The sequence below is a fragment of the Streptomyces sp. NBC_01142 genome, assembly GCF_026341125.1.
Lineage (GTDB): Bacteria > Actinomycetota > Actinomycetes > Streptomycetales > Streptomycetaceae > Streptomyces.
In genome coordinates, this window is record NZ_JAPEOR010000001.1 from 2,003,674 (window position 1) to 2,118,307 (window position 114,634).

The 114,634-nt window shown below is 70.5% G+C and carries 97 protein-coding genes and 2 pseudogenes (2 of these 99 running past the window's edge); 59 read left to right on the forward strand and 40 right to left on the reverse strand.

The window, feature by feature from the left end:
• Positions 1-223, forward strand: partial view of a DUF6597 domain-containing transcriptional factor gene (locus OG883_RS09190; protein WP_266537475.1) — the final stretch only. Its footprint begins 515 nt before the window's first position; only the last 223 of its 738 coding nucleotides appear in the window; the start codon falls outside the window, past its left edge; the stop codon is at positions 221-223.
• Here OG883_RS09190 and OG883_RS09195 read toward each other — a convergent pair.
• A complete protein-coding gene (locus OG883_RS09195) occupies positions 163-558 on the reverse strand; it encodes a VOC family protein (RefSeq protein WP_266537478.1) in 396 nt (131 codons plus the stop codon). The two genes, OG883_RS09190 and OG883_RS09195, sit on opposite strands and share 61 nt — an antisense overlap.
• Positions 559-686: 128 nt before the next feature.
• Between OG883_RS09195 and OG883_RS09200 the strand changes: the two genes are divergently transcribed.
• The 4 genes from OG883_RS09200 (at position 687) to OG883_RS09215 (ending at position 4,565) form a co-directional block, all read left to right on the forward strand.
• On the forward strand, positions 687-1,484 hold the full coding sequence (locus tag OG883_RS09200) for a response regulator transcription factor (protein ID WP_266537480.1): 798 nt from the start codon (positions 687-689) through the stop codon (positions 1,482-1,484).
• 5 nt (positions 1,485-1,489) lie between these two features.
• Positions 1,490-2,608, forward strand: a complete 1,119-nt coding sequence (locus OG883_RS09205) for a sensor histidine kinase KdpD (protein ID WP_266537482.1) — start codon at positions 1,490-1,492, stop codon at positions 2,606-2,608.
• 235 nt (positions 2,609-2,843) lie between these two features.
• Positions 2,844-3,728 (forward strand): ABC transporter substrate-binding protein, encoded by an 885-nt coding sequence (locus tag OG883_RS09210; protein ID WP_266537483.1) that lies wholly within the window; start codon positions 2,844-2,846, stop codon positions 3,726-3,728.
• Between the two features lie 51 nt (positions 3,729-3,779).
• The gene (locus tag OG883_RS09215; protein ID WP_266537485.1) at positions 3,780-4,565 is read left to right on the forward strand and encodes a VOC family protein; all 786 of its coding nucleotides are present in this window, start codon (positions 3,780-3,782) and stop codon (positions 4,563-4,565) included.
• Between the two features lie 40 nt (positions 4,566-4,605).
• Here OG883_RS09215 and OG883_RS09220 read toward each other — a convergent pair whose 3' ends face one another.
• The 4 genes from OG883_RS09220 to OG883_RS09235 form a co-directional block, all read right to left on the reverse strand.
• Positions 4,606-6,663 carry a phosphocholine-specific phospholipase C gene (locus OG883_RS09220; RefSeq protein WP_266537488.1) on the reverse strand — a complete coding sequence of 686 codons (2,058 nt, stop codon included), beginning with the start codon at positions 6,661-6,663 and terminating at the stop codon, positions 4,606-4,608.
• Positions 6,664-6,917: 254 nt separating this feature from the next.
• Positions 6,918-8,621, reverse strand: a complete 1,704-nt coding sequence (locus OG883_RS09225; protein WP_266537491.1) for an acyl-CoA dehydrogenase family protein — start codon at positions 8,619-8,621, stop codon at positions 6,918-6,920.
• A gap of 151 nt (positions 8,622-8,772) precedes the next feature.
• Positions 8,773-9,426 (reverse strand): TetR/AcrR family transcriptional regulator, encoded by a 654-nt coding sequence (locus OG883_RS09230; protein WP_266537499.1) that lies wholly within the window; start codon positions 9,424-9,426, stop codon positions 8,773-8,775.
• 256 nt (positions 9,427-9,682) lie between these two features.
• The gene (locus OG883_RS09235) at positions 9,683-11,311 is read right to left on the reverse strand and encodes an FAD-dependent monooxygenase (protein WP_266537501.1); all 1,629 of its coding nucleotides are present in this window, start codon (positions 11,309-11,311) and stop codon (positions 9,683-9,685) included.
• A 266-nt stretch (positions 11,312-11,577) separates the two neighbouring features.
• Between OG883_RS09235 and OG883_RS09240 the strand changes: the two genes are divergently transcribed.
• From OG883_RS09240 to OG883_RS09270, 7 genes are all read left to right on the forward strand, one after another.
• On the forward strand, positions 11,578-12,699 hold the full coding sequence (locus tag OG883_RS09240) for a SchA/CurD-like domain-containing protein (RefSeq protein WP_266537503.1): 1,122 nt from the start codon (positions 11,578-11,580) through the stop codon (positions 12,697-12,699).
• A 69-nt stretch (positions 12,700-12,768) separates the two neighbouring features.
• Positions 12,769-13,230, forward strand: coding sequence for a cupin domain-containing protein (locus OG883_RS09245; protein WP_266537504.1), 462 nt, complete (start codon positions 12,769-12,771; stop codon positions 13,228-13,230).
• Positions 13,227-14,495 (forward strand): beta-ketoacyl synthase, encoded by a 1,269-nt coding sequence (locus OG883_RS09250; RefSeq protein WP_266537506.1) that lies wholly within the window; start codon positions 13,227-13,229, stop codon positions 14,493-14,495. The genes OG883_RS09245 and OG883_RS09250 overlap by 4 nt, the downstream gene beginning before the upstream one ends.
• Entirely contained in the window at positions 14,492-15,742 is a 1,251-nt protein-coding gene (locus tag OG883_RS09255) for a ketosynthase chain-length factor (protein ID WP_266537509.1), read from the forward strand. Before OG883_RS09250 ends, OG883_RS09255 begins: the two co-directional genes overlap by 4 nt.
• 16 nt (positions 15,743-15,758) lie before the next feature.
• Positions 15,759-16,016: an acyl carrier protein gene (locus OG883_RS09260; protein WP_266537512.1), complete on the forward strand. Its 258-nt coding sequence runs from the start codon at positions 15,759-15,761 to the stop codon at positions 16,014-16,016.
• 1 nt (position 16,017) lies between these two features.
• Positions 16,018-16,500 carry an SRPBCC family protein gene (locus tag OG883_RS09265; protein ID WP_266537515.1) on the forward strand — a complete coding sequence of 161 codons (483 nt, stop codon included), beginning with the start codon at positions 16,018-16,020 and terminating at the stop codon, positions 16,498-16,500.
• Positions 16,501-16,529: 29 nt separating this feature from the next.
• Positions 16,530-16,862 carry a TcmI family type II polyketide cyclase gene (locus tag OG883_RS09270; RefSeq protein ID WP_266537518.1) on the forward strand — a complete coding sequence of 111 codons (333 nt, stop codon included), beginning with the start codon at positions 16,530-16,532 and terminating at the stop codon, positions 16,860-16,862.
• Positions 16,863-16,957: 95 nt separating this feature from the next.
• Here OG883_RS09270 and OG883_RS09275 read toward each other — a convergent pair whose 3' ends face one another.
• Together OG883_RS09275 and OG883_RS09280 are read right to left on the reverse strand one after the other, a co-directional pair.
• Positions 16,958-18,046: a methyltransferase gene (locus OG883_RS09275; RefSeq protein WP_266537521.1), complete on the reverse strand. Its 1,089-nt coding sequence runs from the start codon at positions 18,044-18,046 to the stop codon at positions 16,958-16,960.
• Between the two features lie 34 nt (positions 18,047-18,080).
• The gene (locus tag OG883_RS09280) at positions 18,081-19,145 is read right to left on the reverse strand and encodes a nitrous oxide reductase family maturation protein NosD (protein ID WP_266537524.1); all 1,065 of its coding nucleotides are present in this window, start codon (positions 19,143-19,145) and stop codon (positions 18,081-18,083) included.
• A gap of 262 nt (positions 19,146-19,407) precedes the next feature.
• Between OG883_RS09280 and OG883_RS09285 the strand changes: the two genes are divergently transcribed.
• From OG883_RS09285 to OG883_RS09330, 10 genes are all read left to right on the forward strand, one after another.
• On the forward strand, positions 19,408-19,920 hold the full coding sequence (locus tag OG883_RS09285; RefSeq protein ID WP_266537527.1) for a hypothetical protein: 513 nt from the start codon (positions 19,408-19,410) through the stop codon (positions 19,918-19,920).
• 90 nt (positions 19,921-20,010) lie between these two features.
• Entirely contained in the window at positions 20,011-20,508 is a 498-nt protein-coding gene (locus tag OG883_RS09290; RefSeq protein WP_266537530.1) for a hypothetical protein, read from the forward strand.
• Positions 20,509-20,880: 372 nt separating this feature from the next.
• Complete coding sequence (locus OG883_RS09295; protein ID WP_266537532.1) at positions 20,881-21,327, forward strand: hypothetical protein; 447 nt, start codon at positions 20,881-20,883, stop codon at positions 21,325-21,327.
• A gap of 19 nt (positions 21,328-21,346) precedes the next feature.
• Positions 21,347-23,320 (forward strand): Hsp70 family protein, encoded by a 1,974-nt coding sequence (locus tag OG883_RS09300; RefSeq protein WP_266537534.1) that lies wholly within the window; start codon positions 21,347-21,349, stop codon positions 23,318-23,320.
• The gene (locus OG883_RS09305) at positions 23,301-24,806 is read left to right on the forward strand and encodes a protein kinase family protein (RefSeq protein WP_266537536.1); all 1,506 of its coding nucleotides are present in this window, start codon (positions 23,301-23,303) and stop codon (positions 24,804-24,806) included. The genes OG883_RS09300 and OG883_RS09305 overlap by 20 nt, the downstream gene beginning before the upstream one ends.
• A complete protein-coding gene (locus tag OG883_RS09310; RefSeq protein ID WP_266537540.1) occupies positions 24,803-26,353 on the forward strand; it encodes a hypothetical protein in 1,551 nt (516 codons plus the stop codon). The genes OG883_RS09305 and OG883_RS09310 overlap by 4 nt, the downstream gene beginning before the upstream one ends.
• Positions 26,334-26,630, forward strand: a complete 297-nt coding sequence (locus tag OG883_RS09315) for a hypothetical protein (RefSeq protein ID WP_266537543.1) — start codon at positions 26,334-26,336, stop codon at positions 26,628-26,630. Before OG883_RS09310 ends, OG883_RS09315 begins: the two co-directional genes overlap by 20 nt.
• A gap of 90 nt (positions 26,631-26,720) precedes the next feature.
• Positions 26,721-28,601, forward strand: a complete 1,881-nt coding sequence (locus tag OG883_RS09320) for a hypothetical protein (protein ID WP_266537545.1) — start codon at positions 26,721-26,723, stop codon at positions 28,599-28,601.
• A complete protein-coding gene (locus OG883_RS09325; RefSeq protein ID WP_266537547.1) occupies positions 28,598-30,394 on the forward strand; it encodes a TIR domain-containing protein in 1,797 nt (598 codons plus the stop codon). Before OG883_RS09320 ends, OG883_RS09325 begins: the two co-directional genes overlap by 4 nt.
• Complete coding sequence (locus OG883_RS09330; RefSeq protein ID WP_266537549.1) at positions 30,391-34,017, forward strand: hypothetical protein; 3,627 nt, start codon at positions 30,391-30,393, stop codon at positions 34,015-34,017. The genes OG883_RS09325 and OG883_RS09330 overlap by 4 nt, the downstream gene beginning before the upstream one ends.
• Before the next feature lie 177 nt (positions 34,018-34,194).
• Here the strand turns inward: OG883_RS09330 and OG883_RS09335 are convergent, their stop codons facing one another.
• Positions 34,195-34,620 (reverse strand): thioesterase family protein, encoded by a 426-nt coding sequence (locus tag OG883_RS09335; protein WP_266537552.1) that lies wholly within the window; start codon positions 34,618-34,620, stop codon positions 34,195-34,197.
• A 479-nt stretch (positions 34,621-35,099) separates the two neighbouring features.
• Here OG883_RS09335 and rsgA point away from each other — a divergent pair, with 479 nt between their 5' ends.
• Positions 35,100-36,263 carry a ribosome small subunit-dependent GTPase A gene (gene rsgA, locus OG883_RS09340; protein ID WP_266537554.1) on the forward strand — a complete coding sequence of 388 codons (1,164 nt, stop codon included), beginning with the start codon at positions 35,100-35,102 and terminating at the stop codon, positions 36,261-36,263.
• Between the two features lie 267 nt (positions 36,264-36,530).
• Here the strand turns inward: rsgA and OG883_RS09345 are convergent, their stop codons facing one another.
• The 3 genes from OG883_RS09345 to OG883_RS09355 form a co-directional block, all read right to left on the reverse strand.
• Complete coding sequence (locus OG883_RS09345; protein WP_266537557.1) at positions 36,531-36,896, reverse strand: PPOX class F420-dependent oxidoreductase; 366 nt, start codon at positions 36,894-36,896, stop codon at positions 36,531-36,533.
• A gap of 126 nt (positions 36,897-37,022) precedes the next feature.
• Complete coding sequence (locus OG883_RS09350; RefSeq protein ID WP_266537560.1) at positions 37,023-37,505, reverse strand: DUF456 domain-containing protein; 483 nt, start codon at positions 37,503-37,505, stop codon at positions 37,023-37,025.
• Positions 37,506-37,545: 40 nt separating this feature from the next.
• The gene (locus tag OG883_RS09355; RefSeq protein ID WP_266541371.1) at positions 37,546-38,541 is read right to left on the reverse strand and encodes a helix-turn-helix domain-containing protein; all 996 of its coding nucleotides are present in this window, start codon (positions 38,539-38,541) and stop codon (positions 37,546-37,548) included.
• 225 nt (positions 38,542-38,766) lie between these two features.
• Here OG883_RS09355 and OG883_RS09360 point away from each other — a divergent pair, with 225 nt between their 5' ends.
• A complete protein-coding gene (locus OG883_RS09360; protein ID WP_266537562.1) occupies positions 38,767-40,521 on the forward strand; it encodes a protein phosphatase 2C domain-containing protein in 1,755 nt (584 codons plus the stop codon).
• Between the two features lie 27 nt (positions 40,522-40,548).
• A complete protein-coding gene (locus OG883_RS09365) occupies positions 40,549-42,291 on the forward strand; it encodes a pyruvate dehydrogenase (RefSeq protein WP_266537565.1) in 1,743 nt (580 codons plus the stop codon).
• Between the two features lie 20 nt (positions 42,292-42,311).
• Here OG883_RS09365 and OG883_RS09370 read toward each other — a convergent pair whose 3' ends face one another.
• The gene (locus OG883_RS09370; protein WP_266537567.1) at positions 42,312-45,488 is read right to left on the reverse strand and encodes a glycoside hydrolase family 38 C-terminal domain-containing protein; all 3,177 of its coding nucleotides are present in this window, start codon (positions 45,486-45,488) and stop codon (positions 42,312-42,314) included.
• A gap of 148 nt (positions 45,489-45,636) precedes the next feature.
• Here OG883_RS09370 and OG883_RS09375 point away from each other — a divergent pair, with 148 nt between their 5' ends.
• A complete protein-coding gene (locus OG883_RS09375; protein ID WP_266537568.1) occupies positions 45,637-46,143 on the forward strand; it encodes an ATP-binding protein in 507 nt (168 codons plus the stop codon).
• A gap of 31 nt (positions 46,144-46,174) precedes the next feature.
• Here OG883_RS09375 and OG883_RS09380 read toward each other — a convergent pair whose 3' ends face one another.
• Together OG883_RS09380 and OG883_RS09385 are read right to left on the reverse strand one after the other, a co-directional pair.
• The gene (locus tag OG883_RS09380; protein ID WP_266537571.1) at positions 46,175-47,245 is read right to left on the reverse strand and encodes a DUF2637 domain-containing protein; all 1,071 of its coding nucleotides are present in this window, start codon (positions 47,243-47,245) and stop codon (positions 46,175-46,177) included.
• 220 nt (positions 47,246-47,465) lie between these two features.
• The gene (locus OG883_RS09385) at positions 47,466-48,311 is read right to left on the reverse strand and encodes a (2Fe-2S)-binding protein (protein ID WP_266537574.1); all 846 of its coding nucleotides are present in this window, start codon (positions 48,309-48,311) and stop codon (positions 47,466-47,468) included.
• 196 nt (positions 48,312-48,507) lie between these two features.
• Here OG883_RS09385 and OG883_RS09390 point away from each other — a divergent pair, with 196 nt between their 5' ends.
• A complete protein-coding gene (locus tag OG883_RS09390) occupies positions 48,508-49,245 on the forward strand; it encodes a GntR family transcriptional regulator (RefSeq protein ID WP_266541373.1) in 738 nt (245 codons plus the stop codon).
• Between the two features lie 238 nt (positions 49,246-49,483).
• Here OG883_RS09390 and OG883_RS09395 read toward each other — a convergent pair.
• From OG883_RS09395 to OG883_RS09415, 5 genes and pseudogenes are all read right to left on the reverse strand, one after another.
• Positions 49,484-49,863: pseudogene (locus OG883_RS09395) on the reverse strand (transposase); the annotation flags it as partial.
• 395 nt (positions 49,864-50,258) lie between these two features.
• Positions 50,259-51,572: a hypothetical protein gene (locus OG883_RS09400; RefSeq protein ID WP_266537582.1), complete on the reverse strand. Its 1,314-nt coding sequence runs from the start codon at positions 51,570-51,572 to the stop codon at positions 50,259-50,261.
• 10 nt (positions 51,573-51,582) lie between these two features.
• Positions 51,583-51,867: a hypothetical protein gene (locus OG883_RS09405; RefSeq protein ID WP_323180894.1), complete on the reverse strand. Its 285-nt coding sequence runs from the start codon at positions 51,865-51,867 to the stop codon at positions 51,583-51,585.
• 255 nt (positions 51,868-52,122) lie between these two features.
• Positions 52,123-52,362, reverse strand: coding sequence for a DUF397 domain-containing protein (locus OG883_RS09410; protein ID WP_266537587.1), 240 nt, complete (start codon positions 52,360-52,362; stop codon positions 52,123-52,125).
• Complete coding sequence (locus OG883_RS09415; protein ID WP_266537589.1) at positions 52,359-53,183, reverse strand: helix-turn-helix transcriptional regulator; 825 nt, start codon at positions 53,181-53,183, stop codon at positions 52,359-52,361. Before OG883_RS09415 ends, OG883_RS09410 begins: the two co-directional genes overlap by 4 nt.
• A gap of 160 nt (positions 53,184-53,343) precedes the next feature.
• Between OG883_RS09415 and OG883_RS09420 the strand changes: the two genes are divergently transcribed.
• Both OG883_RS09420 and OG883_RS09425 read left to right on the forward strand, forming a co-directional pair.
• A complete protein-coding gene (locus OG883_RS09420) occupies positions 53,344-53,793 on the forward strand; it encodes an ATP-binding protein (protein WP_266537591.1) in 450 nt (149 codons plus the stop codon).
• 42 nt (positions 53,794-53,835) lie between these two features.
• Complete coding sequence (locus OG883_RS09425; protein WP_266537593.1) at positions 53,836-54,198, forward strand: hypothetical protein; 363 nt, start codon at positions 53,836-53,838, stop codon at positions 54,196-54,198.
• Here the strand turns inward: OG883_RS09425 and OG883_RS09430 are convergent, their stop codons facing one another.
• The 4 genes from OG883_RS09430 to OG883_RS09445 all read right to left on the reverse strand — a co-directional run bounded on the left by OG883_RS09430 (position 54,199) and on the right by OG883_RS09445 (position 57,478).
• The gene (locus tag OG883_RS09430; RefSeq protein ID WP_266537596.1) at positions 54,199-54,711 is read right to left on the reverse strand and encodes a protein phosphatase; all 513 of its coding nucleotides are present in this window, start codon (positions 54,709-54,711) and stop codon (positions 54,199-54,201) included. It abuts the gene before it with no gap.
• 36 nt (positions 54,712-54,747) lie between these two features.
• Positions 54,748-55,578 carry a hypothetical protein gene (locus OG883_RS09435; RefSeq protein ID WP_266541376.1) on the reverse strand — a complete coding sequence of 277 codons (831 nt, stop codon included), beginning with the start codon at positions 55,576-55,578 and terminating at the stop codon, positions 54,748-54,750.
• Between the two features lie 740 nt (positions 55,579-56,318).
• A complete protein-coding gene (locus OG883_RS09440) occupies positions 56,319-56,912 on the reverse strand; it encodes a TetR/AcrR family transcriptional regulator (RefSeq protein ID WP_266537599.1) in 594 nt (197 codons plus the stop codon).
• Entirely contained in the window at positions 56,909-57,478 is a 570-nt protein-coding gene (locus OG883_RS09445; protein WP_266537602.1) for a hypothetical protein, read from the reverse strand. Before OG883_RS09445 ends, OG883_RS09440 begins: the two co-directional genes overlap by 4 nt.
• Positions 57,479-57,921: 443 nt before the next feature.
• On the opposite strand from OG883_RS09445, the gene OG883_RS09450 reads away from it, so the two are divergent.
• Positions 57,922-59,679, forward strand: coding sequence for an alpha/beta hydrolase (locus OG883_RS09450; protein WP_266537604.1), 1,758 nt, complete (start codon positions 57,922-57,924; stop codon positions 59,677-59,679).
• Between the two features lie 60 nt (positions 59,680-59,739).
• On the opposite strand, the gene OG883_RS09455 is transcribed toward OG883_RS09450, so the two are convergent.
• On the reverse strand, positions 59,740-61,485 hold the full coding sequence (locus OG883_RS09455; RefSeq protein ID WP_266537607.1) for a PucR family transcriptional regulator: 1,746 nt from the start codon (positions 61,483-61,485) through the stop codon (positions 59,740-59,742).
• 276 nt (positions 61,486-61,761) lie between these two features.
• Here OG883_RS09455 and OG883_RS09460 point away from each other — a divergent pair, with 276 nt between their 5' ends.
• The 5 genes from OG883_RS09460 (at position 61,762) to OG883_RS09480 (ending at position 68,579) form a co-directional block, all read left to right on the forward strand.
• Complete coding sequence (locus OG883_RS09460; RefSeq protein WP_266537609.1) at positions 61,762-62,670, forward strand: xanthine dehydrogenase family protein subunit M; 909 nt, start codon at positions 61,762-61,764, stop codon at positions 62,668-62,670.
• Entirely contained in the window at positions 62,661-63,254 is a 594-nt protein-coding gene (locus OG883_RS09465; protein ID WP_266537612.1) for a (2Fe-2S)-binding protein, read from the forward strand. Before OG883_RS09460 ends, OG883_RS09465 begins: the two co-directional genes overlap by 10 nt.
• Before the next feature lie 3 nt (positions 63,255-63,257).
• The gene (locus OG883_RS09470; RefSeq protein WP_266537615.1) at positions 63,258-65,657 is read left to right on the forward strand and encodes a xanthine dehydrogenase family protein molybdopterin-binding subunit; all 2,400 of its coding nucleotides are present in this window, start codon (positions 63,258-63,260) and stop codon (positions 65,655-65,657) included.
• A 253-nt stretch (positions 65,658-65,910) separates the two neighbouring features.
• The gene (locus OG883_RS09475) at positions 65,911-67,392 is read left to right on the forward strand and encodes an NCS2 family permease (RefSeq protein WP_266537618.1); all 1,482 of its coding nucleotides are present in this window, start codon (positions 65,911-65,913) and stop codon (positions 67,390-67,392) included.
• A gap of 35 nt (positions 67,393-67,427) precedes the next feature.
• Complete coding sequence (locus tag OG883_RS09480) at positions 67,428-68,579, forward strand: XdhC/CoxI family protein (RefSeq protein WP_266537620.1); 1,152 nt, start codon at positions 67,428-67,430, stop codon at positions 68,577-68,579.
• A 55-nt stretch (positions 68,580-68,634) separates the two neighbouring features.
• On the opposite strand, the gene OG883_RS09485 is transcribed toward OG883_RS09480, so the two are convergent.
• Complete coding sequence (locus OG883_RS09485; protein ID WP_266537623.1) at positions 68,635-69,183, reverse strand: GNAT family N-acetyltransferase; 549 nt, start codon at positions 69,181-69,183, stop codon at positions 68,635-68,637.
• A 119-nt stretch (positions 69,184-69,302) separates the two neighbouring features.
• Between OG883_RS09485 and OG883_RS09490 the strand changes: the two genes are divergently transcribed.
• Positions 69,303-69,755 (forward strand): DUF6299 family protein, encoded by a 453-nt coding sequence (locus OG883_RS09490; protein ID WP_266537626.1) that lies wholly within the window; start codon positions 69,303-69,305, stop codon positions 69,753-69,755.
• 83 nt (positions 69,756-69,838) lie between these two features.
• Here OG883_RS09490 and OG883_RS09495 read toward each other — a convergent pair whose 3' ends face one another.
• The gene (locus tag OG883_RS09495; RefSeq protein ID WP_266537629.1) at positions 69,839-70,582 is read right to left on the reverse strand and encodes a class I SAM-dependent methyltransferase; all 744 of its coding nucleotides are present in this window, start codon (positions 70,580-70,582) and stop codon (positions 69,839-69,841) included.
• Between the two features lie 193 nt (positions 70,583-70,775).
• Here OG883_RS09495 and OG883_RS09500 point away from each other — a divergent pair, with 193 nt between their 5' ends.
• Both OG883_RS09500 and OG883_RS09505 read left to right on the forward strand, forming a co-directional pair.
• Complete coding sequence (locus tag OG883_RS09500; protein ID WP_266537632.1) at positions 70,776-73,496, forward strand: SpoIIE family protein phosphatase/ATP-binding protein; 2,721 nt, start codon at positions 70,776-70,778, stop codon at positions 73,494-73,496.
• Between the two features lie 183 nt (positions 73,497-73,679).
• Positions 73,680-73,865, forward strand: a complete 186-nt coding sequence (locus tag OG883_RS09505; protein ID WP_266537634.1) for a DUF6381 family protein — start codon at positions 73,680-73,682, stop codon at positions 73,863-73,865.
• A gap of 98 nt (positions 73,866-73,963) precedes the next feature.
• Here the strand turns inward: OG883_RS09505 and OG883_RS09510 are convergent, their stop codons facing one another.
• Positions 73,964-76,519: an AMP-binding protein gene (locus OG883_RS09510; protein ID WP_266537636.1), complete on the reverse strand. Its 2,556-nt coding sequence runs from the start codon at positions 76,517-76,519 to the stop codon at positions 73,964-73,966.
• Positions 76,520-76,788: 269 nt separating this feature from the next.
• Between OG883_RS09510 and OG883_RS09515 the strand changes: the two genes are divergently transcribed.
• Genes OG883_RS09515 through OG883_RS09525 form a run of 3 tightly spaced genes read left to right on the forward strand, consistent with a single transcriptional unit; the run spans position 76,789 to position 80,453 of the window.
• Entirely contained in the window at positions 76,789-77,805 is a 1,017-nt protein-coding gene (locus OG883_RS09515; protein ID WP_266537639.1) for an iron ABC transporter substrate-binding protein, read from the forward strand.
• Between the two features lie 6 nt (positions 77,806-77,811).
• Positions 77,812-79,401, forward strand: a complete 1,590-nt coding sequence (locus OG883_RS09520) for an iron ABC transporter permease (protein WP_266537642.1) — start codon at positions 77,812-77,814, stop codon at positions 79,399-79,401.
• The gene (locus OG883_RS09525) at positions 79,398-80,453 is read left to right on the forward strand and encodes an ABC transporter ATP-binding protein (RefSeq protein ID WP_266537645.1); all 1,056 of its coding nucleotides are present in this window, start codon (positions 79,398-79,400) and stop codon (positions 80,451-80,453) included. Before OG883_RS09520 ends, OG883_RS09525 begins: the two co-directional genes overlap by 4 nt.
• 133 nt (positions 80,454-80,586) lie before the next feature.
• On the opposite strand, the gene OG883_RS09530 is transcribed toward OG883_RS09525, so the two are convergent.
• The gene (locus tag OG883_RS09530) at positions 80,587-82,353 is read right to left on the reverse strand and encodes a sodium:proton antiporter (protein WP_266541378.1); all 1,767 of its coding nucleotides are present in this window, start codon (positions 82,351-82,353) and stop codon (positions 80,587-80,589) included.
• 38 nt (positions 82,354-82,391) lie between these two features.
• Positions 82,392-83,780 (reverse strand): chloride channel protein, encoded by a 1,389-nt coding sequence (locus OG883_RS09535; RefSeq protein WP_266537648.1) that lies wholly within the window; start codon positions 83,778-83,780, stop codon positions 82,392-82,394.
• 177 nt (positions 83,781-83,957) lie between these two features.
• Here OG883_RS09535 and OG883_RS09540 point away from each other — a divergent pair, with 177 nt between their 5' ends.
• Positions 83,958-84,239: an SHOCT domain-containing protein gene (locus OG883_RS09540; protein ID WP_266537651.1), complete on the forward strand. Its 282-nt coding sequence runs from the start codon at positions 83,958-83,960 to the stop codon at positions 84,237-84,239.
• Positions 84,240-84,281: 42 nt separating this feature from the next.
• On the opposite strand, the gene OG883_RS09545 is transcribed toward OG883_RS09540, so the two are convergent.
• The 3 genes from OG883_RS09545 to OG883_RS09555 all read right to left on the reverse strand — a co-directional run bounded on the left by OG883_RS09545 (position 84,282) and on the right by OG883_RS09555 (position 86,247).
• Entirely contained in the window at positions 84,282-84,842 is a 561-nt protein-coding gene (locus OG883_RS09545) for a potassium channel family protein (protein WP_266537654.1), read from the reverse strand.
• Positions 84,843-84,917: 75 nt separating this feature from the next.
• Complete coding sequence (locus OG883_RS09550; protein WP_266537657.1) at positions 84,918-85,394, reverse strand: DUF6325 family protein; 477 nt, start codon at positions 85,392-85,394, stop codon at positions 84,918-84,920.
• Between the two features lie 133 nt (positions 85,395-85,527).
• Positions 85,528-86,247: a GAP family protein gene (locus OG883_RS09555; protein ID WP_266537660.1), complete on the reverse strand. Its 720-nt coding sequence runs from the start codon at positions 86,245-86,247 to the stop codon at positions 85,528-85,530.
• 238 nt (positions 86,248-86,485) lie between these two features.
• On the opposite strand from OG883_RS09555, the gene OG883_RS09560 reads away from it, so the two are divergent.
• Positions 86,486-87,397 (forward strand): YhjD/YihY/BrkB family envelope integrity protein, encoded by a 912-nt coding sequence (locus OG883_RS09560; protein ID WP_266537663.1) that lies wholly within the window; start codon positions 86,486-86,488, stop codon positions 87,395-87,397.
• 223 nt (positions 87,398-87,620) lie between these two features.
• On the opposite strand, the gene OG883_RS09565 is transcribed toward OG883_RS09560, so the two are convergent.
• Positions 87,621-88,868, reverse strand: a complete 1,248-nt coding sequence (locus OG883_RS09565) for a cation:proton antiporter (RefSeq protein WP_266537666.1) — start codon at positions 88,866-88,868, stop codon at positions 87,621-87,623.
• A gap of 5 nt (positions 88,869-88,873) precedes the next feature.
• Positions 88,874-89,344, reverse strand: a complete 471-nt coding sequence (locus OG883_RS09570) for a TrkA C-terminal domain-containing protein (protein WP_266537669.1) — start codon at positions 89,342-89,344, stop codon at positions 88,874-88,876.
• 281 nt (positions 89,345-89,625) lie between these two features.
• Here OG883_RS09570 and OG883_RS09575 point away from each other — a divergent pair, with 281 nt between their 5' ends.
• The gene (locus tag OG883_RS09575; RefSeq protein ID WP_266537672.1) at positions 89,626-90,594 is read left to right on the forward strand and encodes a sensor histidine kinase; all 969 of its coding nucleotides are present in this window, start codon (positions 89,626-89,628) and stop codon (positions 90,592-90,594) included.
• Positions 90,594-91,259 carry a response regulator transcription factor gene (locus OG883_RS09580; protein WP_266537675.1) on the forward strand — a complete coding sequence of 222 codons (666 nt, stop codon included), beginning with the start codon at positions 90,594-90,596 and terminating at the stop codon, positions 91,257-91,259. The genes OG883_RS09575 and OG883_RS09580 overlap by 1 nt, the downstream gene beginning before the upstream one ends.
• Positions 91,260-91,702: 443 nt before the next feature.
• Here OG883_RS09580 and OG883_RS09585 read toward each other — a convergent pair whose 3' ends face one another.
• Positions 91,703-92,428, reverse strand: coding sequence for a 5-formyltetrahydrofolate cyclo-ligase (locus tag OG883_RS09585; protein ID WP_266537678.1), 726 nt, complete (start codon positions 92,426-92,428; stop codon positions 91,703-91,705).
• A gap of 19 nt (positions 92,429-92,447) precedes the next feature.
• Positions 92,448-93,614: a helix-turn-helix transcriptional regulator gene (locus tag OG883_RS09590; protein ID WP_266537680.1), complete on the reverse strand. Its 1,167-nt coding sequence runs from the start codon at positions 93,612-93,614 to the stop codon at positions 92,448-92,450.
• A gap of 177 nt (positions 93,615-93,791) precedes the next feature.
• Here OG883_RS09590 and OG883_RS09595 point away from each other — a divergent pair, with 177 nt between their 5' ends.
• The 5 genes from OG883_RS09595 to OG883_RS09615 all read left to right on the forward strand — a co-directional run bounded on the left by OG883_RS09595 (position 93,792) and on the right by OG883_RS09615 (position 97,582).
• Entirely contained in the window at positions 93,792-94,331 is a 540-nt protein-coding gene (locus tag OG883_RS09595) for an ATP-binding protein (protein WP_266537683.1), read from the forward strand.
• Between the two features lie 152 nt (positions 94,332-94,483).
• Complete coding sequence (locus OG883_RS09600) at positions 94,484-94,627, forward strand: hypothetical protein (RefSeq protein WP_266537685.1); 144 nt, start codon at positions 94,484-94,486, stop codon at positions 94,625-94,627.
• A gap of 15 nt (positions 94,628-94,642) precedes the next feature.
• Positions 94,643-95,827: a cupin domain-containing protein gene (locus tag OG883_RS09605; RefSeq protein WP_266537687.1), complete on the forward strand. Its 1,185-nt coding sequence runs from the start codon at positions 94,643-94,645 to the stop codon at positions 95,825-95,827.
• Positions 95,824-96,720: an aldo/keto reductase gene (locus tag OG883_RS09610; RefSeq protein WP_266537694.1), complete on the forward strand. Its 897-nt coding sequence runs from the start codon at positions 95,824-95,826 to the stop codon at positions 96,718-96,720. The genes OG883_RS09605 and OG883_RS09610 overlap by 4 nt, the downstream gene beginning before the upstream one ends.
• Positions 96,704-97,582, forward strand: coding sequence for a phosphotransferase (locus OG883_RS09615; RefSeq protein WP_266537698.1), 879 nt, complete (start codon positions 96,704-96,706; stop codon positions 97,580-97,582). Before OG883_RS09610 ends, OG883_RS09615 begins: the two co-directional genes overlap by 17 nt.
• 204 nt (positions 97,583-97,786) lie before the next feature.
• On the opposite strand, the pseudogene OG883_RS09620 reads toward OG883_RS09615, so the two are convergent.
• Positions 97,787-98,016, reverse strand: a pseudogene (locus tag OG883_RS09620) (transposase); the annotation flags it as partial.
• A 90-nt stretch (positions 98,017-98,106) separates the two neighbouring features.
• On the opposite strand from OG883_RS09620, the gene OG883_RS09625 reads away from it, so the two are divergent.
• The 3 genes from OG883_RS09625 (at position 98,107) to OG883_RS09635 (ending at position 100,937) form a co-directional block, all read left to right on the forward strand.
• Complete coding sequence (locus OG883_RS09625; protein WP_266537701.1) at positions 98,107-98,724, forward strand: TOPRIM nucleotidyl transferase/hydrolase domain-containing protein; 618 nt, start codon at positions 98,107-98,109, stop codon at positions 98,722-98,724.
• A gap of 127 nt (positions 98,725-98,851) precedes the next feature.
• Positions 98,852-99,574, forward strand: a complete 723-nt coding sequence (locus OG883_RS09630) for a VOC family protein (RefSeq protein ID WP_266537704.1) — start codon at positions 98,852-98,854, stop codon at positions 99,572-99,574.
• A gap of 805 nt (positions 99,575-100,379) precedes the next feature.
• Positions 100,380-100,937 (forward strand): YncE family protein, encoded by a 558-nt coding sequence (locus OG883_RS09635; protein WP_266537706.1) that lies wholly within the window; start codon positions 100,380-100,382, stop codon positions 100,935-100,937.
• Between the two features lie 179 nt (positions 100,938-101,116).
• On the opposite strand, the gene OG883_RS09640 is transcribed toward OG883_RS09635, so the two are convergent.
• Entirely contained in the window at positions 101,117-102,967 is a 1,851-nt protein-coding gene (locus OG883_RS09640) for an APC family permease (RefSeq protein ID WP_266537710.1), read from the reverse strand.
• A 210-nt stretch (positions 102,968-103,177) separates the two neighbouring features.
• On the opposite strand from OG883_RS09640, the gene OG883_RS09645 reads away from it, so the two are divergent.
• The 6 genes from OG883_RS09645 (at position 103,178) to OG883_RS09670 (ending at position 112,243) form a co-directional block, all read left to right on the forward strand.
• Complete coding sequence (locus tag OG883_RS09645) at positions 103,178-103,738, forward strand: hypothetical protein (protein ID WP_266537712.1); 561 nt, start codon at positions 103,178-103,180, stop codon at positions 103,736-103,738.
• Positions 103,739-103,926: 188 nt separating this feature from the next.
• On the forward strand, positions 103,927-105,906 hold the full coding sequence (locus OG883_RS09650; protein ID WP_266537715.1) for an amino acid transporter: 1,980 nt from the start codon (positions 103,927-103,929) through the stop codon (positions 105,904-105,906).
• Between the two features lie 212 nt (positions 105,907-106,118).
• Positions 106,119-108,152 carry an APC family permease gene (locus tag OG883_RS09655; protein WP_266537718.1) on the forward strand — a complete coding sequence of 678 codons (2,034 nt, stop codon included), beginning with the start codon at positions 106,119-106,121 and terminating at the stop codon, positions 108,150-108,152.
• A gap of 140 nt (positions 108,153-108,292) precedes the next feature.
• On the forward strand, positions 108,293-108,712 hold the full coding sequence (locus tag OG883_RS09660; protein ID WP_266537721.1) for a helix-turn-helix domain-containing protein: 420 nt from the start codon (positions 108,293-108,295) through the stop codon (positions 108,710-108,712).
• A gap of 10 nt (positions 108,713-108,722) precedes the next feature.
• Positions 108,723-109,139, forward strand: a complete 417-nt coding sequence (locus tag OG883_RS09665; RefSeq protein ID WP_266537723.1) for a VOC family protein — start codon at positions 108,723-108,725, stop codon at positions 109,137-109,139.
• Positions 109,140-109,852: 713 nt separating this feature from the next.
• Positions 109,853-112,243 (forward strand): excinuclease ABC subunit UvrA, encoded by a 2,391-nt coding sequence (locus OG883_RS09670; RefSeq protein WP_266537726.1) that lies wholly within the window; start codon positions 109,853-109,855, stop codon positions 112,241-112,243.
• Positions 112,244-112,330: 87 nt separating this feature from the next.
• Here OG883_RS09670 and OG883_RS09675 read toward each other — a convergent pair whose 3' ends face one another.
• The gene (locus OG883_RS09675; protein WP_266537729.1) at positions 112,331-113,821 is read right to left on the reverse strand and encodes a condensation domain-containing protein; all 1,491 of its coding nucleotides are present in this window, start codon (positions 113,819-113,821) and stop codon (positions 112,331-112,333) included.
• A protein-coding gene (locus OG883_RS09680; protein WP_266537732.1) for a non-ribosomal peptide synthetase crosses the window boundary here: on the reverse strand, positions 113,818-114,634 show its final stretch. 4,991 nt of this gene lie beyond the right edge of the window; the window shows 817 of its 5,808 coding nt (coding positions 4,992-5,808); its start codon lies beyond the right edge, outside the window; its stop codon occupies positions 113,818-113,820. Before OG883_RS09680 ends, OG883_RS09675 begins: the two co-directional genes overlap by 4 nt.

Here is a 114,634-nt window from a genome sequence, read left to right on the forward strand (position 1 = left end):
GTACGGACCCAAGACGCTGGCCCGGGTTCTGCGGCTGCAGCGGGCGCTCAGCCTCGTACGGGAGGGTGTGCCCTACGCCGGGGCGGCACTCGCCGCGGGCTGCGCCGACCAGGCGCATCTGGCCCGCGAGATGCGTGACCTGGCAGGAATCACCCTCAGCGCCTACGCCGCAGTGGCGAAGAGCGAGACACCGCAGCCGTCGGGGTCGAGGACGATCGCGTAGCGCTGCCCCCAGAAGGCGTCCCAGGGCTTGAGATGGCCCTGGTGACCTGCCGCGATCAGGTCGGCGTACACCGAGTCGACCTCGGCGGGGCTGTCGCAGCGGAACGCGAGTCCGAGACGTTCGCCGCCGCGCGTGGGGCGGGTCCACTCCGGGTCGAAGGAGCGGACGGTCTCCTCGGTATCCCACAGGACGCGCAGCCCGCCGGGCAGCGTCGCCTCGACGTGGGGCGCGGAGTCGGAGTCGGCGGGGATGTCCAGGCCGAGGCGGCGGTAGAAGGCGAGTGAGGCGGCCATGTCGGAGACGACGAGGCCGATCGCGTCGAGTTGTGGAGTCATGACCCCAACGTAGACAAGGGCCGGGCCGGAGGTCTTGAACGAATCGGACGCTGCTGGGACGCCGGACGTCATCCTTTCGTAAGACTGCGCGTGCGGTGGACCCTGCTCCGTACGAGGACACTGGCGGTATGCACAAGATTCTGGTCGTCGACGACGATCCGACCGTCGCCGAGGTCGTCACCGGCTATCTGGAGCGCGCGGGCTGCACCGTGGACCGGGCCGCCGACGGTCCGCAGGCACTCCGCCTCGCCGCCGCCCACAGGCCCGACCTCGTCGTCCTCGACCTGATGCTGCCGGGCATGGACGGCCTGGAGGTGTGCCGCCGGCTCCGGGCCGGTGATCTCGCCCCCGTACCCGTGATCATGCTGACCGCCCGCGGCGACGAGGACGACCGGATCCTGGGTCTCGAGGTGGGGGCGGACGACTATGTGACCAAGCCGTTCAGCCCGCGCGAGCTGGTGCTGCGGGTCGAGTCCGTACTGCGCCGGGGCGGTGCGGCGGTGGAACGGCCGACGGGTCCCGAGCTGGCGGCCGCGGGGATCGTGCTCGACCCGGGCGCCCGCAGGGCCACCAAGGACGGCCGCGAACTGGCCCTGACCCTGCGCGAGTTCGACCTGCTCGCCCACCTGATGCGGCACCCGGGCCGCGCGATCGGCCGGGAGCGGCTCATGCAGGACGTGTGGGGCTGGGAGTTCGGCGATCTGTCGACGGTCACCGTCCATGTGAGGCGGCTCCGCGGCAAGATCGAGGACGATCCGGCACGGCCGCGGCTGATCCAGACGGTGTGGGGGGTGGGCTACCGCTTCGACGTGCCCGGTGACAGAGACGTACAAGCAGACGTAAGAGCAGACGCCGACCGGGGCGTACCGGGGGATCCGGCCGGGGACGTGCCACCCGCGCCCCTGTCGCGGCGCGAAGGAGCTTGATCACCGTGCGGGACATGCTCCTCATCGCGCTCTTCGCCTTCCTCGGGGCAGCGGCCGCCGGCCTCCTCGGAGCCCTGGTGCTGCGCCTGCTGCGCCACCGCTCCGTCACTGTCTCCCTCACGGTCGTCGCCGCCGTCGCCGTCACCGCGATGCTCGCCGGCACACTCGCCGTCGCGCAGGCGATGTTCCTCTCCGCGCACGACCTCACCGTTGTCACCACGGTCGTGGCGATGGCGGCCGTCGTCTCGCTCGCCACCGCCCTGCTGCTCGGCCGCTGGGTCGTTGCTCGCAGCCGCGAACTGGCGCTGGCCGCACGCTCGTTCGGCGACGGCGATGGGTTTGCCGCCCCCGACGGCGCCTCCACCGCCGAACTGGCGGCCGTCAGCCGGGAACTCGCGGCCACCAGCGACCGGCTCGCCGCCTCCCGGGAGCGCGAACGTGCCCTGGAGACCTCCCGCCGCGAACTCGTGGCCTGGATCTCCCACGACCTGCGCACCCCGCTGGCCGGGCTGCGCGCGATGTCCGAAGCCCTGGAGGACGGCGTCGTCCAGGACCCGGAGCGCTACTTCCGCCAGATCCGTACCGAGGTCGACCGTCTCAACTCGATGGTCGGCGACCTCTTCGAACTCTCCCGCATCCACGCGGGCGCGCTGGCTCTGACGCCGACCCGTATGTCGGTGTACGACCTGGTCGGCGAGGCGCTTGCCGGCGCGGACCCGCTCGCGCGCGAGAACGGCGTACGGCTCGTCGGCGACGCCGTCGAGGCGCTTCCGGTCGAGGTGGACGGCAAGGAGATGACCCGCGTCCTCGCGAACCTGCTGGTCAACGCCATCCGCAGGACCCCCGCCGACGGCACGGTCGCCGTCGCCGCGGAACGCCGCGAGGAATGGGTGGTCCTCTCCGTCACCGACGGCTGCGGTGGCATCCCGGAGGAGGACCTTCCCCGCGTCTTCGACACCGGCTGGCGCGGCACCCAGGCGCGTACGCCCCCGGCGGGCGCGGGTCTCGGCCTCGCGATCGTCCGCGGCATCGTCGAGGCGCACGCGGGCCACGCCGACGTACGCAATGTGAGCGGCGGCTGCCGCTTCGAGGTGTCCCTGCCCGCGGCGCCGGCTCCGGTCTGAGCCCTCCCGCCCTCCCGCACTGCGCCAGACCCGTTCGCCGGACCTGTTCGCCCGACCCCGTTGGCCCGACCCGTCCTGCCCGATCCCCTTCGCCCGGTCCTCGACATCGTTGAAACACCGATGACTTGAAGGCGTGACCGGGGAGGCGGCAGGGCAGTCACACGTCGACAGCCCTGGGGGAGACCTCGCGATCTGTAACCGGTGGAAGACAGCGGAAGACAGGGGTGCGGACGGCATGGCGCAACACACGGACACGGCATGGGAATTCCTGGACGACCGCGGTCGCCTGGCGGCAGCACCACGGGTGCCGTCGCGGATGGCTGCGTACATCCAGGCCGGAGCGGCACTGTTCGACCACGGCATACGCCCGGTGGGGCTCTTCGGCTCCCACCACGACGGCGACAGCGCCGATGCGGCCAAGGGCGGTGCCCTGCCGCTCGACGAGATCGCCTATCTCGGAGCGGGAGCCCGACTCGCCGACGCGGAAGCCCTGTTACGGGCCGACCCCGACCTCGTGGTCGCCGTGACCTACGGCGGCGACCAGGTGTACGGCCTGGATCCGGACACGGCCAAGCATGTCGAAGAACGCGTCCCCCTGGTGGTGCTGGACGTGGGCCAGGGACGCTCGCTCGGCGATCTGCGCGCCCGCTTCACGGCGCTGGCCCTCTCGCTCGGCGCGCAGGAGGACCTGTCGGGGGCGGCGGAACTCGACCGTGCGGAGCGCCGGCTGCGCATGGTGGCCGCCGGAGCCACTGACGTACGGGTGCTGGCGCTGTCGCCCGCCGCGGCGGACAGCGTCCACCTCGCGAAGCCGCGCGCCTGGCCGGACCTCAGGGCGCTCGCCGACCGCGGCGTGACCCTCGTGGAACCGGAGTGGGGGCCGGGCGTCAACTGGTCCACCGTCGACTGGCCCGCGGCCGCGTCACTGGAGCCCGACATCGTGCTGGCGGACGTACGGGCCAACGCTCTGCCGCTCGGCCGGCTCGGGGGAGTCGAGGCGTGGCAGGTCCTCGCGGGCCGGGCGCGCGTGGTGCCGTGGAATCCCGAGATTCCGTGCAGTGCCACCGCCCACGCACACTTTCTCGACACCTTCGCGGATGCGGCGCGGGCCGTGTCGTAGGCGGGCATCGCGGACGGAAGAGGTCTAGCGTGACCCGTGGGGTGAGACGTGATGCAGAATTCGGGCGCAGTCGCCGGGGCTCCGTGCTGGGTGAGTCTGCTGGCGCGCGAGCTCCCTGCCGCGCAGGACTTCTACGGTGCGGTGCTGAGCTGGACCTTCCGGCCCGCAGGGTTCGGTGAGGGCTTCTCCGTTGCCCTCACCGACGGACTGCCCGTCGCGGGCATCGGTGCGCTGGCCTCTTCGCTGCAGGTGGCGGTCTCCTGGACGCCGTATTTCGCCGTCGCCGACGCGGACGAGGCCGCCGCCCGGATCAGGGAGCGCGGTGCCACCGTGGCGGTGGGACCGCTGGCCTTCTACTCCGGCCGGGCCGCGCTGGCCACCGACCCGGACGGAGCCGCCTTCGGCATCTGGGAGGGCTCCGTGCGCACCGACTGGTCGGTCGGCCGCGGCAGCGCACCGGCCTGGCTGGAGCTGCATACGCGCGATGCGCACGCCGCCGCCCGGTTCTACTCCGGCGCCCTCGGCTGGGCCCCCGAGGGCGAGAGCGGCAGCAGCCTCGCCTACGAGAACGACCAGGCGGTCCTGCGCCAGGAGGACCGCGTCGTCGCCAAGATCCGGAGCGGTGCGGTCCAGGCCGCCCCCGACCCGCGGATCCGGCCTCGCTGGCATGTGCACTTCCGCGTGCCGGATGTGGACGCGTCGGTCGAGGCGGCCCTGGCGGCCGGCGGCAGCCTGGTCTCCCGGCCGGAGCTGCCCGCCGTCGACAAGGCCATGCTGCGCGATCCCGACGGCGCCCTGTTCACCATCACCACGGCCGGAGCGCCGCCCGCGAGCTGACCGGCCCGGATACGGGCGGCGCCCGGCCGTTGGACCGACGTCAGGCGGTGATGATCGCCGGGTCGCTCACGCCGGACTCGCCGTTCTCGACGTGCCCGGCGAACCGGCGCAGGAACCTGCTGTCCGTGTCGGACACCACGGACAGGTCGTACCAGCGCTTGCTGCCGCGCAGATCCACGGTGTGTACGACCTGTCCGCCCTTGCGGACAGTGAATGTCTCGCTCTCCCCACCGTAGGCATTGCCGACAGTGAGCCGGCAGTCGGCGCTGCCCGCGTTGGTCATGGTCAGCTCGAGGCGGCCACCGGCCGCGAGGTGACGGGCGGTCACTTCGGGGCCCGCGGTGGTGCCGTGGCCCTTGAACGTGCGCAGAAAGCCGTTCGGGCCGTAGACCGACAGGTCGTACACCTCCTTCGAATAGGCCGTGTTCCAGGTGTCGGAGAGCTTCTTGCCGGCCGCGGCGGTGTAGGTCCAGGGGCCGTCCGTGCGGTTGCCGGACGTGACGGAGAAGTACGCCCCGGCCGCCTCGCCGCCGCTGAAGGTGAGCGTGTAGCGCCCCGTCGAGGGCGTCGAGGCCCCGTCCACCAGCGGTGCGTACGGCAGCGGTCGCGCCGGCCTCGACCCCTTCTCCTGCTTGGGCAGAACGGGGCCGGCGGGAGGCTTCGGCACATAGCTGGGGTGCCGCTCGTGGTCCGGCGGCTCGTATCCGTCGGTGTCCGGGAGTGAGGCGGGCTTCGTGTCGGTGAGGTCGAAGTCGAAGGCCGAGGTGAGATCGCCGCAGATGGCCCTGCGCCAGGGCGAGATGTTCGGCTCGGCCACGCCGAACCGTCGCTCCATGAACCGCAGGATCGAGGTGTGGTCGAAGGTCTCCGAGCAGACGTAGCCGCCGGTGGACCAGGGGGAGACGACGAGCATGGGGACGCGCTGGCCGAGACCGTACGGCCCGGCGGCGTAGTTGCTGTTGCCGCGGAACTGGTCGAGTGAGGTGTCCACGGTCGACAGACCCTGGGCGGCGGAGGCCGGCGGATAGGGCGGGGCGACGTGGTCGAAGTAGCCGTCGTTCTCGTCGTAGGTGATGAAGAGCGCGGTCCTGGCCCACACCTCGGGGTTGGAGGTGAGAGCGTCCAGTACCTGGGAGATGTACCAGGCGCCGTAGTTCGCGGGCCAGTTGGGGTGCTCGGTGAAGGCTTCCGGTGCGGCGATCCAGGAGATCTTCGGGAGCCTGCCCGCCTGTACATCGGCCTTGAGGTGGTCGAAGTAGCCGTCGCCGCTCTTCACGTCGGTGCCGGTGCGCGCCTTGTCGTAGAGCGGATCGCCGGGCTTGGCGCCCCGGTAGGTGTTGAAGTACAGCAGCGAGTTGTCGCCGTAGTTGCCGCGGTAGGCGTCCTCGATCCAGCCCCAGTGGCCGGCCGTGTCCAGGCCGTCGCCGATGTCCTGGTAGATCTTCCATGAGACCCCGGCCCGCTCGAGGCGCTCCGGGTACGTCGTCCAGCCGTATCCCGCCTCGTCGTTGCCGAGAACGGGCCCGCCGCCCTTGCCGTCGTTGCCCGTGTGGCCCGTCCACATGTAGTAGCGGTTGGGGTCGGTGGCCCCGATGAACGAGCAGTGGTAGGCGTCGCACACGGTGAACGCGTCGGCCAGCGCGTAGTGGAACGGGATGTCCTCGCGGGTCAGGTACGCCATCGTCCCCGGGGACTTGGCGGGTATCCACTGGTCGTACTTCCCGTTGTTCCAGGCCTTGTGGCCGCCCGCCCAGTCGTGGTCGAGCCCCGCGATGAACTGCATGCCGAGGTCCTCGGCGTCCGGGTGGTAGGGCAGCACGTCCGTGCTGCCGTTCGGCTGGTGCCAGACCGACTTGCCGCCGGGCAGGGTCACCGGGCGGGGGTCACCGAATCCGCGTACGCCCTTGAGTGAGCCGAAGTAGTGATCGAAGGAGCGGTTCTCCTGCATCAGCACGACGATGTGCTCGACGTCCTCGATGGTGCCGGAGCGGCGACTGGCGGGGATGGCGGCGGCGCGGTCGATGCTGCTCGACAGGGCCGCGAATCCCGCGGTGGTGCCGGCGAATTGGAGGAAGCGCCGCCGATTGAGTTCAGGCATGAGTGTGGGGCCTCTTGGGTGTGAGAAAGCAGAGTAAGCGAGTGTCCAAGAGGACCCACGGGAAGGGAAGGGGCGGTGTCGTCAGCATGAAAGAGCGCGGTACGTGTCACGAAAAGCCCGGTCGGCCGGATGTGCCCTCGTCCCGCCGGTCCGGACCCGGTGGGGTTGGTCCGGTTCACCCGGTTCGGTTTCGATTCAGCCGGTTCAGTTTCGGCTCACCCGTTCGGTTTCGGTTCGGATTGGGCTCGGTTCATTCAGACGCTGCCCTCGGCGTGACGTTCCACGATCGCGGCGGCGTCGGTGCCGCGCGGCAGGGTGCCGTACTGATGGCCACGGCTCTCGCCGAGGCGGGCCGCGATGAACGCCTCCGCCGCCGGAGCGGGCGCGTGCCGGAGCATCAGTGAGGACTGCAGGGCCAGTGCCATGCCCTCGACCGTCGCCCGCGCCCGTGTCTGCGCCGCGACCGGATCGCGCAGATCCTGTGCCAGCTCCTGCTGGACGCGCTTCAGATGCGCATCGAGCACGCTGCTTGCTCCCGCGGTCTGCCCCAGCTCGGCCCAGAAGGCGTCCAGCGAGGCGGGGGTCTTGGCGATGCCTCGCAGCACGTCGAGCGCGATGACGTTTCCCGAGCCCTCCCAGATCGACAGCAGGGGCTGCTCGCGGTAGCGGCGTGCCAGCGGCCAGTCCTCGGTGTAGCCGTTGCCGCCCAGGCACTCCAGGGCCTCGTAGGCGTGGTGCGGGCCGCGCTTGCAGATCCAGTACTTCGCGACCGCGGTGGCCAGCCGCCGGAACATCACCTCGGACTCGCCGCTGCCGGCCTCGTACGCGTGCGCCAGCCGAAGGGCGGTCCAGGTCGCGGCCTCCGTCTCCAGTGCCAGGTCGGCGAGGACTGCCGTCATGGCGGGCTGGTCGACCAGGCGGGCGCCGAAGGCGTGGCGGTGGCGGGCATGCCACACGGCCTCGGTCAGTGCCTGGCGCATGCCCGCGGTGGTGCCGAGCACACAGTCCAGCCGGGTGTGGTTGACCATTTCGATGATGGTGGGCACACCACGTCCCGGCTCACCGACCCGCAGCGCCCAGGTGCCGTCGAACTCCACCTCGGAGGAGGCGTTCGACTTGTTGCCCAGCTTGTTCTTCAGCCGCTGGACGCGGACCGTGTTGCGCGTGCCGTCGGGCAGCACCCGGGGCACCAGGAAGCAGGTGAGCCCGGCGTCGGCCTGGGCCAGTACCAGGAACGCGTCGGACTGCGGGGCCGAGAAGAACCACTTGTGGCCGGTGAGCAGATGGACCCGGCCGTCGGGGTCGGAGGGCACCGGTACGGCCAGGGTGGTGTTGGCCCGTACGTCGGAGCCGCCCTGCTTCTCCGTCATCCCCATGCCGAACATGAGCCCCTGCTTGAGGCCGGGGGCGATCGGGCGCGGATCGTAGGAGCGGCTGAACAGGCCGGGCAGCCAGTCCTTGCCCACCTCAGGGTCGCGCTGGAGAACCGGGACGACGGCGTGCGTCATGGACGTCGGGCAGGCGTGGCCCGGCTCGATCTGCGCGAAGAGCATGAAGGTCGCCGCTCGTGCGACCGTCGCCCCGGGCCTGGGGTCGGCCCAGGCCGAGGTGTGCGCGCCGTGCCGCACCGCGGCGCCGATCACCTCGTGGTACGCGGGGTGGAAGTCGATCTCGTCGACCCGGTTGCCGTACCGGTCGTGCGTGCGCAGCTCGGGCGGGGACGTGTGCGACACCTCGGCCCACTCCTGGAACTGCCCGGAGCCGACCAGGGTGCCTATCTCGTGCAGCTCCGGCTCGTGCCAGGCCGCGCCGTACTGCCGTACGCCCTGCGCGAGGGGCAGATTCGTGCCGTACTCGTCGACACCGGCCCGGCGCGGCACCTGGTTGAGCACGGCATGGGTGAGGTGGGGTGCGGGGGCGCCCGGCCGGGGGCCGGTGGGGTGGGCGGTCGCCGTCATGGCGGTTCCTCTCCGAGTCGGCGGGCCGGCCGGATCTGACGGGTTGCATCGGTCCGGTCACGTCCCGCAGGTCACGTGCGGCCGGTTGCCCATGGCTGGTCACGTCCGGCCACGTCCTGCTGGTCACGTCCTGCTGGTCACGTCCTGCTGGTCACGTCCTGCTGGTCACGTCCTGCTGGTCACGTCTGCTGGTCACGTCCGGCGGGGCGCCGACCGCCCGCAGACAGAGCGCGGCGATGGACTCCACCGTCGGGCCCGGCTCGGTACGGTCACCGACCGGGGACAGCGGGCCGAGCAGCGCCTCGCTGATCGCCCCGATCACGGCGGCGGCGGACAGCCGGGCGTCCTGCGCGGGCAGTTCACCTGCGGCGACGCCCGCCGCGATGGTCTGCTCGGCAACGGTGTGGTAGCCGCGCCGGTAGGTCAGGCGCTCGGTCTCGACGAGCGGGTCCACCCGCTCGGCGAGCAGCGCCCAGGCGGTGCGCGGTGCCCGCAGCGCCCGGTACGAGAAGACCTCGACCAGCGCCCGCAGCCGGGCAGCCGCGTCGTGCTGCGCGTCCACCGCCTCCCGCACGGCGGTGAGTTCGTGCCCGGCGATGTGCCGGAAGACCGCGGCGAGCAGCTCCTGCTTGGAGCCGAAGTGGTTGTAGACGCTGCCGGTGGCCACGCCGGCCCGCTCGGCCAGCGCGGAGATGCTCGCCGCCGCGTAGCCGCCCTCGGCGAGCAGCCCTCGTGCCGCGGCCAGCAGCCGCTCACGGTGGGCGAGCCGCGTCGCCTCCGTACGGGCGGTGGGCCGGTAGACCATGATGCTCTGAACCTCGATTCATATCTTGAGTTGTCACTGAACCACCTCTGCCCGCGGCACGCAACGCCCCGAACCCGAACCCGAACCCGAGCCGGAACCAGGACCAGGACCAGGACCGGGACCGCGGCCGGGACCGGGACCGGAACCAGGGCGGGAACCGCGGCCGGGACCGGAGCCGGGGATCCACAGAACGCGCAGAGACCGGCGGGCCCAGTGCCCGCCGGTCTCTGCGCGTTCTTCAGCCGTACGCCGTTTCTCAGGCCAGGCGCAGCAGCCTGGTCATGACCTCATGAAGCGTCGCCGGTGCATCGGGCACGGTGTCCACCGAACGCCAGGCCACGAAGCCGTCCGGACGGATGATCACCGCCCCTTCGCTCGTCGTTCCGTGCGCCTGCGCCCAGTCGGCCCCGCTCTCGGGAGTGAGATCGGCGTCCGGCCCCGTACCGATCGCATACGCCTCCAGCGGTACGGACAGCCGCTCGGCGATCTTCCGCGCCGCCGAGCGCCACGGTGTGTCGGTGGCGCTGAGCAGCACGAAGGACCGCTCGTACAGGTCCAGGGTGGAGACCCGCCCCCCGGCCCTGCCGAGCCACAGGTGCGGGGCCCGGCTGCCCGGAGCGCCCGTCAGCTGCATCCGGTCGGGTACGACGGGCTGTTCGGGGTCGACGCCCAGGACGGCGCCGTTCGGATAGGTGTAGCCCATGGCCACCGTGAGGATCCCGCCCTGGCGGCCGCCCGGGGTGATGGCGGGTGCGTACCCGGGGTGGCTGTGCTCGGCGGAGCGGGACGAGGCGCGCTCGCTCGTCGCCCGCGCCACCGGCTGCCGCTCCGAGCCGTACGTCTCCAGCAGCTCGGGGCCCGCCCAGCCGTCCAGCACCGCCGCGAGCTTCCAGGCCAGGTTGTGGGCGTCCTGGATACCGGTGTTGGAACCGAACGCCCCGGTGGGGGACATCTCGTGGGCGGAGTCCCCGGCGAGGAAGACCCGGCCCGAGGAGTACCGCTCCGCGACGCGTTCCGCCGCGTGCCACGGGGCCCTTCCGGTGATCTCGACATCGAGATCCAGTACGCCCGTTGCCCGGCGGATGTGCTCGATGCACCGCTCGTCGGTGAAGTCCTCGAGCGTCTCGCCCCGGTCGGGGTGCCAGGGCGCGTGGAACACCCACTGTTCCCGGTTGTCCACCGGCAGCAGGGCTCCGTCCGCCTCCGGGTTGGTGAGGTAGCAGACGATGAAGCGCCGGTCTCCCAGCACGTCCGCGAGCTGCCGGGAACGGAAGGTGATGCTCACGTTGTGGAACAGGTCGCCGGGGCCGGTCTGGCCGATGTGGAGCTGCTCCCGGATGGGGCTGCGCGGCCCGTCGGCCGCGACGAGGTACTCCGAGCGGATGATGCTCTGCTCCCCGGTCTCGCGGCTCCTCATCGTCGCCGTCACGCCGTCCGCGTCCTGGGTGAACGAGATCAGCTCGGTGGAGAACCGCAGGTCACCGCCCTGCTCACGGGCGCAGGACAGCAGTACGGGTTCGAGGTCGTTCTGACTGCACAGGCACCACCCGGTCGGGCTGAAGCGCGCGAGCGCACCACCGGGGTCGATCTCTTTGAACAGCCACTCCTGGTCGTCGCCGGTGAGCGAGCCCGCCTGCAGGATGCCGTGGTTCTCCGCGAGGATCGAGGCGGCCTGCCGGATCTCCTTCTCCGCACCGGCGCCCCGGAACAGCTCCATCGTCCGCACGTTGTTTCCGCGTCCGCGCGGGTGCATGGAGGTGCCCGCGTGCTTCTCGATCAACAGGTGCCTGATGCCGTGCCGGCCCAGGAACAGCGAGGTGGACAGGCCCACCAGGGACCCGCCCACGATGAGGACCGGTACGTAGTGGTCGACGTTGTCTTTCATCAGGTGTTCCAGCTCCTGCCGCCCTAGGGGGAATGGAATCTCCATGCCCGGTGCGGGAGCTGTTCGCTCGCGCATTCACCCGCTTGGTTCTCATCTCTCGCGCCACTCGTGGTACCGGACCACGATCGGTTCCGGGAGCGTCTCCGAGACATGGGGGGCGGACCGTACGCATCCGCAGGGCGCTTGGTCCGGGCGGATCCACCGAATGACTGCCGAGGGGCCACGTGAAAGTGGCGGCCGCGCTGTCGTGAAAAGGAGTGTGAAAGATGACAACCCTTTCGGAGCGGATATCGCAATCCGCGTTCGACGGCTCCAGGCTTCGGGTCGTCCTGTTGCTTGATCTTCACGACGGTGCCCAGAAGGAGTTCCTCGACGCGTACGAGCACTTGCGCAACCAGGTGGCATCGGTCCCCGGTCACATCAGTGACCAGTTGTGCCAGTCGATCGAGAACCCGTCGCAGTGGCTGATCACCAGCGAATGGGAGAGCGCACCGCCCTTCCTTGCCTGGGTGAACAGCGAGGAGCACGTCGAGACCGTCCAGCCGCTGCACAGCTGCGTACGCGACACCCGGTCGCTGCGGTTCAGCGTCCTGCGGGAGACAGGAGAGTTCTTCAGCGAAGCACCCGATCAGCTCAAGCGCCGGCTCCAGGCTTCGCCCCGGCTCGGGGACGGAGTGGTCCGCCACGCCCTGACGTTCACGGTCAAGCCGGGCAGCGAGAAGGAGGTCGCGAAGATCCTGGCCGGGTACACCTCCCCGGCGGCCCAGGTCGACGAGAACACCCGGCTGTGCCGCACCTCGCTCTTCATGCACGGCAACCGCGTCGTACGGGCCATCGAGGTACAGGGCGACCTGCTGGCCGCACTGCGCCATGTGGCCCGCCAGCCCGAGGTCAGGGCCGTCGAGGAAGCCATCAACCCGTATCTGGAGCAGCACCGGGACCTCAACGATTCCGACTCCGCCCGGATGTTCTTCACCCGGGCCGCTCTCCCGGCGGTGCACCACGTGGCGGCCGACGGCCCCTACCCCGCCGACGCACACCGGCACGCGCTGTACTACCCGGCCAAGGAGGGCTGCGGGATGGCCCTGGCCAAGCTGCTCGCCAAGCAGGACGAGGTGGCGGCAGACAGTCCCGACAGTCCCATCAGCAGCAGCACCATCTTCCAGCGCGACGACATCGTCGTCCGGCTCATCGATCTGAGCGGCCCGCTCGACGCGCATCCAGCCCTGGCGCTCGGCGTCAGCGGCCCTCGGAAGGCGGCCATGTTCGCCCGTCTGCTCGCCACCCCGCAGGGCGGCATGCCGGCCACCGACAAGGAGATGGCGCGCTTCCTCGCGCGCTCCGACATGCAACTGATCACTGACAGGTCCGCCGAACCCGAATCCTGACCCGAGCGCCCGGACCGACGTGGCCACGCGACCAAGCCGTCGGGGCCAAGCCACCTGGAGGAAGCAGTCATGACCACGCACCGCCCACGCATTGTGGACCTCAGTGAGACCCAGCCCAACCGCAGGCGCGGAGGCGACCTGCGCGCCATGCTCACCCCGACCGCCGTGGGTGCCACCAGCGGCTTCATGGGCCTGGCCATCGTGCAGCCCGGTGACCGCATCGGCGAGCATTACCACCCGTACTCCGAGGAGTTCGTGTACGTCGTGAGCGGGCTCCTCGAAGTGGATCTGGACGGGGAGACGCACTCGATGCGCCCCGACCAGGGCCTCATGATCCCGCTGAACGTACGTCACCGGTTCCGTAACGTCGGCGATGTGGAGGCCCGTATGGTCTTCCACCTCGGCCCGCTGGCTCCGCGCCCGGAGCTCGGGCATGTCGACACCGAACCCACCGAGCACACCGATGCCTCAGGGCACCCCGAAAGCGCCGAGCAAGGCCGGCCGCCGGAACGGACTGGGGCCGTTTCATGACCCGGCGGGTGGCGGTCACCGGGGTCGGTATCGTCGCCCCGGGCGGAGTCGGCGCCCCGGCGTTCTGGGATCTGCTCGCCAACGGCCGCACGGCGACGCGGGGCATCACCCTCTTCAACCCGGAGGGCTTCCGCTCACGCATAGCTGCCGAGGTGGACTTCGACCCTGCGGCCAACGGTCTGGACCAGGAGCAGGTGGCACGGTCGGACCGGTACATCCAGTTCGCTCTGGTGGCCGCCCGGGAGGCGGTGCATGACGCCGGTCTCGACCCCGAGAAGGAGGATGCCTGGCGCATCGGGGTGTCCCTGGGCACCGCGGTCGGCGGCACCACACGCCTGGAGCACGACTACGTGGCCGTCAGCAGCAACGGCGCGTACTGGGACGTGGACCACCACCCGGCCGAACCCCATCTGCACCGGGCGTTCTCGCCGAGCTCTCTGGCCTCCGCGGTGGCCGAGCAGGTCGGCGCCCACGGTCCGGTGCAGACCGTCTCCACCGGCTGCACCTCGGGACTCGACGCGATCGGGTACGCCTTCCAGTCCATCCAGGACGGCCGGGTCGATGTCTGCATAGCCGGTGCGTCGGACTCGCCCATCTCCCCGATCACGGTGGCGTGCTTCGACGCGATCAAGGCGACCTCGCCGAACAACGACGATCCGGCCCATGCCTCACGGCCGTTCGACGCCAACCGGGACGGGTTCGTCATGGGCGAGGGCGGCGCCGTCCTCGTACTGGAAGACCTGGAACACGCCCGCGCCCGCGGCGCACGGGTGTACTGCGAGATCGGAGGCTACGCCACCTTCGGAAACGCCTACCACATGACGGGACTGACCCCCGAGGGCCTGGAGATGGCCCAGGCGATCAACACCGCCCTCGACCACGCCCGTATCAACGGCACACAGATCGACTACGTCAACGCGCACGGCTCCGGCACCAAGCAGAACGACCGCCACGAGACGGCCGCGGTGAAACGCTCACTGGGCGACCACGCCTACAGGACGCCCATGAGCTCGATCAAGTCCATGGTGGGCCACTCGCTGGGCGCGATCGGGGCGATCGAACTCGTCGCCTGCGTCCTGGCCATCGACCACCAGGTGGTGCCGCCGACCGCGAACTACGACACCCCCGACCCCGAATGCGACCTCGACTACGTGCCGCGCACCGCCCGCTCCCGGAAGCTGAACAGCGTGCTCTCCGTGGGCAGCGGCTTCGGCGGTTTCCAGTCCGCGGTCGTCATGACCCGACCAAATGGGAGGACACAATGAGCTCCCGGCAAGATCGGCGCACGGTCGTCACCGGCATCGGCGTCATCGCCCCCAACGGCGCCGGCACCGACATCTTCTGGAAATCCACTCAGGAGGGCATCAGCGTCCTCGACCGGGTCACCCGCCCGGGGTGCGAGCATCTGCCGCTCCGCGTCGCGGGTGAGGTACGCGCCTTCGACCCGGGTGAGCTGATCGAGGAGCGCTATCTCGTCCAGACCGACCGGTTCACGCACTTCGCGATGGCCGCGGCCGATCTCGCCATGGACGATGCCCGGCTCGGCCGCGCCGACTACGAAGGCTCGCCCTTCGCTGTCGGGGTGGTGACCGCCGCCGGATCCGGCGGCGGTGAGTTCGGACAGCGCGAACTGCAGCGGCTGTGGGGACAGGGCTCGCGCTTTGTCGGCCCGTACCAGTCCATCGCCTGGTTCTACGCCGCGAGCACCGGCCAGATATCCATCCGCGGCGGTTTCAAGGGGCCGTGCGGCGTCGTTGCCAGCGACGAAGCAGGCGGACTCGACGCCTTCGCGCACGCCGCCAGGGCCGTGCGCCGGGGCACCGACGCGGTCGTGGTCGGTGCCGCGGAAGCCCCTCTCGCGCCGTACTCGGTCGTCTGCCAGCTCGGGTACCAGGACCTGAGTACCAGCGAGGACCCGGCGCGTGCCTACCGGCCCTTCACCTCCGACGCCTGCGGCTTCGTGCCTGCCGAAGGCGGCGCGATGCTCGTGGTCGAGGAGGAGAACGCGGCCCGCCGCCGCGGTGCCAGGGCCCGCGCCTACGTGGCGGGTCACGCCGCGACCTTCACCGGGCCCTCCCAGTGGGAGCAGTCGCGGGAGGGGCTGGCCCGCGCCATCCGCGGCGCACTGCAGGAGGCCGACTGCGCGCCGGAGGAGATCGACGTGATCTTCGCGGACGCGCTCGGCGTACCGGAGGCCGACCGTGCAGAAGCGCTGGCGATCGCCGACGCGCTGGGCGTACACGGCCGACGGGTACCGGTGACGGCACCCAAGACCGGCACCGGCCGGGCGTACTGCGGGGGCCCCGTGCTCGACACGGCCGCCGCGGTGCTGTCCATGGAACACGGCCTCATACCGCCCACGCCCAATGTCTTCGACGTGTGCCACGACCTCAACGTCGTGACCGGCCGGGCCAGGTCCGCAGAGCTGCGGACGGCGCTGGTGCTGAGCCGCGGGCTCATGGGCTCGAACGCGGCGCTGGTGCTGCGCAGCGCCATCGACACCCCCTCGTGAGAAGGAGAAGTCCCTCATGACCGATCGACTGACCATCGAAGAACTGGCCGCCCTGATGAAGAAGGGCGCCGGCCTCACCGTCGACCCCGTCGACCTCGCGGGCCGCCCCGACGCGCGCTTCGACGAGTTCGGCCTGGACTCGCTGGGTCTGCTCGGCATCGTCGGCGAACTGGAGAACCGGCACGGTCGGCCCCTGCCCCCGGACGCGGACCGCTGCAAGACCCCGCGGGAGTTCCTCGACCTCGTCAACAACACCCTCATGACTGGAGCCTGATGTGCCCGGACACACCGAGAACGAAATCACCGTCGCGGCCCCTCTGGACCTCGTCTGGGACATGACCAACGATCTCGAGAACTGGCCCAGCCTGTTCAGCGAGTACGCCTCGGTCGAGGTCCTCTCCCGGGAGGGCGAAACGACGACGTTCCGCCTGACCATGCACCCCGACGAGAACGGCAAGATCTGGAGCTGGGTGTCGGAGCGGACGACCGACCGCAAGGGCCGGAAGGTACGGGCCCGCCGGGTCGAGACGGGCCCCTTCGAGCGCATGGACATCCACTGGGAGTACTCGGAGGTCCCCGGTGGCACCCGGATGCACTGGCGGCAGGACTTCGCGATGAAGCCGGACGCCCCGGTCGACGACGCCTGGATGACCGACAACATCAACCGCAACTCCAAGGTCCAGATGGCGCTGATCCGGGACAAGATCGAGCAGCGCGAACGCGAGAGCCGCAGCGCCGCGGTTCTCCCCTCCAACTGAGCCCCCGGGCAAGGAAAGGGAACTCCCCGATGCACCAAGCTCTGATCGTCGCCCGGATGGCGCCGGAATCGGCGCCGGACATCGCCGAGCTGTTCGCAGCCTCCGACACCGGTGAACTGCCGCACCTCGTCGGAGTCACCCGGCGCAGCCTCTTCCAGTTCGGCGATGTGTATCTGCATCTGATCGAGTCCGAAAGGCCTCCCGGTCCCGCGATCGCCAAGGTGACGGAACACCCGGCGTTCAAGGACATCAGCGACAAGCTCACCGCCTTCGTCAGTCCGTACGATCCGCAGACCTGGCGGAGCCCGAAGGACGCGATGGCCCACCAGTTCTACCGGTGGCAGCGCGACGCCACCGCCTGATACGACGATCGCCCCGAGCCCGGCTCAGTGCCGGGCTCGGGGCGATCTCGTGGTTGCGGGTCCTGATGCGGTGCCTGGAGCAGTCCTGATGCGGATCAGCCCGGGATGACGCACTCGAACGCGTGCAGATACGCGTTGACCGGCCGGACCTCGCCGACCAGCAGACCGGCCTGCGTCATCCGGTCCACCAGGCTGGCCCGGGAGTGCTTCGCGCCGCCGACGTTGAGCAGCAGAAGCAGGTCCATGGCCGTGGTGAACTTCATCGAGGGAGTGTCGTCGACGAGATTCTCGATGACCACGACCCTGGCTCCCGGCCGGGCCGCCGCGACGATGTTCCGCAGAGTCCTGCGGGTGCTCTCGTCGTCCCACTCCAGGATGTTCTTGATGATGTAGAGATCCGCCTCGACGGGGATGCCGAGGCGGCAGTCCCCGGGAACGATCCGTACGCGCTCCGCGAGTGAGCCGCCGTCACTCAGCCGCGGGTCGGCCTTCGCCACCACACCGGGCAGATCGAGCAGGGTGCCCCGTACGGCAGGATGCTTCTCCAGCAGACTCGCGAGCACATGTCCCTGGCCGCCCCCGATGTCCGCGACCACCGAAACACCGGTGAGGTCGAGGAGTTCAGCGACGTCCAGTGCCGACTGCATGCTGGATGTGGTCATGGCCCGGTTGAACACATGGGCCGACTCATGTGCGTCCTGGTGCAGATAGTCGAAGAACCCCTTGCCGTACACATCGTGGAAGACGCTCCCGCCCGAACGCACCGCCTCGTCGAGCCGCGGCCAGACGTCCCACGTCCACGGCTCCGTGCACCACAGGGCGATGTACCGAAGGCTGTTGGGATCGTCGTCACGCAGCATCAGGGACATGTCCGTGTGGGCGAACGTCCCGTCCTCGGTCTCGACGAAGATGCCGTAGCAGGACAGGGCGCGGAGCAGCCGGCGCAGGGGCTGTGGTTCGGTGTGCAACGTCGCGGCGAGGTCCTCCGCGGTGGCAGGTGTGTCGCCGAGCGCGTCGGCCACGCCCAGCCGGGCGGCAGCGCGTACGGCCGCGGCACACGCCGCCCCGAAGACGAGCTCCCTCAGACGCATGGCCGGCGGGGGAGTGGGGCTGGGGAGGGGGGCGTGGGTGGTGATGGGGAGAGGGGTGTGAGTGGTGGTGGGGCTGGGACTTACGGTGGTCATACCGCCTCAATTCTCCTGGTGAGGGGAACGCTGGTCAGCACATCCCTGCGGGTTTGGAAGCCAGGCACTCGTTGCGGACGAACGTGTTGCTCGTTCCGTTACCCTGGTTGGCCAGGTCGGCCGGTTTGTTGCCCTGCACCTGGTTGTCTCTGATGACGTTGTCGGTGTTGCTGGCGCCGACGAAGCTCTTGAACAGGACGATTCCACCCGACAGCGGTGAGGCGCCGACGTTGTCCAGGACCTGGTTCGCGCGGACGAGGGTGGACTCCGAGCCGGTGAGGACGATGCCGGAGCCCTGGAGGTAAGGGAGCCGGCTGTTGGCGGCGCAGTACTTGTTGTTCTTGAAGACCCTGTTGTGGTGGATGGTCATGTCTCCCGCGGCGGGCTTCGACTCGTCGCCCACGACGAACACCCCGGCGCAGTTCGCGGTCACGATGTTGTTGTGGACGGAGAGGTTTCTGACCCGCCTGATGGTGACTCCGATCCGGTTCCCGCTCAGCAGGTTGCCCGCGACCACCGCCCCCTTGGTGTCCGTCGCTCCGCCCTCCTTGTCGACCGTGTTCGCGATGAAGATGGCAGCGTCACCGTTGTCCCGGACGATGTTGTTCCGGAACACCCCCCGGGTGGACAGCTGCTGGGCGATGCCCCAGACCCCGTTCTTCTTCGCGGTCACCCCTGTGACGGTGAGCCGGTCGGTCGCCGAGGCCCAGACGCCGCTCTTCTTGAAGCCCGTGAGCGTCAGCGAGCGGATGGTGACACGGCTGACGGCCTTTTTCGCCGTGCCGGTCACACAGATGCCGTTGCCGCTCTTCGCGCAGGTGTTCGCGGCCCGCGCGGTGGCCGACGCCGGCTTGATCACGGTCGAGGAACCCGCCCCGCGCAGGGTCAGGTTCGCCTTGGTGACAAGGACGCTCTCCCGGTAGGTGCCGGGTGCAACGAAAATGGTGTCACCCGGCCTGGCGGCATCCACCGCTTTCTGGATTGATTCGCCCGGATGCACCACGTGGGGGACAGCGCCGGTGGACGGCGCGGCTGCGCCCAGTCCTGAGGCGATGGCGACGGCGGCGCAAGCGAGGGACGTGATCTGTCGTTTCGTCATGAGCCGAAGTTATGGGCGATCTTTCCCACTCGCCACACGGAGTGAGCGGATGGATACATTCCGTGGGCCAGGTCGGCGCAGAAAAGGCTTGGCGCGTTTATCTCCGGCCGGGCTGGGGTGAGCGCGCTCGCTCGGTGGCGGAAGGCGGCCGGGCCCAGCTGTCCGAAACCGGGAGGTGTGACGGATGGCTGTCATGGCGAGGAGTGCTGCCCTCGTCCAGAACCGGTGGTGCGGGGGCCGGAGGTTGGGGAATGATGCCGCCATGGCCGAGATCAGCGACTCGCTGTGGAACGACGACGTCACCGTCTCCGACTATCGCGAGGGGTCCGCGCCGTACCAGGCGGCGGTGTTCGAGCAGTACAAACTGTGCGTGGAGATGGCCGACCGGGTCAGCGGCCGCCGCAACCTGGCCAACACGTTCTTCCTGACGTTCAACGGCGGCCTCGTCGCCTTCCTCGGCGCATGGCTGTCGCGGGCGGACCGGGACGGCCTGCCGGTCCTGCTGCTCCTGGCGGGGCTGCTGGTCCTGCTGGCCATGTGCGCCGCCTGGTGGTTCACCGTCCGCTCCTACCGGCAGTTGAACGACGGGAAGTGGAAGGTGATCGGGGGCCTCGAGGACCGGCTGCCGACCCGTGCCTTCTCGGCCGCCGAGTGGCGGGCGCTGGACGAGGGACGGGACTGGCGCGTCTATCTGCCGCTGACCCACGTCGAACGCTGGGTCCCCGTCATCTTCGCCGGCGCCTACCTCATGGGTTTCGCCGCCCTGGCGCTGTGACGCGTACCAGGGACGGCCGGCTCTCGGCGCCACCGAGGGCCCGCGGGTAGTGTTCGACGCCAGTCCGCAGGTCCGGGAGGGTGGTGCCGAATGACCACGATCGCCGTCACCGGCCATATGGATCTGGCCGCACAGGCCACCGGGCCCATCCGTGAAGGCCTCCACGCACTGCTGTCGGGCTTCCGCGGCGGCGCCCTCGCGGGGCGCTCGTGCCTGGCACGCGGCGCCGACTGCCTCTTCGCCGAGGAGCTGCTCGCGCTCGGAGGGCGGCTGTCGGTGATCATCCCGTCCCGGGACTACCGGGAAGCGGTGGTGCGCCCCGATGACCTTCCGCGCTTCGACGCCTTGCGGGACGCCGCCGCGGACGTGACCGTCATGCCGTACGAGCATGCGGGTCCCGGCGCCTACGAGGCGGCCAACGTCCGCCTGTTGCAGGGGGCGGACCGGCTGCTGGCGGTGTGGGACGGCAGTGTGCCCTCGGGGCGTGGCGGCGGCACCGCGGACACGGTGGCCGCGGCACGGGCGGCCGGAGTGACGGTCGACGTGCTGTGGCCACCCGGGTCCCGGCGGACCGGTTTCCGGAGCTGAGCCGACTCGGAGGATGTGCTTCCGCAACGTCCGGGCGACAGATCCGGCCACCGTCGCGGTGAACGACGGTCTCCGGATGCCGTGCTGCCCCGGCCGGGTTCCGCTGCCGTACGAGCAGCTCGACCGCAGGGTGTACGGGGCCGCCCGGCGGGACTTCCGGAGGGGCGTCGAGGAGTCAATTCCGGCCATTGTCATCCGAGTTGCCGCGACTGCTGCAGATCAGCGGCGGGTCGCTCGACACGCCCCTAGAATCGACCACACGTCACGGCCGCACACGGTCGTGCGGCGTGTACGAAGACCGCGTCGAGCACGGGCGTCCGTCACTGGGGCTCGTCCCTCGCTGCGTAGCGTTTGTGAACGGGGGCTGTTGCGATGCCCGATGCCGACATGAGCGGCGGGGCGCTGTTCACGCTGCCCATGGTTGTTCCCAGATCGACCGAGTACGCGCGCCTCGGTGTACCGCCCGAGGCCACAGCGGAGGAGATCCGCGCGGCGGCCGCCCGGTACGACGCTCGGCTCAAGGCGCGCGGCGCCGGCGAGCAAGAGATTGCCGCCGCCCATGCCGCCGGTCTGGAGAACGCCGAAGCCCGCGCCGTGCACGACGCACGCCATCCACCGCTCCCGCTCCTGCGCCTCGAGCCGACCTGGCAACCGGTCCTCGACGACAGGGACGCCGGTCTGACCGTGCTGCGCCGGGAGATCGAGGCCTTCCTGACGGCCGCCGGCGAGAGTGTCCACCCCCCGGCGGACACGACCCGAACCGATTTCACCGGCGACTTCACCCGCTCGCACCTGCTCGACGGCTTCGCCGACGAGTGACTCCCCGGAGGACCTCCCCATGGACGATGAGCTGCACCGGGTCATCGGCATCGACCTCGGCACGACCTACTCGGCCGTCTCCGCCTACCACCCCGACGAGTTCGCCCCGACCATCCTCGCCGACCCCGAACGCGAGGGGGCCGCAGCCGTCGCCACACCCTCGGCCGTGCGGCTCGATCCCGGCACCGGCACGCTCGTGGTCGGACACGACGCCAAGGATGCCATCAGCGAAGGGCCGGGCGCCGGCGACACATTGGTGGAGATCAAGCGGGAGATGGGGGCGGTCTTCACCCCCGAGCTGCTGAGCCACTTCGGCGCGGCCGGCGTCCACGCGGAGGGCGACCCCGTACGGGCCAGGCTCGGCGGCGAGTGGCTGCGCCCGCAGGAGATCAGCGCGCTGGTACTCATGCGGATGAAGCGGATCGCCGAGCAGACGCTGGGCGGAGAGGTCCACGACGCGGTGATCACCGTACCCGCGTACTTCATGGAACGGCAGAAGAAGGCCACCGAGGAGGCGGCGCTGCTGGCCGGCCTCTATCCCCGCCAGCTCATTCCCGAGCCCACCGCTGCGGCCATCGCCTACGGGGTCGACCGCGCCGAATCCGAGAAGCAGATCTATCTGGTCTTCGACCTGGGAGGCGGCACGTTCGACGTGTCGATCATCCAGACCCAGAACGACGAGATCGAGGTCATCGCGACCGCCGGTGACCAGCGGCTGGGCGGCGGCGACTTCGACGACGCCGTCGTCGAGTGGATCCTTGGGGAGCTGGGCGAGGCGCTGCCGAAGGGCACCGAACGGCTGCGGATCAAGGCGGCCGCGGAGGCCGCGAAGCGCGAACTGTCCCTGCGCAGCAGCACGACCATCGACCTCGGCAACTCAATCCCGCCCCTGGAGCTCGACAGGGCCACCCTCGAAGCGCTGATCCAGCCGATCCTCGCCCGGTCCCTGCGCGAGGTCGGCGAAGCCCTGCGCCTGGCCGAGGCGAAGGGCGTGCGGCGCGAGGACATCAACGCGGTGCTGCTCGTGGGTGGTTCCACCCGCATCCCCCAGGTCAAGCAGATGCTGCTCGACCACTTCGACCAGGACGAGGGGTTCGTACGCGGCGACGCCAATCCCGACACCCTGGTCGCCAGGGGTGCGGCGATCATGGCCTACCGGTTCGAGCCGTCACCCGTCTTCGACCTGGAGTCCGGGCCGGCCGGCGAGCGGTCCGCGGATGGCCAGGACTACACGGTCACACTGATCACCGAGCACACCCTGGGCGTCGGGGTCCAGCAGGGGAAGTTCGACAAGCTGATCGACCGGGGCACCAAGATCCCGGCCCGCAAGGTGAAGTCGTACGCGAATCCGGAGCAGGCCCACCGCATCGAGGCGGCCGTCTACCAGGGCGAGGGCGCGTACATCTACGACAACACCCTGGTCGGCACGATCCACCTCGACGACATCGAGCCCCGCCCGGAGGGGTACCACCAGTTCGAGGTCGAGTTCTCCCTCACGGTGGACGGTCTGCTCGAAGTGCAGGTCACCCACGCCAACACCGGGCGGGAGTACAAGGCATCCTTCGAGCAGGCCACCAACATCGGCCACCTCAGCGAGCTGGCGGAGCGGCGCGCGGCCCTGGTGAAGCTGTACGCGACCGTCAGGCCGGCCGGGGCTCCGGGCGGCGCGAAGCCCGCCGACGCGCGGCAGTTGGATGCCGGAGAGCAGGCGTTCACGATTCCCCCGCCGGTGACCGAGACGGTGCCGGAAGCCGCAGCGGTCCCGGCGCCCGCGTCCGCACCCGCCGCGGAGATCGACCCCGGCAGCGTACCGGCGGAGTACCGGCGCCTGGTCAAGAAGGCGCTCCGGGCGGCGCGGGACGGGCAGGCGCCGGCCTCGCTCACCGAGTCCCTGCGCGCGTTCGTGGACGCGGTGGGCGCAGGTGCGGACGAGGACACGCTGGACGAGTTCGCCGACCGGCTCGAGGACGCGTATGACGACAGTCGTCGGTGAGCGAAGAGAGGTCATCGAGGAGGAACTCGAGGCCGAGTACGCGGGGGTCGGCTGGTGGGGCTCGCTCTACCGCGCACCGCGGCGGCGCCGCTGGTACCGGCTCATCCCGGTCGAGGAGATCAGCGGCGAGCAGCGGTCCGAGCTGCTCGCCTGGCAGACGCGGCCGCGTCGCCCCGACCTCGTCCCGGTGGTGCCCGGAGAGCGGGGCGAGCAGCGGCAGTTCGCGGACCGCTGGTACCAGATCGTCTGCTACGAGACCGACGCCGAGCGCAGCCTCGCCGACGCGGTCGCCGAGCCCGAACCGACCCGTCGGCTCGCCTCCGTGGCCGACGTGATCCGGGCACTTCCGGGCTGGCGCGAGGCGATGGGCACCGGCCTGGTGCCGCTGCCCGCCGACACCGTGCTCGCCGGGCACCGGCCGCTGCTGCTGCCGCTGCCGGCCTGGGGCTCCCCCTCCCTCGGACAGGTCTTCGCCGAGCCGGAGCGGGTGGCTCATCTGACGCCCGAGGCGGTACGCGGCCTGCCGTCCGGCGGCCGCGCCCCCGACCTGTACGCGCTGGGCGTCGCGGCGCTGCGCTGCTTCGGGACACTGCCGTACGACGACACGGAGCGGCTCCTCCAACGGACCTCCTGTGCCGCCGTGTTCGGGGACCAGCGGCGCGATGGCCGGCTGCCTTCGTGGATGCGCCGCGTGGAGCCGGTGCGGAAGGTGCTGCAACAACTGTGCGACCTCACCGGCCCCCGGGCCGCGGGGTCCGGCGACGCGGATCCGTGGCAGCTGGCCGACGCCCTCGATCAGGCACGACGCGCGATGGACCCGCTGACGGCGGTACGTTCCCTCCGGGCCGCGGGTGAACCCCGCAAGGCCGTTGGGCTCGCCCACGCGGCGCTGGTCGACCAGCCGGGCTCCCCGCTGCTGCTCCTCGCGGCCGAGATCGCCCACCAGGATCTGGGGGAGCCGTTGGAGGCGCTGTCGCTGCTGGAACGCGCGGTACAGGCGGACCCGGAGCGCAGTCAGGCCTACGCGGCACAGCTGTCGATCATCGGCGGCCTGTGGTCCGTCGTCCAGGGCCGGCTCGCCGGGGCCACCAACGGCTCCTTCGCCCACCGGCTCCATGCGACGGCCCGCGCGGCCTTCGACCGCCTGCCGCCCGAATCGCGCCGGGAACACGCTCACGAGATGGCCCGCTGCCTCATCGGCCAGGGCGAACTGGTCGAGGCCAGCGCCTTCGTGCACCACTGGCTGCACGACGGGGACACGCTGATGTGGTGGCGCTTCGACCTCATGCTCGACTACGCCGAGACCTTCCTGAGGCTCGGCCGCCTCGAAGCCGCCGCCCAGATCGCCGACCAGGTCAAGGCGGGACTGCGCCGCATCCGGGAGAGCGGCCGGATGGACCGGCGCGACATCCATGAACACGGCATGCGGTACGCGGACTTCGTACGAGATCTGCACGAGGCACGGGGCGGGGAGACGGGCACGTGATCACGATTCTGCTGGCGGGCGTCCTTCCGCTGCTGTTCCTGTCGACGGTGGCCAGCGCCGCGTACTTCCTCGTGGTGCTGCCGAGCCTGTGGCGGCTGCCGTACGAGCAGTCCCTGGCCCTGCTCGACAGCGACGACCGAGACGAGCTGGAGCGGGCCGACCGGCTGCTCGGGCAGGCGCTCAACGCCGGGCCCCGGGGACGGGCGCTCGGCCGGATCCGGTTCGCGCAGGCCCATGTGCGGGCGATGCTGGGGACGTACGAACCCGCCCGCTACGGTGCCGCCGCGACCGTGCTCGACGAGCTGATCACCGCCGAGGGCCGCACCGAACACACCGCCTACCTGGAGCTGTGGGTGCAGGCGCGGCTGGAGAACCACGACCGCGTCACCGATCTCTACACCGAGCACCGCGACCTCCTGGACGCCCGCCCGCAGAGCCGCCGCATCGCCGCCATCTCCCACCTCCAGCTGGCCGCCGGGCACTGGCGGCGGCGGGAGACCGACGGATCCCTGCACCACTTCGACCGGGTCCGGGAACTCGGCGAACTCACCGAGAAGATCCCGCCCGAGGTCAACGACCTCCAGCTTGTCAAGGGCGTCCAGGCGGTGTTCGACGGGCGGACCGACGAGGCCCGAGCCGCGTTCGGCGACGCGCGGAAGCGGTCCGCCGAGCGGGGACTGCCGACTGTGGAGGCCGAGTTGGGGCTGCTCGTCTGCGACTGGGCGGACGGCGACCCCCAGCGGCTGGGCGAATGGCTGGGACACCTGGCGGAGGAGGTGGAGCAGAACCCTCCGGAAGACGGCACGGCGGAGCTCCTGCGCACCGGCATCGCGCTGCTGAGGCTCCTGACGCTCCTGCGGGAATGGCTGCTCAGGCCCGCCCTGTCCGGGGCACCGTCGGCGGCCGACTTCGGGGAGCTGAGGCGGCGGGGGGACGCGCTGCGCGAGGCCGACCCCGAACTCGGTGACGCCTGCCTCGTCGACGGCCTGGTCCGCTACTACTTCGCCCTGGACCAGTCCGAGCGCGAAGGGGCCCTCGCCGTGCTGGAGAGCGGCACCGGGTTGGCCAAGGGCATCCTGCTGCCCGAGGTGCTGGACCTCATGGAGCGCGAGCGCGCGCTCGGCGGGGAGGGAGACGCCATCTCGCGCTTCCGCGTCCTCGTGGAGGAGCTCCACGACGATCCCGAAGGCTCGGAGGAGAACCGGGCCCAGTACCGGCGCCTCAAGGCGAAGTTCACCCGGTTCGGGGACCCCGGCGACCTCGAGGACGGGGCCGTTCCGAACCAGCGGGTCCCGCTGGACGACCACCGGCGCCGCTCGGCGGCGCTCCGCAGCCGCGTCGAACTCATCCTGTACCCGAGACTCCGGGATCTCGCCGACGACGACCCCGCACGCGGCGCCGTGCGCGAGCTGCTGGACGAACTCGAGCAGGCGTCCTCGGTGTACGTCGAGGGCGCCGAGGTCCTGCACGGCGCCGAGCGCAACCTCATCACCAGTACCGGACAGATCCTGCTGCCCGAGGAGCCTGATGACCAGGATCGTGCCTAGCCGGCCGAACGGGGCCGTGCCCCGGCGTCTGGCCGGTCTCCTGCCCGGCAGACGCCGTACGGCGGACCACGCCGGGCTGCTCGACCGGCTCGCGCCCGTGGAGCACCGTCCCGCGGCGGACGAGGAGCAGCTCTTCGAACAGGCCTCGCTGGCCCGGGTGCTGCTCCTCATGGTGAAGGTGGACCAGGAGGCCGAGTATCTGCTCTGCCGGGAGCTGGCCGAGCACGCGCTCGGCAGCGTGCCCGAACCCCGCGACGGAACAGAGGCCTCGGACTGAGGCCCCTTCTCCGTCCCGGGCACACCGCTCTCGTGTCCGCAATCCCCGACCTCCCCGCCGTCTTTCCCTCTGTCACCGGAAGGGGCACCCGTGACCGGCACCGGCCGTGACCACGCATTCCAGGAGATCCGCCCCGTACAGGCGCTGCAGATGCCCGCCTTCGAGTTCACGGAGGTCAGGGGGCACGACGACGTCGCCGAACACGACCGGCGCCTGGAGGAGATCGCCCGCGAACACGCCGCCAAGGCCGCCTCGCAGACCGCGCTGGTCCTGGCACCGCCCGCCGATTCGCTGGTCGAGATGTCGCTCGATCTGGGCTCCGACGGGGAGGAACTGCTGGCGGACGCCCGGGCGAACGCCCGCGACGGCCGGCACGACGTGGCGCTGGAGCAGCTGGAGGAGTATCTGCGGCCGGCCCCCGAGCACCAGGAGGCCCGCTATCTGCGCGCGTACTGTCTGTACCACCTGGGCGGGCAGCACCACCTGAAGGCACTGCGGATCCTGCGCCCCCTGCGCGACGAGCCGGTGGAAGCCGACCTGCGCGAGCGGATCAGTGACCTCCGCCGCGAACTGCGCCGCCGTCTCACCCCGCTTGAGGTCACCGCGTACACCGGGACGGCCAGGTCCGATCCCCTGGGTGCGTTGGCCCGCGTGGAGGCGTTCCTGGAGCTGGCCCCGGAAGAGGGCACACTGTCCTACCTCCTCGCCCTCGGCCAGTCGCGGGGCGGTGATCTGGAAGAGGCCCTCGACACGGCCACCCGTGGCGCCGCCGAGGCCGATGTCGATCAGGAGCAGGTCGCTGCGCTGGCGCGCAGGCTGCGGCTCGCGCTCCTGGCGCCGGTCGCCGCGCCGGCCGTCACCGCGTTCAAGGCCGGTGACCTGCACCGCGCCCGCGGCGAGCTGTTCCGCATGGACCCCCGATGGCGCGCGAACATGGTCCTTGACGACTTCGACGCCTATCTCGCCCTCCTGGTCGACCACCCGTCCCTGACGCCGCCCGCGCCGCGTCTGCCCGCCGATCGCACCGAGGACCTCTACTCGCTGATCGCCGAATCCGACGGGCAGCATGCCGCCGTGCTGATGCAGACCGGTCGCGCCGACGAGGCGGAGCGGCTGCTGGCCCATGTGCTGTCCCTGGTGCCGGACTTCCCCTGGCTCAACTTCCTCTACGCGGCCTGCCTCTACCGACTGGGCCGCGAGCCCGACCGCGCCGCGGCCTGCGCCGAGATCGCCCGGCGGGACCCCGCCATCGCCCAGGCCGACCAGCTGCTGGAGGCGATCAGGGGCTGGCAGGAGGCCGCGGTGATCAACCCCGCGCTGGACGAGTACGTCGCCGCCATGGAATCCGTACGGGGCGAGGTGTCCGCCGACCGGCTGGAGGCACTGCGCAAGCGGATGGCCGTGCTGGAACGCGGGCTCCCCGCGCTGCGCGAGGCGGCCCGGACCGAACGGGGAGCTCAGGTCGTCCGGGAGCTCGGGGAGGCGATCGGGCAGCGGCTCGCGGAGGTCACCGACGCCATGGCCGTGCACCGCCTGTACGAGAAGTACGAGGGCATCATGTCCACGGCCAAGGGCGGAGTATCGGACGCGTCGGCGGCGGACCGGCTCGCCCGTTCGCTCGACGGCCTGGCGGCGGAGATCAAGAACACCCGCCGCCGCGCCGATAAGGGCGGCCCGGGGAATCAGCTCGACGAGCTGGCGGCACTCGTGACCCTCCGCCGCACGGAACTCGACCGAGTGACGGCGGCTGTGCGGGTGTCCGATCTCGTACGGCGCTTCAATCAGCTGGCCGAACGACAGTCCGAACCTCTTGCGCGGCTGCGCGCGGCTCCGTCCGAGGTGCGCGGCACGCTGACCGCGATCCTCAACGAGGCACGGCAGCTGAGCCGCAGTGCCAAGGGCACCTTGGACGCCCGGGACCGGTCGCTGCTCGACGAGTTGATCGGCACGATCGCGAGGACGCTGCGATGACGACGGACGGAGCGGCGACCGCGTCCGCGGCCGAGCAGTGGGACGTGTTCATCAGTTACGCCCGCGAGGACTTCATCCAGGCCAAGAGCCTGCACGATGCTCTGAGCGAGTGCGTGACCGCCCGCGGCGGGACGCCGAGGATCTACCTCGACGTGTCACGCACCGGCACGCCCGTGGGGGCGGACTGGCAGAGCTTCCTCGAGGAAGCCCTCCCCCGCAGTCGCCATGTCGTGGCGCTCTATTCGCAGACGTACTTCGACAAGGACGTCTGCCAGTGGGAGCTGCACGAGGCGTACAAGCTGAACCCGCCGGAGGGCGGCCGGCTCATCCCGGTGCTCATCGACCCGGAGGCCGCCAAGAAGGTTCCGTACATCGTCAACCGGATCAACTGGATCCCGACGTACAAGCCGCACTGGATCGAGGAGGTGCGCGAGTCCGTCGGGCTGCGCCCCGCCGGGGCGCGCCCCGTCCTACGGTTCGACACCCCGGTCACCGATGTGGTGGCCGGCCACACGCTGCCCGCCCTGAGCGTGAGCGGCTCGGCGCAGGGGAGCGCGCCCCGGTGGCCGTCCGGGGCGACGGTCACCCTCGCCGCCGACCCGCCCGTCGCCGGGCTGACCGGCACGCTCACCGCGCCGGTCACCCGGAACCCGGCCGTTTTCGGCGACCTGGCGTTCCGGACGGCCACGGCCGAGGTGCGGCTCGTCGCCACCGCCCCCGGCTGCGAACCGGCCGTGACCCCGCCGTTTGCGGTGCGGGCGCCCGCCGAGCAGCCGTCCTGGGACGACGGCGACCGTCCTGTCCTTGCCGCGCTCGGGCGCCCGGTCTTCTTCCCCGACGGCCGGGCCCTGGCCGTGCGTGACGGGCGGAAGCTGACGATCCACACGGCGGCGTACGAGGCCGCCGGCACCGCGGAGCTCAGGGAGCGGCCCCGGCTGTGGGCGCGCGGGGAGCGCTGTCTGGCCGTCGCCGACTGGTCGGGGCGGGTGGTCCTCGCAGCCCCGGACGGGACGATGCGGGTCGTGGACCTGCCGGCGCCGCACGGTGCGCGGTTCAACGTGCCGGGCGCGCTGGCGTTCGACGGGGACGTGCTGCACATCGGCATGTGGGGAGGGTCCGTGTGGTCCCTCTCCCTCGACGCCGAGGAGCCGGAGCTGGTGCTGGAACACCGGGCTGGGGTCCAGGTGTTGGTGGCCGGCAACACCGGGCTGCTGGTGGGCGACCTCGGCGGGAAGCTCACCCACTACGTGCTGGGCAGGGCCAGGGCGGAGCACACTCTGGAACCGCTGCTTCTCGCCATCACGCACGTGCGGGACTACGCACTGATCTTCGGTGAACACCGGGTCCACCGGTGGGACCTGGCCAAGGGACAGCTGCTTCAGGTCCCCCAGCCCGTGACCGGGATCACCGGGACGCTCCCGGACGGCGAGCTGACCGCGATCGTCGACGCGGAGGGCCAAGGCGTCTGTTTCGATGCCGAGTTGGCGGTGCGCGTCGGCTTCCACACGGTGCCCGGCGCCCGGCCCGTGGGCTCGGGCCGGGGCGGGCGCCTGCTGGTCCTGGAGTATCCCGACGGCTCCCACGCGCTGGTGCGCGACGGCCGCACCACCTATGTCTGCGAGCACCCGATGGCCGTCTCCCCCGACGGGCGCCGGGCAGCGGTGTCGGACGGGGAACGGCTGCTGATCCTGCCGCCCGAGAAGCTGGGCGGCGGTGTGGCGCCGTCGGACGCCGACGGGAGCCCGGGTCCGGGGAGAGGCATCACGGATCCGGGGGAGGGGAAGCCCGCATGACATCCCGCAGGGCGCTGGAGAACCGGCCCGATGTGCTGTGGCGCATGGTCGGGCACCTGTGGTCGCGCCTCGAAGAGGGGGAGCGGCTCACCCAGGGACAGCTGGACGCCGTGGTCGAAGGGTTCTTCCGGATCGGAGTACATCCCGGCACCGACCCGCCGACCGCGCTGCGCCTGCTGGCCCGCGCCCACCGGCTGGACGGCTCGAACCCCAAGCACCCGTACCACGTCGGGCTGCTCTACCTGCGGCACGGCCGACCGGAAGCGGCCGTCCGCTGGCTGACGGCAGCCGCCGCCCTGTCTCCCGTCAACCACCGTATCTGGGCCCATCTGAGCCTCGCGTACAGGGGACTCCACGAGCATCGGAAGGACACCCCCGACTACACCGGGGAGGATCGCGCCCGGGCCGAGGCGATCGCCGGCACGGTCCGTGCGGGCCGCGACGACTTCGACCCGGAGGCCGCCGAGCCCACGCTGCCGCTGCTGCGGCCCGGGGAATGCCGGTGGACGGGAATCCACGACATGGCGGCCGACGGCCGGCTGCACGGCACGACGGCCGAGCGGACCAGGGACGTACTCGCCGCCGAACTGGAGGGCGTTGCCGAGCTGGCGGGCCGCCGCCGGGGCGGGTGTGCCGCGTTCACCGTCCTGGCCGTGCAGTGGATGGTGTACGGCTACCCGACCGCGACCGTGCGCAGGCTGGCGAAGAGACTGCCGCCCGACGACGGCCCGGCGACCCGCATGCTGGACCTGGTCTGCGACCTCCTCGAGACCGATCGTGGCGAACTCCCGGACCGGCTCGCGGCCTGTCTGGCCGACCGCTCCCTCCCCGACCTGCTCGTCGCGCTGCTCCACCGGCGGCGACTGTTCTGGCGCCCGCTCCGGTTCCCGGACCTGGGCGCCCACGCGGCCGCCAGGGAATTCACCGACGGCGACCCGGCCAGGCACGAGAAGGCCCTGCAGTCGGCGTGGAACGCGCTCGGCGCCGGACCTCCCGAGCCGATGGCGGACGTCCCGAACCCGTCGGGGCCCGCCGAGCCGGAGGCCACGGGCCCCGACGAGCGGCTGGTGATGTTCGAGGAGGTGGCCGCCCGGCTGACCGGCGTGGTGGACCACGCACTGGCCCACGCCAAACTCCTGGGCAGGACCACGGTGGGTGACGAGGCCGACTTCCGTCGGATTTCGGGGGACAAGGACGTCCTGACGGAGATGGTGGACCGTCTGGAGACCTCGCGGAAGTCCTGGTTGGAGGCTCTCCAGCGGTTCAAGGACGCCGAGCCGACCGGTCTGGTCATGGCGTTCGAGGACTTTCGTCAGCGGGTGGAGGAGTGCGAGGCGCGGTTCCAGAAGTCTCCGGGCAGTGTGCGGAAGGTCCTGGACAGGAAGGTCGGCCGGAATCTGGCGGCGCGGCAGAAGGAGTTCGGGTCGGCCGCACCCGCGCCCTCGGAGCACGCGCTGGCTCTCGAGGAGCGGCTGTCCGACCTGGAGGCGCAACGGCCCTCGGCGGCTCCGGCCGACGGCCCGGCGGCAACCGGTCAGCGCCCCTCTTCCCCGCCGCCGCCCGCCGATGCCGGCGCACGCGAGCGGGTGGCCCACGCCCTCGACGCCGCCGAACGCCGGCTCGACGACAACTTCGCCGAAGCCTGGCAGACGCTGGACGCCTATCCTGCGCGGCTGAGGAACGGGGAGGCCGTCACCCTGCTGCGCGCCTATCTCGGCGGACACCAGGCGGAGGCCGAACTCCGGCTGGGCCGGACGACAGCCGCGCGACGGCGCTGGAGCGGCATGCTCACCGACGACCCCCTGCATCCCGGAGTGCTGCGGAACCTCGCGGTGGCGCACACCTCGGCGGGGGACCTGGGCCCGGCCGCGCAGGCGTGGAGCCGCTATCTCGAAGCGCTGTACCTGCGGGACATGCTGGCCGGGGACATCCGCCGCGGCGCCGCCGACCGCGCCGAGCTGCACGGCGTGCTGGCCGGTTCCTTCGGCACGGCCGCGCTGTACGCGCGCTCCGCGCCCGGCGCCGAGCTGGACGGGGACGTGCGGCAGATCGCCCCCGTCCTGGCCGGCACCGGCAAGGTCGCGATCACCGTCGCCCACCTACGGCTGGAAGAGCTCAACCACACACTCTCGCACCGCAGCCCGACTCTGCTTCTCGGCGTCGGCCGCTCCGTCGGGGAAGCGGAGCTGGCCGCCGCGCGGGACCGTCGCACGACCGCGGTCGAAGCAGCCGTACGGGCGCTCCCGGCCAGGGTGCGGGACCCCTTCGAGAAGCTGTGCCGCCAGGCCGTCGACGAGGCGCACCGCGAAGCCTCCGAGACGAACGGGCGCACCCGCAGGCCGGGCGACGAGGCCGAGGAACAGGCGCACATGGACTGGGCGCGCGGGCGGATCCTGTGGAAGCTGCGGATCGCCAAGGGCGTCATGGGAGCGGACGCGGACTGGCCGCTCACCGAGTACTCCGGCGACGTGATCCGGAATCTGCGCCTCATCGACGAGCTGCCCCTGGACGCGGCGGACGAGGCAGTGCTGCGCAGCGCCCAGCAGCTGGGGACCCCGGGCGACCCCAAGAAGTTCGTCGAACGGCACAACCAACTCTCCGAACTCGCCTGTCGATTCGCGCTGGGGCAGATCTTCGAGGCGTCCGAGGAGAGCGCGTCCGGCGCCGCCACGCACGACTTCCCCGACCGGTTCCGGCGCATCGGCCGCTCCTGGGGACGCAACAGCGACGCGATTCCCGAGGAGTACGCCGATCGCCTCGACGACCCCACGCGGCTCTACCAGTCGTCCGCGAGGTCGGCGTTCGCGATCCTGGGGTCCTCGGGTGCCCCCACCGACGACCGGGAGCGCGGCATCGTCGCGGCCGCCGTGACCGGATTGGAGCGCTGGGTGAAACGACTGCCCGGGGCCACCGGCCCCGCCCGCGCCCTGGCCGCGCTCCTGAGCAGCCTCGACCGGCACGACGAGGCCCTGGAGGTGCTGGCCACTGCCAGGGACGAGGCGTTCGGTCCGCTGGGACGGGACCGGCTCGCGGTGTCCTTCGTCCGACTCGACATCGCCCGCGGACGGTTCGCGGTGGCCGTGACACAGGTGCGGACGCTGTTGGAGAGCGGTCCCGACGACGAGCAGCTCCGCCATCTGCTCACCCGGGCCTACCAGAGCTGGATCAACTCCGGCGAGGACACTCCCGCCGCGGGGCGCATCGCCGAGGACTTCGCCCGGTGGACGGATCCCGAGACCGTCGGGAACCGCCGTCGGCTGGTCGTGTCGGCGACCCTGGCCCGCTACCAGGACCGCCCGGACGGGGCGCAGACCGCCGCGCTCGCGGGCGAGCTGCGAGAGCTGTGCCTGCAGGACCCCGGCAACGCGGAGGCCCGCTACCACCTTGCCTGCGCGCTGTACCGGCAGGCCTGGGAGATCCGCGAGCGGATCCGGGGCGCTGCGGGCCGACGGCGCCGGGAATTGGGCGAGGAGCTCGCCGAGATCCGCAAGGAGTGCGCGGGGCACTGCCTGGCACTCCTCGGCCCGGAATCCGCCGAGGCGGCTCCCGGGACGCTCACCGACGAGGAACGGCGCGAGCAGATCCGGCGGATCCTCAAAGACGTACGCCCTGATGACCTGTGACGGACAGTTGTGTTCCGACGGTGACCGCGGCGTCGCGAGGCCCAGGCGTCCGCGACAAGCTGCTGGTGCCGCGTCCCGGGGCGGGGGTGGAGTTCGTGATCGTTTCCACCCTGTGGTCTCCGGCTGACCTCTTGTTGCTCTTCCGCGCCGGTGCGACAGCGGCCCGGTGGAACCGTGTCAGAGGCCGAACACGCCAGGGTCGGAGGCCACAGCACGGAAGTACTCGCGCGGGTTGGCGACCAGCTTGCGTGCCTTCAGGTCGAGCAGACCGCCGACGTTGAAGACCTCGGCCACGAGAGTGTTGTCGTCCGTACGGTGGAACGTCTGCTCCACCCGGAACGACTTGCCCTCGCCGAAGATGAACGCGCAGGTGATGTCGACGTCGTCACCCGCGACCACCTCGCGGTGGTACCGGATCGTGCTCTCCAGACTGACCGGGCCGACGCCCTTCGCCACCAGTGCGTTCTGCTCGATTCCGGCTGCCCGCAGCAACTCCCAGCGTGCGTGCTCCGCATGCTGCAGATACACATTTCCATTGAGGTGGCCCTGTGTATCGGTCTCGTAGCCGCGGACGGTAACCCTCACGGTAAACAGGTCTGCCATTTCAATCCTTTCAACAGGGCACCCATCGAGCGCCCTGAGCAAGGTAACGGGCTACTTCCACCAGTGGGTTGATTTCGAGATTCCGGATCACTGCTCGTGGGTGACAGCGCTTGGCATGCGGTGAAAGCTCTGTCCGCCAGGGCGATCTGGCCATTCGTCAGCCCCGACCAGATGCGCGACGGCCCGCTCGGCCAAGGGGAGGGTGGGGCTGAGGCGGCGTCCGAATAAACGGGTGGCGTCGCGTCCCGGGGCGGGGTTATGGTTCCACCGGTCCGGGACGCGGTGATGTGTCGCTCCCGGAAGAACACGTTGGTTCGTTGAGGAAACAGGAGGTGAGGACATTGATGACTGTCACGGTGACGGGCGCTGCCCGCATTCAGGAGTTCATCATCGTTTCCACCCCTGTGGTCTCCGGCTGACACCCACACACCTTCCGCGCGCCGAGCGCGCCGCCGGGGCCACCCTTCGAAGGGTTTCCCTTGTTCCACGCTTCGCTCAACACCCCTTCCACTTCTGATGCCCAGCATGCCCTCGCCTCCTACGGCTGGGACGAAGGCTGGGCTGCCGAGTTCGCTCCGTACGCCGAGCAGGGGCTGGTGCCCGGCCGTGTCATACGGGTCGACCGTGGCCAGTGCGATGTCGTCACCCCGGACGGCACCGTGCGGGCCGATACCGAATTCGTTGTCCCGCGCGATCCGATGAAGGTCGTGTGCACGGGGGACTGGGTTGCTGTCGATCCGGCCGGCGATCCGCGGTATGTGCGGACGTTGCTGCCTCGACGCGCCGCCTTCGTGCGGTCGACCTCGTCCCAGCGGTCCGAAGGCCAGGTGCTGGCCACCAACATCGATCACATCGTCATCTGTGTGTCCCTCGCGGTCGAACTCGATCTCGGGCGGATCGAGCGGTTCCTCGCCCTCGCGATGTCCAGCTCGAGCGGGGATGCGCTGCTGCACAGGCCGGCATCCTCCTGGGAGAGCGGCGCGCAGCCGCTCGTCGTGCTCACCAAGGCCGACCTGGTGCCGGATCCGATCGGACTCTCGTACCTCGTCCAGGACGTGGAGACGACCGCGCCCGGAGTGCAGGTGCTGCCGGTCAGCTCGGAGACGGGTGAGGGCATCGAGGTACTCGCCGCGATCGTCTCCGGCGGGACGAGTGTGCTGCTCGGTGTCTCCGGTGCGGGCAAGTCGACCCTCGCCAACGCGCTGCTCGGGGAGGACGTGATGGATGTGCAGACCATCCGTGACGTCGATGGCAAGGGCCGGCACACCACGACGACCCGCAACCTTCTCGTCCTGCCGGGCGGGGGCGTCCTGATCGACACCCCCGGCCTGCGGGGCGTCGGCCTCTGGGACGCCGAGACCGGTGTGGGCCAGGTCTTCTCGGAAATCGAGGAACTCGCCGCACAGTGCCGTTTCCACGACTGCGGACACGGTGCGGAGCCGGGCTGCGCGGTGCTGGCCGCGATCGAGGACGGTTCGCTGCCGGAGCGCCGGCTGGAGAGCTACCGCAAGCTGCTGCGCGAGAACCAGCGCATCGTCGCGAAGACGGACGCACGGCTGCGGGCGGAAATCCGGCGAGACTGGAAGCAGAAGGGCGCGGAGGGCCGCGCGGCCCTGCAGGCGAAACGCGGCCGGGTCCGCTGACGGGGGGTGACGGCGCTCCCGGCCGAGGGGGCGGGCCCCTTCGGCCGGGAGCGTCCCGACGCGGGCGGCCCGGGCCGCCCGCGTCGGGACGGGCTGCGGCGGTCGTCCGGGCCGCGGGTGCCGTGCCCGTGAGTCCCGTGAGCCGGGGCCCGGCCCGGGCGCGCTCGTGGTCGGCCGGGTCCCGGGGAGGGGGTGGATCCCGGGGCAGGGTGGGTCCCGGGCTCACGGCCCGGGAGGAGGCGTCGGGCCCCTCCTGTTGCTCCGGGCCTACTCCAGGCCCCAGCTGTGGATCTTCTTCGGGTGGATGCGGATCAGTTCCTCGCTGAAGTGCGGACCCAGCTCGTGCGGACCCGTCAGCAGTTCCGCCTCGCCGCGGATGTCGATGCCGCGGACCTTCCACGGCCGGTGGCTCACGATGTCGTCCACGACCAGCGCCACCTTGGGATTCGCCTGCAGGTTGCGCCACTTCTTCGTCGTGCCCAGGGCATAGCCGCCCACCAGGATCGTCCCGTCGTCCTGGGGGAAGAAGCCGACCGGGTTCGCCTGTGGCTGGCCCTTCGGGTCCACGGTCGCCAGCCGTCCCAGGCGCTGGGAGGTGAGGTACTCGCGCTCGGCCTCGCTGAATTCGGTCATGGAGGCAGCCTCACACGCGTACCACGTCCGCCGCATCGGCTGCGGGACCCGGACGAGTCCTAGGACTTAGGGCCGATTCGGGCCGGTCGGCCCGGGAGACTCCGCGACGGGGCCGCGGCCGGAGCGTCAGCCCCAGATCACCGCACCCAGCCAAGCCCCCACGACCAGCAGACAGGCGAACAGCTCGACCAGCACACTCGTCCCCACCGCCCGCATCACCGCCCGGGTCGAGGCCACCGCCGGGCCGTGCCCGCCGAGCCGCCGCCGCTCGGAGCCGTAGATCCCCCCGATGAATCCGGGCACGGCGCCCACCACCGGCAGCAGGATGAAGCCGAGAACCGCTCCCGCGCCCGCGGACACCACCATCCGCCGGGTGATCCCCACCCCCCGGATCCGGCGCGGCGGAAGCAGCCACACCACCACCTGATCGACCAGCAGCAGCACCGTCGAGCCCACCAGCAGCACCCAGGCCAGACCGGTCTGCTCGTGCAGCGACCACCAGAGCATCGCGGCCCACACCAGCCACCGCCCCGGAACACCGGGAACGAGCACCCCGAGCAGACCCAGCAGCATCACCAGGCCCACCATCAGGAGCTGCCACACGCCCATCTGCCAAGGGTGCAGGATGTGGATCATTCCCGCAGTTGGATCATTCCCGCAGGTCGCGCGTCACCCATCCCTTTGCGTACGCCTGCCAGCCGAGCTGCAGCCGGGTCGTCACACCCGTCAGTTCCATCAGCCCCTTCACCCGGCGCTGCACCGTCCGCAGCCCCAGGTCCAGCTGCTTGGCGACGCACGCGTCCGTCATTCCGGCGAGCAGCAGCGAAAGGATGTCCAGATCGGTGACGTCGGGCCCCGGCGCCGCCTCCTCCGAGATCCCGCCCCTCGCGCCGAGCCGCAACGGCATCGCCTCCCGCCACACCGCCTCGAACAGACCCATCAGGGACTCCAGCAGTCCGCTCGCGTGGACGACGAGTGCCGCGGGCTCGGCCCCGCGCCCCGTCAGGGGCACCATCGCCAGGGTGCGGTCCGCGACGACGAGCTTGGTCGGCACCCGGTCCACCACCCGGACCTGCTCGCCACGGCTCAGCGCCGAGGTCAGCTCGACGGTCCCGGCGGGCAGCGACAGCACCTCGCGATCGAGCACCACGCGGTACGCCACCCCGCGCGTCGCCGCCTTCTCCTCCGCCTCGTCGTTGTCCATCGCGGTCACCGCGATCGGCTTGCCGGTGACCAGGGCGCAGACCTCGGACGTCGCCCCCAGCTGCAGCTGCAGGAAACGGTGCGCGACGGCCCGCGCGCCCGTCACCACCTCGACCAGATCGTGCACGGCAAGCTCGGCGGCCTCCGCCCGGTACTCCTCCGCGAGCAGCGCCGCCGCCAGCTCCGCCTGCTTCAGCTCATGACGCTGCTGCGTCAGCAGCGCGCCCAGTGCCACGCCGGGCGGGGCCGCCACCCAGCGTCCGGTGCCGGCCGAGGACTGCGCGGCAAGACCCTGCTGCTCCAGCCGCCGCAGCGTGCGTTCCGTGTCCGTCTCGGGCAGGGCGAGCCGGTGCGCCAGATCCGTGACCTCCGCCGCTCCGAGCGCGACGAGCGCGCGGTACGCCGACTCCTGCCTCTCGTCGAGACCTATTGCTCCCAGCACCTGGCCCCACCCCTCCCCGGACGTGCGCATCATCTTTCGGCCGTTGTGGCGGAAACGGGCCACGGCGTAAACCCGCCTCGCGACATCATCCCTTCATCACCCCTCCCTCGGTCAACGTGGCGCCACCGCAGCATCAACCGCCCCCGGCACCAGTGCATTTCGCGCCTTGGTGACTTTTTCGGGATGCCTCGTTTTCGTACGGCCCGTGCGGTGGACAATAAGGGCATGAGTCAGCAGGGGGAGAGGCCCTCCACCGAGGACGAATGGTGGAACCGGCTGTACGACGAGTCAGCCCCGGACACGGGTCCCGCCGTGACGGCGGGCGACACGCTCGACGACCGTTTCGACTCGGCGGTGGGCACGGTGGCCGCCCAGCACCCGCCCGAGCCGCCTGCGCCGGTCCAGCCGCCCGAGCCGCCTGCGCCGGTCCAGCCGCCCGAGCCACCGCAGCCGCCCGGCCCGCCCGGCCCGCCCGAGGCGGGTGACCCTCGGGTCCCTCGCATCCCTCGGGTCCCGGGTGCTCCGGGCCGGGCGCGCCCGCGCGCCTGGTGGGGGTCGCCCCAGCCGTCCGCACCCCCCTCGCCCTCACCGGCGCCTCCGCGTCAACGCGCCCCGTGGGAACCCCCGCTGCCGCCCGCCCCGGACCCCCCACGCACGCCGAAGGCTCCACCCGGGCGAGTGCCGGTCCCGGACGGTGGGTTCGGCGCGGTTCCGCCGACGCAGCTCCCACGGCGATGCGGCGCCCGGCCCATCCCTTCGCGCGGCGCGCCGGACGAGGAACCCGACCGTTCGGGCCCCGCGCCGGACGCGACGCCTCACGCCACCGCCGGGCCCCAGCCCCAGCCCCAGCCCGAGACCGCGCCCAGCTCCGACAGCGACCCCACCCCCACCCCCACCCCCGACAGCGACCCCGCTCCGACGCTCCCCCGCCCCGACGCCGGATACGTCGGGGGCGGCCCGCCCACCTACGACGCCGAGCCCACCGCGCTCCCCGCCGTCCGGCCGCAGGAGTTGGACGAGCTCGTCGCCGACACCGTGCTCGACGGGGCGCGTTACGGCACGTACACCCTGCGCGCCGCCTCCGTACGCGGGGACTCCGCGCGCTACCGGGGTGAGCCGCGTCGCGACGCCCTGCTCACCGCCCGGTTCGGCAACGGGGACGCCGCGCTCGTCCTGGTCGCCGTCGCCAGTGGCGCCCGTGCCGCGGAAGCGGCGCATCTGGCCGCCGCCGACGCCTGCCGGTGGATCGGCGGGGCCGTCGGCCGCAGTCACGCCCGGCTCGCCGAGGACATAAGGGCAGGTCGCCGCGGTGACCTCAAGTCCGGGCTGCAGCGTCTCACCGACCGCTCCTTCGGCAAGCTCCGTGGCCGTGCCGCCGAGCTCGGCGTGGAGCCCGAGGAGTACACCGCGAACCTGCGCTGTCTGCTGCTCTCGGCCGACCCCGACTGCCGCACCCGCGTGTTCTTCGGCGTCGGCGGCGGCGGTCTCTTCCGCCTCCGCGACGGCGCCTGGCAGGACATCGAGCCCCGCGTCCCGGAGCCTTCCTCGGTGGCAGGAGAGCCCGTCGTGGGATACGGCTCCGCGCCCGGCGGAACGGCCGCCGTGACGCCCACCCCGACGCCTGCCCATCCCCTCGCCGGGATGCCCGCCGAACCTCTCTCCGAGACCCCCGACGGCGACCGGCTCACCATGGACCTGGGGATCGCGACGTCCCCGTCCCCGTACATCGAGGCCCCACCCCCACCCCCCGCCGACCCCTTCCGCTTCCGTGCCTCCGTGGCCCGCCCGGGCGACACCCTGCTGCTGTGCAGCAGCGGACTCGCCGAGCCGCTGCGCGGTGAGCCGGCCCTCGCCGAGGAGCTCGCCGAGCGCTGGGCGCCCGCCGAACCCCCGGGCCTGGCCACGTTCCTCACGGACACCCAGCTGAGAGTGAAGGGGTACGCCGATGACCGTACGGCTGTCGCAGTCTGGGAGGCGTAACTCCGCCCCTCATGGGTTGATGGATCCATGGCTAAGCAGAACGTGGCAGAACAGTTCGTAGACATCCTCGTCCGGGCCGGCGTCCAGCGGCTGTACGGAGTCGTCGGCGACAGCCTCAACCCCGTCGTCGACGCCATCCGCCGCACCTCCGCCATCGACTGGATCCAGGTCAGGCACGAGGAGACCGCCGCCTTCGCGGCCGGCGCCGAGGCCCAGATCACCGGAAAGCTCGCCGCCTGCGCCGGCTCCTGCGGCCCCGGCAACCTCCACCTCATCAACGGGCTGTACGACGCCCACCGCTCCATGGCCTCGGTCCTCGCCCTCGCCTCGCACATCCCCTCCGGCGAGATCGGCCTCGGTTACTTCCAGGAGACCCACCCCGACCAGCTGTTCCGCGAGTGCAGCCACTACAGCGAGATGATCTCCAGCCCGCAGCAGATGCCGCGGCTCCTCCAGACCGCGATCCAGCATGCGATCGGCCGAAGCGGCGTCAGCGTCGTCACTCTCCCGGGTGACATCGCCTCCCACGCCGCCCCGGAGAAGTCGATCGAGCACGCCCTGGTCACCACCCGCCCCTCCGTACGCCCGGGAGACACGGAGATCGACAAGCTGGCACGCATGATCGACGAGGCGGACCGGGTCACGCTCTTCTGCGGCAGCGGCACCGCGGGCGCGCACGCCGAGGTCATGCAGTTCGCCGAGCGCATCAAGTCCCCGGTCGGGCACGCGCTGCGCGGCAAGGAGTGGATCCAGTACGACAACCCGTACGACGTCGGCATGAGCGGTCTGCTCGGCTACGGCGCGGCCTACGAGGCCACCCACGAGTGCGATCTGCTGATCCTGCTGGGCACGGACTTCCCGTACAACGCCTTCCTCCCCGACGACGTCAAGATCGCCCAGGTCGACGTCAGGCCCGAGCACCTCGGCCGCCGCTCCAAGCTGGACCTGGCCGTCTGGGGCGATGTACGCGAGACGCTGCGCTGTCTGACGCCGCGCGTGCGCGCCAAGTCGGACCGCAGGTTCCTCGACAAGATGCTGAAGAAGCACGCCGACGCGCTGGAAGGCGTGATCAAGGCGTACACCCGCAAGGTGGAGAAGCATATTCCGATCCACCCCGAGTATGTCGCCTCGGTCCTCGACGAACTCGCCGACGAGGACGCGGTGTTCACTGTGGACACGGGCATGTGCAATGTGTGGGCGGCCCGCTATCTCTCGCCCAACGGGCGGCGCCGGATCATCGGCTCGTTCAGTCACGGCTCGATGGCGAACGCCCTGCCCCAGGCGATCGGCGCGCAGTTCGTCGACCGGAACCGCCAGGTCGTCTCGATGTCGGGCGACGGCGGCTTCACCATGCTGATGGGCGACTTCCTCACCCTCGTCCAGTACGACCTGCCGGTGAAGATCGTCCTGTTCAACAACTCCTCACTGTCCATGGTGGAGTTGGAGATGCTGGTCGCCGGACTTCCCTCGTACGGCACCACCAACCGCAACCCGGACTTCGCGGCGATCGCCCGGGCGGCGGGCGCGTACGGCGTACGGGTGGAGAAGCCCAAGCAGCTCGCGGGCGCGCTCAAGGACGCCTTCAAGCACAAGGGCCCCGCCCTGGTGGACATCGTCACCGATCCCCACGCGCTCTCCATCCCGCCGAAGATCAGCGCCGAGATGGTGACCGGCTTCGCGCTCTCCGCCAGCAAGATCGTGCTGGACGGCGGGGTCGGCCGTATGGTCCAGATGGCCCGCTCCAATCTGCGGAACGTGCCGCGGCCCTGAGGCGGGGACCCGGCCCGGTGCTAAGCGGGTGTGAGACGCAGCGTGAGGATCTGGAAGGGCCGCAGCTTCAGCGCGAGCCCTTCCTCACCGGTCTCGGCATCCCGCAGGGGCCGCTCGAGCAGATCGGTGACCTGGGCCCGTACGACGGGAAAGCCGACGCTCAGTACGGATTCGGCCCGGCCGCCGGCCGATTCGTAGAGCCGGACGATGACGTCTCCGCCGCGGTCGTCGGCCGGCTTGACGGACTCGATGGTGATCGAGGGGTGCCGGACCTTCACCAGGGACGCGGCCGCCGGTGCGGCCGCGACCCGCAGGGGGAGGTTGAGCGCAAGGCCTTCCTGCACGGCCTGAGTCGCAGTGCCGCCGGGCAGCAGGGCGTAGCCGAAGCGGTGGGTGCCCAGATCCGTCTGCGGATCGGGGCTGTGCGGGGCGCGCAGCAGCGTCAGCCGTACGGTCGTGCCCAGCCCCTCGTCGTGCGGGGTGCGGGTCACGTCGTGTCCGTACGTCGAGTCATTGAGCACCGCGACTCCGTACCCGGGCTCGGCGACCCGCAGCCAGCGGTGGGCGCAGATCTCGAAACGGGCCGCGTCCCAGCCGGTGTTGTCGTGCGTCGCCCGGTGCACATGCCCGAACTGGATCTCGGCGGTGGACCGTTCGGCGTGCACATCGAGGGGGAAGGCCGCCTTGAGGACCTTCTCCGGCTCCTGCCAGTCGACGTCGGTGACGACATCGACGCGCGGGCAGCCCGAGGCGAGCCGGATCTCCTGGGTGATCCGGGAGCTGCCGAAGGTGCGGACGACGCGGACCGCCGTCCGCAGCGGGCCCTCCTCCACCAGCTCGACCGACTCGGCGGCCGTCAGATCGGTGTGCTTGCGGCGGTAGTGCCGGTCGATGTCCCAGGCGTCCCACTGGTTGGGGTGGTCGGGGTGCAGCTGGAGGAGGTTGCCGCGGCTGCCGGGGGCCAGGACCTCGCGGCCGGCCGACAGGTCGCGGACGGAGGCGAGGAGCCCGTCTCCGTCCACGACGACCCGCAGCAGCCCGTTGTCGAGTACGAAGCCGCCGTCGCGGTGTACGCCAGCGACCACCTCCGCCCCGGCCACCTCCGCCCCGGCCACCTCCGCCCCGGCCCCGGCCCCGGTCGCGGTCGCGGCCGCAGGTCCGATCGCGGCCGCAGGTCCGATCGGGGTGCAGCCCAGCGCCGGTACCTCCACCGCCACCGCCACGCGTCCCTCGCGCAGCGGCTGGGCGGCCGTCCCCGTGGGCAGGGCCGCGGCCGTCTCCGCGTCCAGTTCGACCACCTCGGTCCGGTCGTACGGCGAGGCGTTGAGCACCGCGGGGCGCGCGCCCGCCCCCAGCGCGGCCACCGCGCCCGCGATGACCGCCTCCAGCTCCTCCCGTACCGCCTCATAGGTGTCCGCGGCCTCCCGGTGCACCCAGGCGATCGACGAGCCGGGCAGGATGTCGTGGAACTGGTGCAGCAGCACCGTCTTCCAGATCCGGTCCAGCACGTCGTACGGAAAGGCGTACCCGGGCGCCCGCAGCATCGCCGTCGTCGCCCACAACTCCGCCTCCCGCAGCAGATGTTCACTGCGGCGGTTGCCCTGCTTGGTCTTGGCCTGCGTGGTGTACGTCGCCCGGTGCAGCTCCAGGTAGAGCTCGCCGGACCAGACGGGGGCCGCCGGGCCGTACTCCTCCTCGGCCGCCGCGAAGAAGGCCGCCGGGTTCTCGACCGTGACCCGTGGCGAGCCCTCCAGATCCCGTAGCCTGCGCGCCTTCTCCATCATCTCCCGGGTCGGACCGCCGCCGCCGTCGCCCCAGCCGAAGGGGACCAGTGAGCGCGTTGCCCGCCCCTTGTCGGCGAAGTTCTTTTCCGCATGGGCCAACTCGGCGGCATGGAACTGTGCGTTGTACGTATCCACGGGCGGGAAGTGGGTGAAGACCCGCGTCCCGTCGATGCCCTCCCACCAGAAGGTGTGGTGCGGCATCCTGTTGGACTGGTTCCAGGACAGCTTCTGGCTCAGGAACCACTTCACCCCCGCCAGCTTCGCCAGCTGCGGGAAGGCCGCGGTGTAGCCGAAGGAGTCGGGCAGCCAGATCTCCGGTGTCTCCACCCCCAGTTCCTCGGTGAAGAACCGCTTGCCGTGCACGATCTGCCGGGCCAGCGCCTCACCGCCGGGCATGTTGGCGTCCGACTCCACCCACATCGAGCCGACCGGTGCCCAGTTCCCGTCCTCCACCGCCTTCTTGATCCGTTCCCAGATGTGCGGCTGGTGCTCCTTCACCCACGCGTACTGCTGCGCCTGCGAGCAGGCGAAGACCAGCTCCGGGTAGTCGGCGGCGAGCGCCGTCACATTGGCGAAGGTCCGTGAGGCCTTGCGTACCGTCTCGCGCAGCGGCCACAGCCAGGCGGAGTCGATATGGGCGTGCCCGGCCGCCGAGATCCGGTGGGCGCTCGCCGACGCGGGACGGGCGAGCGCGTCGGCGAGTTCGGCGCGGGCCGCGGCCGCCGTGCCCGCCACCTCGTGCAGATCGAGCACGTCGAGCATGTTCTCCAGGGCGCGCAGGATCTCGTGCCGCCGGGAGCGGTCGGCGGGCAGCTCGTGCATCAGCTCCGAGAGCACCTCGATGTCGAGGACGAGATGCCAGACGTCCTCGTTCAGTACGGCGAGATCGGCGGACGCGAATCGGTAGATCGGGCGATGCCCTGCGGTCAGTACGTCTCCGAGGAGGGTGGGTGCGAAGTCATGGAGTACGGCCGGGTTCGCGGCGGCCTCCAGCAGCAGCCGGACCTCCTCCCCGCCGGCCGCGGGGGCCGAGACGGGGATGTGCCGGTTGCGCGGGTGAATGCCCTTGAGGGGGACGCCCGCCGCGTCGTACACCAGGCCCTCCGCCTGGAAGCCCGGGCCCTCGCCGGTGAATCCGGGGTCGATCACCGCCTCCACCCGCTGACCTGCCCACTCCTTCGGAACCGTGCCCTCGAGCCGGAACCAGCTGGTGGACCAGGGCGCCCCCCATTCGGTTCCGGTCGTGAACGGTTCGTAGGCGCCCCGCAGCGCCTCGGCAACGGGCACAGGTTCTCCCGGCACATGCCAGACGGCGAGGGAGAGCGGCGCCCGCGCCGCGTACTGCGCCGGGCGGACGAACTGGCGCAGCGCCCGCTCCAGGCGCCCTTCCACCAACGTGCGGTCGTCGTGCATCGCGATTCCTCTCGCTGACTCTCGGTGGTTGACGATTGGACATGAGTGGTGTTCCCCGCGTGGGGCATGCATCCCGTGAACGTGTTCGGCAGAACGGGTCGTTCCGAGAATCCGAAGGTGGGGTCGTTCCGACGTGCGGGTGGGGATTATGACTGGGCGTCAGGGAGGGGCCGGGCCTGCCGCGAGCGGGCACGGCCGAATACCTGGGGCGGAGGGAGAACCGGAGGGCCGGCTGCGCCGCAGATTAGGCTGCGCGGATCTCACGGCAGTCTCGGAAGTGCGACGAGCGCTGCGGGACATGCTGCGGCACGGGGCGCACGGGGGGAACGCGGACATGGCGGACGTCGCGGAGCTGCTCGCGAGCGAGCTGGTGACCAATGCGCTGATCCACACCGACCACGGTGCGGTGGTCACAGCCACCGTCGCCGCCTCCACACTGCGCGTGGAGGTGCGGGATTTCGTGGCCGGACTGCCCGTGCCGCGCGTACCGGCCGCCGGCCTCGGTACGAACGGCCGGGGGCTGCTCCTCGTGGAGAGTCTCGCGGATGCCTGGGGCGTACGCGCCCAGGGCGTGGGCAAGGTGGTCTGGTTCGAGCTGCACGGACCGGAGAGGCGGCAGGGCGGCCGGGACCGGACGCACGAAGGACCGGCCTGACAGACGCAGACCGGCCCTTGGGTACGTGTGCTCACCCGAATTGCTGCTCGAGATCCTTGAGCTTGCGCTCCAGTGAGTCGAGACGCGGCAGCGCCTGGGTGTCGTCCTCCGCGGTGAGGTCCACCGTGCGCGGCTCAGTGCCATGGCTTTCCTTCACGGCCTGAAGGGAGGGCCGGGAGCGAAGAGGCAGTTGTCCCGGATCTGTTATGGCAGGCTCCGCAGCGGATCCGACAGCCCCGACGGCCTGTGGCGAGCCCCCTGCGGAATTGAGAGTGGGAAGCTCCGCCCGACGGGTCCCATGACCGCGGCCCCAGGCCCGGTGCTGCCGGTTGAGTGCCCTTATCTGCGCCCGCTCCAGCTTCACCCGGTCCCGCCTGCGGAGGCGGTTCCGCTCCTTCTCGCGCCGGTCCTCGCGGACCTCGTCGACCGCCTCGTCCAGGGTGCGTACGCCCTCGAGCAGCATCAGCGACCAGGCGCCGAAGGTCTCCCGGGGAGCCCGCAGCCACCGTACGATCCGGATCTGCGGCAGCGGGCGGGGTACCAGTCCCTGCTCGCGCAGCGCCGCCCTGCGGGTCTGCTTCAGCGCCCGGTCGAACAGGACCGCGGCCGAGAGGGACATGCCGGCGAAGAACTGCGGGGCGCCCGCGTGGTCCAGCCCCCGCGGCGCATGGACCCAGTTGAACCAGGCGGCGGCGCCCGCGAAGGTCCACACCAGCAGCCGCGAGCCGAGGGCCGCGTCACCGTGGCTGGCCTCGCGCACCGCGAGCACCGAGCAGAACATGGCCGCGCCGTCGAGGCCGAAGGGGACCAGATACTCCCAGCCCCCGCTGAGATTGAGATTCTGCCGGCCGAAGCCGACGAGGCCGTGGAAGGAGAGCGCGGCGGCAACGGCGGCACAGCAGAAGAGGAGCAGGTAGGAGGCGGTGCCGTAGACCGCTTCCTTGCGCCTGCGGCGCTCCTCGCTGCGTTCCCAGGAGTCCTCTTTCGCGGCCTTGTCACCGGCGCGCTTGCCGCGGGCGAGCACCGCCACCGCCGTCACGGCCCCCACGAGCAGCACGCCACCCGGAAGCAGCCAGTCGAGCGATATCTCGGTCAGTCTCATGTGCGGTGTCCCTTGCATCGCGTGAGGGCGTTTCGGCCGCCATAGTGACCGAAGTCCCAGTAACCCCAAGGGGTTTCGGTGCAAGAGAACGCCAACGGGGAGTCATGGCATACGGATAGGTGCGATCTGGTCGAACCACCGTGCGGGTGAAGGGAGTTGAGTTCGATTTATGCCACCCGGACGGGTGGCGTGACATCGGGCCGTCGAGCGACCGGATGTGTCAGGCGGCCGGCTGCAGCCTGCCGACGCGGTCGGCGTCGCACGTGCGCGGGCAGGTGACGCAGGTGTCGTCGGGCCGCAGGGTGTAGAAGAGGCAGCAGCTCGCCCGGTCGCGGGTCGGCAGCTGCTCGCCGTCCGGCCCGGTCAGCTCGCGGAAGCCGGCGGTGCCGACGTACGGCTTCGTGGCGCCGGGCAGCAGCTGCTCCAGCTCCCTCACGGCCCGCTCTTCCTCGCCGAGCAGATGTGCGATGTACCACAGGCCCTCGACGATCTCGTCGGTCGCCATGCCCCACAGGGCGCGCTTGCCGCGCCGCATCCGCGGCCCGAATCCTTCCAGGACGGGCCCGATGTGCTCGGCGACGGCCGAGCGCACCTCGGCGCGCAGCGCCTCCTCGTCCGGTACGACACGGGCACCGGGCAGCTGTGCCGCGGGATCGCCGGGCAGGCAGGCGAACTCCCTCACCCGAGCCGTCATGTGCCCCAGCGCGCGCTGGAAGGCGACACCCTCGACGGGCACCCGCGGCACACGGCGGTGCAGAAACCAGGGAACGGTGATCAGCAGGCAGGCCGGCCAGGCGTAGCGGTGCAGGCCGAAGCTCGCGATCACATCGGGGCGGGCCTGCTGTCCGTAGTCCCGGAGAACCTGGGCGTTGTCCCAGGCGAGAAAGGCATCGAGGGCGGAACCGCCGGCCGCGAGATCGCCCGCACCCACCCAGCCCCCGCCGGCCGGGGCCTGCTCGCCGTCCGCCAGCTCCCGTACGCGCAGCCCGGGGAAGACCTCGGCCAGGCGCGCGTACGCATCCGTGACGGGCGAGGTGAGACCGGGCAGCACGGCGGGAACGGTCATGTGGAGGGACCACCGAATCGCGATCGTTGGCAGGTTAGCCTTACCTTACCCGACGCAATCGATGTTTGAACTGTGACCCCGTCCGCTTATCGTGCACAGGGAGCCCCGCGTACGCGAGCCGGGCCCGCCAGGCAGCCGGAGGAGGACTCGAGTGGAGCAGGCCCGAGCGCGCGACGCCGCGACGCCGCATCCGTACGTGTCCGCGCCTGTCCCCGAACAGGCGGCACCGTCCGCTCGGCCGCGCATACCGGAACAGGCCCGTGGTGAGCACACCCACAGCGAACCGCCCGCGCCCGGCGCCGCCCCCCGCACGGTCCAGCGTCACTCCGTCCGCGGCCAGATCCTCCAAGCCCTGCGGGTCGCCCTCGTCGACGGCGAGCTGATTCCCGGCGAGGTCTACTCCGCCCCCGTGCTCGGCGAGCGCTTCGGCGTCTCGGCGACACCCGTACGCGAGGCGATGCAGCAGCTGGCGATCGAGGGCGCGGTCGAGGTCGTCCCGAACCGCGGCTTCCGCGTCGTCGAACGCACGCCCCGCGAGCTCGCCGAACTGGCGGAGGTCCGCGCCCTGATCGAGATCCCGGTCATGCTGCGCCTGGCCCGCGCGGTCCCCGCCGCCCGCTGGGCGGCGCTGCGCCCCCTGGCGGAGGCGACCGCCGCGGCGGCAGCGGTCGGCGACCGCGCTCACTACCTCGAGACGGACCGCGCCTTCCACCGCGCGGTTCTGGCTCTCGCCGGCAACCAGCAACTGCTGATGATCGCGGACGACCTGCACCGCCGCTCCCAGTGGCCCCTGACGAGCGCCCCGGCCACCCGCAGGGCCGACCTGGTGGCGGACGCCGCGGAACACATGGCGCTGCTGGAGGCACTGACCGCCCAGGACCTGCCGGTGGTGCAGTCGCTGGTGCGGGAGCACTTCACGGGCGCGGAGGCCTGACGGTCGAGGCAGTGGTACGCCACGCACGGCCGTGACGTCGCCCGGGCCGACCGGTGTGCGAGCGCCTCACCCCCGGGGGCGCCTCGCGGCGATCCGGGCTGCGGCCACCCAGCGGAAGGGCGGCACCCACCCGAAGGGCAGTACCCGCCCGAGGCCGGTCCCGGCCGACGATGTACAGGCCCTTGAGCAACACGACGTACGCGCCCTCGAGTAGCTCGGCGCATTCGGCCGCGGTTGGGAACTCGTGGGTGCCGCCGCCGGAGTCGGTGCGGATCAGGGTCTGCCGTCCGCGCCGGTGCCGCTTCGGCAACTGGGCCGAGGCCAGGCGGGCGGTTTCGATGTGGTCGGCGGCGGTGTTGCTGCCCGCGTTCCCGGGCGGCAGCAGGCCCGTGACCGGTTCTTCAGAACCCTTGCAGCCGTGGTCGACGAACGCCGGCAGCGGGTGATGCCCGAAGGTCTCCTCCAGGTGGCGGCCGCGTCCTGCTTCTCGGAGTGCGCCAGGACCAGCACCCCGTCGATGTAGACGAGCACCTCGCCGCTCGCATCCGGGGCTGCCTCGCCGGCCAAGCGCCAGACGTGTTCGCGGACTTCGGCCCGAGCCCGCCGGATCGCCGCGAGCGCGTGTGGCCCGGCGACGGCGAGGGTGAGCGATGAACCGTTCGTCGTCCAGGAACGCATCGATCCTGGCCAGCTCTGTGGGCAGCTGTCGCGCCTGCTCCGGCAGCACCACTCACCACATGTCCGGCACTCCCGCGACACGCAAAATCGCCACCACCCCCGGCTGCCGATGACCCGCGTGACTGTCCCGGCTCATTGGACGGCCCATCGGTCGATCGGGGTGACCCCGACCGCCTTCGTGCGGGCCGAACGCGTGAGTAGCACGAAAAATCCCCGCCAGGGGTTACCTGGCGGGGATTCGACATAGACGGGTCGGGTTTGTCCGGGGGAAACGCCGGCCGCGGGCACCCCTGGGAGGGGCGCCCGCGGCCGTCGGTATCGCGACCGAACGGTAGTCAGGCGCGACGAATCAGGTCTTCAGCCTGAAAGACGTGGTACTCGCCGTAGCCGAATCGTGCACCGATGGTCTCGTACCGCGTGTACTGCTCCCCGGTCAACGGTACGGACAGCACCATCAACACTCGCAGGAACAGCCGGAATCCGAGGTCAGGGTCGACCCGAGTGATGACCTGTTCCAGGGAGGCAAGAACCGTCGTGGCGGGAATTGGATGCCAGTCGGGACTGACCACCTTGTCCGCGCACAACCTCACCACCTCCCGGAGCTCGCGCAGAACCTCCTCCGTCATGTCGGTCCGGGGCGTTGGGACAACGGGGGTATACGACGGGGCAACTTCACGCAGGCGTCCCTCACATACCTCCGCGATCTGTCGCAGCCAGTCCCTACCGTCGATGGCGAACTGGTCGATGTTGAAGCCCCGGCCCGTCGCTGCCAGCCACAAGGTGGTGACCGTCTCGGTGGACAGATCGGACTCCAACAGTCTCAGCGTGTCCTCCAGCAGGATGGCCGCCTCGGACCCGGGGGTCCGCTCAGGGCCGTCGCCAGCGGCGGCGTTCCGCACGGTTTCCCGTGCGCCTCGGGTGTCCCACCCCGCTACGAACAGTGCGGTGAGCCCTGAGAGGCCGAAGTCCCACATGGCCTCACGCCGGGTCGTGTCGACTGGCGGCCAGATCACGCTCAAGCCGTCGTGCACTACCGCAGCCGGCCAGCCGAAGCGCTCACCCAGCCCGAGGAGTCTGTCGTACCTCTCCTTCTCGATCCGGATGGAGTAGACCTTCAACGCTCGGAGGAAGAGGCGGAAGCCGAGATCGGCGTCGGCCCGCGTGACGACTTGTTCCAAGCAGTCGACGAGATCCGACGGTGCGTCGGCACGGTCCAGTGCCGGGGCGAGGTTCCCGATCTCCGCTGCAACCGCCCGGCGCAGTTCCTCGTCCCGTACCGGCTGCACCGGGGGCGGCACATAGGATCTCTTGTCGCGCCGAAGCCGGTCGGTGGACAGCTCCGAGATCTTCTCCAGCCAGACACGGCTGCTCATGCCGTGGTCGGCCGGGTTGAAGCACTGGCCGACGGCAGCCATCCACACCGTGTGCAGAATCGCGTCGGGGAGCGAGGACGCCAGCAGGCGGCGGGCGTCCTCCCCCAGCTCCACGGCTTCCTCACCGTCGGACTCATCCGCCAGCTGTGCCACGGCATCGAGGGCACCCGTCCGATCGGAACGGCGGCCCAGGGAGCACATTCTCTCCGTCAAGCCGGTGAACCCGAAGTCTTCGGAGTGGCCGAGTTCGACGTACACGGAGCGCTTCTTTGTCACGGATCATCCCCTACCGCGGATAGGCGGTCTTGACGACGTATCCGCCACCGCCACGCCTGTGGCCCTTGACCCTCATCAAGATCACCACGACGTCATTTCCGACGGCCTTCACCGTCGTTCCGTCGGGATAGTACGCCTTGCCCAGAGATGGATACTTGTCCCACTGGCCGGTGATGGTCACTGGGTACTGCTCCCCGTCCCTGGCCTTGCTCAGCCACTTCTCGAAGGCATCCCACTTCTTCTTGTCCAGTACCTTCTGGCCCTGGCTGTTGGTGACGTGGAAGAAGTCTGACACCGCCCGGTCCACGGCCTGCTGCGCGATCTCCTGACTGGTCCAGATCGTGTTGGGCTTCCCCGTCTCCGCGGCGATCTCAAAGGCCCTCGCCGTATCGGGGTTGACGTGCTTCCTTCCAGGCAGGGGAGGGGACTGGACGACTCGTCCGGCTCAGCCGGGCTGGCAAAGCAGCCATCACCAACAGCGAGCAGCCGCCCAGACGCGAGAATCGCGATCTACAGCTGGAGTACTGAGCTCATCGCCTGAGGTCCGGACTCAGGCACGGGCGGTGTGGGCGATGAACGCGGTCCAAGCCGTGGGGGAGAGGGCGAGTTGGGGGCCGGCGGTGTCCTTGGAGTCGCGGATGTGGATGGTGGTGGGGCAGGTGGCGATCTCGACGCAGTCGCCGCCGCTGCTGTAGCTCGACTTGTGCCAGGAGAGGGCGACTTCGACGCAGTCGTCGCCGGAACCGCTGCTGTAGCTGCTCTTGAACCAGGACAGTTCGGTGGTGTTCACAGCGCTCCTCGCAGTCGCTCCAGCAGGCCCACGGAGTCCTCGGGGGTGAGGGCCTGCGAGCGCAGTTTCGCATACCGCATCTGGAGCACGCTGATCACTTTCGGGTCGGAGACGAACTGGCCGCTTTCCTGGCCCTCGCAGTAGCCGAACCACTGGTTCTCCGGGGTCTCCAGCAGCCGCAAGGGGCCACCCAAACCGGCGTGCACCTCTCGTACCAGGGGCATCAGCTGGATCTCGACGTTCCGCAGCCCGCCGAGAGCGAGGACATGGTCCAGGAGCTCGCGGGTGACGTCGATCCCGCCGGTGCGGCGCAGGAAGAGATGCTCGTCGAGGACGAAGCTGAACGCGGTGTTCGGCCTCTCTCTGAGCAGGCGCTGACGCTCCTGGCGTGCCTCCAGTTGCGCCTCGACCTGGTCGTCGGACAGCATCGGCACCTGGTTCTCGAACAGCGTCCGCGCATACGCCTCCGTCTGCAACAGGCCGGGAACCAACCGGCATTCGTACGTGTCGAGGCTGATCGCCAACGCCTCCAGCCCCGCCCACTGGCGGAACCACGACGCCAGCCCCGGATTGCGCGACAGATGCCGGGCCATCGCCCGCAGCACACCGAACGCCTCCAGTTCGGCCTCGGCCCGGTCGATCAGCGGCTTCGGAGGGAAGCGTCTGCCCTGCTCGATCGAGCCGAGGAAACTCGGCGAGTACCGCACCTTGGGGGCCAGTGACTCCTGCGTGTATCCCGCGTGCTTGCGGAAGGTCTTGAACGCAGCGCCGAACGCCCTCAGGCTGTCGGACGGTTCGGGTTCGGTGTGGTCGGCCGTCATGTGGGACACCCCCGGAGGTCTGATACGAAACCAAACACCGCCAAGTTCCCCATGGTCACGGTCAGTTATCCGCCCGGTCCACCCGGCGTACTCGTACGCTGACTCAGCGTACGAGTGGCGTTGCTGGTCATCGCGGGTGCGAGCCCGCCACCTTGAGGCCATGCCTGCTCAGACGAAGCCTCAGAACCCTCAAACCCCCGTCACCGTACGTATGTTCACACAACGGTTCAGCTCCACGCGCCTCGGTGCTCGTCTCGCCCGGCATCTGGCCGTGCAGCAGCTCGACGGCTGGGGGATTCCGTACGGCACCGACCTCTCCGACGCCGCCGCCCTCATCGTTGCCGAGCTCGCCGCGAACGCCGTGACCCACGGGCGCGTTCCCGGGCGGGACTTCGAGTTGAGGCTGACGCTGACGGACGACACCCTGAGGATCGAGGTCTCCGACGCGCGCGCCGAGAAGCGTCCGCGGGAGGTGACACCCGACGGGGAGTCGGGGCGCGGGCTCCTCCTGGTTGCCGCGTTCGCCGACCGGTGGAGCGTGCTCGATCGGGTGCCCGTCGGCAAGACCGTACGTGCGGAGATCGCACTGCCGCGCCGAGCTCACCGCTAACCTTTGGCCAGAGCCGAATTGCCAAGGAAACGGGGGCTGTTGATGACCGGGGAGTTGCCGGAGTCGTCCATACCTGACGAGGCGTGGGAGGAGTTCCAGCGCGAGAGCGAAGGACCCGCACGTCTGGCCGCGCCGAAGGAGCCGTCCGCGCGGGCGCGGATGGTGGCCGAGCGGCTGCGGCGCGAGGACGAGAAGGCCGCCCGTCGGCAGGGCAGGGGGCGGAGGTGGGGCAGGAAGAGGAGGGCCGAGGTGCGGGCCGAGCCGGACGGCTGGCGCGCCTGGCCCACCCATCAGCAGACGAGGGCACCGCGGCGCAGGGGCCGGGGTATCTTCTGGGTGCTCGTGGCGATCGGAGTCGTCATGCTCGTCATGAACCCGGAGAAGGTGCTTTCCTGGCTGTCCTGATCAGGGGGGCGGCTCCAGGCCGGTCAGCAGCGAGGCGACGTCCAGTCCCGTCGTGAGGTACTGCTCGAAGGCGGGATTGCGCAGCGCCCACGGGGAACGTCGCAGTCTGACCCGGTCGATCGCCCCCGAGCTGTCGTGGCCCAGCTCGATCAGCGTTTGCGCGGCCACCAGACCGGACCGGTTGTAGCCGGAGTAGCAGCGCACCAGAACGGTGCGCCTGGCGCGTACGGCATCGGCGGCGACCACGGCCAGCCGGCGCACGCGGTCGATCTCCTCCGCGGTCAGCCAGTCGTCGGGGATGCGGGCGATGTGGTGCTCCACGCCCTCGGGAGGGCCGTGGCCCTCCCTGGTGTACAGGCTGATCACCACATCGAACTCGCGGTCCACGACGACGTCCTGGTGACCCTGCTCGGCGTCCGCCCAGACGTGTCCGCCCATCCAGAGGCCCGTCGTGATCTCGTCCCAGCGCGACCGCGGCTCCGGTACGTTGCCCTCTTTGCGGCGTGTTCTCACGTGCTCTCTCTCCCTGGAGGCGGTCGTCGCACGTTGTCAGGCCGCAGGCTCGGGCTGGGCCGGCTCGGCCTGGACCGGGCCCCGGTCTTGGCTCCGGCCCTGGCCCCCGTTTTGGACCGGCTGGGACAACTCCCTGGTCAGCCAGACCGGTACGCCACCCAGCAGGCGGAACAGCCGGTCCGCCTCGACCCGCAGTCTGCTCGCCTCCGGCTCGGGCTCACAATCGGCGAGCGCGGCCAGCGCGGGTGCTGTGCCGATGAGGTAGCCGAGCTCCTCGCGGATCCGCAGCGACTCGGAGAAGCCGTGCCGCGCCTCCTTCAACTCCCCGTCGCGCAGGGCGAGTCCGGCCTGGTGGAGCCAGGTGAAGGAGAGCAGCAGGGTGTCGCCCTGCGCGGCGGCTCCGGTGTGCGCGCGGAGGTAGGCGGCGCGGGCGGCCTGCGGGGCGTCGGCGATGTGCTCGGCGACCAGACCGCGCCGGAAGTCCAGCAGCGGGCGGCCGGGTGAGGTGGGGGCGAGCAGCGCCGCCGCCCTGCCGAGCGCGGAGCGGGCCTCGTCGGCCCGGTCACGTACGCCGAGGAGGGTCGCCGCGTACGCGAGCCGGCCGCGCTCGCAGGCCGCGCCGCCGCGTTCCTCGTCGTCCCGGGCCACGGCCTCCGCGGTACGCAGCGCGTCCTCCGCCTCGGCCCAGCCTTCGCCGGTGAACAGACAGCGCTCCACAAGCAGTCCGGCCCGCTCCAGCGCCGCGGCGGGAACCGCCGCGTGGGGTACGAGCAGAGCCGCTGCGTCGGTCCAACAGCCGCGCGAACGCAGCCGCCATACCGCGGTCTGGAGTGGATCGTCACCTGCAGTGGTTCCGGAACCAGACATGGCGGTATGCGCCACATTGCCCTCCCCGAGCACGCCATTGAGCTGTTGAGTCAGTCGCATCTCAGCATGGATAGGCATGCCTGGCCAAGAGGTCAGGTGAATTGATTCACAATCACTCGGCGGCGGATGGGGGTGCGGTGGGTGCGGGTTGGCGGGGGAGATCGGGGTGAGATGGCCGCGTTGTCGGCGTCAATGAGGGGGTCTCGCCGTGACCGTCACGGGTGACGGCGAGGAGGGGCGGGGTTGTTCCCCCACCCCGCCCCTTCCCGAACTGGGGGCTGCGCCCCCAGGCCCCGAGGGGGAGGGTTGCGTGGGGGCTGACGCCCCCACGCCCCCACGCCCCCATCGCTCCGGTGGCTCCGCCGCGGAGCCGAGCATCGGGCCCGCGCGCCCCGCGGACCTCCGCAACTGGCCGCCTTCGCGGGGCGTCACCCGCGCCCCGCGCCCCGCGGACCTCCGCAACTGGCGCCCGCGCCGGGGTGAGAACCCGCACCCCGGGCCCCGCCCACAGGCACCCGCGCCCCGCGGGCCTCCGGGGCGCCCGCCCCCTAGTTCTGTACGCGAGTAGTGACGTCGTTTTGACATGGCATTGGGAGTCGCACGCTCGCGCGAATAGGCGATGTTCGCGAGAACGGGAGGCACCCCGGTGGAGGTTCGGGGGTGGTGACGAAATGCTCCAGACAGGTCGGTGGACCGGCTGCCGGAACTAGTGCCGCCCAGCCGGCCCCTTCAGCGCCCCGCTACCGGGCCAGGGTGAGCAGGACCCTCTCCAGCATCTGTCGCAGGGCAGCCCGGTCGGTGGTGTCCGGGCCGGGTCGTGTCACCCCGTCGTACGTGAGTCCCTCGGCGAAGGCGACCACGATCCGCCCGCCCTCTTCCGGATCCGGGCTGCCGAGCGCCGCTGCCAGCATCCGCGCCTGGCCGACGAAGCTCTCGCGCGCGCGGAGAAGTTCGATGCCCAGATCCCCTTCCGGGTGGCGCGCCGTCAGGAGGATGATCTCCAGGCGAGCGCGGGTGCGGTCGCGTCGGGGGCCGAGCCAGTGGGCCAGGACGCCCGCGAAACGGTCGGCGATCTGGCGTACCGGCGGCGCCTCGGCCAGCTCTTCGGAGACGGTCGCCGCTTCGATGTCCGCCACTTCCTGCTCGGCGATGAACGCGACCACGCCGGCGAGCAGTGCCTGCCGGGTACGGAAGTAGTAGCTGGTCGACCCCGCCGGCACCGCCGCCCGTCCGTCGACCGCCCGGTGGGTGAGCCCACGCAGGCCCTCCTCGGCGATGACCGCCACGGCCGCGGTGAGCAGCGCCTGTACGCGGGGGCTCCTGGCGCTGCTCATGCGACGGCCCGCTTGCTGAGCCTGCGGAGCATCATCCGGCGGACGAGACCGCTGAACGGCTCGACGAGCCGCCAGTACCGCCGCATGGCCCGATGAGCCGCCTCGTCGAGGCACATGACCCGGGTCTCGGTGACGACCCGCGTGCCGTCCGTGGCGGTATCCGTGGCGAATCGCATGCTGAACGTCGCCTTCGCGTAACCCGGTTCGTCGAAGGCCAGAAACTCGCTCGGCCCCTTGACGTCCGGCCGCCCGTCGGCCGCTCCCATGGTCCACCACTGCCCTACGATCCCCCGGACCGTCTCCCGCGGCGCGTCCTCGGCCAGCAGCAGGAAGCTGTCCCGCAGGTCCTTCTCCGGGACCGGCACCCCACCGCCCCCGCGCTTCACGCGCCCGAGCTGCCGCCGTACGGCGAACAGCGCCCGGACGACGGGCCCCCACCCCTCGCCGCCGGCCTGCTCCATCTCCTGCCAGGCAGCCCACACCTCCTCGACCGGAGCTGGGATGACCGTCTGGTGCCGGGAGGCGAAGTCCGGGCGGGGAACGAACGTGCCTGCGAGTCCACTCATACCCCGTACTCTACATTTGTAGAGTGAGTGGGGTCGGGCATTCGGCAACGTCAGCGCGGTTCCGCCTGGATCAGGGAATGGAGTGGTGACGAAATGGGCCGTCCAGAGTGGCGAAAGTGACTCCCGAACTCATGGACATTGATCACGTGGCAGGGCACGAAGTGGCTCCCGAAGTCGTTGACAAACGACTCCCGTTCTCGGGTTCTGGCTCAACTTCTGTGGAGCGGTAACGCTGAGTGCTGTCTCTTGACCCTGCTACAGAAGTCGGACGAGTTCTTGCGGCATGCGAGGTACGGCCGTGATTCAGGCGGAGTCGTCGGCGCAGGGCTCCCATTCGGCTGCGGATGGCTCGCGCGTTTTGCCGGACCGCGGTGTTGTTGACACAGATGCGTGCCGACGTCCGGCGCACGGGCGCGTCGCGCGCAGTCGTGGAAGGACAAGACATGCACATATCTGCACCGATAGCAGGCCGTCGGAGTTGCGCCGCGGTCGTTGCCGCGGTGGTGGCCTGCTCGACGGTGTTCATCGGGCCGAACCCCGCCGTCGCCGGCGGTACTCCGACACCTTCGGTGCCCGCCCCGAAGCTGGACTGGAGACCCTGCCTTCAGGGCAGCCCGTTCGACTGCGCGACCGCGAAGGTGCCGCTGGACTACCGCACCCCCCGCGGCCGCACCATCGAACTGGCAGTCGTCAAACGGAAGGCAACCGGCCCCGGACGGCGCATTGGCACCCTGTTCTTCAACCCCGGCGGCCCCGGCGGGCCCGGAACAGTGCAGATGCCGCAGAACTACGAGTCTTTCCCGCGGGAGGTGCGGGAGCGGTTCGACATCGTCAGCTGGGACCCCCGCGGGATCGGCAACAGCACCGCGGTGAACTGCTTCGCGAGTCCCGAGGAAGCCGCCGCCTGGAATGCGAGCAAACCGGCAGGCTTCCCGGTGGGCGAACAGGAGCGGAAGACCTACATCGCTGCGTACAAGGATCTGGGCCGGCGCTGTCAGCAGCGTGACCCCGAGCTCCTGCGCCATGTGTCGACCGCCGACACCGCTCGCGACCTCGACCAGCTCCGGCAGGCAGTGGGTGACCCACAGCTCACCTACTACGGGATCTCCTACGGCACCTTCCTGGGCGCTACCTACGCCAACCTCTTCCCCGGCAACGTCCGCGCCATGGTCCTCGACAGCGACTGGGATCCGCAGGCCTGGACGAACCATGGGTCCAACGAGGCCCCCCGGTCCACGGCAATGCTGCGCCTGGGTTCGGACCGCGCCGCGGCAGAAACCCTGGACCAGTTCCTCACCCTGTGCGGGTCCACTACCACCGCCCGCTGCGCCTTCTCCGCCGGCAGCCCGAAAGCGACCCGGGACAAGTACCACCAGCTGATGAAGCGCCTCCGGGAGCATCCCGTGGGCGAGTGGACCTATGCCCGTACGGTCAGTGACATGGTGAGCGGCTTCTACGTCGTCCACCCCCGATGGACGGACGTCGCCGGCGGACTGCAGAGCCTGTGGCAGGGCCGCGCCCCGGAGCCGTCCCCGCTCCCACCCGCCCCAGCGGTCCCGGATCCGAGTCCGTACCTGGGCGAAGAACAGGCCGGTGCGGTGTTCTGCGGCGACAGCCCCAACCCGCGTGACCCCGCTGCCTACCACGTCCTGGAGGAGGCCAGCGCCGCCCGTGCGGGCGACACCGGACGCCACTGGGCCTGGGCTGCCGTGGTGTGTGCCGACTGGCCGGGAGTCGCCGCCAACCCCTATCGCGGACCGTGGAACAAGCCGACAGCGCATCCCATCCTGGTGGTCGGCACCATCTACGACCCCTCCACTCCCTACTCGGGCGCGAAGGCCATGACCCGAGAACTGGCCGACGCCCGCCTGCTCACCAACAGCGGGCACGGGCACACGGCACTGCTCAACCCCAGCAGCTGCATCCAGGCCCACGAGAGCCGCTACCTCATCGACGGCACCCTCCCGCCGGCCGGAACGACGTGCCGACAGGACATGCCGCCCTTCCCCGCACCCAAGCCGCGCGGCGGCGTCACCACAGGCGGGGGCGGGATGGCCGACATCATCCAGGGCCGCCGACAACTCGCAGCCTTGGGCACGCGCTGGCTCGACACGAGCTTCGTCGCTGATCATTTTCAGGCAACTTCCCGAGACCGTTGCGGGCGTGAGCCGTCACTCAACGTGTCAGTTTCACGGAAGTAGAGCCAGAACCCGTTCTCGCGTACACAGCCAGCCCCCGGGGCGCCCGTGCTCGATGTTGCGTCAGCTCATCCGCAGGGCCAGGAAGAAGTCCAGCTTGTCCTCCAGGCGCGACAGGTCACGGCCCGTCAGTTGCTCGATCCTGCCCACCCGGTAGCGCAGGGTGTTCACATGCAGATGCAGCCGCGTCGCGCAGCGCGTCCACGAACCGTCGCAGTCCAGGAACGCCTCCAGCGTCGGGATCAGCTCCGCGCGGTGCCGGCGGTCGTAGTCCCGCAGCGGGTCCAGCAGCCGCGCCGTGAACGCGCGTCGTACGTCGTCCGGGACGAACGGCAGCAACAGGACGTGCGACGCCAGCTCATGGTGGCCCGCCGCGCAGACCCGGCCCGGGCGGGCCGCCGCCACCCGGCGGGCGTGCCGGGCCTCTTCCAGGGCGCCGCGCAGGCCCTCCGCCGAGTGCACCGCCGCGCTGACACCCAGCGTGAGCCGGCCGTCGTCCGCGAGACCGGCCGAGAGCGGGTCGCGTACAGAGGACAGCAGCGCATCGGCGTGCAGCCCGGCCTCTATGGCCTTTTCCTCGGGGGCGTCCGGGTCGGCGCTCACCGCCGGCAGCGCGACCAGGGCGATCGCCTCGTCGCCGGTGTGGGCGACCGCGATCCGCTCGGTGGAGTCGGGGCCGGCCGCCGCAGGGTCGACCAGGATCTCCTCCAGCAGCGACTGGGCCACCGGGCCGGACTCGATGGCCGTACCGGGCGCGCCCGCCCCCACGGCTGCCACGCCGGTGCCCGTGGTCGCCGCCGCGGCCCCGTCCTGGCCCCAGTCCACGCGCGCCACCACGACCTGCCAGTGCGGCGCGGTCCCGAGGCCGGGCAGCAGCACGGGCGCGGCCACCCGCAGCCTGGCCGCGATCTCGGCGGGCGGGGCACCCGACTGGACCAGCTCCAGGACTTCCTGGGCGAGCCTTCGGCGTACCGTACGGGCCGCCTCGCGCCGGTCCCGCTCGACCGCGATCAGCTGGGTGACGCCCTGAAGCAGGTCGAGCCGGGCGGCCGGCCAGTCGCTCGCGTCCGCCTCGACCGCCAGCAGCCAGTCCGACAGGACGGTCTCGCGCACATCCCGTGCGGCGGAGGCGGCACCGCGGACGGGATTACGGATCGGGAAGAGGGCGTACGTCGTCCCGTGCACCGTTGCCCGGTGCGGTCCGCGGCGCCCGGTGCGGGTGGCGGCCAGGTGTTCCCCGGCCAGCGTGGCGCTCACGTCGGCGGGCAGCGGGTCGCCCGCCCCCGCGATCTGGCGCCCCGTGGGGGAGAGCACCCAGGCCCGAAGGTCCAGGTCGGAGCCGAGGAGGTCCAGGACCACCTCCGGTCCGCCGCCCGCCGGGCCGGAGGTCATCAGCCTTCTGTGTCTGTCGACGACTGCCGCAAGATCCCCGGCCCTCTCCCCGGAAACCTGGCGTACGACGTACTCCGTGATCGTCGCAAACGCAACGGATTCGTTCACTGCGAACAGCGGCAGTCGATGGCGCAAACACGCCTCGACGAGATCGTGGGGGATGTCCCCGAGTTCGGCCTCACCGGCCGCCAGTCCGGCCACCCCGGCGGTCGCGAGGATCCGTACGAAAGGCTCGGAATCGGCGGCGGTACGCCGCCAGGCGAGCCCCGTGAGCACCAGTTCGCCGCCCGAGAGATAGCGGCTCGGGTCGCGCAGGTCGGTCGTCATCACGCCGCGTACGCCGCGGTCGAGTTCGTCCTCGCCGCCGAGCAGCCGCAGCCCCAGCGCATCGGTTTCCAGCAGTGCGCGCAGCCGCATCTCGTTGCCGCCGATCTGTCTCGTTGTTGCCGGTGACCTGTGGCCACGGTTTCCATGGGAAAACGGTGAGGTTACTGAGCCTCGTCTTTCGTTCGAATCTACAAGACGAGACAGGCGGCCAGCCAACTCCTTCATGGTTTCGGTGACTGCACCGGGCCGTAGCACGGCTTGTGTACTGAGGCCACACCGCGTTAACAGCACATGAATAACCAGTCGAGGGCCGACCGTCCCGGGCCCGATTGCGACGATCGACCCCGATTAAGAAGAGAGCCACTCATGGACTTCCTTCGCCCCGCCAGCTGGGAGGAGGCGCTCGCCGCCAAGGCCGAGCACCCCACAGCCGTACCCATCGCGGGTGGCACCGACATCATGGTGGAGATCAACTTCGACCACCGTCGGCCGGAGTACCTCCTGGACCTGAACCGCATCGGCGAGCTGCGCGAGTGGGAGGTCAGCCAGGACGGAGGAGACACGGTCCGGCTGGGCGCCTCCGTTCCGTACACGCAGATCATGGACCACCTGCGGGCCGAGCTGCCCGGTCTGGCGCTGGCCTCGCACACCGTCGCCTCCCCGCAGATCCGCAACCGCGGCGGAGTCGGCGGCAACCTCGGCACCGCCTCACCGGCCGGTGACGCCCACCCGGCGCTGCTCGCCGCGGGCGCCGAGGTCGAGGTCGAGTCGGTGCGAGGCAGCCGCCTCATCCCGATCGACGAGTTCTACACCGGCGTCAAGCGCAACGCGCTGGCCGCGGACGAGCTGATCCGCGCCGTCCACATCAAGAAGGCCGACGGGCCGCAGCAGTTCTCCAAGGTCGGCACCCGCAACGCGATGGTGATCGCGGTCTGCGCCTTCGGCCTGGCGCTGCACCCGCAGACCCGCACCGTGCGCACCGGCATCGGCTCCGCCGCCCCGACCCCGGTCCGGGCGAAGGCGGCCGAGGAGTTCTTGAACGCCGCGCTCGAAGAGGGCGGCTTCTGGGACAGCAAGAAGATCATCACGCCGTCCATCGCCAAGCAGTTCGCCGTGCTCGCCTCCGGTGGCTGCAGCCCGATCGACGACGTGCGCGGCACGGCGAGCTACCGCCGCCACGCGGTCGGCATCATGGCCCGCCGGACCCTCGGCTGGACCTGGGAGGCATACCGGGGCAATGCCCACGGCACACAGGGAGGCGCACAGTGCGCGTGAACTTCACGGTCAACGGTCGTCAGCAGGAAGCGGACGACGTGTGGGAGGGCGAGAGCCTTCTCTACGTACTGCGCGAGCGCATGGGCCTGCCGGGCTCGAAGAACGCGTGTGAGCAGGGCGAATGCGGCTCCTGTACGGTCCGCCTGGACGGTGTCCCGGTCTGTTCCTGCCTCGTCGCCGCAGGTCAGGTCGAGGGCCGCGAGGTCGTCACCGTCGAGGGCCTGGCCGACTACGCCAAGCACCGCACCGACCAGCACGCGGGCAGTGGCTGCGCCTCCGGCGCCTGCGGCACCACCCTCGACAGCGCCAAGCGCTGGGAGGCCAAGCCCTCCGACGGGCGGACTGGTGAGCAGAGCGAGCTCTCCCCGATCCAGCAGGCGTTCATCGACGCCGGCGCCGTGCAGTGCGGTTTCTGCACCCCCGGTCTGCTGGTCGCCGCGGACGAGCTGCTCGAGCGCAACGCCGAGCCGTCCGACGCCGACATCCGTGAGGCGCTCTCCGGCAACCTGTGCCGCTGCACCGGTTACGAGAAGATCCTCGACGCGGTCCGCCTCGCGGCCGCCCGTCAGGAAGAGGCGGTCTGACCCATGGCTCAGAACACGCGCACCGTTCCGGCGGGTACGCCCACCAACGTCACGCAGAAGCACAACAAGGGCGGCATCGGCGAGTCCACCCTCCGGCCGGACGGCACCCTCAAAGTCACCGGCGAGTTCGCGTACTCCTCGGACATGTGGCACGAGGACATGCTCTGGGGCCACACGCTCCGCAGCACCGTCGCGCACGCCGAGATCAAGTCGATCGACATCTCGGAAGCACTCGCGATGCCCGGCGTCTACTCCGTACTGACCTACGACGACCTGCCCACGGAGGTGAAGAACTACGGCCTGGAGATCCAGGACACCCCGGTTCTCGCCCACGGCAAGGTACGTCACCACGGTGAGCCGGTGGCCCTGGTCGCCGCGGACCACCCGGAGACCGCGCGGCGCGCCGCCGCCAAGATCAAGATCGAGTACGTCGAACTGCCTCTCATCACCGACGAGGCCTCGGCGACCGCACCCGACGCGATCCTGGTCCACGAGGGCCGCGACGACCACCACATCGGTCATGTCCCGCACCCGAACATCGTGCACCGCCAGCCGATCATCCGCGGCAACGCCGACGAGGCCGCCAAGCGCGCCGACGTGATCGTCAAGGGCGAGTACACCTTCGGCATGCAGGACCAGGCGTTCCTCGGCCCGGAGTCCGGCCTCGCCGTCCCCTCCGAGGACGGTGGTGTCGAGCTCTACGTCGCCACCCAGTGGCTGCACTCGGACCTCCGGCAGATCGCCCCCGTCCTCGGCCTGCCCGAGGAGAAGGTCCGTATGACGCTCTCCGGCGTCGGCGGTGCCTTCGGCGGCCGCGAGGACCTGTCGATGCAGATCCACGCCTGCCTCCTGGCGCTGCGCACCGGCAAGCCGGTCAAGATCGTCTACAACCGGTTCGAGTCCTTCTTCGGACACGTCCACCGGCACCCGGCGAAGCTCTACTACGAGCACGGTGCCACCAAGGACGGCAAGCTCACGCACATGAAGTGCAAGATCGTCCTGGACGGCGGCGCCTACGCCTCCGCCTCCCCGGCGGTCGTCGGCAACGCCTCCTCCCTCTCCGTCGGCCCGTACGTCGTCGAAGACGTCGACATCGAGGCGATCGCCCTCTACAGCAACAACCCGCCCTGCGGCGCCATGCGCGGCTTCGGCGCGGTCCAGGCGTGCTTCGCCTACGAGGCACAGATGGACAAGCTCGCGGCGAAGCTGGGCATCGACCCGGTGGAGTTCCGCCAGATGAACGCCATGGAGCAGGGCACGCTGCTGCCGACCGGGCAGCCGTGCGACTCCCCGGCCCCCGTCGCCGAGCTGCTTCGCCGCGTCAAGGCCAGGCCGCTGCCGCCCGAGAAGCAGTGGCTCGCGGCCGGCGAGCAGGCGGACGTCCGTGCCCTGCCGGGCGGTCTGTCCAACACCACGCACGGCGAGGGCGTCGTCCGCGGTGTCGGCTACGCGGTCGGCATCAAGAACGTCGGCTTCTCCGAGGGCTTCGACGACTACTCCACCGCGCGGGTGCGTATGGAGGTCATCAACGGCGAGCCGGTCGCGACCGTGCACACCGCGATGGCGGAGGTCGGCCAGGGCGGTGTCACCGTCCACGCCCAGATCGCCCGGACCGAGCTCGGCGTCACCCAGGTGACGATCCATCCGGCCGACACCCAGGTCGGCTCGGCCGGTTCCACCTCCGCCTCCCGTCAGACGTACGTCACGGGCGGCGCGGTCAAGAACGCCTGCGAGAACGTCCGCGAGAAGGTCCTGGAGATCGGGCGGGCCAAGTTCGGCTCGTACCACCCCGCCTGGGCCACCGCCGAGCTGCTGCTCGAAGGCGGCAAGGTCGTCACCGACGCCGGCGAGGTCCTCGCCGACCTGGTGGACGTACTCGAGGGCGAGGCGGTCGACCTGGAGCTCGAGTGGCGCCACCGCCCCACCGAGGCCTTCGACCTGGTCACCGGCCAGGGCAACGGCCACGTCCAGTACTCCTTCGCCGCACACCGCGCGGTGGTGGAGGTGGACACGGAGCTCGGCCTGGTGAAGGTCATCGAGCTGGCCTGTGCGCAGGACGTCGGCAAGGCGCTCAACCCGCTGTCCGTCGTCGGCCAGATCCAGGGTGGCACCACCCAGGGCCTGGGCGTCGCGGTCATGGAGGAGATCATCGTCGACCCGAAGACCGCGAAGGTGCGCAACCCCTCCTTCACGGACTACCTGATCCCCACGATTCTCGACACGCCGACCATCCCCGTCGACGTACTCGAGCTCGCCGACGACCACGCGCCGTACGGACTGCGCGGTATCGGCGAAGCCCCGACCCTCTCGTCCACCCCGGCCGTCCTCGCGGCGATCCGGAACGCGACGGGTCTGGAGCTCAACAGGACCCCGGTGCGCCCCGAGCACCTCACGGGTACCTGACCCCCCCGCCTCTCCGGGCGGTGCGCCGCGCTTTTGCGGAACGTCACACTTCCCGCCCGTCGCACCGCCCGGAGAACCCCAGGACCGCACCGCTCGTGGTTCTGGGAACCCAGCACCACCCATCCCCGCAGTACTCGGCATCACCCAGTTCGTCTCGGGCCGTCCCCCGGGTCGTGCAGCCAGCGCACCATCCCAAATCCCGCAGCTTCCAGTCTTTATGCGGGTGCCCCTGTGAACCTTGGGAGTAGGCACCATGACCCAGCAGTCCCTTGAGCCCAAGACCACGGCGGAGGACGCCGGCGCGGGAACGCGCCAGCCCGCCGGACGGTCTTGGCTCGACCGGTATTTCCACATAACCCAGCGCGGGTCGACCCTCGGACGGGAGGTGCGTGGCGGCATCACCACCTTCATGGCGATGGCGTACATCATCCTTCTCAACCCGGTGATTCTGTCGGTGCCCGATGCGGCCGGACAGCGGCTCGACGGTGACCAGCTCACCACCGCGACCGTCTTCGCCGCCGCTGCCACCACCATCGTGATGGGCTTCATCGGCAATGTGCCGCTGGCCCTCGCCGCGGGACTCAGCGTCTCCGCCGTCATGGCTTTCCAGGTCGCTCCGGAGATGACCTGGGAAAACGCGATGGGCATGTGCGTCATCTACGGCCTCGTGATCATCCTGCTCGTCGTCACCGGCCTGCGTGAACTGATCATGAACGCCATCCCCCTGGCACTGAAGCACGCGATCACCATGGGGATCGGTCTGTTCGTCTGCCTCATCGGCCTGGTCCAGGCCGGCTTCGTCACCTCCATGCCCGGAGACGGCGGTATCGCGGGCGCCAAGCCCATCCAGCTCGGCACCAGCGACATGCTCACCGGCTGGCCGGTGCTCTGCTTCGCGGTCACCGTGCTGCTGATCTTCCTGCTGCAGGTCCGCAAGGTCCCCGGCGCGATCCTCATCGGCATCGTCGGCGGTACGGTCTTCGCCGCGGTGGTCCACCAGTTCGCCGGCCTCGACAAGGGGGCCTGGGGCGGTCTGAACGCCCCTGAGATCACCGGCTCCATCGTCAGCACGCCGGACTTCGGTCTCTTCGGCAAGGTCTCCTTCAGCGGCATGGGAGACGTCGGTGGCATCACCGTCGGCGTCATCGTCTTCACCCTGGTGCTGGCCGGCTTCTTCGACGCCATGGGCACCATCATCGGCATCGGCCAGCAGGCCAACCTCGCCGACGACAAGGGCAAGATGCCCGGCCTCAACAAGGCCCTGGCCATCGACGGTGCGGGCGGCGCGATCGGAGGCATCGCCGGTGCCTCCGGCCAGACCGTGTTCGTCGAGTCCACCGCGGGCGTCGGCGACGGTGCGCGCACCGGCTTCGCCAGTGTCATCACCGGCCTCGCCTTCACGCTCTGCCTGTTCTTCACCCCGCTTGCCCAGGTCATCCCCACCCAGGTGGCCGCCGCTGCGCTCGTCGTCATCGGATCGATGATGCTGACCAACGCCAAGCACATCGACTGGAACGACCAGGCGACCGCCATCCCGGTCTTCCTGACCACCGTCCTCATGCCCTTCACGTACTCCATCACCGCGGGCATCGCCGCCGGAGTCATCGCCCACGTCCTGATCAAGGCCGTACAGGGCAAGGTCCGCGACATCGGCTGGCTGATGTGGGTGCTGGCCGTCGTCTTCCTGGCCTACTTCGCCCTTCACCCGATCGAGGGCTGGCTGGGAGTCAAGTAGTTCCCCTCCCCTACACACACCCTGAGGAGACCGACATGCTGGACATCGCCGAAGAGCTGAACCGGTGGGTCGAGCAGGGCCGCGAATTCGCCGTCGCCACCGTGGTGGCCGTCGGCGGCAGCGCGCCCCGGCAGCCGGGAGCCGCACTCGCGGTGGACAGCGAGGGCACGGCGATCGGGTCGGTCTCCGGAGGGTGTGTGGAAGGGGCGGTGTACGAGCTGTGCCAACAGTCGCTGGAGGACGGCGAGACCGTCCTCGAGCGCTTCGGCTACAGCGATGACGACGCCTTCGCCGTGGGCCTGACCTGCGGCGGCATCATCGACATCCTGGTGACTCCGGTACGTGCCGACGCCCCCTCCCGGGAGGTTTTCGCGGCCGCGCTGTCCGCCGCCGCCACCGGCGGGGCGGCCGCGGTCGCCCGGATCACCGACGGACCGGCCGAGGTGCGGGGCCGCGCGATCCTGGTCCGGGCCGACGGAGCGTACGAAGGCTCCCTGGGCGGCCACCCGGAGCTGGACCGGACCGCGGCGGGCGAGGCCCGCGCCCTGCTGGACGCCGGCCGCACCGGCACGGTCGTCATCGGCGAGGACGGCAGCCGCTGCGCACAGCCGCTGACCCTGCTCGTCGAATCGAGCGTCCCGGCCCCCCGCATGATCGTCTTCGGTGCCATCGACTTCGCCTCGGCGCTGGTACGCGTCGGCAAGTTCCTCGGCTACCACGTCACGGTCTGCGACGCCCGCCCGGTCTTCGCGACGAAGGCCCGCTTCCCCGAGGCGGACGAGATCGTCGTCGACTGGCCGCACCGCTATCTGGAGTCGACGGAGGTGGACGGCCGTACGGTCCTCTGCGTCCTCACCCACGACGCCAAGTTCGATGTCCCCCTGCTCGAAGTGGCCCTCGGACTCCCCGTCGCCTACGTCGGCGCGATGGGGTCCCGCCGCACCCACGAGGACCGCAACAAGCGGCTGCGCGAGGTCGGCGTCACCGAACTGGAACTGGCCCGCCTGCGCTCCCCGATCGGCCTCGACCTGGGGGCGCGTACGCCGGAGGAGACAGCGCTGTCGATCGGCGCCGAGATCGTCGCCAACCGGCGCGGCGGCAGCGGAGTCTCCCTGACGGGAGCGCACACCCCGATCCACCACGACGTCCGGCAGGCCCCGGTGGACCGGATCGCCTCCGTCGCCTGACCGCCTCCGCCTCCGTCGCCTGACCGGCCCCGGGCCGGCGCCGGGCCGGCGCCGGCTACGGTCTGCCCTCCTCGTCGCGCCGGGAGCGGGCATCCGTACCCGCCGCCGTCGCCTCGGCCCAGTCGGTCCTGTAGTACTTCAGCCGTCCGTCCTCGGAGACCAGACGCATGCCGACGGAAGCCATCACGCGCTGGGACGCGATGTTGTCGTGGTCGGTGTCGCCCATCACGCAGGCGATCCCGCGTACCCGGGCGAACAGCAGCAGCCCCCGCAGCGCCTCGGAGGCGTACCCCCTGCCCCGTACCGCGGGGATCAGGCCGTAGCCGACCGTGACGCTGCCGTTCTCGTCCGGAGCTCCGTGGAAGCCGAGGCCGCCTATCGCATGCCCGTCCTCGCGGCGGCGGATCTCGTACGCACCGAACGGCTGGGGATTCCCGCTGCTCGCACAGGTGCTGAGGAAGTGTCCGGCCCCGGTCACATCACCGTCGGCGGGGTATCCGGGTGCCCATCGGTGACCGTCGTCCGGCTCGCCCGCCACCAGCCGTTCCGCCTCGCCGATGCTGAGGGGATGAAGCACGAGCCGCGCCGTCACAAGATCGTCCATGGCAGGGAGAGGTATCACGCGCGACGGCAGGGCCGCACCGGGATTGCCCGGCCGGGGTCGGTGTCGGCCGTCCGGGCGAGCTTCCGGCACCCCTGCGGTGGCCGCTCGTTGGGCCCGGCATGATCTCTGCTCGACGTGCACTGCTCGTCTCCTCGGCGTTCACCGCCGCCGCCCTCATGACCCTCCTGACGCCCGGCAGCGCGGGCGCCCGGTTCGCCCCCGATGTCGTCACGATCGACCCGGTCGGGAAGGTCGCCCCCAACGGCACTCTCACGCTCACCGGCACCTACCAGTGCTCCGTGTCCCGCACCGAGCCGGTTTTCGTCGGCTCAAAGGTGACCCAGAACGGCGCCCAGGCCAATGTCGGCGGCACCGTGGCGACCTGCGACGGGCGGGAACACATCTGGAGCAACACGGGCGACACCGCAGGTGACTTCAGGGCGGGAGTCGCGGTCGGCGAGGCCACGCTCCTCGCACTCGAGCCGTCGGGCGCACTGATGCCCGTCCTGGTCGTGGTCGCCACCGACTACCGCGGCCTGAGTCTGCTGCGGGGCCAGAACTTCCCGAGCTGAAACGGGACTTCACGTACGCCGGCGGCCGCTGGTCCGGGCGCCGGCGGTACGTGTCGATGTCCCGGCCCCAGACGGCCACCGGGTCAGAGAACGTCCTGGCTGATGCGCCGCGCCACCACCAGCCGGCAGCGAGGGCTGCCGTCGGGCAGCCGGCCCAGCTCCCGCAGCGGCTGGAGCTCCACCGCGAACCCTGCCCCCGACAGTTCGGCCACCACATCCGGCAGCCGGAACGTGCGGTAGTACATGACGAAGCGCGGGTGCCACAGCAGATTGCGTACGCGCATCACCGCGTCGAAGCCCCACATCGTCCAGTAGGCCCGCGAGCCGACCCGGGGCGGAGCCGGAACGGGAAAGACGAACCGGCCGCCGGGCCGCAGTGCTCTGTGCACCTGCGCGAACAGCGCGGGCCGCTCGCCGGGCAGGAAATGACCGAAAGCCCCGAAACTCACGGCCAGATCGAAGACCGGTGCGAAGGGAAGAGCGCGTGCGTCGGCCCGTACCCAGTCCACCGCCGGTGCGCCCGGGGCATCCGGCAGAGAGGATCTGGCGGCGGTCAGCATGCCCGCGCTGAAGTCGACGCCGGTGATCCGCTCCGCGCACAACTGCCGCAGCACTCCCGTTCCGGCTCCGGTGCCGCAGCAGATGTCGAGCCCTGCCCGGAACGGCCCGAGCGGCCGGACGGCGCGCACCACCGCGTCCAGCAGGTGATCCGGCGTACGGAACGGAGTCTGGTCGAACTTCGGTGCCAGCAGGTCGTATCCGTGCTCGATGGAGGAGAGTGCCTGCACGGTGAGTTCGCGAAAGGTGGGGCCCAGAGGTGTGAACATCACTGTTCAGAGTAGCCACATGGCCACCGCAGACATCGTGTGAGGCGGTACCGCCTTTCGTATGTTGCAACGAGGATCTTTTCCGCAGCCCCCAGTGGGGCTTAAATGTGACCCTGACCGGCTTCGCCCGACGGTCACTGCGCTCCGTCCCGTGCGGTTCGCCCAGCGTATGCGGGAGGTGTACAAAGAGGACATGGCCGGACACTACGGCCGCCCGCGCTCGGTTCTGAGGATGCGAACTGTCGCAGGTCAGGTCTTTCTCCTGCAGGTGGCGATCGTGGTGTTGCTGGTCGCTGCCGCCATGGCGGCGCTCGTGCTGCAGTCCCGGGCCGACAGCGAGCGCGAGGCGACCAACCGGTCGGTCGCCGTCGCCGAGACCTTCGCCAATTCGCCCGGCATCGAGGCGGCGTTGAAGAGCCCCGATCCCACGGCGCTGCTGCAGCCGCGGGCCGAAGCGGCCCGGAAGCTGTCCGGGGTCGACTTCATCGTCGTGCTGGGTACCGACGGAATCCGCTACACCCACCCGCTGCCCGACCGGATCGGCAAGCAGTTCGTCGGCAATCTGGAGCCCGCGCTGAACGGCGCCGTGGTCACGGAGAAGATCACCGGGACCATCGGACCCCTCGTGCAGGCCGTCGTCCCCGTCACCGGCCGCGACGGCACGGTCGTCGGTCTGGTGTCCGCCGGGATCACCATCGACCGGGTCAGCGGGGTCGTCGAAGATCAGTTCCCCCTTCTGTTCGGGGCCGCCGGAGGGGTGCTTCTCGTCACCACGGGCGGGACGGCGCTGGTGAGCAGTCGTCTGCGCCGCCAGACCCATGGCCTCGGCCCGGCAGAGATGACGCGGATGTACGAGCACCACGACGCGGTGCTGCATGCCGTGCGGGAAGGGGTGCTCATCGTCGGCGGGGACGGCCGGCTGCTGCTCGCCAACGACGAGGCGCGCCGGCTCCTCGGTCTCCCGGCCGACGTGGAAGGAGTCCCGGTCGCCGACCTGGGGCTCGCCCCGTTCACCGCCCGGCTGCTGGCCTCGGGGAGGATGGCGACCGACGAGCTGCATCCGGTCGGCGACCGGCTGCTTGCCGTCAACCAGCGCTCGACGGACCAGGACGGCGGCCCGCCCGGCAGTGTCACCACGCTGCGGGACACCACCGAGCTGCGGGCGCTCACCGGCAAGGCCGATGTGGCGCGCGGGCGCCTGAAGCTGCTGTACGACGCCGGTACGGAGATCGGCACCACCCTTGATGTGGTGCGCACCTGCGAGGAACTGGCGGAGTTCGCCGCGGCCCGCTTCGCCGACTTCGCCACCGTCGACCTGGTGGAGGCCGTGCTGCGGGGCGAGGAGCCGACCGCCACGGGCGCGGGCACCGAGATGCGCCGTACGGCCTTCAGCGGTGCCCGCGAGGACACCGCCCTCTACCCCCTCGGCAAGCTGATCCGCTTTGTGCCGTCCACACAGCTGGGCTCCGGCATCCGAAGGGGCGAGGCGGTCCTCGAGGCGGATCTGACCGCCTTCTCCGGCTGGCAGGAGCAGGATCCGGTACGGGCCCGGAAGCTCGTCGCGCACGGAATCCACTCGATGATCGCGGTTCCGCTGCGCGCCCGCGGTGTCGTTCTGGGTGTGGCCATGTTCTGGCGCTCGACGAAGCCCGAGTCGTTCGAGGAAGAGGATCTGTCCGTCGCCGAGGAGCTGGTCGCCCGCGCCGCGGTGAGCGTCGACAACGCCCGGCGGTACACCCGAGAGCACACCATGGCGGTGACGCTGCAGCGCAGCCTGCTGCCGCGCGGCCTTCCGGAGCAGAACGCCGTCGACGTCGCCTACCGGTATCTGCCCGCCCAGGCCGGCCTCGGTGGACTCGGCGGAGTCGGCGGCGACTGGTTCGACATCATTCCGCTGCCCGGCGCCCGCGTGGCGCTCGTGGTCGGCGACGTGGTGGGTCACGGACTGCACGCGGCCGCCACCATGGGGCGGCTGCGCACGGCCGTGCACAACTTCTCGACCCTGGACCTGCCGCCCGACGAACTGCTGTGGCACCTCGACGAACTGGTCGCCCGTATCGACCAGGACGAAGCCGCCGACGGCGTCGACGCGGCAGTCACCGGAGCCACCTGTCTCTACGCGATCTACGATCCGGTGACCGGGCACTGCACCATGGCACGGGCCGGCCACCTCCAGCCGGTGATCCTCCAGCAGGACGGCACGGCAGCGTTCGCCGAGGTGCCCGGCGGCCCGCCGCTCGGGCTCGGCGGACTGCCCTTCGAGACGCTGGAGTTGCATCTGCCGAAGGACAGCCGCCTGGTGCTCTACACCGACGGGCTCGTCGAGGACCGTGACCGGGACCTCGACGAGGGGCTGACGCTGCTGCGCCGCACACTGGCCGACCACGCCGACCGGACGCCGGAGGACACCTGCGAGGCCGTGCTCCAGGCGCTGTTGCCCGAGCAGCAGCGCGACGACATCGCGCTGCTCGTCAGCCGTACCCGTGTCCTGGACTCCGGCCGGGTGGCCGACTGGGACGTGCCGCCCGACCCTTCCGCCGTGGGGCGGGTACGGGCCGCCGTGGCCCGCAAGCTGGCCGAATGGGGCCTGGAGGAGGAGGCGTTCACCACCGAGCTGATCCTCAGCGAGCTGGTCACCAACGCCATTCGCTACGCCTCCGGCCCGATCCGCGTACGGCTGATCCGCGACCGCAACCTGATCTGCGAGGTCTCCGACCACAGCAGCACCTCCCCCCATCTGCGGCAGGCGGCGATCACGGACGAGGGAGGCCGCGGTCTCTTCCTCGTCGCGCAGTTCGCCGAGCGCTGGGGGACGCGTTACACCGCGGACGGCAAGGTCATTTGGACGGAACAGCCCCTGTCGGCCAACCGCCCGGCGGACAGCGCACACGGGGTGGCCGAGGACAGGGTGTGACCCCGTTCCCGGGACCGGGCGGCCGTGGTCGCACGCCGCGAGGCTGATCGGGAAACGGGAGTCATGTGAGTCGCAGAAGCCGACCACCAGCGGAGATGACCGAACGTTACCGTTCGAAGTGCGAGGGTGACGAGGCACTGGTTCGCTGAAGGGAACCGCTCTCCCTACCTTCAAGGAGCGACGATGAGCGTTGCAGGCGAATCCCGAGGCCGTGCGCAGCAGATGCGCGAGAAGGCCCAGCAGCTGTCCGAGGCCGCGGAGCGCGCGAGCGACCCGCAGGAGCGTCAGAAGCTCCAGGAGAAGGCGCGACGGCTGGAGGAGCAGAGCAAGCAGGAAGGCATGGGCGAGCAGGGCCGGCTCCCTGAGTGACGCACCTGCTTTTCGCGAGCCGATGGCCTCCGGTCCTCCTCAGGATCGGAGGCCATCGGCCCCTCTGCTCACAGCAGGCTGCTCACACCGCCGACGTCTCACGCAGCCGGCTGCGCCTGCCGTCGGCGTCGCGCGGAAGGACGCCACCGCATCAACCTGGTGGCCACGGCGGCGTATGCGATGCCGACAAGAAGTGAGGCGGCCAGCGCCACCACCGCGAACTGGTCGTCGAGGCGCGGGAAGACCTGCCAGTGCGTCACATAGATGTACAGCGAACTGCTTGCCAGTACGCCCGCAACGCGGTTGACGGAGGCCAGACTCGGCAGGTTCCGTACCCACACCAGCAGCGCCAGACCGCCTATGATGACCGCCTCCCTGGCCGGCTGCCCGAAGAAGCCCGGCACCGTGGCCAGCGCGGCCGCTGTCACCAGCAGCCGCTGCCGCACCGTGGTTGCTCTCGCGGCCGCCCAGCCGATCGCGAACAGCCAGAAGACGGTGATCGCCAGCGGAATGTGCCCCCGGGCATCGAGGCCGAGCAGGTCGTAGCGCCCCACCAGCCCCAGGGTCATCAGGGCGGTGGGGAGGGCGAAGGGGAACCGTCTCTCCACGCGGTCCACTGCCGGAACGCTCAGTACGGCGGTCATGGCGACCAGCATGTAGACGAGTGCCTCGATGAACCAGAAGCCGTCGTGTTGGCCGAGGAGGCTGGTGAGCAGCAGAGCACTGGTGAGCCGGTAGTCGTCGGTGACGAGCAGCATCAGGGCGAGCCAGGCCATGCTCGGAACGGCGATCCGCGCGATGCTCCGCCAGGCCGTCCGGATACGTTCGCGGCGCTCCGCCGAAGTGAGGTGGAAGCGGGCGAAGTTGTACCCCGCCACCCCCAGCAGCACATGCGCGCCGCCCTTGACCGTGAAGAGGTGGATGTGCGAGCCGACGATCGCGACGATGGCGACGGCCCGCAGCGCGACACTCGTCTCCAGGGTCCGGCGGCGGGTGGCGGCCTTCCGCACGGGCTGCTCGAGCTCGCGGATCGACAGCGTGTGCCAGTTGTCCGGGAGTTGTCCGAGCGCCTCTTCCAGGTTCAGCGACATCTCGACGTACGACAGCGAGTCGCCGCCCAGGCTCACAAAACTGCTGTCCTCGGTGACGTCGTCCCTGTCGAGGATCTCGGCGTAGAGCCGACGCAGATCCGCAGGGCCCGGGTCCTTGGAGTCCGTGTCCTTGGAGTCCGTGTCCTTGGACCTGGAGTCCGTGTCCCCGGAGCGCGTCAGTTCCCGTACGGCCCGGTAGTCGGGTTTGCCCGTGGTGAGCCGGGGCAGTTCGGCCAGGACGCGGACCCGGACCGCCCTGGCCGGCAGGCCGCACTCACGCGTCACCAGCCGCCGGACGTGCCCAGGGTCCGCGGCGCCGACCACGGCCACGGTGAGTTCGTCGTCCCCGCCGATGCAGCACGAGGTGAGGGCGTGCTGCTCGAGCAGGGCCTCGACCCGTTGGGGGTCGATCCGCAGGCCGAGGATCTTCGCGAATCGGCTGCGCCTGCCCACCAGTTCGTACAGGCCGTCAGGTGTGCGCCGGGCGATGTCCCCGGTGTGCAGCTCGTCGACGGTCCGGCCCAGACCCAGATCGTCCGGGCCGTCCGCGTAGCCGAGCATGACGTTCGGCCCCGAGTACACCAGCTCGCCGGCGTCCGGCTCGGGCGGGTCCGGGATCGGCTGGAGCCGGAAGGATCCGCCCGGCACCGGGACACCGATGGACTGAGGGCGGGTCGGTGCGAGATCCGGCGGCAGGTAGGCCATGCGTGCCGTCGCCTCGGTCTGGCCGTACATGACGAACAGGTCCCAGCCGTTCTGCTGTCCCAGGGCGGCGAATCGGGCCACGCGCTCGGGCGCCAGCCGTCCCCCGGCCTGAGTGACGTACCGCAGATGGGGCAGCCGCATGTCGGCGAAACCGACCCGGTCCAGCAGCTCGAAGGTGTACGGCACGCCGGCGAACGTGGAGCCGTGGCTGTCGCGGAACAGCTCCCAGAAGCAGGAGTCGGCCACCGAGAGGTCGGTGAGGATCAGCCTCGCGCCACGGACCAGATGGCTGTGGATGACGGACAGGCCGTAGCAGTAGTGCATGGGCAGCGTCGTGGCGGCGCGGTCGCTGTCGCGGATGCCCAGGTACTGGGCGATGGACTCCGCGTTGGCCTGCAGGTTCTCGTGCGAAAGGCGGACGAGCTTCGGCGAGCCCGTGGAGCCGGAGGTGCTCAGCAGCAGCGCGAGGTCCGGGTGCAGGTCATGTGCGGATATCGCGCGCCGCTCCTCCAGTACCCACTCGCCGTCCTTGGGGCGCACCACGACGTCCGGGTCGTAGGCGGCGACCAGCGACCGTACGGCTTCGGTGTTGTCACCGGGCACGAGCAGGACGGGGTGACCGGCGGACAGTGCGGCGAGGTGGACGACCAGGGCGTCGACGGTGTGGGAGCCGACGAGCATCACCAGCCGCCGTTCCCGGCCCAGTCGCAGGGCGGCCGCCCCCACGCGTGCGGCGAGCTCTCGGTAGGAGACGGTGCCGTCGGGAGTGATGAGGGCGGTGCGGCTGCCGTGGGACGCCAGGTCACCGGCGAAGGCCACGGTCCGGCCGCCGGGGAGCAGGTCAGCGGGGACTGTCACGGGCGCATCTTAGGAAAGGCTTACTTTATTGGATAGTCACGGAGAGGTCACGGATGATCCACAGTGAGTTCATGGCGCATTGACGGGTAGGGTCGGCTCCGCCGTCCGCCGAGTGCTGCCAAAACGTTGCGTACGTCACTCTTGACGATTAGGTAAGCTTTACCTTATTCATGGGGCGTTCAAGGTTCCTCCGCGGCACCGCTTCGCCGCTCGCTCCCGACGACGCGACGTGCGGCGACGGCGGCGAGCCACGCAGGAAGGCAGTCCCCATGCGACGCCCGTCGGCTCGTCGTCTCACCGCGCTCGTCGCGGCAGCCATGCTCCTCCCGGCCCTCGCGGGCTGCGGCAGCGACGAGAAGGCCGGACTCGTGATCTACTCCGGCCGCAACGAGAAGCTGGTCAAGCCGCTCCTGGATGAGCTGGAGAAGGCCGTCGGCACCACGGTCGAGGTCCGCTACGGCGACAGCGCCGAGCTGGCGGCCCAGATTCTCGAAGAGGGCGACAAGACCACGGCGGGGCTGTTCTTCTCCCAGGACGCCGGAGCCCTCGGGGCCCTCTCCACCGAAGGCCGGCTGAAGAAGCTGCCCCAGGCGTCGCTGGACAAGGTCGGTGCGCAGTTCCGTGGCGGTGCGGGCGACTGGGTCGGTACCTCCGGGCGGGTGCGCGTTCTCGCGTACGACCCCGACACGGTGACCAAGGCGCCGGACAGCGTCCACGACCTGACGAAGCCGGAGTGGAGGGGCAAGATCGGGTACGTACCGACGAACGCCTCCTTCCAGGCCTTCGTCACCGGCATGCGCGTGCTCGAGGGCGACGACGCCACCCGCACCTGGCTCAAGGGCCTCAAGGCCAACGACCCGAAGGTGTACGAGAACAACCTCAAGGTGCTGGACGCAGTCGGTGAGGGCGAGGTCTCCCTCGGCCTGATCAACCACTACTACTGGTACGAGAAGGTTGCCGAGGACGGCGCCGACAAGGTCGGAGCCAAGATCCACTTCCTGCCGGGCGGCGACCCGGGTGCGCTGGTCAACGTGGCCGGAGCAGGCATTCTCAAGGGCAGCACCCAGGCCCCGGTGGCGCAGAAGGCCGTCGACTTCCTGCTCTCGAAGCGGGCGCAGACCTACTTCGCCGACGACACCAAGGAGTACCCGCTGGCCGCCGGTGTCACCAGCTCGGTGAAGGACCTGCCGCCGCTCGACTCCCTCGACGCCCCCAAGATCGACCTCGGCAAGCTCGATTCGCTTCAGGAGACCCTGAAGATGCTGCAGGACGTCGGGATGGTCTGAGCCGTCATGCACACCGAGGAACCCGTCGCGCGGACGGGTCCCCAGACAGGCCCGGCCGGTGCTTCCGAGCCGGCCGGGTACCGGCGCGCCGGGCGCAGACCGCCCGCCGTCCTGCTCGTCCCCGCCACCGTCGCCGCGGTCCTCGCCCTGCTGCCACTTGGCTACCTCGCGGTGCGCTCCCTGGAACGCGGCCCCGGCTTCGCCTGGGACATCGTCGCCAACGAACGTACCGCCCAACTGCTCGGCCGCAGCCTGGGACTTGCCGGCGTCGTCGTCGCGGCCAGCCTGGTGCTGGGCGTGTCGCTGGCCTGGCTGACCGTACGCACCGCGCTGCCCGGCGCCCGCGCCTGGTCGGTGCTGGTGACCCTGCCACTCGCCGTGCCAAGCTATGTCGCGGCCTTCGCCTGGCTGTCCGCCTTCCCGCAGCTCGCGGGCTTCACCGGGGCCGCAGTGGCTCTGACCCTGGTCAGCTTCCCGTACGTCTACCTGCCGGTCACCGCCGCCCTGCGCGGCACCGATCCCGCCCAGGAGGAGGTGTCCCGCTCGCTCGGACTCGGACCGGTGCGGACCTTCTGGCGCGTCACCCTCCCGCAGGTGCGCCCCGCAGCGGCCGGGGGAGGAGTGCTGGTGGCGCTGTATGTGTTCTCCGACTTCGGCGCGGTGTCCCTGATGCGGTACGACACCTTCACCCGGGGCATCTACACGTCCTACCGGGCCAGTTTCGACCGCACGCCCGCCGCCGCGCTCAGTGTGGTGCTGGTGGTCGTGACGGTGCTTCTGGTCGCCGCCGAGGCACGCACGCGCGGCCGAGCCGGGCATGCCCGGACCGGCGGCGGCACCGCCCGACGCGCCGTTCCCGCTCCGCTGGGACGGATGAAGGGCCCCGCACTGACCTGGTGCGGGGCGGTCGCCGCCGTCGCTGTCGCCTTCCCGCTGGGCACGCTCGGGTACTGGCTGGCCGTCGGCAACTCCGCGACCTGGGAGCCCGGCAGGCTGCTGGACACCGCGGGCACCACCCTGGGCGTCGCCGCGGCCGGCGCCGCGCTCACCACGCTCCTCGCCCTGCCCGTCGGTGTGATCGCCGCACGCCACCGGGGGCGGGCCGCGCATCTGTTGGAGCAGAGTGCCTATGCCGGGCACGCACTGCCCGGCATCACGGTCGCTCTCGCCCTGGTTTTCTTCGCGGTCCGCTACGCCCATCCGCTGTACCAGGAACTGCCGTTGCTGGTCTGCGCCTACGCGGTGCTGTTCCTGCCGGTCGCGGTGGCGGCCACGCGCGCCGCCGTCCTCCAGGCCCCGCCCGTGCTGGAGGACGTCGCCCGCGCGCTGGGCCGCAGCCCGCTGCGCGTACTGCGCGACGTCACCGTGCCCCTGGCCGCGCCCGGCTTCGCGGCCGGGGCCGCCCTGACGTTCGTGGTGTGCATGAAGGAACTGCCGGCCACCCTGCTGCTGCGCCCCACCGGCATGGACACCCTGGCCACCCGTCTGTGGACGGAGACCGGCGTCGGATCGTTCGCCGCCGCCGCCCCGTACGCCGTCACCCTGATCCTGCTGGCCGCCGTCCCCTCGTACCTCCTTGGGAGGCATCGCACATGACCGAGTTGCAGATCAAGGGCGTGTCCAAGGCGTACGGCCCGGACGCGGCCGTCCTGGAAGCGCTCGACCTCACCGTCCCCAGCGGTGCGCTCGCCGCCGTACTCGGCCCTTCCGGCTGTGGCAAGACCACCCTGCTCCGCATCATCGCCGGCTTCCTGCGCGCCGACGCGGGCACCGTCACGGTCGGCGGACGCACCCTGACCGCGCCGGGAGTGCACCTGCCCCCGGAGAGCCGCCGCATCGGGATCGTCCCTCAGGAGGGCGCGCTCTTCCCGCACTTGAGCGTGGCACGCAACGTCGCCTTCGGACTGACCGGCCTCGACCGCGGCGCCCGGCGCAGACGCACGGAAGAGATGCTGGACCTGGTCGGCCTCGGCGGGTACGGCGACCGGATGCCCCACGAGCTCTCCGGCGGCCAGCAGCAGCGCATCTCCCTGGCCCGTGCCCTGGCACCGGAGCCCGCTCTGGTGCTGCTCGACGAGCCGTTCAACGCCCTCGACAGCGCCCTGCGCGCCGGAGTCCGCGCGGATGTCCGTACGGCCCTGCGCTCCATCGGCGCCACCGCCCTTCTCGTCACCCACGACCAGCAGGAAGCCCTCTCGACGGCCGACCTCGTCGCGGTGGTACGGAACGGGACCATCGCCCAGTGCGGCACCCCTCAGGAGGTCTACCGGCACCCCGCCGACCCGTGGGTGGCCGGCTTCGTCGGCGACGCCGTACTGCTCCCGGGCACCGCGGAGAACGGCACCGCCGCCACCGCACTGGGCCGGCTGCCGCTCGGCCCCTCGGCCGGGAACGGCAGCGCCGCCGAAGGACCGCGCGGCGGGACCGTTCTGCTGCGGCCCGAGCAGCTGCAGCTCACCGAAGCCGCGCCCGCCGGAGCACGCGGCGTCGTGACCGACGTCAGCTTCTACGGCCATGACGCCATGGTCACCGTCGACGTCGAAGGGCTGGAGAACCCGGTGGAGGTCCGGGTCGCCGGACCGGTCACCGTCCGTCCCGGCCAGCACACCGGCATCCGCGTCACGGGCGAGGCGACCCTGCACTCCTGACCGGGCGCCGGCGACGCGGCCGTCAGCCTGGACGCGACACTGAACCGGGCAGGCTGCAACGGGCAGGCAGCAACGGGACACAGGCGCCGCTGGGTACGACGGAATCAGCTGCCCAGGACGAGTCGGACCGGCCTCACGGGCCCGGCGGCGTGGGGCCGAGGAGTACGACGGTGTCACCGGGGCGCGGCGTGACCGCGTGAGCCTCGGTGACCGGGTCCAGCCGGCCGTCGGCCCGCACCACGAACAGCGTGCTGTGGCCGGAGGGGAGCGCATCCGAGACGGATTCCACCACGAAGCGGGCCCCTTGCTCGTAGCGGGCTGCCAGGGTGTGCCGGACCAGGGCCCGGCCGAACAGGATGTCGCCACCGGCGTAGGGGGCGATGACGCCATGACTGTCGTGCGGGGGGCCGGCGCGGTAGACCGGGCCCTCGACGCTGTCCCGCACCATGACCGACGCGAGCGCGTTGAAGTCGTCGTCGCCGGTGAGCAGGAACACCGCGGTGATCCCTTCGAGCCGCGCCTCGGGGTCGGTGGCCGTGGCCAGCAACTCGCCCGGTGCCAGCTCGATTCCGGCCTCTTCGATCTGTTCCCGCTGCCGCTCGACTCCTGCCCACATGAGCACGTCGAGTCCCGCGGACTTGAGGGACCGCCCGAGACCGATCACCCACGGATCACCTCCGACCAGCAGGGGTCTGGTACGCGCGGATTGGACGACTCCCAGCCGCGCGGCCACGGGCGCCGCGGTCAGCGCGTACAACAGGACCGTCCCCACGATCACCAGGAAGGTGACCGGCAGGATCTTGTCGGCGCCGTCCAGGCCCTCGTCGACGAGGGTGGCGGAGAAGGCCGACGCGGTGGATGCCGCCACGATGCCGCGGGGGGCCATCCACCCGATGAAGGCCCGTTCCCCGCCGGTCAGGCCCATGCGGTGGGTGGAGGCGTAGGCGACGAGCGGTCTCACCAGCAGGACGAGGACGGCGATGAGGCCGAGGGAGGGGAGGAGTACCGGGGTGACGGATGCGGGGGTGACGGTGGCCGAGATGGAGATGAACAGCAGCCCGATGATCAGCTGGACCAGCGTCTCGAAGAAGGGCCGGCGGGCGGGCAGGTCGAAACCCGGGAGGTTCGCGACGGCCAGTCCGGTGACGATCGCGGCGATCAGCCCCGTGTCGTCGCGCACGATGTCGCATCCCGCCGACACGGCGATCACTGTGGCGAGTTGAGCCAGCGTGCCGAGCGTCTCGCCGAGCCGGAGGGTGCGCAGCGCCAGCCACAGCAACGCGGTTCCTGCCGCGCCGCCCGCCAGCCCCACGGCAATGCTCAGGAGGAACCCACCGAAGTGGAATCCCTTTCCCGCCACGAAGCCGCCGGCGAGGATGGAGTGGAAGGCAACGGCCCCGAGGATGCCGCCGACCGGGTCGATCAGCGATCCTTCCCAGATCAGGATGCGCCGCACCTTGTCCGTCGGGCGGACGTGGTCGAGTAGCGGACCGACGACCGTCGGCCCCGACACGACGAGGATCACGCCCAGCATCACGGCCACCGCGATCGGCACAGCGAAGAGCATCGGGGCGAGACCGGTGGTGGCCGCCCAGGTGAGCACCACGCCGAGCACCAGCAGCCTGGCCACGACGCCCCGGGTACGGCCGGTGAGGTGACGCAATTCCAGTCCGAGACCGGCGTCGTAGAGAATCACCGCCACGGACAGCGACACCAGGGCGGAGAAATCCGGCCCCACCAGCCGGTCGGGATGGATGACGTCGGTCATGGCTCCCGCGGCGAAGCCGACCGGCAGCAGCACGACCAGCGCGGGGACGCGCAGACGGCTCGCCAGCAGCTGGGAGCCGACGGCGAGTACCACGGTCAGGCCGATACCAAGAAGGATCTGGTCGTCAGTCAGGGCGCTCACGTCAGGGTGCTCACGTCAGGGTGCTCACGTCAGGGCGCCCCGGCCGTGGTTGCGCTCCCGGAAGTCCCCGGCCCGGCCGGCTTCTCCGACGGCATCGCAGGTCCGGGAGGCAGCAACTCGGTGGTGACGAAGGCGACCACGGCCGCCAGGATCACGACGGGGATCATGGCGGAGGATCCGAGCAGCAGGACCACGAGCACCACACTGCTGACCGGCAGCCGCAGAGCGCTGGTCGTCGCGGCCGCCATCCCCGCCGCCATCCCCGCCACGACACCCAGGCCGGGCAGGGGCGCGAACAGCACGCCCATCGCCCCTCCCAGGAAGAGCGAGGGAAACACGGGGCCGCCGCGCAGACTGCCGAGGCAGAACGCGTAGGCGGCGCCTTTGAACAGCAGGACGGCGATCAGGGCACCGATACCCCAGGCGTGCGGATCGGCGGCCATCTGGCTCAGTGTGGCCTGGCCGGACGAGGCGACTTCCTGGGGTGTCCGACCGGTGATCAGCGCGTACAGAGCGGCGCACGCCGCGGCGCCCAGCGCGCACACGACCGTCCGGGTGAGGGTGCGCACCGTGACGAACGCCGCGGCCAGCCGGCCTCCGGCCAGCACCAGATGCATGAACACCCCGATGACCACGGCCATGAGCAGCGACCAGACAATGTCTCCCGTGTCCAGGTGCGGGAACGGCTCGGGCAGTTTCAGGGTCAGGCTGCCCGTCTGCAGTCCGGTCCAGCGTCCGAAGCCCGTGAACACCAGGGCTCCTACCCCGCTGGACAGCAGGGCGGGGAGCATGATCGCGAACAGCTGCGGCCCTCCCACCCCCGCCACCTCGATGAGGAGCACCGCGGCGATCAGCGGGTTGCCGAAGATCGCCGCGATGGCCGCCGCGGCTCCGGCCGCGCCCAGGAGGGCATTGCTCTGCGGGGTCGCGGGAGCCCGCGCGAGATCCCTGAACAGCAGGGCGAGGCCCCCGCCGAGCGCGATCAACGGCGCCTCGGGTCCCAGAACCGCGCCGAACGGCAGGCTCGCCGCCGCCGCGAGCACCACACCTGGCAGCGCAGCAGACGAGGCGCTGACCGGGTGCAAGCCGGACGCGGGGATATGGCCGCCCGCACCTGGCAGATGCGTGACGACCAGGCCGACGACGACTCCGGCGATCAGGAGGAGGGGCAACGGCCACCACCACGGTGGGGTGTCCCAGCCCAGGGCGTGGGGGAGGTCCGCCCACAGCACGTGCTCCAGTTCGTGCAGCCCGACGAGGAACCAGAACGCGGCAAAAGACACCGGGATACCGATGAGAGCGCAGAAGACGAGCGTCTTCAGATAGCCGGGCGCACGCACCACGTCGCGCATCCGGTCCGACTCCTTCGGCCGCGTCCCGCCGTCGGATGCGGCTGATCGAGGATTCGGCTCCGTCATGGGGTCTCTTCCTTCCCGGACCGACGCGTTTGTCTCGATGGTCCACCGGACTGTCGCCCCTCGCCGCCGGAGAGAGTGCTCGGCGGCGCGGCACGACTCGCCCGCTGGTGCGATCCTGAAGGGGGCGGGAGGCCGGCAGCCCGAGCTGTCCGGCTCACAGCAGCGAGGAGAAGCGACATGCCAGGTCTTCTTCGAGGAGTAGCGCGCACCGCAGTGGTGGCCGGGACGGCGACCGCGGTGTCCAACCGGGTCTCGCGGCGCCAGGCGGGCCGATGGGCCGACCAGAACGAAGGGACGGCCCAGCAGTCTGCCCCCGCCCCCGCCCCCGCACCCGTCGCGCCGGTCGACGAGATGAGCAGCAAGATCGCTCAGCTCAAGGAACTCGGCGATCTGAAGGAGCAGGGGGTACTGACCGACGAGGAGTTCGCGGCTCAGAAGAGTAAACTTCTCAACTTGTGACGGTCCGGATGACGGCCCTCCGGCGGGATCCCGCCGGACGGGTCAGAGCTGGTCCTCCGGGGGTTCCGGGACATCCCCCCGTCGCCGCAGCCCGATCCGGACCGCGCTGAAGAGGACCTTGGCGATGATTCCCACCAGGATCAGGTCGGCGAGCATCTGCACGGTGGTCAGTACGCGGGTGCCCCCGGTGGTGGGCGTGATGTCCCCGAAGCCCACGGTCGCGAACACCGTGACCGTGAAGTACAACGCGTCCGTACGGTTCAGTGGCTCCGAGAACGACTCCGGCCGGTTCATGGAGATCAGGAAGTACGCCGCGGAGAACATCAGCAGGAACAGCGGCACGGCAGTGGACAGAGCCTCGATTGCACGCAGCCGGGGATGCTCCGCACGGGTGATGGCGACGGTCTGCCAGGCGACGAGGCAGCCGAACAGTGCCAGCCCCAGCGCCAGCGCCGCGGCGGTGGCGCCGACCCCGCGGTTCAGGGGACACAGATAGAACAGCGCCGTCAGCAGGACCACCGAGGCTCCCGAGCGGAGCAGCGGTCCCACAAGCTGACGGCGGCGCTCGCGGGCGCTGAGGCCGGCGCGTTCCTCTTCGGTCATGGCCGCATCGGATCGGGCTCGGGTGCATGGCGTGCCATGAGCGCCTCCAGCGTTGGTCCCTGCTGTGGCCCCGGCTCAGGCTCGGGCGCCGCCCGAGGGGGGCCCGTCGCCGGCCGTGGTCTCCACCGTGTCGAGTGAGGCCAGCAGGGCCTGGACGGGAATCCGTCCGCCTGCCACGAGTTGCGCACCGCTGCGTCGCAGGGCCCGGGCGAACGGGGCGGCCCAGAGGTTCTCGTACACCAGGATCCCGGCCGCGTTGCCCGGCTCCAGGGCCATCCCTGCCTCGTCGATGTCGTCCTGGCCCAGCAGCCCGGACGAGACGCCGTCGAACACGGACAGGTCGAGTTCACCGTCCCCGTTCAGATCCGTCAATTCCAGGCCGACAACACTCCCGTCGATGTCCTTCCGTACGAAGAGGAGGTCGAGGATACGGATGATGCCTCGGTCGACCAGGTCGACAAGAAGAGGAAAACCCTCGCCCGTCATGCGGTTGCCCGGGAACTCGACGACCAGATAGTCGACCGGTCCCATGTCTTCGAAATCGTCGCTCATGCCCACTCCTCACACGCGGCTCGGCGGTCCTGACCGCGCCCGGCCTTTCCCGCCGGCATTTCCCGCGAAGGCATGGTCGGACGGAGTCCTGCAGCCATTGCAACATTCGCGGGAATGCCTCGCACCTTCGAATTCAACTCGTCAGCTGATAGAGGCTCTTGCCGGTCAGCCACAGTCCGAGGAGAAGGCATAGGACGACAATGGCCCGCTCCTGGTGTGCGGACAGCCAGGAGCGCAGGTTCGTCAGTGCACGCTGTGCCTTCTCCGGCGCGAACACCATGTACAGCTCCATGGCCAGGAGGCTGGCGGTGGCGAGGATGCAGAAGCCCATGAGGGCCAGATACGACTCGGCATGGGAAAGGTCGGCGTCCACGACCGTGGCAGCCCCGGCACAGACCATTCCCCAGGGCTGCAGGAGCAGGGCGAGTGCGGCTGCCGACCACGCGGAGGCCTGGTCCATCCGTGATGTCAGCGAAGGCCGGGAGGAAGAAGGCCGGGAGGAAGAGGCCAGGGTGGAAGGGGCTCGCGAAGAAGGAGCTCGGGAGGCCGCTGAGGACTTGGCGGGAGTACGGCGCCGGCGACGCCTGTGTTCGCTGTACAGGACCAGCGCGACACCGATGGCCAGCTTGGCCGCCAGTACGGCCGTGGAAGGCGGTGACTTGGGCGCCGGCGGCTCTCCGCCGGTGACCGCAAGGACCACGGCGATCACGGCAACGAGACAGGCGAGCCAGGCGAGGACGAATGCCAGCCCCTTCCACACGCCCCTGGGCGCGGTCAGCACCAGCACGAAGGCCATGATCGGAAGCGGATAGAGCGTGATGGCCAGACCGATGAGAAACAGGTCAAGCGCCATGACCACGTACTCCGGACCGGGGCCCTGGCCGCTCGTCCGGCCGGAGGAGCGGCCACGGCCCCGCAGGCGTCGCTCTCACGATCGAGTGGCTCATGCGCACATCGTCGCCTAGCGTCAAGAAAGGGTGCAAAAGATAAGAAAGGGGCGACCAGTTGCCGGTGAGCGTGAGTGAGGGTTCACCGCGCCCGGGTGACGTACGGGTCGCCTAGTGCACCCCGGCGGACCCGAGGACCCCCGGGTGAAGCCCGCGGGCGACGGCCGCCGGGCCGTCTTCCGCCCCGCGTGGTGGCGGGCACGGCGCCATGCCCTGACGGTCACGGCTCGGCACACACTCACCCGCGCCGAACACCGCTTCCCCGTCATCACGCATCTGACGGCCCGCATGCTCTCGGTGAACGTCCTGGACGCGGCGACGCGTCTGGCCGCACAGTGCTTCCTGACCGCAGTGCCGCTGCTCTTCGTCGTGGGCTCCTTCGCCCCGCAGGGCGTCCGGAACCAGCTCATCACTTCGGTACGTGCAGTCTTCGGGCTCACCGGGGCAGCCGGAAAACAGCTGCAGGATGTCTTCCAGTCCGACTCCGGATCCCTGCGCGAGGCCACCGGCACGGTCGGTGCGCTGATGGTGCTGCTGTCCGCCACGGCCTGCAGTCGGGCGATGCAGCGGCTGTGCAAGCGCGCCTGGCAGCTCCCGAAGCAGGGGATCAAGATCGCTGCTTGGCGTTGGCTGGCGTGGATCGGCGTCTGGCTGAGTGTTCTGGTGGTGCAGGGGCCGGTACGCGACGGCTTCGGCGTCGGGCTGTGGCTGGGTGTTCCCCTCACCGTGGTGTCCCAGACGTTCCTGTGGTGGTGGACCCAGCATCTGCTGCTGGGCGGCTACATCCGCTGGCTGCCGCTTCTGCCCGGAGCCGTCCTCACCGCCTCCGCCGTGACCGCTCTGTCGGTCGGGGCGCGCTTCTACATGCCCCGGGCGCTCAACCGGACCCTGGCCGAGTACGGGTCGATGGGCTCGGTCCTCACCCTGCTCTCCTGGCTGATCGTGATCTGCGCCGCGGTCGCCGTCGGCATCACTGCGGGTGCCGTTCTGGCGCAGGAACCACAGCTGGCCCGTCATCTGGGCAGCTCCGCACCCCGCGCTCCGGCGGACCGGTGACACGGGGCCCGCTGCCGGAGCGGTCGGTGTCCGCGACGTCTGGAGGCGATGCTGCGGGCCAGGCCAGGTACATGATGCTGTTCCGTGTCCGCCCGCGAGGCCGGCTGCGCCGCAGCATGCGGGGCAGGTTGCGGGCGAACCCGACAGCCCCCGAGGTGGACGGCCAGGGCGGCGAGCAGCAGCACGGTGTCCCGGCTGGTGATCGCCTCCCAGGCGTCTTCGCTCACGGGCGGCCGGCTGGATCCTGGTCCTGAACCGTCTCCGGGGCCTTCTCCGGGGCGGGCACGGTGGCCGGTACGGGCGGCACATCGGCCGCGCGGCGTACGGCGATCCAGGCGGCCACGGGTTCGGTGTAGCGGGCAGTGAGCGGCCCGATCACCACAAGGATCAGTACGTAGGCGGTGGCCAGCGGGCCCATGGCCGGTTCGATGCCGGACGTGACAGCGAGGCCGGCGATGACGATGGAGAACTCGCCGCGGGCGACAAGGGTGCCGCCCGCGCGCCAGCGGCCCTTGACCCCGACCCCGGCCCGCTTCGCGGCCCAGTGGCCCGTGGCGATCTTCGTGCCCGTGGTGACGACGGCCAGCGCGAGCGCGGGCAGCAGCACGGGTGGGATGCTGGCGGGATCGGTGTGCAGGCCGAAGAAGACAAAGAACACCGCGGCGAACAGGTCCCGCAACGGGCTGAGCAGCGTGTGCGTTCCCTCGGCAACTTCACCGGAGAGCGCGATGCCGACCAAGAACGCGCCGACCGCGGCGGAGACTTGGAGCTGCTGGGCGATGCCGGCGACCAGCAACGTCAGTCCGAGGACGACCAGGAGGAGTTTCTCGGGATCGTCGCTGGAGACGAAGCGGGATATCACCCGCCCGTATCGGACCGCGACGAACAACACCGCTCCGGCAACGCCGAGGGCGATGGCCAGGGTTGCGCTGCCCGCGGCGAGGCTCACGCCGGCGAGGAGGGCGGTGATGATCGGCAAGTAGACGGCCATGGCGAGGTCTTCGAGGACCAGGATGCTGAGGATGACCGGTGTCTCGCGGTTGCCGAGCCGGCCGAGGTCGCCCATGACCTTGGCGATGACGCCGGAGGATGAGATCCAGGTGACGCCGGCCAACACCACTGCGGCGACGGCGCCCCAGCCCATGAGCAGCGCGGCGGCCGCGCCGGGCAGGGCGTTGAGGGTGAAGTCGACCAGTCCGGCGGGGTACTGGGTCTTGAGGTTGGAGACCAGATCGCTGGCGGTGTACTCCAGGCCGAGCATCAGCAGCAGGAGTATGACGCCGATCTCGGCGCCGATGGCCACGAACTCCTCGCTCGCGCCGAGCGGGAGGAGACCGCCGGTGCCGAAGGCGAGGCCGGCGAGCAGGTAGAGGGGGATCGGGGAGAAGTGGAAGCGGCCGGCGAGTCTGCCCAGCAGGCCGAGGCCGAGGATGATCGCGCCGAACTCGATCAGGAAGACTGCGGAGTGCACAGGCGTCACTCCCGTCCGAGTATCGCGGCGGCGGCCTCGACGCCCTCGCGGGTGCCGATCACGATGAGAGTGTCTCCCCCGGCCAGGCGGAAATCGGGTGCGGGGGACGGGCGGGCTTCCGCGCGGCGCAGTACCGCCACGATCGACACCCCCGTCTCGGTGCGCATCCGGGTCTCGCCCAGCAGCCGGCCGTTCCAGTACGAGTGCCCGGACAGCTCGATCCGTTCGGCGACCAGGCCCAGGTCGGTGGTGTGCAGCACGTTCGGGCTGTGGTGGGCGGGCATGAGCGCGTCGATGAGGGAGGCCGTCTCCGGGCCCGTCAGGTGCAGGGACTGCGCGCAGGCGTCGGGGTCGTCGGCGCGGTAGACGTTCACTGTCCGGGTGCTGTCCCGATGCGCGATCACCGACAGATGGCGGTGCTCGCGCGTGGTGAGGTCGTACTGGACACCGATGCCGGGCAGCGGTGTGGTGCTCATCCGTGGAGCAGGCACAGCTCTGTCCCCCTTGCCTGTGCTCGACTGTGGTGCGGCGCCGGCCTGATGCGAGGCAGGATCCCGGTCCGGCGTGGGTTCATGGTGCCACCTCACAGCAGGGGTGGGATATGGGTGTCGGCACGGATGGACAAGGCTCCCGGCAGACGACAGGCTGAGGCGGGGACACGGGTCCCGCCGCAGGTCACAGCGGGTGCAGGGCAGCGGTGGCGGGGATAGTGGAGGTGAGTGCCCGGCTCGGGTGCGGAACGAGGGGAGAGACGATCGTGTCGCTGTACTGGCGGATCTTCTTGCTCAACGCAGCCGTCCTCGTCGTCGCCGTACTCCTGCTGCTCGGCCCGGTCACCGTCTCCACCCCGGTCCTTTTCGGCGAAGCCGTCGTCCTGCTCGCCGGACTGGCAGCCATGCTGATCGCCAACGCCGTCCTGCTCCGCATCGGCCTCGCACCCCTGGGCCGGCTGACCCGCGCGATGACCGCGGTCGATCTGCTCCGCCCCGGCGGTCGGGCCCGCGTGGAGGGCCCCGGCGAGATGGCCGAGCTGACCATCACCTTCAACGCCATGCTCGGCCGGCTCGAGGCCGAGCGCGCCACCAGCAGCGCCCTCGCCCTGTCCGCCCAGGAAGCCGAACGCCGCCGCATCGCCCAGGAACTCCACGACGAGGTCGGCCAGACCCTCACCGCCGTCCTCCTCCAGCTCAAGCACGCCGCCGGCCAGGCCCCGGCCGCCCTGCGCGAGGACCTCCACCAGGTCCAGGAGACCACCCGCACCAGCCTGGACGAGATCCGCCGCATCGCCCGCCGGCTGCGCCCGGGAGTGCTGGAAGAGCTCGGGCTGCACAGCGCCCTGCGTGCCCTGACGGCAGAGTTCACCACCGGGTCGCTGGCCGTGCGCCATTTCATCGCCCCCGGACTGCCCGTCCTGGACGAGGCCGCCGAACTCGTCCTGTACCGGGTGGCCCAGGAGGCGTTGACGAACGCCGCGCGCCACGCGGGCGGGACCGACGTTGAGGTGCATCTGTCCATCCGGTCGGCCGGTGTGGTGCGGCTGCTCGTGCGGGACAACGGCAGGGGGATCGGCCAGGCGGCCGAGGGTGCCGGGATCCAGGGGATGCGCGAGCGCGCGCTGCTGGTCGGCGCCGACCTCGCGATCGGGCCGGGCCCGCACGGTGGGACCGACGTTCGACTGGACGTACCCGCCGGCGGCACGGTCGGCGGGCTCAGGAAGGGGCACTGATGACCACACCGGGACGGGCGCCGATCCGGGTCCTGCTGGCCGACGACCATGCCCTCGTGCGGCGGGGAGTCAAGCTCATCCTGGACGCCGAACCGGACCTCACGGTCGTCGCCGAGGCCGGAGACGGAGCGGAGGCGGTCGCCCTGGCCCGGACGCAGGGCATCGACCTGGCTGTTCTGGATGTTGCGATGCCGCGCATGACCGGCTTGCAGGCGGCCCGGGAGCTCTCACGCCTGCGGCCGGAGCTTCGGATCCTCATCCTGACCATGTACGACAACGAGCAGTACTTCTTCGAGGCGCTCAGGGCCGGAGCAGCCGGCTACGTCCCCAAGTCCGTCGCCGACCGCGACCTTGTCGAGGCGTGCCGTGCCGCGATCCGGGACGAGCCGTTCATCTACCCCGGCGCCGAGACCACCCTCATTCGCAACTACCTCGACCGTGTTCGCCACGGAGACCCGCTGCCGGCCAGGGCGATAACCGTGCGCGAGGAGGAGATTCTCAAGCTCGTCGCCGAGGGCCATTCGTCCAAGGAGATCGGCGACCTCCTCGTGATCAGTGCCAAGACGGTGGAGCGCCACCGGGCGAACCTGCTGCAGAAACTGGGAATGCGCGACCGCCTGGAACTGACCCGCTACGCGATCCGCGTCGGTCTGATCGAGCCGTAGAAGAGCGCCGGCGGACGATCGTCACCTCACCGAACTGCCGCACGCGTCATCGCCGGTGCGCGTACGGTACTGACGCGCGTGACCGAACAGGCGGGCAGCTGGCTTGCGTTCGAATGACTTCCCGATCTGCGCGTCGACGAAAACTGAGGCACTCAGTCATCCCGGATCACTCCGCGGCATTCTCGACCGGGTGCCTGGCCCGGGCTGCCGGCCGACACTCATGGACTCCGAGCTTGGGAATGAACCGGCAATTGGACCTCAACATGCCGCCTGATCTGTGGGAACAGGCGGATGCGTCCCTGACCCGAGTCTCGTTTCGCGCCTGTGTTGACCGCCCGCCGAGCGGGCCGAAGGCTGGAGCGCGGGCGCAGCCAGAGCCGGATGTCTTGACGGGGTAGGGAAGGTTGCACCGCACTGGGATCGAGCACTTCCCGCTGCGGCCATCAAGCAATGTGCCGTGCTGCCAGTGCCGGGATCGCGGCGATCTTCTCCGCTGTGAGGTCGGACCAGTGCACGCCGGTAGGCCGGCGGGGGTTCGGGCACACGATGCTTTCGTCGGGTGTGACGATCAGGTCGACGCTGACGTCGTGCTCTGTGGTGGGAATCGGGGTCTCGGTCACCTGAAGTGCGTGGACGGTGGTCACGACCATAGTTTCCGGCGTCACCAGACCGGCCTCGGTGAGCAGGGCGAACTCGATGTCCGAGTAGCCGGCGCCCTTGCCGATGCGCGCGCCGTCGCGGTTGACGGCGACGCTGCCGAGGATTATCAGGTCCAGGGGGCGGAGGGCGTCTACCTCAACGGTGGGGGCGATGGCGGCAGCGGTGCGGCTGGCGGCAGCCTCGGCGGGCGGGATGGTGAGGGTGGCGGGGTCGAGGAGGTAGAAGGGCTTGAGGGTGGCCAACTTCGGGACCGCCATGTAGACGGTCTTGCCCTCCTCCAAAGCCCGTGCCCGGACCGGGAGCTGGGCTTTGTCCGGAACGGCTTTGACGACACCCGCACGCTGCCAGGCCGGGAGCCCCGCCAGCCGGGCCGCAGCTTCCTCGGCGCCCTTGAAGTTGGGGATGCGGCCGTGTACGGAGGCGTCGTGGACGGCGTCTGCGGCGGTCAAGGCATCCCAGACGTGCGTGCGTACCGCCTGCTTGGCTTGATCCAGCGAGCTGGCTGCCACCGGTGTCTCCTTCACTCTTCTACGCTGCCGTCATCAAGCCGAGCAGTCTGTCGTGGACCTCGGCGACGAGGTGTTCCTGTCGCCAGGGGCGCAGTTCGCGGGCGGCTTCGAAGACGATGTTCATGCCTCCGCCCCCGCGTGTGGTCTCCAGTTCGGCGATGGCTTCGGTGAGGCTGGCCACCGCGGCTTCGACGTCGCGTTGGCGGATACGGGCGAGCGTAAGGTTTCCCAGCACGATCGCGCGTGACTTTCGCCTGTCCCGCAGCTTCTCCGCCGTGCTGGTCAGCAGGGTTTCGGCTCGTTGGTGGTCTCCGAGGGAGAGGTAGCAGGAGCCTGCGAGGCGGCCGAACTGGGTTGGCGACACAAGGTCGGCGGCGGCGTCGCTGCCGTCCGCGTAGTCGAGTTGGTGTTCTGCGCTGGAAAGAGCGCGTTCACAGTCTGAGGCCGACCGCAGCATGGCGTATGCCTCGGCGACGTGTAGGAGCGCCAGCCCGGACATGGCCGGGCTCGTACGCTCGGCGGTTTCGGCTGCTTGCTCCGCGAGAGCGAGCCCGGCCTGCGCGTTACGTGCGCCGTACAGCGCGACGTAGCAGGTGCGCAGTAAGGCGTGTGCTTCGAGCGTGGGGTCCCGTAGGTGGCGGGCGAGGTCGGCGCTTCGCTCGTAGTACGTCTTCGCGGTGGTGTGGTCGCGGCGTTGCGAGGCGTCCCAGACCAACTGGCCCATGAGCGTACAGGCGTCGGCGTGCAGGGCATGGAGTTCCCTCTGCACGCGTCCGCGGGCGGATCCGGCGGCGAGCTGGTCGATGCGGTTGAGCTGCGCTGCTGCTTCTGCGATGAGGCCGGCCGAAGGCACACGGTCGTAACGAGCGGCGCAGTCGTCGAAGTGCGTGCGAAGTGTGGCCACGGCGGACAGATCGACGCGGCCCGGGTGAAGCACCGCGTAGTCGAGGGCGTCCTGCCCCTGCGTGCCACCTGGCGACCGCGCGGTGAGTAGGTCACTGAGGCCCTCGGCATTGACGCGGAGAAGGCGGGCCAACCGTGGACGCATCCATGGCTGCGGTGCGGTGCGGCCTGATTCCCAGCGGGCGACAGTGGAGCGGTCTACCTGCATCTGCTCGGCGAGAGCCTCTTGGGTGAGCCCCACGGTTCGGCGGCGCGCTGCGAGACCGTTGCGGTGGTGCGCCATGACGTTGTCTCCCCGTTTCGCATGCCCTGCCAGGGACTTGCGGCTGCGCGACTCCCAGGTGAGGCGTGAGTGTGACGCACGGATGCCGCATTGGTGCGTCCATTGTGCTCTGGGCGTCGTCGGCTGTGGGCGGTTGTGTGGAACTCCGACGTACCCAGCCAGGAAGGTTCGCCCTCCATGCCGTTCCGAACACCCGCCCCGAAGTCCTCGTCCCTGCGTGTCCCGTCCGACGTCGGCGCCGTGCCTTCCGCTCGTCGCAGGGTTGTCGCGATCGTCCGTGACTGGGGCTTGCCGCTCGCGGACGACACGGTCGAGACGCTGGAGCTGCTGGCCGGTGAGGTGATCTCGAACGCAGTGGTGCACACGAGGGAGGGCTGCCAGGTCACGGTGAGCTGGGACGGGGCCCGCGTGCGGCTGGAGGCCGAGGACACGGAAGGTGGCCTCCTCCCGCAGTGGGCGTCGGCCGACCTGAACGAGGAGAGCGGGCGCGGACTGCAGTTGGTGGACGGTCTTGCCCAGGCGTGGGGCTCCCGGCCGACCACAGGCGGAAAAGCGGTCTGGTTCGAGGTCGCCAGTTGCTCACCCTCGCCCTACCGTCCGTCTCCCGCCGCATGCAAAAGCGATTCCTCGTTCGGGGGCGCACAGCGGCCGCCGACGGTTGCCGAACCGGGATGCGTCGTGCCCAGCGGCTTTCGTGCGCATGTCACTGCCACCTGACCACCTGACCACCTGACTCCGGACGCACGAGTCCCGAAGTCAGGTACAGGCGCCTTCGGTCGGGCCGCCACCACCAGTGGGGCTGCCGGAGACGCCTCAACCAGGGAGCGGGCAACCGGCTCGCTTCCGTCTACACCGAAGGAGATACAGCCATGGCCGAGCAGAACGTGACCACGAACGGTGGTCAGGAGGGCGACGGCCTGCTGGTCGCCCGTCGCCGGATCGCCGCCGCCCGTTCGCGGGCCGAGCAGCCCTCGGACGGCGGTTCCACCGGTCGTTCCGACGGCAACGACTGAGAAGGGCCGTAACCGATGACCACCGACGTACCTGCGGTGGTCGCGCACCTGGGCGAGGACTTCCTCGCCCAGGTGTACGGCCGCGCCTACCGCCACCTCCCCGGTGAGCCGGCCCGCTTCGGCGGCCTGCTCGGCTGGGACGACGTGAACGCACTGCTCACCCACCACCGGCTCGAACCGCCGCGCCTGCGCCTCGCGGTGGACGGCGAATCGCTGCCCCAGCACGCCTACACGGCGCCGGTCACTACCCGCCGCAGCACCGTGTGGCACCGGCTCAAGCCCGCCGATCTGCACCGCCACCTTGCCGAGGGCGCCACCCTCGTCCTGGACGCGATCGACGAGTTGCACCCGGGTGTCGGCCACCTCGCCCAGGAGTTGGAACGACATCTGCGTACCGGCATCCAGGTCAACGCCTACGCCTCCTGGACCTCCGAGGAGGGCTTCGGAGTCCACTGGGACGACCACGACGTGCTCGTCCTCCAGCTCGACGGCGCAAAACGATGGCGCATCTACGGGCCCACGAGGCGGGCCCCGCTCCACCGGGACACGGAGGTCCCCGAACCGCCGCCGAACGAGCCGCTTGTCGAACTGGTCCTGAACACGGGGGACATGCTGTACCTGCCGCGAGGTTGGTGGCACGCGGTCGCCGCTTCCGAAGGCGTCCACTCTCTCCATCTCACGTGCGGCATGCAGACGACGACCGGTGCGGACCTCCTCCAGTGGCTCTCCGAGGACCTGCGCCGCGAAGCGACCGTGCGCAGCGACCTGCCGTGCTTCGGGACCGAGGAGGAGAAGGCGGACTTCGTGCGGTCGCTGGGCGACGTCGTTATGAAGGGATTCGAGGACGGAACGCTGCTCGACCGATTCCTCACCATGCGGGACGCGACCGACCGAGCCCGCCTCGTGCCCTCACTGCCGTACGTCGAGGGCGTACCGCCCGACCCCGCCGTCGCCGTGCGCCTTGTCACCGCTCGCGCCCGGTTGCACAGCGACACGGAGGGCAACGCGGTGCTGACGGCAGGGGGAGAGGAATGGACCTTTTCCTCCCAGGCCGCACCCCTGCTCTCTCTCCTCGTGGACGGAGGCCATCACCGCCTGGACACACTCGCCCGAGCGGCCGGACTTCGCGTCGGGCAGGTCGCGCTGCTTGTAAGTGAGCTGGTGGACGGCGAGGTCGCGGCCGTGGGACGGGCCGGATGAGCGCCCAGCTCGCGGCCGGCACGTACCAGTGCTGCGACGTGTCCCAGTCGGTGACTGCGGCCGTGGACGCCGGGGTGACCTGGATCGACACGGCACCGAATTACGCGTCCGGTACGGCCGAGGCAACTTTGCGGCCGGTACTCGACGCGTGCCCGCAGGTGCGCGTCTCGACCAAGGTCGGTTTCGTGCCCGACTCCGACCGGCAGGCCGCTCGGGATGCCGGCGTGCTGCCGTACGACCGCGATCAAGGCCACTGCCTGGCACGTCCCTACATTGCCTGGCAGCTCGCTCGCAGCCGCGCCCGCCTCGGTTGCGTCCCGGACCTCGTCTTCGTCCACAATCCGGAACACGGTCGGATGAACCGGGCTGATGTGTCGTGGACGCTGAGCGAGGCATTCGAGGGACTGGAGAGCGCGGCGGACGACGGCAAGATCGGCGGCTACGGCGTCGCCACCTGGGCGGGCCTGTCGAGCGGCATGTTCACCATCCCCGAACTCACGGCACTGGCGGAGACAGTGGGTGGGCACCGTCACCACTTTCGGGCCGTGCAGTTCCCGGTGTCGCTCGTTCATCTCGCCGTGGTGGCGGACGCACTCGACGGACGCGGAGCGCTGGCAGAGGCGCGGGAAGCGGGGCTCGATGTCTTCGCATCGGCACCGCTCGGAGGAGGTGAACTCCTCGGCGCGATGACGGAGGAGTTGGTGCGCGTCATCGACGCCGCAGCCTCTCCGGCGCAGGCCGCACTCCTGCTCGCCCTGTCGGCCCCCGGAGTGTCGCGCGTCCTGCTGTCGGCGAGTACACCGGCACACTGGGCCGATGCCCTGGGCGCTGCGGCCTGTGCGCCCTTGTCGCCTGATCGCCTGAGAGGGGTCATCGATGTCCTCGGAACCTGACGACCCCGAGGTCGCCGCCCGCATGCGGAGGGCCCATACCGTGGCGTGCGGCTTCTTCGGGGCGGCCCGCGACGCTCGGGCGTCCGACGGAGGGCCGCAGGAGGTGTGGGGGTGGCGGGGACGCACGCTGGGCCGACCCGTCACCGGACCTTACGGACCGGGATGGCTGCGCGTTGCTCACAGCCCGGCCGACGAGGCCAGCGGCAAGCTGTGGACCGGTCCGGAGGACGCCGAACGCTTGGTGCCCCAGCAGATACCGCGCCCTTGTCTCCGTCTCGTACGGCAGTGGACGGAGAAAGAAGACGCGTACAGGGCAGAGCTGTACGACCACGTCACTGGCGGCCCCCTCTCGCCCACTCCGGTGCTTGCCGCCACGCCCCGCCTGATCACAGCCTGGTGGGACGACCTCCGTACGGCCCTCGACCGTCTCTCGGCGGTCCGTACCGACCGCACAGCAGTACGTCAGGCATACCTGGACCGTGCGATGCCGAAGTACCTCGCCTTCCTCGGCGGGTCTGTTCCTACGACTCCACCCGCGTGGTCCACCGCACATGGCGACCTGCACTGGGCGAACCTCGCCGGTCCTGAACTTGGCATCCTGGACTGGGAAGGCTGGGGCACCGCCCCGGCCGGCTACGACGCCGCCCTCCTGTACGCCTACAGCCTCACGATGCCGGAGACCGCCGAGCGCGTCCGCCGGGAACTTTCCACCGTTCTCGACAGTGACGCCGGGCGCTTCGCGGAGCTGGTGGTCATCACCGAGCTTCTCCAGAGCGCCGACCGCGGGGACAACCTCGAACTCCTCCCCGCGCTGCGGCAGCGGGCACGAGAGGTCTGGCACCAGATGACGGCCGACGGGTGATCAGCCACTGACCTACTCACCGCCGAGTCGGTGTGGACGTCGGACGGCCCTGGGCAGGTGGCGTGGGCGGCACGGGTATCTCTGGGCGAATGGGTTCAGGGCCCGACGGGAATCGAACCCGCGCTCTGAGCTTGGGAATCACGAGGGGTGGGGTGGCGTGTGTGCGGCGTGAGCTGATGGCGTCCCGCCACGTGGTGTAGTGGATCAGCCTTCGGTGGGGCTGGGCAGGGCGGTCTTGTCGGTGGTGGGGCGGCTGGCGTAGACCGTGGCCATGCTCTCCTCAGAGAGCGGCGGGGGAAGGCGATCCGTTCGTCGTGGAGTTCGGCCAGGACGGCGGTGGCCAGTCGGAGGACCGCGTCGGGGTTGGGGAAGACCTGCACGACGTCGGTGCGGCGCTCGATCTCGCGGTTCAGCCGTTCCAGGGGATCGGTGGACCGGGCGGCCGGGGCCTGAGGACCGTCGCAGCTCCTGAGGCCGTCGAATAATTCCGTGCCGTGCCACCGGTCGACGTACAGACTCGCCCCATGGCGGACATGAGGGCGTTCCAGGATGCGGTCACCAGCTGGGCGACGGGCGGTCCCGATGCGCCGGCGCGTGATCTGGCGGAAAGCCTGGGGGCGCGGACCGCGGTGCTCCTGGAAGGGCTGAGCGATCTCGCGGCCGTCGAGGCGCTGGCCGCCCGGCGTGGCCGGGACCTGGCCGCCGAGGGAGTGTGTGTCGTGCCGATGGGCGGGGCGATGAGCGTCGGCCGCTATGCCGGCCTCCTCGGGCCGCCCGGCCTCGGTCTGCGCCTGACAGGACTGTGCGACGAGGGCGAACAGGACTTCTACGAGCGCGGCCTGACACGGGCACAGGCACCGCTCCAGGACATCTACGTATGCACCGCGGATCTGGAGGATGAACTCATCCGCGCGCTCGGCACGGCAGGAGTCGAGGAGATCCTCCGCGCAGAGGGCGAACTCCGCGCCTGGCAGACCTTCCAGCGCCAGCCCGCACAGCACGGCCGACCCCGGCATCAGCAGGTGCGGCGCTTCCTCGGCACGAAGAAGGGCCGCAAGATCCGCTACGGCCGTCTCCTTGTCGAGGCCCTCGCACCGGACCGGACACCGCCCCCGCTCGACGGCCTCCTCGCGAGCCTGTGAGGTCGTGGACGGACTGCCGTTTCGAGCGTGCTGGACAGCGGACGAGCGCGGGTTAATCAGTTGACCGGGTGGCACCGGCTGGGCAGGCTCCAGCACGACCCGCCTGCCCCTACCGGAAGACCTACGGATGACTTCTCACCTGCACGCGCTCTGCTTCGATGCGCACGACCCGCTCCGTCTCGCGCGCTTCTGGGCGGACTTTCTCTGCTGGGAGACGTCCAAGGACTCCTCCGACGGCATCACGCTGCTGCCCAGCGATGAGACCGGGTTCCGGCTCCGCTTCCTCCCGGCCCAGGAGCGGAAGACAGGCCAGAACCACATGCACTTCGATCTGACGAGCACGTCCCTCGACGACCAGAAGCAGGTGGTGGAGAGGGCGCTCGCACTCGGTGCCCGGCACATCGACATCGGTCAACGCCCGGAGGAGGGGCATGTGGTGCTCGCCGACCCCGAGGGCAATGAGTTCTGTGTCATCGAGCCGGGCAACAGCTTCCTCGCCGATTGCGGGTTCATCGGAGCGCTGGCGGGAGATGGTTCGCAGGAGGCCGGGTACTTCTGGAGCCGAGCCCTGGGCTGGCCGTTGGTCTGGGACCAGGACCAGGAGACCGCGATCCGCTCACCGCACGGCGGTCCGAAGGTCACGTGGGGTGGTCCACCCCTGATGCCGAAGACGGGGAAGGAACGGCTGCACTTCGACCTCGCTCCACCGGCCGGCAGTGACCAGCAGGCGGAGGTCGACCGGCTCGTCTCCCTCGGGGCAACGCGCATCGACATCGGCCAAGGGGACGTCGACTGGGTGGTGATGGCCGACCCCGACGGTCACGAGTTCTGTGTACTGACCCCCCGATAAGCCCCGGAGCGGGGTGGGTGCAGGAGGACAGGGCCGGCCTCCGATGCAGAACGAGGGTTGTCGAAGCCAACTCGTGGGGCAGGAGACCCTGTTGAGGCAGTTGTACGCGGTTTCGACGGCGTCCCGCACCACGTGGCGTAGGGCATCGAGGTGAGATTGGCGGCGCGATGCGCCTGGTGCGTGCTCCCGCTGCCCCTGTCCGTTCCCCCTGAGCAAGGCAGGCGTTGCTTCTCAAGAGCAGGCATGGGTTCCGGAGACACCGTGCCACCCGGCGCCGCCGCAGCCGGACCTTCAGGGCCTCGATGCGTGGGCGGCCCGGCCGCTGCCTCCCTCGTGGCCGCGGGCCGGGCCGCCCCGCTCGTGGTACGGCCGTCGCACGGCGTGTTCCGGCTCCGGTCCAGGCCCCTGCCTCCGGACCGAGCGCGGTACCGGCGCTGATGGTCACGCGCCTTCCAGGCGCACACCACGGACGGCCGTCCGTTCCCCCACGGCGATCAGTCTCAGCCGGTTCCGAACACAGACCAACTCCCCTTACGCCTCCCTGACGTCCTGTCATCACTTCATGACACAGGCTTGACGCCGACTGTCGACGAGCTGTCAGAAGCCCGTAAATTCTCCTGGTCGACACGGAGATGGGTGATTCGTGGCGGCTAGATTCCCTTCCGCCGCTCAAGGCCGCGGACGTCAGTGGCATGACACGCGACCGGCGGCACAGGTATGCGGCGGACTCCCCGCCGTCGCGTCCGCAGTCCGCCTGGTCGGGCGCCGGGGCGTCCCGGCGCCCGACCAGGCGCACGTACCGCCGGTGACGCCGGAGCGGTCGCCGCCTTGTGCCGCCCAAGGGCAGAGCGTTGCCGAGATCGCCGACCGGCTGCATCTGGCCCAAGGGGGGTCGAGCAGCGTGTCCTTGATCGACACCTCCACCAACACCGTCATCACCCCCGTCACTTTGGGCACCAACCCCCGTGCCATCGCCGTCACCCCGGACGGCACGCGCGCCTACGTCACCAACTCCGGATCCGGCACGGTGTCAGTGATCGATACCGCCACGAACACCGTGCTCACCGCGATCACCTTCGGAACCACACCACGCGGGCTGGCCATCACCCCGGACGGCAGCCGCCTCTACGTCGCCAACAACAGCTCGGGCACCGTCTCCGTGATCAGCACGGCCACCAATGCCGTCACCGGCACCATCACGGTCGGCACCACCCCTTACGGCGTCGGCATCACCCCCGACGGCACCCGCGCCTACGTCGCCAACCAGGGATCGAACAGCGTGTCCGTGATCGACACCTCCACCAACAGCGTCCTCACCTCCGTCACCGCCGGCACCAGCCCATTCGCCCTCGCCGTCGCCTGACCGACGACACCGAGCCACGGGACACGCCATCGGCATGACCTCACAGGTTTGCTGGTGCGTCCGACCGCCCGCTCCCGCAAGAAGAAAGCCCGCCGCAGAACAAGGCGAACCACGGCCGCAGGGCCAGAGGGTGCTGAACCTGACCCCCGTGGGGGCGGATTGCCGAAGGGGCGGCGCGGTCAGGGCCGGTCACCGAGCCGGAAACGCAGCCGGCAGATGACCGCGTTCGTATCGCGGCGGACGGCCTGCGCCACAACGGCGCCGCGCTGGTTCTGCAGCACCCGCTGCCACAGATGGGCCGGCTCGACCTCGGGAATGAGCACGGTGATCCGGGTGCCCGGTTCTGCGGCCTCGAGTTCCCGTACGTACGCGGCGACCGGACGGCCGACCGTGCGGCGGGCCGAGGCAACGCGGATCAGCGGGACGCCGGGGTTCCACAGCGCCCAGTCCCGTTCCAGGGCCTCGGTCAGCTCGCGGTCCTCAGGATCGGGGTAGCAGACGGTCACCGCCCGGACCTCGTCGCCGAGAGACACCGCCGCGGTGAGGGCCTCGCTGGTGAGCCGGGTCAGGGACGAGACGGGAACGAGAACCAACGAGCGGTCGCGGTGCGGGGATTCGGGGATACGGCCGACCTCGAGGCGCTCGCCGATCTTCCCGTACGCACGGTGGACGCACTCGAACCCGGCGACCAGCAGGGGCAGCGCGACGACGATCAGCCAGGCGCCGTCGTGGAACTTGGTGGCGGTGACGACGACCGCACTGATGCCGGTGAGCAGCGCGCCGAGCCCGTTGAGGAACGCCTTGCCCGCCCAGCGCGGTCCGCGGACCCGACGCCAGTGCAGGACCATGCCGGTCTGGGCGATGGTGAAGCCGACGAAGACGCCGATGGCGAAGAGCGGAACGAGAGTGTTGGTGTCGCCGCCGGAGAAGAGCAGGAGTGCGGCGGAGACACCGGCAAGGGTCAGCACACCGTGCCGGTGGACCTGGCGGTCGGCCTTCAGCCCGAAGACATGCGGCAGGTAGTTGTCGCGGGCCAGCAGTTTGAGCAGGACCGGGAGACCGCCGAAGGAAGTGTTGGCGGACAGGGCCAGCAGCACCATGGTGGCGAACTGGATGACGTAGAAGCCGAGGTTGTGGCCCAGGGAGGCGTCGGCGAGCTGGGCGAGGACGGTCACGCCCTCGACCGGCTGCAGCCCGAAGCGGGAGATCAGTACGGAGAGGCCGATCAGCATCACGCCGAGCAGGGCGCCGAGGGCGATCTCGGCGTGCTGCGCGCGGCGGGCCGCCGGCGCACGGAAGGACGGGACGGCGTTGGCGATGGCCTCGACGCCGGTCAGTGCCGAGCAGCCGGATGCGAACGCCTTGAGCAGGAGCAGCGCGCCGACGGTGGTGGCGTTGTCGGCGAGGACGGAGGCGTGACCGGCGGCCGCCTCGGTGCTCGCCGGGGCGTCACGGAACAGGCCGACCGTGATGAGCACCAGGATCGAGCCGATGAAGACGGCCGTCGGCACGATGAACGCGCGGGCCGAGTCGACGATTCCGCGCAGGTTCACGGCCGTGATCAGCACCAGCACGCCGACGCACATCCACAGCCGGTCGCCGTACAGCTCCGGGAAGGCCGAGGTCAGCGCGGCCACGCCCGCGGTCACGGCGACGGCCACATTGAGGACGTAGTCCAGCACCAGCGACGCGGCCGCGACCAGACTGGTGCGCCGGCCCAAGTGCGCCTTGGCGACCGCGTAGCTGCCGCCGCCGTCCGGGAACGCGGCGATCACCTGCCGGTACGAGGCAACGAGGACCGCCAGCAGGCCCGCGATGGCGAGGGTGACGGGGAGCGTGAAGCCGAGCCCGTAGCCGCCTGCCGCGGCGAGGACCAGGACGATCGCCTCGGGTCCGTACGCCACCGACGCCATCGCGTCGAGCGAGAGCGCGGCGAGGCCGGTGACGGCTGTGAGCTTGTGACGCGCGCCGGTATCCGGGGGTTCCTCTGCGCCGGGCGCAGTGACGGTCTTGGTGGACAGGACGGACATGCGGATGGCTCCTTCGGTTCCAGGTCCGCTCAGGGTGTGCCCGGATCCGGCCGGTCCTGCCTGGCGCTGGCGCGTTCTTGGCGCGCAACGGCGATGTCTTCACGCGTTCTTGACGAGGCCCGTGAGCAGGGCGTCAAGGTTTGCCCGTGACGCATCAGCAGGTCATCAACGCAACGGCGGCGAGCCACTCGCGTTCCTACCGTCGGACGCATGGAGCAGCGTGAGACACGATGCGTTCCGGGCCGCGACGCGGGCCGCGCGGAGCCCCCCGGGAGCCCTTCAGCCGACCATGGCCGGTCCGGTGAACGACAGGCCGCGATCCGCTGCGCAGCCCTGCTGCTCGCGATGCTGCTGCTCATCGACGTGGGCTCCGGCGGCCTCACCACCGTGCGCGCCGTCCTGTGGACGGGGCTCGCTGTCCTGCTGTTCGTGGTGCTGCTGCCGCCGCGGGTGACCGCCGGAGAGGGATGGCTGGCCTCGCGCGGCCTGCTGCGCGAACGGACGGTTCGCACGGACCGGCTGGTGTCGGTGCGCTGGTCCGACGGCGTCGCGCAGCGGCTGGTCCTGCGTGACCTGGACGGCGGCCGCGTCGAGCTGGACCCGCGGGTTCTTGTCGCCAATCCCCGGTTGTGGCGCCTGCTGGACGCGGGCGCCCGGACCTCCCTGGGCCGGGGAACGCTGTTGTACGGGGCGGCTGCTCTGCGGCAGCTGTCGCGGAGGATCGACGGGGAGACGGTCCGGTCGGTCTTCACGGTCTCCGGCCTGGAGTAGACGTCGTCCGATTCCGGTGACGACGAGCCGCGTCGGTCGACAGCACCCGATCCCGAAGAGGGCCCGCGCTCCCTTTGCGTGCACCGAAGGCCGCCCGTCCCCGAAGGCCGCCCCCGGCCAAAGGGTTAGGCGCGTGTGTGGTGGATACTCGCTCCTCGTTGCCCGACGATCAGCAGGGGAATCACCGCATGACCGGCACGCAGGTCGAGACCACGCCGCCCGAAACCGAGGAGCGGGCTGGGGCCCGGCCCTGGCGTGCCTGGCTGCTGGAGGGCCTGAGCGAGCAGTCCGCACGGCATCCGGGTCCGCACGGCACGCCGCCGGCCGAGCACAAGGGCCACACGTGGTGGCGGGTGATGTGCCTGACCGGTGTGGACTACTTCTCCACCCTCGGCTACCAGCCCGGCATCGCCGCTCTGGCCGCCGGTCTGCTCTCGCCGCTGGCCACCCTCGTACTCGTTGCCCTCACCCTGCTGGGCGCGCTGCCGGTGTACCGGCGGGTCGCGAAGGAGAGCCCGCACGGCGAGGGCTCGATCCACATGCTGGAGCGGCTGCTGCCCTGGTGGGCGGGGAAGCTGTTCGTGCTGGTGCTGCTCGGCTTCGCGGCCACCGACTTCATGATCACCATCACTCTGTCGGCCGCGGACGCCTCGGCCCATGTGGTGGAGAATCCCTTTGCCCCGCACTGGATGCACGACGGCAACGTCTGGATCACCCTGGTGCTCGTCGCGGGCCTCGGCGCGGTGTTCCTCAAGGGCTTCCGCGAGGCGATCCGCGTCGCCGTGGTGCTGGTCGCGCTCTACCTGGCACTCAATGTGGTCGTCCTGGCCACCGCCGTCTGGCACGTGACCACCCAGCCGGTCGTGGTCGACGACTGGTGGAGTGCCCTGACGGCCGAGCACGCCTCGCCCCTGGCGATGATCGGCGTGGCCCTGCTGGTCTTCCCCAAGCTCGCCCTCGGCATGTCCGGCTTCGAGACCGGCGTCGCCGTCATGCCACAGGTGCGCGGAGACGCCACCGACACGTACGAGAACCCGGCCGGACGCATCCGCGACACCCGCAAGCTGCTGACCACCGCCGCGCTGACCATGAGCGGATTCCTGCTCATCAGCAGCCTCGCCACAACCATCCTGATCCCCGTCGAGCAGTTCGAGAAGGGCGGCGAGGCCAACGGGCGGGCCCTGGCCTATCTCGCCCACGAGTACCTGGGTGAAGCCTTCGGCACGGCGTACGACGTGTCGACCATCGCCATCCTCTGGTTCGCCGGCGCCTCCGCCCTGGCCGGCCTGCTCAACCTCGTACCGCGCTATCTGCCGCGCTACGGCATGGCACCCGAGTGGGCCAGGGCGGTGCGCCCACTGGTGCTGCTGTTCATGGCGATCGCCGTCACCGTCACCGTCCTGTTCAACGCCGATGTCGACGCACAGGGCGGTGCGTACGCCACCGGGGTGCTGGTACTGATGCTCTCGGCGTCCTTTGCGTCGACGATCGCCGTCCACCACCGCGGCCACCGGGCCGCCACCATCGGCTTCGGCACCGTCACCGCGGTGTTCGCCTACACGCTGGTCGTCAATGTCGTCGAACGGCCGGACGGTTTGAAGATCGCCTCGCTGTTCATCGTCGGCATCCTGCTGACCTCCTTCGCCTCCCGCGTCCACCGTGCCTTCGAACTGCGCGCCGCCACCGTCACGTTCGACGAGACCGCCGCCCGGCTGATCGACGAAACCGCCGCGCAAGGGCCGCTGCGGGTCATCGCCAACGAGCCGGACGAGCGCGACGAGCAGGAGTACCGGGAGAAGGAGTACAGCCAGCGCGAGGAGACCCACATCCCCGACGGCCGACCGGTCCTCTTCCTCGAAGTCACCGTCCGGGACTCCTCCGACTTCACCGCCGACCTCAGCGTCCACGGCGAGGAGCGGTACGGCGCACGGATCCTGCGCGTCCAAGGCGCCGTAGTGCCCAACACCATCGCCGCAGTCCTGATGGAACTGCGCGCCCGCACCGGCCAGGTCCCGCACGCCTACTTCAACTGGACCGAGGGCCACCCACTCGGGCATCTGCTGCGCTTCCTCGTCTTCGGCGACGGCGAAGTCGCCCCCGTCACCCGCGAGGTCCTGCGCCGCGCGGAACCCGACCTCACCCGCCGGCCCCGCATCCACGTCGGCTGACCCGGTCAGTACCGCCCGCCCGGCCCGGCGGGCGGTACTCACCGCACCCATGGGCCGTGCGGTCGGACACAAGGACCGACCTGCTCCATCAGCACACTGTGCCGGCCATTGCGCCATACGTACGCACGGGCGCGGAACCCTAACGAGTACTCATGGCCCTCGCAGCATCGTGGCCGCGCTGCTGAACAGGCGCGGCGGCTTACTCTCGCGCCGTGTTCAACGTGACGGGGATCCTCAAGCGGCTGGTCATCGGCCGCGCCAAGCGCAGCGAGGAACTGGGCGAGACGCTGCTGCCCAAGCGCCTCGCCCTGCCGATCTTCGCCTCCGACCCGCTGTCCTCGGTCGCGTACGCCACCCAGGAGATCCTGCTGGTGCTGACCCTGGGCGGCCTGGCCTACCTGCATTTCACGCCATGGATCGCGGCGGCCGTCGTGTCGCTGATGACCGTGGTGGTCCTCTCCTACCGCCAGGTGGTGCACGCCTATCCCAGCGGTGGTGGGTCGTACGAGGTGGCCTCGACGAACCTCGGCCCTTCCGCCGGTCTGGTGGTCGCCGCCTCGCTGCTGGTCGACTACGTGATGACCGTGGCGGTCTCCGTCGCCTCCGGCGTGGACAACATCATCTCGGCGGTGCCCGCACTGGTCGACTACCGCGTGCAGATGGCGCTCGTCTTCGTCGCCCTGCTGACCGCGATGAATCTGCGCGGCGTACGCGAATCCGGTCAGGCGTTCGCGGCCCCGACCTATCTGTTCATCGGCGGCGTGCTGATCATGGTCGGCACTGGGCTGTTCCGGTACCTGGCCGGTGACGCGCCGGTGGCGGAGAGCGCCGCGTACGGCATCACACCGGATCCCGCGGATGCGAACCTGGCAGGCCTCGCGCTGGTGATGCTCGTCCTTCGCGCCTTCTCCAGCGGCTGTACGGCACTGACCGGCGTGGAGGCGATTTCCAACGGTGTGCCTGCCTTCCGCAAGCCCAAGTCCCGCAACGCGGCGGCCACCATGGCCGCGATGGGCATCATCGCCGTGACCATGTTCGTCGGCGTCACCACGCTCGCGCTCATCACCAAGGTGCACATCGTCGAAGACCCGTGCCGGCTCACCGGACTGGACGGCGACTGCGCCTCGTACCATCAGCGCACCGTCATCGCCCAGCTGGCCGCCTCCGTCTTCGGCGGCGAGAACAGCATCGGTTTCTACTTCCTCCAGGCCGCCACCGCCCTGGTACTGATCCTCGCCGCGAACACCGCCTTCAACGGCTTCCCGCTGCTCGCCTCGATCCTCGCGCAGCACCGCTATCTGCCGCGCCAGCTGCACAACCGCGGCGACCGGCTCGCCTTCTCCAACGGCATCCTGGCGCTGGCGATCGTGGCCGGACTGCTGCTGTGGGCGTTCAAGGCCAACGTCACCAGCCTCATCCACCTGTATATCCTGGGCGTGTTCACCTCCTTCACGCTCTCGCAGACCGGCATGGTCCGGCACTGGAACCGCGAGCTGCGCACCGAGGCCGATCCGGCCGTACGCCGTCGGCATCGGGTGGCGCGGGTCATCAACGCCACCGGTGCGGTCATCACCTGTCTGGTACTGATCATCGTGCTGGCCACGAAGTTCACCCAGGGCGCCTGGCTGGCGGTGCTCGCCGGGATCGTGCTGTGGGTCATGATGCGGGGGATCCGCCGTCACTACGACACCACCGCAGACGAATTGGCGGTCACCGACCCGCGCAGCGAGATGGTGCCGCCCTCCCGGGTGCTGGCGGTCGTGCTGGTCTCCACCCTCCACAAGCCGACCCTGCGGGCGCTGGCCTACGCACGCGCCTTCAGGCCCGACCACCTGGAGGCACTCACCGTCGCGGTGGACCGTGAGCAGTCCGCCGCGCTCCAACGGCAGTGGGCGGACTACGAGATCCCGGTGCCGCTCAAGGTCCTCGACTCTCCGTACCGCGAGATCACCGGGTCGGTCATGGAGTACGTGCGCTCCCTCCGCCGCGACAGCCCGCGGGATGTGGTCGCGGTCTTCATTCCCGAGTACGTGGTGGGCCACTGGTGGGAGAACCTGCTGCACAACCAGTCCGCGCTGTGGCTCAAGAGCCGGCTGCTGTTCACTCCCGGCGTGATGGTGACCAGCGTCCCCTGGCAACTCAGCTCGTCCGCCCACGCCGACCACCCGGCCGCACGCGCCCCCGGCTCGGTCCGCCGCGGGGAACCCACCACGCCCCGCAGGAGCGACACCGCCGCGCACCGGTAACCCTTCGGGGCCCACCCCGCCGGGGCGGCTGAGCGAGCCCCCTCAGCACGTCGGCACCGGCCCGTGAGGAAGGGGATCCCGACGGCCCGGGAGTACTGATCGCAGAGGCGGGCCACCGCCGCCGTGCGATGCTGGTGGGCATGACCCTGGAGGACCTGGTACGGCTGCGCCGCGCCCGGGACGTGATGGACCGCGACTACGCACGGCCGCTGGACGTTCCGGCGCTGGCGAACGTCGCCCTCATGTCGGCCGGGCACTTCTCCCGCAGCTTCCGCGCCGCCTTCGGGGAGACGCCCTACAGCTATCTGATGACCCGCCGTGTCGAGCGGGCGAAGGCGCTGCTGCGGCGGGGCGACATGAGCGTGACGGAGGTCTGCTTCGCGGTCGGATGCACCTCGCTGGGGTCGTTCAGCTCGCGCTTCAGCGAGCTGGTCGGCGAGAGCCCCAGCGCCTACCGGGCCCGGCGCCACGAGGCCGGCGCCGCGATCCCGGCGTGCGTCGCCAAGATCCTCACGCGACCGGTCAGGATCGGAGAAGCAGAATCCGCCGCCGCCTCGTAGCGTCGACGGCATGGACATCAAGCTCTCACAGTGCTTCATCGCAGTCGACGACCATGACAAGGCGCTCGCCTTCTACCGCGACATCCTCGGCCTGGAGGTACGCAACGACGTCGGGTTCGAGGGGATGCGCTGGGTGACGGTCGGCTCACCCGCGCAGCCGGACGTGGAGATCGTCCTCGAACCGCCGCTCGCCAACCCCAACGCCTCGCCGGCCGACAAGCAGGCGATGGCGGAACTGCTGGCCAAGGGCATGCTGCGCGGCGTGATCTTCTCCACCGACAACTGCGACGCCACCTTCGAACGCATCCAGGCAGCCGGCGGGGAGGTGTTGCAGGAGCCGATCGACCAGCCGTACGGCGTCCGCGACTGTGCCTTCCGCGACCCGGCCGGCAACATGCTCCGCTTCACCCAGCCCCGCAAGCGGTAAGAACCGCCTGAGGTACGTTCCCGGCCCATGGCTGTGGGGCGCTCCGACTCGGGGTGGCACAGGCGATCCGGCTCCTCCGGGCGGTCGGCGGAGCGGGAAGCGGGAGGGCGGGCGGTCGCAGATGGGCAAGGGGCCGCCCGACGCGGTACGGGGAGGGCCCGCCTGCCGGCCGAGCGGCTCGGCGGTCACTTCCCCGATCACGCTTTCCTGACCACTTTGGCGACGCCGACAGGGCGCTCTGCGCGGCCGAAGGGTCGGCGATCGCCGACGAGATCTTCGACCGGCTCCGATGCGGCTCCGTGCGGAGCCGCATCGGTCCCCGAGTGGATCGTCACCGGCGCCGGGACCGGGGCGACGTCGGCGGCGATCGGGCGCCCTCTGCGCCGCCCGCCCGACCGCGAGCCGATGCGCGACGGACGCTGGTTGGTCTGACGCCTCGGCCGGGCGCGCCGCGTGGCCGGGTCCAGAGGCCCCACGGGCCGAAGCGGCGTGGATGCCCGAGGCTTCCTGCGCCGAGCGCGACCCCGGCCAGGTGTCGGCCGGACGGCGTCGCGCCACCCCGGCCGGCACCGCCGATCAGGTCGCCGTCGGGCTGTTGCCGCGATCACGCCCACGAAAGGAGAACCAGACGTACTGTTCGAATCTGATCAGATCGAGCCAGGCGACGCCGACGGAGACCGCGAAGACGGCCCCGCCCGACAGATGGAGACACGATGAGCAAGGCCACGAGGACGAACACGCAGTCGCCTGCGCTGCACGCTGCCGACAGCCACGATCTGATCCGCGTGCACGGCGCGCGCGTGAACAACCTCAAGGACGTCAGCATCGAGATTCCGAAGCGCCGGCTGACGGTGTTCACCGGCGTCTCCGGCTCGGGCAAGAGCTCGCTCGTGTTCGGCACGATCGCCGCGGAGTCGCAGCGGCTGATCAACGAGACCTACAGCGCCTTCGTGCAGGGCTTCATGCCGACGCTGGCGCGGCCCGAGGTCGACGTACTCGACGGACTGACGACCGCGATCATCGTCGACCAGCAGCGGATGGGGGCCGACCCGCGCTCCACCGTCGGCACCGCCACCGACGCCAACGCGATGCTGCGCATCCTCTTCAGCCGGCTCGGGAAGCCGCACATCGGCCCGCCCAGCGCGTACGCCTTCAACGTCCCCTCGGTCCGGGCGAGCGGTGCGATCACCGTCGAGCGCGGTGCCAAGAAGGCGACGAAAGCGACCTTCACCCGCACCGGCGGCATGTGTACGCGCTGCGAAGGCCGGGGCGCCGTCTCCGACATCGACCTCACCCAGCTCTACGACGACTCCAAGTCGCTCGCCGAGGGCGCGTTCACCATCCCCGGCTGGAAGTCCGACAGCTTCTGGACCGTGCGGGTCTACGCCGAGTCGGGCCTCCTCGACCCGAACAAGCCGATCCGCGAGTTCACCAAGAAGGAGATGCAGGACTTCCTCTACCGGGAGCCGACCAAGGTGAAGGTCGAGGGCGTCAACCTCACTTACGAGGGGCTGATCCCCAAGATCCAGAAGTCGTTCCTGTCCAAGGACAAGGAGGCGCTGCAGCCGCACATCCGGGCGTTCGTGGAGCGGGCGGTCACCTTCGCCACCTGCCCCGAGTGCGATGGCACCCGGCTCAGCGAGGGGGCCCGGTCGTCGAAGATCAAGGGGATCAGCATCGCCGACGCCTGCGCGATGCAGATCAGCGACCTGGCCGCATGGGTCCGCGGCCTCGACGAGCCGTCGGTGGCGCCGCTGCTCACCGCGCTGCAGCACACCCTCGAGTCGTTCGTGGAGATCGGGCTGGGCTACCTCGCGCTCGACCGGCCGTCGGGCACGCTGTCGGGCGGCGAGGCGCAGCGCGTCAAGATGATCCGCCACCTCGGCTCCTCGCTCACCGACGTCACCTACGTCTTCGACGAGCCCACCACGGGCCTGCACCCCCATGACATCCAGCGGATGAACGGCCTGCTGCTGCGGCTGCGGGACAAGGGCAACACGGTGCTCGTCGTGGAGCACAAGCCGGAGGTCATGGCGATCGCCGACCACGTCGTCGACCTCGGCCCCGGCGCCGGTACGGCGGGCGGCGCCGTCTGCTTCGAGGGCACCGTCGAGGGGCTGCGGGCGGGCGGCACCATCACCGGCCGCCATCTCGACGACCGGGCCGCCGTCAAGGAGACGGTGCGGAAGTCCACCGGCACGCTGGAGATCCGTGGCGCGACGGCGAACAACCTGCGCGACGTCGACGTCGACATCCCGCTCGGGGTGCTTGCCGTCGTCACCGGGGTCGCCGGCTCCGGAAAGAGCTCCCTCGTGCACGGGTCGATCCCCGCCGGCGAGGGTGTGGTGTCGATCGGCCAGGGCGCGATCCGTGGCTCGCGGCGGAGCAACCCGGCGACGTACACCGGACTGCTCGACCCGATCCGCAAGGCGTTCGCGAAGGCCAACGGCGTGAAGCCGGCGCTGTTCAGCGCCAACTCCGAGGGCGCCTGCCCCACCTGCAACGGCGCCGGCGTCATCTACACCGACCTGGCGATGATGGCCGGCGTCGCCTCCACCTGCGAGGAGTGCGAGGGGAAGCGGTTCCAGGCATCGGTGCTGGACTACCACCTCGGCGGCCGCGACATCAGCGAGGTGCTCGCGATGTCGGTGACCGAGGCCGAAAAGTTCTTCGGCGCCGGCGAGGCGCGCACGCCGGCCGCGCACGCCGTCCTCGACCGGCTCGCCGACGTCGGGCTCGGCTACCTCAGCCTCGGCCAGCCGCTCACCACGCTGTCCGGCGGTGAGCGGCAGCGGCTCAAGCTGGCCACCCACATGGCCGAGAAGGGCGGCGTCTACGTCCTCGACGAACCGACCGCCGGCCTGCACCTCGCCGACGTCGAGCAGCTGCTCGGCCTGCTCGACCGGCTCGTCGACTCCGGCAAGTCGGTCATCGTCGTCGAGCACCACCAGGCGGTCATGGCACACGCCGACTGGATCATCGACCTCGGCCCCGGCGCCGGCCACGACGGCGGCCACATCGTCTTCCAGGGCACACCCGCCGACCTCGTCGCCGCCCGCTCCACCCTCACCGGCGAGCACCTCGCGGCCTACGTCGGCACCTGACCGAGGCCCTCGCGGGCACCGTGGGACGACTGGGCGCGACGACGGCCGGTGGCTGCGTATGCCACCGGCCGGATGACGGGCCGGAGGTCAGGACGTGACCTTCGGCTCCGTACGCGGTGGTCGGCGTGTGCTGCCCGGGGCGGTTTCGGAGGGTGTGTGGGCGGCCCACAGGGCAGCGAGGTGGCTGTCGATGTCGTTCCATTCGGTCAACAGGCGGGTGCGTTCCTCGGCGGAGAGGAGATCGATGGACGGGACGGGGCGGTCGGGGTCGGCGGCAGCGCAGCGGACCAGTCGCACCAGACGCTCCGTCATTGTCCTGGCGGAGCTCTCCTCGAAGAGGTCGGTGGAGTAGTGCAGGGACCCCTCCATACCGGACCGGCCGTCGGCCGCGGAGGCGGGATCGCATTCGGAGAAGACGAGGGCCAGGTCGAATTTGGCCACCCCCGTGTCGACCTCCTCCACGGAGACCTCCAGGCCCGGCAGCGAGAGCTGGTTCCGGCCCGCGTTCTGGTAGGCCAGCATGACCTGGAACAGGGGGTGGTGGCTCAGGGAGCGAGTGGGTTTGAGGGCGTCGACCAGGCGGTCGAAGGGAAAGTCCTGGTGCGCGTGGGCAGACAGGTTCGTCTCCCTGGTCCTCAGGACGAGCTGACGGAAGGTCGGGTTGCCCGATGTGTCGGTCCGTAGCACCAGAGTGTTGGTGAAGAACCCGATCAGGTCGTCGAGGGACTCGTCCGTGCGTCCGGAGAACGCGGCGCCCAGCGGTATGTCCGTGCCCGCTCCCAGGCGGGTGAGCAGCGCAGCGACCGCTGCCTGCACGGTCATGAAGACCGTCGTGCCCGTCTCCCGTGCGAGAGCGACCAGGCGCGCCTGTGTCTCCTCGTCCCAGCCGAAGGGGACACGGTGTCCGTGACCGGATGCCACGGGAGGCCTGGTGCGGTCGACCGGCAGGCTGAGCAGTTCTGGGGTGCCCGCCAAATCGCTTTTCCAGTAAGCGAGATGAGCAGCCATCTCACTGTCCGGGTCGTGCTCGTCGCCCAGTACGTCCCGCTGCCACACCGCGTAGTCGGCGTACTGCACCGGCAACGGTTCCCAGTCCGGTGCGGTGCCGGCGAGGCGGGCCGTGTAGGCCTCGGAGAGCTGGCGGGTGAGCGGGGTGGAGGACCAGTCGTCCGTGGCGATGTGATGGATGAGGATGAGCAGGATGTGCTCATCGGGCCGCGTGTGCAGGAGTGTGGCGCGGATCGGGGCGTCGGTGGCGAGATCGAAGGCGTGGCGGGCCTCCTGCCGGAGCACTGCGGCACGTTCGGTGGAGGTGACCTGGCGCTGGTGGAGAGCGGGTCGGGACACGGTGCTGTCGAGGATGTGCTGGGTGGGTTCTCCGTCGACGTCGGGAAACACCGTGCGGAGACTCTCGTGGCGTGCCACGACGTCCGCGACGGCATCCTCCAGCGCCGCAGGGTCGAGTGGACCGGTGAGGCGAAGGACGAGTGGGACGTTGTACGTCGGGCCCGGGCCCGCCACTTGCTGGTGGAACCACATCCTGCGCTGGGCGTACGACAGCGGAATCCGCGGACTCACAGGGCCTCCTGCTTCTCGGCGCGCGGACGCAACGACGGCCGGGCCTTCCTGGCGCTCGCCGAACGTTCGGCGAGGGCGGCGACGGTGGGGGTCTCGAACACGGCTCGGATGGGCAGCTCCACTCCGAGCGCCGTACGGATCCGGCTGATGAGACGAGTGGCGAGGAGCGAATGGCCGCCCAGTTCGAAGAAGTTGTCCTCGATGCCCACCCGGTCCAGGCCGAGCACCTCGGCCATGAGTGTGCACAGCGTTTCCTCACGCGGGGTGCGCGGAGCACCGCCCGCGCCTCCCGCTGCCGGTCCGGGGGCAGGCAGCCGGGCACGGTCCAGCTTGCCGTTGCCGGTGAGGGGCAGGGCGTCGAGCGGCACGAACGCCGACGGCCGCATGTAGTCGGGCAGATGGGCGGCCACATGGGTGCGCAGCTCACCCGGATCGGCCACCGGTGTCTGTCCCGCCCCCTTCGGTGGCACGACGTAGGCGACGATCCGCCGCGTTCCCTGGTGGTCCTCGTGCAGTGTCACGGCGGCACGGCCGACCGCCGGATGACGCCGCAGCACCGCCTCGATCTCGCCCAGTTCGATGCGGAAGCCCCGGAGCTTGACCTGGTCGTCGGTCCGGCCCACGAAGTCCAGACGTCCGTCAGCGGTCCATCGCACCAGGTCGCCGGTGCGGTACATCCGTGTGCCGGGTGAGCCGAAGGGATCGGCGACGAATCGTTCCGCGGTGAGCCCGGGCCGGCTCAGATAGCCCCGTGCCAGGCCCACGCCGCTGACGTACAGCTCGCCCTGGACGCCTTCGGGGACCGGGCGCAGC

Excerpts from the sequence above, each read along its gene's own strand:
- OG883_RS09195 (WP_266537478.1), bottom strand. The coding sequence starts at position 558 with ATGACTCCACAACTCGACGCGATCGGCCTCGTCGTCTCCGACATGGCC.
- OG883_RS09200 (WP_266537480.1), top strand. The coding sequence starts at position 687 with ATGCACAAGATTCTGGTCGTCGACGACGATCCGACCGTCGCCGAGGTC.
- OG883_RS09210 (WP_266537483.1), top strand. The coding sequence starts at position 2,844 with ATGGCGCAACACACGGACACGGCATGGGAATTCCTGGACGACCGCGGT.
- OG883_RS09215 (WP_266537485.1), top strand. The coding sequence starts at position 3,780 with ATGCAGAATTCGGGCGCAGTCGCCGGGGCTCCGTGCTGGGTGAGTCTG.
- OG883_RS09220 (WP_266537488.1), bottom strand. The coding sequence starts at position 6,663 with ATGCCTGAACTCAATCGGCGGCGCTTCCTCCAATTCGCCGGCACCACC.
- OG883_RS09225 (WP_266537491.1), bottom strand. The coding sequence starts at position 8,621 with ATGACGGCGACCGCCCACCCCACCGGCCCCCGGCCGGGCGCCCCCGCA.
- OG883_RS09230 (WP_266537499.1), bottom strand. The coding sequence starts at position 9,426 with ATGGTCTACCGGCCCACCGCCCGTACGGAGGCGACGCGGCTCGCCCAC.
- OG883_RS09235 (WP_266537501.1), bottom strand. The coding sequence starts at position 11,311 with ATGAAAGACAACGTCGACCACTACGTACCGGTCCTCATCGTGGGCGGG.
- OG883_RS09240 (WP_266537503.1), top strand. The coding sequence starts at position 11,578 with ATGACAACCCTTTCGGAGCGGATATCGCAATCCGCGTTCGACGGCTCC.
- OG883_RS09245 (WP_266537504.1), top strand. The coding sequence starts at position 12,769 with ATGACCACGCACCGCCCACGCATTGTGGACCTCAGTGAGACCCAGCCC.
- OG883_RS09250 (WP_266537506.1), top strand. The coding sequence starts at position 13,227 with ATGACCCGGCGGGTGGCGGTCACCGGGGTCGGTATCGTCGCCCCGGGC.
- OG883_RS09255 (WP_266537509.1), top strand. The coding sequence starts at position 14,492 with ATGAGCTCCCGGCAAGATCGGCGCACGGTCGTCACCGGCATCGGCGTC.
- OG883_RS09260 (WP_266537512.1), top strand. The coding sequence starts at position 15,759 with ATGACCGATCGACTGACCATCGAAGAACTGGCCGCCCTGATGAAGAAG.
- OG883_RS09270 (WP_266537518.1), top strand. The coding sequence starts at position 16,530 with ATGCACCAAGCTCTGATCGTCGCCCGGATGGCGCCGGAATCGGCGCCG.
- OG883_RS09275 (WP_266537521.1), bottom strand. The coding sequence starts at position 18,046 with ATGACCACCGTAAGTCCCAGCCCCACCACCACTCACACCCCTCTCCCC.
- OG883_RS09280 (WP_266537524.1), bottom strand. The coding sequence starts at position 19,145 with ATGACGAAACGACAGATCACGTCCCTCGCTTGCGCCGCCGTCGCCATC.
- OG883_RS09285 (WP_266537527.1), top strand. The coding sequence starts at position 19,408 with ATGGCCGAGATCAGCGACTCGCTGTGGAACGACGACGTCACCGTCTCC.
- OG883_RS09290 (WP_266537530.1), top strand. The coding sequence starts at position 20,011 with ATGACCACGATCGCCGTCACCGGCCATATGGATCTGGCCGCACAGGCC.
- OG883_RS09295 (WP_266537532.1), top strand. The coding sequence starts at position 20,881 with ATGCCCGATGCCGACATGAGCGGCGGGGCGCTGTTCACGCTGCCCATG.
- OG883_RS09300 (WP_266537534.1), top strand. The coding sequence starts at position 21,347 with ATGGACGATGAGCTGCACCGGGTCATCGGCATCGACCTCGGCACGACC.
- OG883_RS09305 (WP_266537536.1), top strand. The coding sequence starts at position 23,301 with ATGACGACAGTCGTCGGTGAGCGAAGAGAGGTCATCGAGGAGGAACTC.
- OG883_RS09315 (WP_266537543.1), top strand. The coding sequence starts at position 26,334 with ATGACCAGGATCGTGCCTAGCCGGCCGAACGGGGCCGTGCCCCGGCGT.
- OG883_RS09325 (WP_266537547.1), top strand. The coding sequence starts at position 28,598 with ATGACGACGGACGGAGCGGCGACCGCGTCCGCGGCCGAGCAGTGGGAC.
- OG883_RS09330 (WP_266537549.1), top strand. The coding sequence starts at position 30,391 with ATGACATCCCGCAGGGCGCTGGAGAACCGGCCCGATGTGCTGTGGCGC.
- OG883_RS09335 (WP_266537552.1), bottom strand. The coding sequence starts at position 34,620 with ATGGCAGACCTGTTTACCGTGAGGGTTACCGTCCGCGGCTACGAGACC.
- OG883_RS09345 (WP_266537557.1), bottom strand. The coding sequence starts at position 36,896 with ATGACCGAATTCAGCGAGGCCGAGCGCGAGTACCTCACCTCCCAGCGC.
- OG883_RS09350 (WP_266537560.1), bottom strand. The coding sequence starts at position 37,505 with ATGGGCGTGTGGCAGCTCCTGATGGTGGGCCTGGTGATGCTGCTGGGT.
- OG883_RS09360 (WP_266537562.1), top strand. The coding sequence starts at position 38,767 with ATGAGTCAGCAGGGGGAGAGGCCCTCCACCGAGGACGAATGGTGGAAC.
- OG883_RS09365 (WP_266537565.1), top strand. The coding sequence starts at position 40,549 with ATGGCTAAGCAGAACGTGGCAGAACAGTTCGTAGACATCCTCGTCCGG.
- OG883_RS09370 (WP_266537567.1), bottom strand. The coding sequence starts at position 45,488 with ATGCACGACGACCGCACGTTGGTGGAAGGGCGCCTGGAGCGGGCGCTG.
- OG883_RS09375 (WP_266537568.1), top strand. The coding sequence starts at position 45,637 with ATGACTGGGCGTCAGGGAGGGGCCGGGCCTGCCGCGAGCGGGCACGGC.
- OG883_RS09380 (WP_266537571.1), bottom strand. The coding sequence starts at position 47,245 with ATGAGACTGACCGAGATATCGCTCGACTGGCTGCTTCCGGGTGGCGTG.
- OG883_RS09385 (WP_266537574.1), bottom strand. The coding sequence starts at position 48,311 with ATGACCGTTCCCGCCGTGCTGCCCGGTCTCACCTCGCCCGTCACGGAT.
- OG883_RS09415 (WP_266537589.1), bottom strand. The coding sequence starts at position 53,183 with ATGACGGCCGACCACACCGAACCCGAACCGTCCGACAGCCTGAGGGCG.
- OG883_RS09420 (WP_266537591.1), top strand. The coding sequence starts at position 53,344 with ATGCCTGCTCAGACGAAGCCTCAGAACCCTCAAACCCCCGTCACCGTA.
- OG883_RS09425 (WP_266537593.1), top strand. The coding sequence starts at position 53,836 with ATGACCGGGGAGTTGCCGGAGTCGTCCATACCTGACGAGGCGTGGGAG.
- OG883_RS09435 (WP_266541376.1), bottom strand. The coding sequence starts at position 55,578 with ATGTCTGGTTCCGGAACCACTGCAGGTGACGATCCACTCCAGACCGCG.
- OG883_RS09440 (WP_266537599.1), bottom strand. The coding sequence starts at position 56,912 with ATGAGCAGCGCCAGGAGCCCCCGCGTACAGGCGCTGCTCACCGCGGCC.
- OG883_RS09445 (WP_266537602.1), bottom strand. The coding sequence starts at position 57,478 with ATGAGTGGACTCGCAGGCACGTTCGTTCCCCGCCCGGACTTCGCCTCC.
- OG883_RS09450 (WP_266537604.1), top strand. The coding sequence starts at position 57,922 with ATGCACATATCTGCACCGATAGCAGGCCGTCGGAGTTGCGCCGCGGTC.
- OG883_RS09455 (WP_266537607.1), bottom strand. The coding sequence starts at position 61,485 with ATGCGGCTGCGCGCACTGCTGGAAACCGATGCGCTGGGGCTGCGGCTG.
- OG883_RS09460 (WP_266537609.1), top strand. The coding sequence starts at position 61,762 with ATGGACTTCCTTCGCCCCGCCAGCTGGGAGGAGGCGCTCGCCGCCAAG.
- OG883_RS09470 (WP_266537615.1), top strand. The coding sequence starts at position 63,258 with ATGGCTCAGAACACGCGCACCGTTCCGGCGGGTACGCCCACCAACGTC.
- OG883_RS09475 (WP_266537618.1), top strand. The coding sequence starts at position 65,911 with ATGACCCAGCAGTCCCTTGAGCCCAAGACCACGGCGGAGGACGCCGGC.
- OG883_RS09480 (WP_266537620.1), top strand. The coding sequence starts at position 67,428 with ATGCTGGACATCGCCGAAGAGCTGAACCGGTGGGTCGAGCAGGGCCGC.
- OG883_RS09485 (WP_266537623.1), bottom strand. The coding sequence starts at position 69,183 with ATGGACGATCTTGTGACGGCGCGGCTCGTGCTTCATCCCCTCAGCATC.
- OG883_RS09490 (WP_266537626.1), top strand. The coding sequence starts at position 69,303 with ATGATCTCTGCTCGACGTGCACTGCTCGTCTCCTCGGCGTTCACCGCC.
- OG883_RS09495 (WP_266537629.1), bottom strand. The coding sequence starts at position 70,582 with ATGTTCACACCTCTGGGCCCCACCTTTCGCGAACTCACCGTGCAGGCA.
- OG883_RS09500 (WP_266537632.1), top strand. The coding sequence starts at position 70,776 with ATGGCCGGACACTACGGCCGCCCGCGCTCGGTTCTGAGGATGCGAACT.
- OG883_RS09505 (WP_266537634.1), top strand. The coding sequence starts at position 73,680 with ATGAGCGTTGCAGGCGAATCCCGAGGCCGTGCGCAGCAGATGCGCGAG.
- OG883_RS09515 (WP_266537639.1), top strand. The coding sequence starts at position 76,789 with ATGCGACGCCCGTCGGCTCGTCGTCTCACCGCGCTCGTCGCGGCAGCC.
- OG883_RS09520 (WP_266537642.1), top strand. The coding sequence starts at position 77,812 with ATGCACACCGAGGAACCCGTCGCGCGGACGGGTCCCCAGACAGGCCCG.
- OG883_RS09525 (WP_266537645.1), top strand. The coding sequence starts at position 79,398 with ATGACCGAGTTGCAGATCAAGGGCGTGTCCAAGGCGTACGGCCCGGAC.
- OG883_RS09535 (WP_266537648.1), bottom strand. The coding sequence starts at position 83,780 with ATGACGGAGCCGAATCCTCGATCAGCCGCATCCGACGGCGGGACGCGG.
- OG883_RS09540 (WP_266537651.1), top strand. The coding sequence starts at position 83,958 with ATGCCAGGTCTTCTTCGAGGAGTAGCGCGCACCGCAGTGGTGGCCGGG.
- OG883_RS09545 (WP_266537654.1), bottom strand. The coding sequence starts at position 84,842 with ATGACCGAAGAGGAACGCGCCGGCCTCAGCGCCCGCGAGCGCCGCCGT.
- OG883_RS09550 (WP_266537657.1), bottom strand. The coding sequence starts at position 85,394 with ATGAGCGACGATTTCGAAGACATGGGACCGGTCGACTATCTGGTCGTC.
- OG883_RS09555 (WP_266537660.1), bottom strand. The coding sequence starts at position 86,247 with ATGGCGCTTGACCTGTTTCTCATCGGTCTGGCCATCACGCTCTATCCG.
- OG883_RS09570 (WP_266537669.1), bottom strand. The coding sequence starts at position 89,344 with ATGAGCACCACACCGCTGCCCGGCATCGGTGTCCAGTACGACCTCACC.
- OG883_RS09580 (WP_266537675.1), top strand. The coding sequence starts at position 90,594 with ATGACCACACCGGGACGGGCGCCGATCCGGGTCCTGCTGGCCGACGAC.
- OG883_RS09590 (WP_266537680.1), bottom strand. The coding sequence starts at position 93,614 with ATGGCGCACCACCGCAACGGTCTCGCAGCGCGCCGCCGAACCGTGGGG.
- OG883_RS09595 (WP_266537683.1), top strand. The coding sequence starts at position 93,792 with ATGCCGTTCCGAACACCCGCCCCGAAGTCCTCGTCCCTGCGTGTCCCG.
- OG883_RS09600 (WP_266537685.1), top strand. The coding sequence starts at position 94,484 with ATGGCCGAGCAGAACGTGACCACGAACGGTGGTCAGGAGGGCGACGGC.
- OG883_RS09605 (WP_266537687.1), top strand. The coding sequence starts at position 94,643 with ATGACCACCGACGTACCTGCGGTGGTCGCGCACCTGGGCGAGGACTTC.
- OG883_RS09610 (WP_266537694.1), top strand. The coding sequence starts at position 95,824 with ATGAGCGCCCAGCTCGCGGCCGGCACGTACCAGTGCTGCGACGTGTCC.
- OG883_RS09615 (WP_266537698.1), top strand. The coding sequence starts at position 96,704 with ATGTCCTCGGAACCTGACGACCCCGAGGTCGCCGCCCGCATGCGGAGG.
- OG883_RS09625 (WP_266537701.1), top strand. The coding sequence starts at position 98,107 with ATGGCGGACATGAGGGCGTTCCAGGATGCGGTCACCAGCTGGGCGACG.
- OG883_RS09630 (WP_266537704.1), top strand. The coding sequence starts at position 98,852 with ATGACTTCTCACCTGCACGCGCTCTGCTTCGATGCGCACGACCCGCTC.
- OG883_RS09640 (WP_266537710.1), bottom strand. The coding sequence starts at position 102,967 with ATGTCCGTCCTGTCCACCAAGACCGTCACTGCGCCCGGCGCAGAGGAA.
- OG883_RS09645 (WP_266537712.1), top strand. The coding sequence starts at position 103,178 with ATGGAGCAGCGTGAGACACGATGCGTTCCGGGCCGCGACGCGGGCCGC.
- OG883_RS09650 (WP_266537715.1), top strand. The coding sequence starts at position 103,927 with ATGACCGGCACGCAGGTCGAGACCACGCCGCCCGAAACCGAGGAGCGG.
- OG883_RS09660 (WP_266537721.1), top strand. The coding sequence starts at position 108,293 with ATGACCCTGGAGGACCTGGTACGGCTGCGCCGCGCCCGGGACGTGATG.
- OG883_RS09665 (WP_266537723.1), top strand. The coding sequence starts at position 108,723 with ATGGACATCAAGCTCTCACAGTGCTTCATCGCAGTCGACGACCATGAC.
- OG883_RS09670 (WP_266537726.1), top strand. The coding sequence starts at position 109,853 with ATGAGCAAGGCCACGAGGACGAACACGCAGTCGCCTGCGCTGCACGCT.